The organism is Planctomycetia bacterium (assembly GCA_015075745.1).
Classification (GTDB): Bacteria; Planctomycetota; Phycisphaerae; order UBA1845; family UTPLA1; genus UTPLA1.
The window spans coordinates 1,038,084-1,153,426 of sequence record JABTTW010000001.1; the positions used below are offsets into that span (position 1 = coordinate 1,038,084).

At 61.0% G+C, this 115,343-nt stretch carries 83 protein-coding genes (1 of these 83 only partly in view); 41 read left to right on the plus strand and 42 right to left on the minus strand.

The annotated features are described in order from the left end of the window. From HS101_04165 to HS101_04175, 3 genes are all read left to right on the plus strand, one after another. On the plus strand, positions 1–78 hold the final stretch of the coding sequence (locus tag HS101_04165; GenBank protein MBE7505463.1) for a type II toxin-antitoxin system VapC family toxin. Its footprint begins 372 nt before the window's first position; only the last 78 of its 450 coding nucleotides appear in the window; the start codon falls outside the window, past its left edge; it ends in the stop codon at positions 76–78. 1 nt (position 79) lies between these two features. Next, positions 80–646: an HDIG domain-containing protein gene (locus HS101_04170; protein MBE7505464.1), complete on the plus strand. Its 567-nt coding sequence runs from the start codon at positions 80–82 to the stop codon at positions 644–646. A gap of 61 nt (positions 647–707) precedes the next feature. Next, positions 708–3,299: a M1 family metallopeptidase gene (locus HS101_04175; GenBank protein ID MBE7505465.1), complete on the plus strand. Its 2,592-nt coding sequence runs from the start codon at positions 708–710 to the stop codon at positions 3,297–3,299. Between the two features lie 20 nt (positions 3,300–3,319). On the opposite strand, the gene HS101_04180 is transcribed toward HS101_04175, so the two are convergent. The 9 genes from HS101_04180 to HS101_04220 form a co-directional block, all read right to left on the minus strand. After that, positions 3,320–3,922 (minus strand): biotin--[acetyl-CoA-carboxylase] ligase, encoded by a 603-nt coding sequence (locus HS101_04180; protein ID MBE7505466.1) that lies wholly within the window; start codon positions 3,920–3,922, stop codon positions 3,320–3,322. A gap of 32 nt (positions 3,923–3,954) precedes the next feature. Beyond that, entirely contained in the window at positions 3,955–4,863 is a 909-nt protein-coding gene (locus tag HS101_04185; protein MBE7505467.1) for a hydroxymethylglutaryl-CoA lyase, read from the minus strand. Beyond that, positions 4,860–5,387: a hypothetical protein gene (locus tag HS101_04190; protein MBE7505468.1), complete on the minus strand. Its 528-nt coding sequence runs from the start codon at positions 5,385–5,387 to the stop codon at positions 4,860–4,862. Before HS101_04190 ends, HS101_04185 begins: the two co-directional genes overlap by 4 nt. A 60-nt stretch (positions 5,388–5,447) precedes the next feature. After that, a complete protein-coding gene (locus HS101_04195; protein MBE7505469.1) occupies positions 5,448–6,941 on the minus strand; it encodes an acetyl-CoA carboxylase biotin carboxylase subunit in 1,494 nt (497 codons plus the stop codon). Beyond that, on the minus strand, positions 6,941–7,726 hold the full coding sequence (locus HS101_04200) for an enoyl-CoA hydratase/isomerase family protein (GenBank protein MBE7505470.1): 786 nt from the start codon (positions 7,724–7,726) through the stop codon (positions 6,941–6,943). The genes HS101_04195 and HS101_04200 overlap by 1 nt, the downstream gene beginning before the upstream one ends. A gap of 84 nt (positions 7,727–7,810) precedes the next feature. After that, positions 7,811–8,023, minus strand: coding sequence for a type II toxin-antitoxin system HicB family antitoxin (locus tag HS101_04205; protein ID MBE7505471.1), 213 nt, complete (start codon positions 8,021–8,023; stop codon positions 7,811–7,813). 3 nt (positions 8,024–8,026) lie between these two features. Next, the gene (locus HS101_04210; protein MBE7505472.1) at positions 8,027–8,227 is read right to left on the minus strand and encodes a type II toxin-antitoxin system HicA family toxin; all 201 of its coding nucleotides are present in this window, start codon (positions 8,225–8,227) and stop codon (positions 8,027–8,029) included. A gap of 38 nt (positions 8,228–8,265) precedes the next feature. Beyond that, positions 8,266–9,876: a methylcrotonoyl-CoA carboxylase gene (locus tag HS101_04215; protein ID MBE7505473.1), complete on the minus strand. Its 1,611-nt coding sequence runs from the start codon at positions 9,874–9,876 to the stop codon at positions 8,266–8,268. 130 nt (positions 9,877–10,006) lie between these two features. Next, complete coding sequence (locus HS101_04220; GenBank protein MBE7505474.1) at positions 10,007–10,564, minus strand: hypothetical protein; 558 nt, start codon at positions 10,562–10,564, stop codon at positions 10,007–10,009. Positions 10,565–10,766: 202 nt separating this feature from the next. On the opposite strand from HS101_04220, the gene HS101_04225 reads away from it, so the two are divergent. The 3 genes from HS101_04225 to HS101_04235 are packed head-to-tail and all read left to right on the plus strand — an operon-like array spanning position 10,767 to position 13,330. Next, a complete protein-coding gene (locus HS101_04225; protein ID MBE7505475.1) occupies positions 10,767–11,411 on the plus strand; it encodes a CDP-alcohol phosphatidyltransferase family protein in 645 nt (214 codons plus the stop codon). Between the two features lie 4 nt (positions 11,412–11,415). Continuing rightward, on the plus strand, positions 11,416–12,672 hold the full coding sequence (gene ribA, locus HS101_04230) for a GTP cyclohydrolase II (protein MBE7505476.1): 1,257 nt from the start codon (positions 11,416–11,418) through the stop codon (positions 12,670–12,672). Between the two features lie 4 nt (positions 12,673–12,676). Further along, positions 12,677–13,330 (plus strand): GNAT family N-acetyltransferase, encoded by a 654-nt coding sequence (locus HS101_04235; protein MBE7505477.1) that lies wholly within the window; start codon positions 12,677–12,679, stop codon positions 13,328–13,330. Here HS101_04235 and HS101_04240 read toward each other — a convergent pair. Beyond that, positions 13,327–16,008: a hypothetical protein gene (locus HS101_04240; GenBank protein ID MBE7505478.1), complete on the minus strand. Its 2,682-nt coding sequence runs from the start codon at positions 16,006–16,008 to the stop codon at positions 13,327–13,329. The genes HS101_04235 and HS101_04240 overlap by 4 nt on opposite strands. A 296-nt stretch (positions 16,009–16,304) precedes the next feature. Between HS101_04240 and HS101_04245 the strand changes: the two genes are divergently transcribed. Beyond that, a complete protein-coding gene (locus tag HS101_04245; protein MBE7505479.1) occupies positions 16,305–16,583 on the plus strand; it encodes a hypothetical protein in 279 nt (92 codons plus the stop codon). A gap of 480 nt (positions 16,584–17,063) precedes the next feature. Then, the gene (locus HS101_04250) at positions 17,064–17,846 is read left to right on the plus strand and encodes a sigma-70 family RNA polymerase sigma factor (GenBank protein ID MBE7505480.1); all 783 of its coding nucleotides are present in this window, start codon (positions 17,064–17,066) and stop codon (positions 17,844–17,846) included. A gap of 115 nt (positions 17,847–17,961) precedes the next feature. On the opposite strand, the gene HS101_04255 is transcribed toward HS101_04250, so the two are convergent. After that, positions 17,962–18,693, minus strand: a complete 732-nt coding sequence (locus HS101_04255; protein MBE7505481.1) for a methyltransferase domain-containing protein — start codon at positions 18,691–18,693, stop codon at positions 17,962–17,964. Between the two features lie 413 nt (positions 18,694–19,106). On the opposite strand from HS101_04255, the gene HS101_04260 reads away from it, so the two are divergent. After that, positions 19,107–19,514: a hypothetical protein gene (locus tag HS101_04260; GenBank protein ID MBE7505482.1), complete on the plus strand. Its 408-nt coding sequence runs from the start codon at positions 19,107–19,109 to the stop codon at positions 19,512–19,514. Between the two features lie 14 nt (positions 19,515–19,528). Here HS101_04260 and HS101_04265 read toward each other — a convergent pair whose 3' ends face one another. Then, positions 19,529–20,290: an MBL fold metallo-hydrolase gene (locus HS101_04265; protein ID MBE7505483.1), complete on the minus strand. Its 762-nt coding sequence runs from the start codon at positions 20,288–20,290 to the stop codon at positions 19,529–19,531. 244 nt (positions 20,291–20,534) lie between these two features. Between HS101_04265 and HS101_04270 the strand changes: the two genes are divergently transcribed. The 3 genes from HS101_04270 (at position 20,535) to HS101_04280 (ending at position 24,539) form a co-directional block, all read left to right on the plus strand. Continuing rightward, positions 20,535–22,322 carry a hypothetical protein gene (locus HS101_04270; protein ID MBE7505484.1) on the plus strand — a complete coding sequence of 596 codons (1,788 nt, stop codon included), beginning with the start codon at positions 20,535–20,537 and terminating at the stop codon, positions 22,320–22,322. Between the two features lie 81 nt (positions 22,323–22,403). After that, complete coding sequence (locus tag HS101_04275) at positions 22,404–23,876, plus strand: AMP-binding protein (protein ID MBE7505485.1); 1,473 nt, start codon at positions 22,404–22,406, stop codon at positions 23,874–23,876. Between the two features lie 312 nt (positions 23,877–24,188). After that, complete coding sequence (locus HS101_04280; protein MBE7505486.1) at positions 24,189–24,539, plus strand: PilZ domain-containing protein; 351 nt, start codon at positions 24,189–24,191, stop codon at positions 24,537–24,539. Positions 24,540–24,575: 36 nt separating this feature from the next. Here the strand turns inward: HS101_04280 and HS101_04285 are convergent, their stop codons facing one another. After that, the gene (locus tag HS101_04285; GenBank protein MBE7505487.1) at positions 24,576–25,910 is read right to left on the minus strand and encodes a matrixin family metalloprotease; all 1,335 of its coding nucleotides are present in this window, start codon (positions 25,908–25,910) and stop codon (positions 24,576–24,578) included. A gap of 578 nt (positions 25,911–26,488) precedes the next feature. Between HS101_04285 and HS101_04290 the strand changes: the two genes are divergently transcribed. Both HS101_04290 and HS101_04295 read left to right on the plus strand, forming a co-directional pair. Then, positions 26,489–28,936, plus strand: coding sequence for a hypothetical protein (locus tag HS101_04290; protein MBE7505488.1), 2,448 nt, complete (start codon positions 26,489–26,491; stop codon positions 28,934–28,936). Positions 28,937–29,092: 156 nt separating this feature from the next. Continuing rightward, positions 29,093–30,517, plus strand: coding sequence for an excinuclease ABC subunit UvrC (locus HS101_04295; GenBank protein MBE7505489.1), 1,425 nt, complete (start codon positions 29,093–29,095; stop codon positions 30,515–30,517). Between the two features lie 21 nt (positions 30,518–30,538). On the opposite strand, the gene surE is transcribed toward HS101_04295, so the two are convergent. Beyond that, positions 30,539–31,309 (minus strand): 5'/3'-nucleotidase SurE, encoded by a 771-nt coding sequence (gene surE / locus HS101_04300; GenBank protein ID MBE7505490.1) that lies wholly within the window; start codon positions 31,307–31,309, stop codon positions 30,539–30,541. Positions 31,310–31,411: 102 nt separating this feature from the next. Between surE and HS101_04305 the strand changes: the two genes are divergently transcribed. Both HS101_04305 and HS101_04310 read left to right on the plus strand, forming a co-directional pair. Then, positions 31,412–33,325 carry a tetratricopeptide repeat protein gene (locus HS101_04305; GenBank protein ID MBE7505491.1) on the plus strand — a complete coding sequence of 638 codons (1,914 nt, stop codon included), beginning with the start codon at positions 31,412–31,414 and terminating at the stop codon, positions 33,323–33,325. After that, positions 33,322–35,211, plus strand: coding sequence for a tetratricopeptide repeat protein (locus HS101_04310; protein MBE7505492.1), 1,890 nt, complete (start codon positions 33,322–33,324; stop codon positions 35,209–35,211). Before HS101_04305 ends, HS101_04310 begins: the two co-directional genes overlap by 4 nt. A gap of 12 nt (positions 35,212–35,223) precedes the next feature. Here HS101_04310 and HS101_04315 read toward each other — a convergent pair whose 3' ends face one another. Then, positions 35,224–36,000, minus strand: coding sequence for a DUF502 domain-containing protein (locus HS101_04315; GenBank protein ID MBE7505493.1), 777 nt, complete (start codon positions 35,998–36,000; stop codon positions 35,224–35,226). A 235-nt stretch (positions 36,001–36,235) separates the two neighbouring features. Here HS101_04315 and HS101_04320 point away from each other — a divergent pair, with 235 nt between their 5' ends. The 13 genes from HS101_04320 (at position 36,236) to HS101_04380 (ending at position 51,851) form a co-directional block, all read left to right on the plus strand. Beyond that, positions 36,236–38,077 carry a hypothetical protein gene (locus tag HS101_04320; GenBank protein ID MBE7505494.1) on the plus strand — a complete coding sequence of 614 codons (1,842 nt, stop codon included), beginning with the start codon at positions 36,236–36,238 and terminating at the stop codon, positions 38,075–38,077. A gap of 114 nt (positions 38,078–38,191) precedes the next feature. Further along, the gene (locus HS101_04325) at positions 38,192–39,226 is read left to right on the plus strand and encodes an extracellular solute-binding protein (protein ID MBE7505495.1); all 1,035 of its coding nucleotides are present in this window, start codon (positions 38,192–38,194) and stop codon (positions 39,224–39,226) included. Continuing rightward, positions 39,223–40,848: a hypothetical protein gene (locus tag HS101_04330; protein ID MBE7505496.1), complete on the plus strand. Its 1,626-nt coding sequence runs from the start codon at positions 39,223–39,225 to the stop codon at positions 40,846–40,848. Before HS101_04325 ends, HS101_04330 begins: the two co-directional genes overlap by 4 nt. Beyond that, positions 40,845–41,810, plus strand: coding sequence for a hypothetical protein (locus HS101_04335; GenBank protein MBE7505497.1), 966 nt, complete (start codon positions 40,845–40,847; stop codon positions 41,808–41,810). The genes HS101_04330 and HS101_04335 overlap by 4 nt, the downstream gene beginning before the upstream one ends. 58 nt (positions 41,811–41,868) lie before the next feature. Continuing rightward, positions 41,869–44,889, plus strand: coding sequence for a VWA domain-containing protein (locus tag HS101_04340; GenBank protein MBE7505498.1), 3,021 nt, complete (start codon positions 41,869–41,871; stop codon positions 44,887–44,889). A 36-nt stretch (positions 44,890–44,925) separates the two neighbouring features. Beyond that, entirely contained in the window at positions 44,926–45,945 is a 1,020-nt protein-coding gene (locus HS101_04345) for a MoxR family ATPase (GenBank protein MBE7505499.1), read from the plus strand. A gap of 832 nt (positions 45,946–46,777) precedes the next feature. Further along, complete coding sequence (locus tag HS101_04350) at positions 46,778–47,143, plus strand: hypothetical protein (protein MBE7505500.1); 366 nt, start codon at positions 46,778–46,780, stop codon at positions 47,141–47,143. Positions 47,144–47,309: 166 nt separating this feature from the next. Then, a complete protein-coding gene (locus HS101_04355; protein ID MBE7505501.1) occupies positions 47,310–48,329 on the plus strand; it encodes a WG repeat-containing protein in 1,020 nt (339 codons plus the stop codon). An 84-nt stretch (positions 48,330–48,413) separates the two neighbouring features. Then, entirely contained in the window at positions 48,414–48,566 is a 153-nt protein-coding gene (locus HS101_04360) for a lmo0937 family membrane protein (GenBank protein ID MBE7505502.1), read from the plus strand. A 50-nt stretch (positions 48,567–48,616) separates the two neighbouring features. Continuing rightward, complete coding sequence (locus HS101_04365; protein ID MBE7505503.1) at positions 48,617–48,889, plus strand: thrombospondin type 3 repeat-containing protein; 273 nt, start codon at positions 48,617–48,619, stop codon at positions 48,887–48,889. A 456-nt stretch (positions 48,890–49,345) separates the two neighbouring features. After that, the gene (locus HS101_04370) at positions 49,346–50,050 is read left to right on the plus strand and encodes a response regulator transcription factor (protein MBE7505504.1); all 705 of its coding nucleotides are present in this window, start codon (positions 49,346–49,348) and stop codon (positions 50,048–50,050) included. Positions 50,051–50,056: 6 nt separating this feature from the next. Next, complete coding sequence (locus HS101_04375) at positions 50,057–51,532, plus strand: HAMP domain-containing protein (GenBank protein MBE7505505.1); 1,476 nt, start codon at positions 50,057–50,059, stop codon at positions 51,530–51,532. 85 nt (positions 51,533–51,617) lie between these two features. Further along, positions 51,618–51,851 (plus strand): hypothetical protein, encoded by a 234-nt coding sequence (locus HS101_04380; GenBank protein MBE7505506.1) that lies wholly within the window; start codon positions 51,618–51,620, stop codon positions 51,849–51,851. 482 nt (positions 51,852–52,333) lie between these two features. Here the strand turns inward: HS101_04380 and HS101_04385 are convergent, their stop codons facing one another. From HS101_04385 to HS101_04395, 3 genes are read right to left on the minus strand one after another with little or no spacing between them, the layout of a single operon-like run. Continuing rightward, entirely contained in the window at positions 52,334–56,122 is a 3,789-nt protein-coding gene (locus HS101_04385; protein ID MBE7505507.1) for an efflux RND transporter permease subunit, read from the minus strand. A 15-nt stretch (positions 56,123–56,137) separates the two neighbouring features. Further along, complete coding sequence (locus HS101_04390; GenBank protein MBE7505508.1) at positions 56,138–58,897, minus strand: efflux RND transporter periplasmic adaptor subunit; 2,760 nt, start codon at positions 58,895–58,897, stop codon at positions 56,138–56,140. Positions 58,898–58,901: 4 nt separating this feature from the next. Next, the gene (locus tag HS101_04395; GenBank protein MBE7505509.1) at positions 58,902–60,386 is read right to left on the minus strand and encodes a TolC family protein; all 1,485 of its coding nucleotides are present in this window, start codon (positions 60,384–60,386) and stop codon (positions 58,902–58,904) included. Positions 60,387–60,873: 487 nt separating this feature from the next. Between HS101_04395 and HS101_04400 the strand changes: the two genes are divergently transcribed. Together HS101_04400 and HS101_04405 are read left to right on the plus strand one after the other, a co-directional pair. Beyond that, complete coding sequence (locus HS101_04400) at positions 60,874–61,506, plus strand: sigma-70 family RNA polymerase sigma factor (protein ID MBE7505510.1); 633 nt, start codon at positions 60,874–60,876, stop codon at positions 61,504–61,506. After that, complete coding sequence (locus HS101_04405; GenBank protein MBE7505511.1) at positions 61,503–62,369, plus strand: DUF3619 family protein; 867 nt, start codon at positions 61,503–61,505, stop codon at positions 62,367–62,369. Before HS101_04400 ends, HS101_04405 begins: the two co-directional genes overlap by 4 nt. Here HS101_04405 and HS101_04410 read toward each other — a convergent pair. Then, on the minus strand, positions 62,342–62,644 hold the full coding sequence (locus tag HS101_04410) for a hypothetical protein (GenBank protein MBE7505512.1): 303 nt from the start codon (positions 62,642–62,644) through the stop codon (positions 62,342–62,344). The genes HS101_04405 and HS101_04410 overlap by 28 nt on opposite strands. Positions 62,645–63,483: 839 nt before the next feature. On the opposite strand from HS101_04410, the gene HS101_04415 reads away from it, so the two are divergent. Then, the gene (locus tag HS101_04415; protein MBE7505513.1) at positions 63,484–67,947 is read left to right on the plus strand and encodes an HYR domain-containing protein; all 4,464 of its coding nucleotides are present in this window, start codon (positions 63,484–63,486) and stop codon (positions 67,945–67,947) included. Positions 67,948–68,851: 904 nt separating this feature from the next. Here HS101_04415 and HS101_04420 read toward each other — a convergent pair. From HS101_04420 to HS101_04470, 11 genes are all read right to left on the minus strand, one after another. Continuing rightward, positions 68,852–69,229 (minus strand): transposase, encoded by a 378-nt coding sequence (locus HS101_04420; protein ID MBE7505514.1) that lies wholly within the window; start codon positions 69,227–69,229, stop codon positions 68,852–68,854. A gap of 90 nt (positions 69,230–69,319) precedes the next feature. Then, positions 69,320–70,363, minus strand: a complete 1,044-nt coding sequence (moaA, locus tag HS101_04425) for a GTP 3',8-cyclase MoaA (protein MBE7505515.1) — start codon at positions 70,361–70,363, stop codon at positions 69,320–69,322. A 22-nt stretch (positions 70,364–70,385) separates the two neighbouring features. After that, entirely contained in the window at positions 70,386–71,336 is a 951-nt protein-coding gene (locus HS101_04430; protein MBE7505516.1) for a hypothetical protein, read from the minus strand. 2 nt (positions 71,337–71,338) lie between these two features. Continuing rightward, positions 71,339–72,106, minus strand: a complete 768-nt coding sequence (locus HS101_04435) for a molecular chaperone TorD family protein (protein ID MBE7505517.1) — start codon at positions 72,104–72,106, stop codon at positions 71,339–71,341. Then, positions 72,072–73,349 carry a nitrate oxidoreductase subunit beta gene (locus tag HS101_04440; protein ID MBE7505518.1) on the minus strand — a complete coding sequence of 426 codons (1,278 nt, stop codon included), beginning with the start codon at positions 73,347–73,349 and terminating at the stop codon, positions 72,072–72,074. The genes HS101_04435 and HS101_04440 overlap by 35 nt, the downstream gene beginning before the upstream one ends. A gap of 15 nt (positions 73,350–73,364) precedes the next feature. Further along, positions 73,365–73,682, minus strand: coding sequence for a hypothetical protein (locus HS101_04445; protein MBE7505519.1), 318 nt, complete (start codon positions 73,680–73,682; stop codon positions 73,365–73,367). A 36-nt stretch (positions 73,683–73,718) separates the two neighbouring features. Next, positions 73,719–77,228 carry a molybdopterin-dependent oxidoreductase gene (locus HS101_04450; protein MBE7505520.1) on the minus strand — a complete coding sequence of 1,170 codons (3,510 nt, stop codon included), beginning with the start codon at positions 77,226–77,228 and terminating at the stop codon, positions 73,719–73,721. A 45-nt stretch (positions 77,229–77,273) separates the two neighbouring features. After that, on the minus strand, positions 77,274–79,103 hold the full coding sequence (locus HS101_04455; protein ID MBE7505521.1) for a c-type cytochrome: 1,830 nt from the start codon (positions 79,101–79,103) through the stop codon (positions 77,274–77,276). An 86-nt stretch (positions 79,104–79,189) separates the two neighbouring features. After that, on the minus strand, positions 79,190–79,618 hold the full coding sequence (locus HS101_04460) for an Rrf2 family transcriptional regulator (GenBank protein ID MBE7505522.1): 429 nt from the start codon (positions 79,616–79,618) through the stop codon (positions 79,190–79,192). Between the two features lie 41 nt (positions 79,619–79,659). Further along, positions 79,660–80,466, minus strand: a complete 807-nt coding sequence (locus HS101_04465; GenBank protein ID MBE7505523.1) for a class I SAM-dependent methyltransferase — start codon at positions 80,464–80,466, stop codon at positions 79,660–79,662. After that, on the minus strand, positions 80,459–82,333 hold the full coding sequence (locus tag HS101_04470; protein ID MBE7505524.1) for a DUF1858 domain-containing protein: 1,875 nt from the start codon (positions 82,331–82,333) through the stop codon (positions 80,459–80,461). Before HS101_04470 ends, HS101_04465 begins: the two co-directional genes overlap by 8 nt. A gap of 326 nt (positions 82,334–82,659) precedes the next feature. Between HS101_04470 and HS101_04475 the strand changes: the two genes are divergently transcribed. Together HS101_04475 and HS101_04480 are read left to right on the plus strand one after the other, a co-directional pair. After that, a complete protein-coding gene (locus HS101_04475; GenBank protein ID MBE7505525.1) occupies positions 82,660–84,456 on the plus strand; it encodes a tetratricopeptide repeat protein in 1,797 nt (598 codons plus the stop codon). 237 nt (positions 84,457–84,693) lie between these two features. Beyond that, positions 84,694–86,547, plus strand: a complete 1,854-nt coding sequence (locus HS101_04480) for a hypothetical protein (protein MBE7505526.1) — start codon at positions 84,694–84,696, stop codon at positions 86,545–86,547. 211 nt (positions 86,548–86,758) lie between these two features. Here HS101_04480 and HS101_04485 read toward each other — a convergent pair whose 3' ends face one another. Genes HS101_04485 through HS101_04495 form a run of 3 tightly spaced genes read right to left on the minus strand, consistent with a single transcriptional unit; the run spans position 86,759 to position 91,122 of the window. Beyond that, positions 86,759–87,190: a hypothetical protein gene (locus HS101_04485; GenBank protein MBE7505527.1), complete on the minus strand. Its 432-nt coding sequence runs from the start codon at positions 87,188–87,190 to the stop codon at positions 86,759–86,761. Further along, on the minus strand, positions 87,187–88,776 hold the full coding sequence (locus HS101_04490; GenBank protein ID MBE7505528.1) for a hypothetical protein: 1,590 nt from the start codon (positions 88,774–88,776) through the stop codon (positions 87,187–87,189). Before HS101_04490 ends, HS101_04485 begins: the two co-directional genes overlap by 4 nt. Positions 88,777–88,803: 27 nt before the next feature. Continuing rightward, the gene (locus HS101_04495; protein ID MBE7505529.1) at positions 88,804–91,122 is read right to left on the minus strand and encodes a hypothetical protein; all 2,319 of its coding nucleotides are present in this window, start codon (positions 91,120–91,122) and stop codon (positions 88,804–88,806) included. A gap of 175 nt (positions 91,123–91,297) precedes the next feature. Here HS101_04495 and HS101_04500 point away from each other — a divergent pair, with 175 nt between their 5' ends. The 3 genes from HS101_04500 to HS101_04510 all read left to right on the plus strand — a co-directional run bounded on the left by HS101_04500 (position 91,298) and on the right by HS101_04510 (position 96,932). Next, positions 91,298–91,864, plus strand: coding sequence for a sigma-70 family RNA polymerase sigma factor (locus HS101_04500; protein MBE7505530.1), 567 nt, complete (start codon positions 91,298–91,300; stop codon positions 91,862–91,864). Between the two features lie 40 nt (positions 91,865–91,904). Beyond that, positions 91,905–94,595, plus strand: a complete 2,691-nt coding sequence (locus tag HS101_04505) for a serine/threonine protein kinase (protein MBE7505531.1) — start codon at positions 91,905–91,907, stop codon at positions 94,593–94,595. 351 nt (positions 94,596–94,946) lie between these two features. After that, positions 94,947–96,932, plus strand: a complete 1,986-nt coding sequence (locus HS101_04510) for a hypothetical protein (GenBank protein MBE7505532.1) — start codon at positions 94,947–94,949, stop codon at positions 96,930–96,932. 737 nt (positions 96,933–97,669) lie between these two features. Here the strand turns inward: HS101_04510 and HS101_04515 are convergent. The 3 genes from HS101_04515 to HS101_04525 all read right to left on the minus strand — a co-directional run bounded on the left by HS101_04515 (position 97,670) and on the right by HS101_04525 (position 101,967). Beyond that, the gene (locus HS101_04515; GenBank protein MBE7505533.1) at positions 97,670–100,216 is read right to left on the minus strand and encodes a hypothetical protein; all 2,547 of its coding nucleotides are present in this window, start codon (positions 100,214–100,216) and stop codon (positions 97,670–97,672) included. A gap of 110 nt (positions 100,217–100,326) precedes the next feature. Further along, the gene (locus HS101_04520; protein ID MBE7505534.1) at positions 100,327–101,097 is read right to left on the minus strand and encodes a hypothetical protein; all 771 of its coding nucleotides are present in this window, start codon (positions 101,095–101,097) and stop codon (positions 100,327–100,329) included. A gap of 144 nt (positions 101,098–101,241) precedes the next feature. After that, on the minus strand, positions 101,242–101,967 hold the full coding sequence (locus HS101_04525) for a hypothetical protein (GenBank protein MBE7505535.1): 726 nt from the start codon (positions 101,965–101,967) through the stop codon (positions 101,242–101,244). 377 nt (positions 101,968–102,344) lie between these two features. On the opposite strand from HS101_04525, the gene HS101_04530 reads away from it, so the two are divergent. Beyond that, entirely contained in the window at positions 102,345–103,577 is a 1,233-nt protein-coding gene (locus HS101_04530) for an IS110 family transposase (protein MBE7505536.1), read from the plus strand. Between the two features lie 399 nt (positions 103,578–103,976). On the opposite strand, the gene HS101_04535 is transcribed toward HS101_04530, so the two are convergent. The 4 genes from HS101_04535 to HS101_04550 form a co-directional block, all read right to left on the minus strand. Continuing rightward, positions 103,977–104,894, minus strand: a complete 918-nt coding sequence (locus tag HS101_04535) for a hypothetical protein (protein ID MBE7505537.1) — start codon at positions 104,892–104,894, stop codon at positions 103,977–103,979. 368 nt (positions 104,895–105,262) lie between these two features. Beyond that, positions 105,263–106,294 carry a transcriptional regulator gene (locus HS101_04540; protein ID MBE7505538.1) on the minus strand — a complete coding sequence of 344 codons (1,032 nt, stop codon included), beginning with the start codon at positions 106,292–106,294 and terminating at the stop codon, positions 105,263–105,265. Between the two features lie 353 nt (positions 106,295–106,647). Continuing rightward, positions 106,648–107,298, minus strand: a complete 651-nt coding sequence (locus HS101_04545; GenBank protein MBE7505539.1) for a hypothetical protein — start codon at positions 107,296–107,298, stop codon at positions 106,648–106,650. 14 nt (positions 107,299–107,312) lie between these two features. Further along, complete coding sequence (locus HS101_04550; protein MBE7505540.1) at positions 107,313–107,966, minus strand: prepilin-type N-terminal cleavage/methylation domain-containing protein; 654 nt, start codon at positions 107,964–107,966, stop codon at positions 107,313–107,315. A 275-nt stretch (positions 107,967–108,241) separates the two neighbouring features. Here HS101_04550 and HS101_04555 point away from each other — a divergent pair, with 275 nt between their 5' ends. From HS101_04555 to HS101_04565, 3 genes are all read left to right on the plus strand, one after another. Beyond that, on the plus strand, positions 108,242–109,270 hold the full coding sequence (locus tag HS101_04555; GenBank protein MBE7505541.1) for an SGNH/GDSL hydrolase family protein: 1,029 nt from the start codon (positions 108,242–108,244) through the stop codon (positions 109,268–109,270). Between the two features lie 117 nt (positions 109,271–109,387). Then, positions 109,388–111,439 (plus strand): glycosyltransferase family 39 protein, encoded by a 2,052-nt coding sequence (locus HS101_04560; protein ID MBE7505542.1) that lies wholly within the window; start codon positions 109,388–109,390, stop codon positions 111,437–111,439. A 149-nt stretch (positions 111,440–111,588) separates the two neighbouring features. Then, the gene (locus tag HS101_04565) at positions 111,589–112,962 is read left to right on the plus strand and encodes a hypothetical protein (protein ID MBE7505543.1); all 1,374 of its coding nucleotides are present in this window, start codon (positions 111,589–111,591) and stop codon (positions 112,960–112,962) included. 34 nt (positions 112,963–112,996) lie between these two features. Here HS101_04565 and metG read toward each other — a convergent pair whose 3' ends face one another. Together metG and HS101_04575 are read right to left on the minus strand one after the other, a co-directional pair. Next, positions 112,997–113,353, minus strand: a complete 357-nt coding sequence (gene metG, locus HS101_04570; protein MBE7505544.1) for a methionine--tRNA ligase subunit beta — start codon at positions 113,351–113,353, stop codon at positions 112,997–112,999. Positions 113,354–113,473: 120 nt separating this feature from the next. Further along, positions 113,474–115,270 (minus strand): hypothetical protein, encoded by a 1,797-nt coding sequence (locus tag HS101_04575; GenBank protein MBE7505545.1) that lies wholly within the window; start codon positions 115,268–115,270, stop codon positions 113,474–113,476. Positions 115,271–115,343 lie beyond the last annotated feature (73 nt).

A 115,343-nucleotide genomic window follows, 5' to 3' on the forward strand; every position in this document is an offset into this window, starting at 1 on the left:
CTTGATTTTCCACGCCTGCTGTCCAAAGTCGCGCCTGAGATTGAGGCAATCGGTTCGGGATTTAGCGATTGGAATTGAAATGACCCGCGACGAGGCGTGGAAGATTCTTTGCGAGCACGTGCAGTCGGATTCGCTGCGCAAGCATATGCTCGCGGTGGAGGCGGCGATGCGGCACTATGCCGGGCTGCTGGGGGGCGACGTCGAGCAATGGGGAATGGCCGGGCTGCTGCACGATTTTGACTACGAGAAATGGACCGAGGCGCCGGAGCACACGCGCGAGGGGGCGAAGATCCTTCGTGAGCGCGGCGTCGATGAGGAGATCGTCGGGGCGATGCTCTCGCACGCCGAGTGGAACCTGGACGAGTACCCACGGGATCGGCCGATTCGCAAGGCGCTCTTCGCGGTGGACGAGCTTTGCGGGTTCATCATGGCGGCGGCGCTGGTGAGGCCGACGCGGCTGGAGGGCATGGAGCCCGCAGGAATCAAGAAGAAGATGAAGACGCCTTCATTCGCTGCGGCGGTGAAGCGTGAGGACATCACATCGGGGGCGGAGAGCCTGGGCATTTCGCTGGAAGAGCACATCCACAACTGCATCGACGCGATGAAATCGGTGGCCGGACCGTTGGGCCTGACAACGGCGGGCTGATACACTATCGGCTGGTTTGAGCTATCCTGATTTTCAATCCAGGATTCCGGAGAAACTTTGCATGACGCGCATTGGTGTCTGTCGTTCGATCGTCGTTTTCGTTTTTTGTTTATCCGCCGGCGTTCATTCCTCCGTGGGCCAGGAGCGGAAGCTGCACTTCGCCGCCGATCGGCCGGTGGACATGAAGCACATTCGCCTCGACCTGCGGGTGAACCTGGAGAAAGAGCACGTGGACGCGCGGGCGACGCTGGACATGGCGGCGCTGCGCGATGTGTCACACATCAAGCTCGACGCGGTGGGCTTTGAGACGAAGGGCGTGACCGTTTCCATTGAAGGCGGACAGCCGCAGAAATGCGACTTTGACAATGATGGCCAGAAGATCACGCTGAATCTGCCGGAACCGCTGCCGCGCGGTCGCAGCGTGCAGGCGACGATCGACTACGCATTGCAAAGTCCCGAGTCGGGCCTGCACTTCTACGGCCCCACGGAGGGCGACCCCGACGCGCCGCGGATTGTCTGGTCGCAGGGCGAGAGCATCACCAATCGCTATTGGGTGCCCTGCTTCGATCATCCCAATGAGATGCAGACGACGGAGATCGTCGCCACGGTGGACGACCCGAACATTGCCATCAGCAACGGGAAGTTGCTTGAGGAAAAGAAGAACGCCGACGGCAGCAAGACATTCCACTGGTTGCAGGACAAGCCGCACGTTGTATACCTGATGACGCTGGTCGTGGGAGAGTTTTACAGCGAGACCGAGACGTGGCGCGGCAAGCCGGTCAGCTATCACGTGCGGCCGAAGTTCAAGGACAAGATCAAGAACTCCTTCGGTAATACGACGAAGATGCTCGACTTTTTCTCCGACAGGATCGGCGTCGAGTATCCGTGGGATAAGTATGCGCAGGTTTGCTGCTATAACTTCGGCGGCGGCATGGAGAACACCAGCGCGACGACGCTGATGGAGGGCACGCTGCATGACGATCGCGCGCACCTCGACGGAGACAGCGACGGACTTGTGGCGCACGAACTTGCGCATCAATGGTGGGGTGACCTGCTGACCTGCCGCGACTGGGCGCACATCTGGCTGAACGAGGGATTCGCCACCTACTTCGAAGCGCTTTGGGACGAGCACCACAACGGGCCGGATGAGTTCGCAATCAACATGCATCGCAAGGCGGGCGGGGCGATCGGCGGAGGCCGGGACAAGCCGATCGTCTGGCCGGGATACAAGGACCCGGACGAGCAATTCGACAGTCGCGCGTATCCCAAGGGTGCGTGGGTCGTGCACATGATTCGGCGGCGGCTGGGCGACGAGATGTTCTGGAAGGCGATCAACCTTTACACCACGCGCAACCGGCATCAAAACGTGGAGACGATCGATCTGCGCAGGGCGATTGAGGACGCGAGCGGTGAGTCGTTCGGACGATTCTTTTATGACTGGACGGAGCGGCCGGGGTGCCCGGATGTGAAGGTCAGTTACCGGTGGCAGGCGGAGGATGGGCTTGCGGCGATCACGATCGAGCAGCGGCAGAAGGACGAAGCGTTCATATTTCCGATGAAGCTGGAGTTTCGCTTCGCGGAGACGGATGAGCCGTATGTCTTCACGCAGGAGGTGACGGAGAAGCGGCAGCAATTCTATTTGCCGCTCAAGTATCGACCGACCCTGATGCGGGTGGACCCGGACATGGCTGTGCTGATGGAACTGACCGAGGAGAAGCCGCGGGACCTTTGGGTCGGTCAACTTTGTGACGATCCGAATCCTGTCCGGCGGATTCAGGCGGCGGAGCATTTTGGCAAGGGCGACCGGGAGCGGGACGTGCGGCTGCTGGCGACGCAGCTCTTGCAGGAGAAGTTCTGGGCGGTGCAGGAGGCGATTGCCCGGGCGCTGGGCAAGAGCGAGGACGACGAGGCCCGCGACGCGCTATTGGCCGGCTTGACGATCGAGCATCCGAAGGCGCGGCGCGCGGTGGTTGAGGCACTGGGTAATTTCCGCGATGAGACGAAGGTCGAGGCGGCGCTACTCAAGCTGGTGCAGGACGGCGATGCGAGTTATCGCGTGGAGGCGGCGGCCATCAGCTCGTGGGCGGATGTCTGCCAGGACGAGCCTTCGGAGATGCTGGAGACGCTGCTTACGCGGGAGTCGGATGGCGAAATCATCCGGAGTGCCGTTATCGAGGCACTGGGAAGGCACGGCGAGCCGGGGGTGATCGATCTGCTGACAGAATGGGCCGAGCCGGATAAGGACAATCGTTGCCGGGCCGCGGCGGTTCGTGCGATTGCCGAGGCGGCGACGCGGATTGGGGTCGATGAGGAGGCGCAGGAGTTTGCCGTGGAGACGATTCTGACGTGCCTGCATCGGGGATCGCGGCGGCTGCAAGTGTCGGCGCTGGAGGCGCTGGGGAGCATGGGCTCGGCGGCGAAGGCTGCGCTTCCGGAGCTGGACCGGTATGCGGAGATCGGCCAGCCGCGGGTGCGCACTCGGGCGGCGGAGATGGCGAAGAAGATTCGCGCCGGTGATTCGACGGGCAAGGGGACGGGTGAGCTGCGCGACGAGGTGGCGAAGCTGAAAAAGGAAAACCGGCGGCTCCTGGATCGTCTGGAAAAGATCGAGGCGAAGTTGGAAGGGCATCCGGAGCCGATGGGCACGCGGTAGCGAACGCGGCGACGGGCCCATTACACGCAAAGCGACTGCCAACGACGTTGGACGGTCTCGACGTTTCCACTGGTGACAAGGTGTTGCCACCGGCGGACAGCATCGACGATCCCGTTTGTTAATTCACTTAGATTCAATTCGCTGAAGACCGCGGCCGGCAGAAGCTGCTGAAGGCTGACCGGGGGCAGTGCGTCCGGCGGCAACGGGCGATCGGCATCGTGCGTGTTGATGCCGATGCCGGTGATGAGGGCGCGGACGCGGCCGGACTCCACCAGCGACTCAACGAGAATGCCGCCGAGCTTGCCGCCGCCTGCGATGAGGTCGTTGATGGGCTTGAGGCGGATTTCGAGGCCCGTGGCGGCGATCAGGATTTCGGCACAGGCGACGCCAGCGGCGAGGGTGTGGGTTGTGAGGTCTGGTGTCGCGGGGCCGACATCGAAGGAGACGATTGAGAAGTAAAGGCCGGCATCACGCGGGGACAGCCACGAGCGTCCCTTCGTCCCCCGCCCCACCGTCTGCTCGCGAGCGATGACGATGACGTTTTTAGTTAACGAGCCGTCCGCGATGAGGCGCTTTGCGGCGTCGTTGGTGGAGTCGACGGTTTCGAGGCGGATCAGGTGCACGATGGGGCTTGATTGTAATGCAAGTCGTGTGGCTATCGGCAGGCGGCTTTCATGCGCTGCCACTGCCGGCTGGGCAGCGTGCGGCCCCACTTGTCGGCGATGATGCTGGAAGCCTCGAATACCGTTTGCAGATTGACTCCGCACTGGATGCCCATTCGATCGAGCATGTAGACGAGATCTTCGGTGGCGAGGTTGCCGGATGCGCCGGGGGCGTAGGGGCAGCCGCCGAGGCCGCCGGCGGAACTGTCGAAGGTGGTGATGCCGAGCTGCAGGCCGGCGAGGACGTTGGCCAGCGCGGTACCATAGGTGTCGTGCAGGTGCAGGGCGAACTTGCCGGGCGGGATGGACTTTAGCAGGTGGCCCACTGTCTCGAAGACGTCGGTCGGCGCGGCGGCGCCGATGGTGTCGCTGACGGCGACCTCGTCGATGCCCATGTCGAGCAGTCGGGTCGTGACGTCGAGGACGCGATCCTTGCTGATATTCCCTTCGTAGGGGCAGACAAAGCTGGTGGAGACGTATCCGCGGACGGTGAGGCCGGCGGCGAGGGCGGACTTCACGACCGGGGCGAAGGTGGCGAGCGACTCGTCCACGGTCATGTTGATGTTTTTCTTCGTAAAGCTGTCGGAGGCGGCGGTGAAGACGGCGATGCGGCGGATGCCGGTCTCCAGGGCCCGATCGAGGCCTTTTTGATTGGGGACGAGTGCCGAGTAGGTGACACCCTCCGCGGGCGGCAGGCGACCGGCGACATCGACCGCGTCGGCCAGTTGCGGGATTGCCTTGGGGTGGACGAAGGACGTGGCTTCAATTGCCCGCAAGCCAGAACCGGCGAGGGCGGCGATGAAGGCCAGTTTCAAATCCGTGGGAATCTGCTCGGGCTCGTTTTGCAGTCCGTCGCGCGGGCCGACTTCGACGATCTTCACTTCCTTCGGTAGCGCGCTCAAGCGGCGGGCTCCTCGAAACGCACGAGCATCGCGCCCATATCCACGAGTTGGCCGGGCTTGCAGGCGACTTCCCGGACTCGGCCGGCCTGCGGGGCGGAGAGCGTCATCTCCATCTTCATCGACTCCATGACGATGAGCGGTTGTTGCGCCTCGAACGAATCACCGGGGGCGATGTTGATCTTCAGAATCGTTCCGGGCATCGGGGCTGCCAGTGTCGACTGCATGGCGGCGGCGGCGGGACCGGTGGATGTGCGGCGGGCGACGTGATCGATGAGTTCGAGACAGTAGGTGCGGCCGCCGAGCCAGACATCGATGCGCCCGGCATGGCGCAGCACGGCGAACGGGATGACGCGGCCGGCGATGCGAAGGAGGCCGGTGTCGTCGTGCCAGTCGATGAGCTCGGCATCAAGGGACTGGCCACCGACGGTGACGTGGTAGGCCGAGTCATGCTCTTCGTCGGCGCGTTCCAGGCGCACGGCGATGGGATCGGGCGACGCGGAAGTTTTGAGCAGAACTTCGCTCATGTCAGGCAGATTAGCATGGGGGATGAACCAGGTAAAACGGGAGGCGGGAATGGGTCGTGATTAGGGGCCACGCCAGCGGCCGGCCGATTCCCAGGGGCCGGGGGCGGCGATGGCTGCTCCGAGCGAAGCCTTTGCGGCAGCGCGGCCGAGGCGTGCGGCGACGGCGGCGGCGATCAGGGCCTCGGTCGGAGGGTTGCCCGGCGCGGCGGCGGCGATGGCGTGCTGCTCGAGGAAATGGGTGTGCAGATTGCCGGCGCGGAACTCGGGATGCGCGAGGACATCGCGCAGGAAGGCGACGTTGGTCGTCACGCCCATGATGACGTAGCGGTCCAGGGCGCGAATGGTCTTATCGATCGCCTCTTCGCGGGTGCGCGCCCAGCAGACGAGCTTGGCGAGCATGGGGTCGTAGTAGACGGAGACCTCGGACCCCTGGGCGACACCGGTGTCGATGCGGATGCCGGGGCCGCGCGGTTCGATGTAGCGTTCGAGGACGCCGATGGACGGGAGGAAACCGCGGGCAGCGTCTTCGGCGTAGATGCGGCACTCGATGGCGTGGCCTTCCTGTTTGAGATCGACCTGGGTGAAGGGGAGCTTTCCACCGAGGGCGACGGCGAGCTGGGCGCGGACGAGGTCGCGGTGGGTAACCATCTCGGTGACGGGGTGCTCGACCTGCAGGCGGGTGTTGACTTCGAGGAAGTAGAAGTTGCCGCTTTGGTCGAGGATGAACTCGACGGTGCCGGCGTTGCTGTAGCCGATGGCCTTGGCAGCGGCGACGGCGGCCTCGCCCATTTTGGCGCGGAGCTCCGGCGAGAGGGCCGGGGAGGGTGACTCTTCGATGATCTTCTGATGGCGGCGCTGGACGGAGCACTCGCGCTCGAAGAGGTGGACGGCGTTTCCGTGGGTGTCGCCGAAGATCTGAATCTCTACGTGGCGCGGGTTGGTGATGTACTTTTCGATGAAGACGCGGCTGTCGCCGAAGGCGGCGCCGGCCTCACGCTGGGCGGCTTCGATGGCGGCGGCGAGGTCGGACTCCTTTGGGACGACGCGCATGCCCTTGCCCCCCCCACCGGCGGCGGCCTTGATGAGGACGGGGTAGCCGATCTTCGCGGACTCCTTCTTGAGGGTGTCGATGCCGATGGCCGTGTCGCCGGACCAGCCGGGGACGACGGGCACGCCGGCCTTGGTGAAGGTGTCTTTGGCGATGATCTTGTCGCCCATGTCGCGGATGACGAATGGGGATGGACCGATGAAGGTGATGCCGGCGTCGTGGCACGCCTGGGCGAAGTCTTCATTTTCGGAGAGGAAGCCGTAGCCGGGGTGGATGGCGTCGACGCCGTGAAGCCTGGCGAGCTCGATGATCTTTTCGCCTCGCAGGTAAGTCTCGGCGGAAGTGTTGCCGGGAAGCGGATAGGCTTCGTCACAGGCGCGGACGTGCAGCGCGCGGCGGTCGGGGTCGGAATAGACGCCGACGGCGGTGATGCCCATCTCCTGGAGGGTGGCGGCGATGCGGCAGGCGATCTCGCCGCGATTGGCGATGAGGACTTTCTTGAACATTACTCGGTGATCCAGTTTGGTTTTCGCTTTTCGAGGAATGCTTTGAGGCCTTCCTGTCCCTCGGGGGAGACGCGCAGCTCGGAGATTTTTTTCGTGGTGATGTCTTCGACGCGGTCCCAGGGTACGCCGGCGACCGCGGAGAGGATGCGCTTGCAGTGGGTGAGGGCGCTTGGGCCATTGGCGGCGAGGGAGCCTGCCAGCTTGTCGATGCAGGCGTCCATCTCTTCGATGGATTCGCAGGCCTCGTTGACAAGGCCGATGCGGCGGGCCTCGGCGCCGCTGAAGACTTCGGCGGTCAGGGCGTAGCGGCGGGCCTCGCCTGGGCCGATCTTTTCCAGGACGAACGGCGAGATCACGGCGGGCAGGATACCGAGCTTGACCTCGCTGAGACAGAAGTTCGCCTTGGTCAGTGCTACGGCCATGTCACAGGCGGCGACGAGGCCGACGCCGCCGCCGTAGGTCGCGCCGTGGACGCGGGCGATGACGGGCTTGGGGCATTCGCGGATGGTGCGGAGCATCTTGGACAGGACGCGGGAATCGGCGATGTTTTCCTCGAGGGAGTAGCCGACCATGCGCTTCATCCAGTTGATGTCGGCCCCGGCGCAGAAGCTCTTGCCCTCGGCGGCGAGGACGATGACGCGAACGGCGGGGTCCGCGCCGAGGCGCGTGAAGGCGTCGGTGAGCTCGCGCATCATGTCGTCGTTGAAAGCGTTGTGGAGGTTGGGGCGGGCCAGGTAAACTTTGGTGATCGAGCCATCGCGTAAGGTTTTTAGATACTCTGGCATAATCCATGCTAAATGGTGAACGGAGACCGGGTTTAACTCGATTTCAATCTCCGAACTGAATTGTCAGTCGGAACGTAATTCGACTCACGCAGCGTGAACCACGCTAGCAATAGATCGGGCCGGCGGCACGGGCTCGCCCGATTCTCGAAGTAGCTCAATATGGCCGGTGATCGCCTCGCGGATCGCGTCCAGGGCCTGCCCCTGCGTGTCACCGCAAGACACGCATCCGGGAAGGTCCGGCACGTAGGCGCTGTAGCTTCCGTCGTCTGCTTTTTCAATGACCACGGTGTAGTCCACGGCTTAATTCTCCTGAATCAGACCCGCCTGTCGTAACACGGATCGGAGCGTTCCCGGCGGGATGTCTCGTCCGAGCTTTCCTCCACCTGGTATTGTAACAACGCCTTTTTTCGTGGGGTGACGAAAATGCAAGTGACTGCCCGTGGTGCGGACGTGCTGCCACCCATCCTTCTCGATCCGCTCCTTGAGCTCGCGGTACTTCAATTTACGGTTCTCCCGGATCGCAGAGTCCGCATTATCGACTACATCCTGAACACGCCGACTCGCCGCTTGGGGAATGGGGCGTTGAGCGAGGCGGCGATGGCGAGGGCCAGGACCGTTCGCGTGTCGGCGGGGTCGATGATGCCGTCGTCCCAGAGGCGGGCGGTGCTGTAATAGGCGCTGGACTCGTGGGCGTACTTTTCCAGGGTCGGGCGCTTGAATTCCTCTTCCTCGGCGGCGCTCAAGCCCGCCTTTTTCTCGCGGGCGAGCTGGTCCTTCTTCACCGTGAGCAGGACGCCGGCGGCCTGTTCGCCGCCCATGACGCTGATGCGGGCGTTGGGCCACATCCAGAGCATGCGCGGCTGATAGGCGCGGCCGCACATGCCGTAGTTCCCTGCGCCGTAGGAGCCGCCGATGATGACGGTGAACTTGGGGACGGCGGCGTTGGAGACGGCGGCGACCATTTTCGCGCCATCCTTGGCGATGCCGCCGGATTCGTAGGCCTTGCCGACCATGAAGCCGGTGATGTTTTGCAAAAAAACGAGCGGGATGCCGCGGACGCTGCACATCTCGATGAAGTGCGCCGCCTTTTGGGCGCTCTCGGAGAAGAGGACGCCGTTGTTGCCGACGATGCCGACGGGGTAGCCCCAGATGTGAGCGAAGCCGGTGACGACGGTCGGGCCGTAGAGCGCCTTGAATTCGTGGAAGCGGCTGCCGTCGACGATGCGGGCGATCACCTCGCGTACGTCGTAGGGCTTGCGGATGTCCTTGTTGATGACGCCGTAGATCTCGCTCGCGTCGTAGAGCGGGTCTTCGGTCGGGCGCATGGACAGTGGCGTCTTCGGCCGGGCGTTCAGATGTTCGACAATCTGCCGGGTGATCGCCAGCGCGTCTTCATCGTTCTGGGCGTAGTGATCGGTCACGCCGCTTTCGCGGCAATGGACGTCGGCGCCGCCGAGTTCTTCGGCGGTTACTTCCTCGCCGGTGGCGGCCTTCACCAAAGGCGGGCCGCCGAGAAAAATGGTGCCCTGATTGCGAACGATGACCGTTTCGTCGCTCATGGCGGGGACGTAGGCGCCGCCGGCGGTGCAGGAGCCGAGGACGACGGCGACCTGCGGGATGCCCAGCGCGCTCATGCGGGCCTGGTTGTAGAAGATGCGGCCGAAGTGGTCGCGGTCGGGAAACACTTCGGCCTGAAGCGGAAGAAACGCGCCGCCGGAATCGACGAGATAGACACACGGCAGGTGGTTCTCCTCGGCGATCTCCTGGGCGCGAAGATGCTTCTTGACGGTGATCGGGTAATAGGTGCCGCCCTTCACCGTGGCGTCGTTGGCAACGATGACGCAGGCGCGGCCCTGGATGCGGCCGATGCCGGTGACGACACCGGCGCAGGGCGCGTCGTTGTCGTACATGTCGCACGCGGCGAGGGCGCTGAATTCGAGAAAGGGGCTGTCGGGATCGACGAGCCGCTCGATGCGGTCGCGGACGAAGAGCTTGCCGCGGTCGGTGTGCCGTTTGACCGAGGCCTCCCCCCCGCCTTGCTGGACGACGGCGACGCGATCTTTAAGTTCCGCGACGAGGCCCTGCATGTGGGCCTTGTTCTCGGTGAAGACGGGATCGGCGGCGTTGAGCTTGGTTTGAATGACGTCCATTGTGCGAGTCCCAGAATCAGGTACCTGCACAATGTAACGGCGATGATGTGCTCTGGGTAGCGCCCGACCGGGCGTGCCGCCATTGTGGCGCGGGACAGTAGGGCAGCCTAAATCGTCAGGGGGCAAGGACTCAGTCGTGCATTGCCGCCAGGTTCTTTTCGGCGAGATTTTCGATCGCTTTTCCGACGATATCGCAAACCTTAGGAACGCCGGGCCCTTGATTGGCCGCGCCGAGACGCTTGACCGCATTCAGAATCTTCACGGCCTTACTCGTCTCGCCCGCACTCTTGAGATTCGCGGCGCGTCCGACGAGTTGATTCGCCAGGAAGCGCAGGTCGGTAAGTCGGCGAACCAGGACATCACGTTGTCTCTGCCAATCGTCGCCCCAGTGCGCGACCCACTGCTCCTCGCTCATATCGCAAACGCGAAGTCGCTTTTCGTGCCCAGGCGGTTCGGAGAGTTGAAGGATGACACGAAGGGCGGACTCCTCAGCGACGCCGAATACCTGCAGCGCCGCCGTCATGTCGGGCAGGACTTCGTCGAAACGTTGCTCGGCTTCCAACGATGGTGATGCAGCGCTACCCTGACAAGGTTTGCACTCGACGCCCTCTTGCGTCGTGCAGGCGCTGAGCGCAGATGCGAGCAGACCGCAGACGGCAATGTTGAGTCGATGCTTTGCTTTCGTCATCGCAATCCTCCTTCAATCATCAAGACCGCCTCATCTTGAACGCGGTCATCGGCCATGTTTCACTGTTACGCGGGAGTATCAGTATTCCTTTTGCTCCTGTGCAGCACCAGTAGAAAAGGGAGCGCTTTTTATAAGGTGCACGGGTCCCGGGATTGGACTAAGCGTGTCTTTTGGCTGGTTATTCCGGTATAGTGACCCGATCATGTCTTCAGCGGTGCGGTTGGGCTGGCCGAATCGGATATCTCTGGCGCGGGTTTTCTGCGTCGCGCCGTTTGTCATTGCCCTGATGAATCTGCACGAACCGGGGCGGGGCTGGCTGAGGTGGTCGGCCCTTGGGCTATTCGCATTGATGGCGATCAGCGACGGGCTGGACGGCTGGCTGGCGCGACGGCTGAACGATCGGACGCTATTGGGGGCCTTTCTCGATCCACTGGCGGACAAGCTGCTGGTGACGGCGGCGGTTGTGATTCTTGCGGTTCGCGGGATCGTCGATGACACCGACCCGGCGGGCCAACGGCGACTGTATCTGCCGGACTGGGCGGCGGTGGCGGCGATCGGCAAGGACCTGCTGGTCTGCATCGGCTTCGCCATTTTGCGCATGACCACGGGCAAGATTCACATCCAGCCCCGGTGGATCGGGAAGACGTGTACGACCGTGCAACTCCTGGTGGTAGTCAGTATGCTGTTATGGCCGGATTTGCCGGGCAGGCTGTCGCAGTTGCCGCAGTGGCTGTGGATCGCGGCTACAATTCTCGCAGTCGCGGCGGCGCTGGATTACGTTCGGCTGGGCAGTCGGATATTGGCGGCGACGACGATCGAGCCGGGGGCCCCCGGCGATGGAGAATGAACTCATGAGCGGTGCTGAGCGAGCGGCATTCTGCACGATTACCGAGGCATTGGAAGAACTGAAGGCGGGGCGCTTCATCATTCTCGTTGACGACGAGGATCGGGAGAACGAAGGCGATCTCGTCTGCGCGGCGGAGCTGGTCACGCCGGAGATGATCAACTTCATGATCCGTCAGGCGGCGGGCAAGCTGTGCCTGACGCTGACGGCGGAGGCCTGCGAGCGGCTGCACCTGTATCCTCAGACGAATGAAAACACCGCGTCGCACGGCACGGCGTTCACGATCTCGATCGATGCGGCGCCGGAGTTCGGCGTCACCAGTGGGGTCAGCGCCGCCGACCGGTGCACGACGATTCGCCGAAGCCTGTCGCCGGATGCGAAGGCGTCCGACTTTCGCCGGCCGGGGCACATCAGCCCGCTGAAAGCCAAGCAAGGCGGCGTCCTTGTGCGGGCGGGGCATACGGAGGCCAGTATTGATCTGGCGCAGCTCGCGGGTCTTACTCCGGCGGGCGTGATTATTGAGATCCTCAAAGAGAACGGCGAGATTGCCCGACTGGATGATTTGATTGAATTCGGCCGGCGACACGGGCTGAAGATTTGCACCATCGCTTCGCTGGTGGAGTATCGCCTGCAGCGCGAGCGATCGATCATTCGGATCGAGTCGATCCCGCTGGATAATGAGCACGGTCACTGGACGCTGCACGCGTTTGAGTCGGTACTCGATACCGAGCCGCATGTCGCCCTGTGCATGGGCGAGGCCATCGGGAAGATCGACTCGAACGGCGACATCGTCAATGTTGACCATCCGGTGCTGACGCGTGTTCACTCGCAGTGCCTGACCGGCGACGTTTTTCACTCGATGCGCTGCGACTGCGGAGACCAACTGGCCGAGGCGATGAAGGCCATCGCGGCGGCGGGCGAAGGCGTGGTCGTCTATCTGCGGCAGGAGGGCCGGGGCATCGGCCTGACCAACAAGCTGCACGCCTATAAGCTTCAGGATCAGGGGCTCGACACGGTCGAGGCCAATGAGAAACTGGGCTTCCCGGCGGACAAGCGCGACTACGGCCTCGGCGCTCAAATCCTTCGAGACCTCGGCATACGACAGCTTCGGGTGCTGACGAACAACCCCAAGAAGATCAACCGTCTGGAGATTTATGGGCTGGACGTTGTCGAGCAGCTTCCGCTCAAGATTGCCCCGAACGAGCACAATCAGCGGTATCTGAATACCAAGCGCACGAAGTTGGGGCACTTGCTGGATGAGTGAGCGAATGGAATGCCCTCACGACGATCGGGCTAATGTGGCCGTCCCGCCGCCTGTTGAGGCAAGCTGCGCTTCGGGCGCGTTCCTGTCTCAATTTACTTCGAGCTACGCAGGGACGGCGGCTTCCTGGGTTCGATCGGAATCCGAGCTTGCATGGCTGGCCCCGGGAACTTCCTGGCCTTTGACGGCGGACAAGGTGCTGGCCTGGGGCCAGGAGCGGCGCGAGCGATTTCTGCTGTGGAACGGGCGCGACGGATTTCCGATCGGTTACGCGGAACTGAATGAGATGCCCAAGACGCGGGATCAACTGTGGATCGGTCATTTCATGCTCGATCCCGCGCGGCGCGGCTGCGGCTGGGCTGTGCGGTTTGCCCAGGCGCTGATTGCACGGGCATTTGTTGAGCGGCAGGCGACGGACGTGCTGCTGGTTGTCGTTCCGGACAACGATCGGGCGATCCGCTGTTACCAGAGGGCCGGTATGATCGATCAGGGGCAGGAGCGCAAGCACTTCAAAGCAACCCGGCGCGACTTTCTGTTCAATCGCATGGCGATCAGCCGAGGCAGATTCAGGAAACTGGCAGGGCTCGGGCAACTTCCCGATATCCCCCTTCCGATTCGCGGACGGCCCGCTGCCGAGGTTTCTTCGCAGGCGGCGGTCTAATCAAATTTCAAGACTTGATTGCACTTCAGATCGCCGGAGATCGACTCGGTGCAGATGCGAATGGGGTGATTGCGGACCTTCGCGCCGTCATCGATTCGGAACTCTCGAAGGGTGGATTCGCCATCGCCCAGGCTGAGGATGACGCGCGTCTGGCGGCGATCTTCCTGATAGAGCAGACTCGACCGCAGATTGAGGGGATGACCGGATCGATTGGTGAGACGCTGGATGATGTGCAGGCTCCCTTCCTCGGCTCGGGCCAAGACGCTGACGTCGAGCCCCGGACAGACCACTTCAACGGGGGCGCGAAAAACGATGTCTCCGCCTTCTCGACTCAGGCGAGCGGCAAAGGTATGGGGGCCGATGGAGTGGTTGGAGGGCAACTGGATATAGAGATCGAACCTGGCTTCCTCGCCGGGCCCCACGTCGAGCGCGACGCTTTCCGGGGTCATTCTCCAGAAGGCCGGCGGATCGAACTTGAGGATGCCGGAGAGCCGGACGTCGTAATGGTTTTTGATTCGAAGCGTCGTTTTGTTCTTCTCAAGTTGAACACGGACGCTGGGTGGCTCAAGGGCGAAGGACGACATGGTGAGAACACGACCTGCCTCGGCGCCGGTCAGGAAGCTCGGCGTGACATCGAAACGGCAGGCACGGCCGGTCGAGCCTTGCTCGGGATTCAGCTCGTTGAGCCAGAGGTCGTAGTGTCTTGATTGCGGCACTGCGTCGGTCATGACGACGCCGGGCGCGCGGGACCGGCCGTCGGTCCAGGCCGCAAGGACGCCGTTTGTGGAATCGGAATCGCCAAAGTACCAGCCGGTAACACCATGATCCAGCCAGATCGGCGCGATGGGCCGGCGATCGCCGAGTATCCGGGCAATCGTGCTGAGGACGATAAACGATTCGTCCGGGACGACGCCTTCCGAGGATGATTGGCTAATCAACCACGGCTGCGGCATGAAGACCATTTCCGCTCCGGCGACACGGGCAAGGATGAGCCTTCGGGCGATCTGCGAGAGCCGGGCGATGCGATCGAATCTTACGGAATCAAGGTCGTCGAGCGTCACCCAAAGGGCAGGCTGGTCTTTACCTTGAGGCCGGGTCAACTGATCGACGAGTTGATCGGCGGTGAAGTGCGCCGGGACGTTGACGGAAAAGACGTCGGGCATGGTCGATGTACCGGACGCGTCGGACCAGGCGACGCCGGCATCCTGCGGGATGATGATTCGCGGGGATCCGACAAGGGGTTTTAGCTCGGCCTTAAGATGCGTCAGTGCTGCATTGAGCGTGTCGGCGCCGGCCAGCGGGTCGGGCGGGGTGCGGCCGATTTGCCAGGCGTTGACTTCCTCGCCATATCGCGCGAGCAAGAAGGACAGGTAGGGCCGCCACTGGTCCGGCGAAGCTGACAACACGTCGAAAACGGAATGTCCAGGATGGCCGAATTGTTCGAGGAGGCTCGGGGGGGGACGATCCAGCGTCCCGACGGTTTGAATGCCGGCGCGGCGGAGCGTTCGGACAAGTGCGTCGGCGGCTGGATCACCGGTGACGATATCTTCATCACGCATACCCTCGCGCCACAGCGGGATTCTCGCGGCCTGGACACCGAGGAGACGGGTCAGGCGGGCGCTGATCTTTCCGTGCGACGGCGCGGCGGGATCGGTGATCACGCCGAAGCCGGTGAGGGAATCTGACTTGTCAGTCGGCACATCGCCGAGGCGGACAAACTTCTGCAGCCGATCGAGCAGCGTTTTGCCGTCGGAGCGGACGTTGAGGCGCAGCGAGTAGAGACCGGGGGGAAGATCGTCGAAGCAGATCGTCTCTGGGCGAGCGCGCAGTTTGCCGATCTGCATTTTTCGCGAGCTGAGCATCCGGCCGTCGGCGTTCGTCAATTCGAGATCGGCCTGGAGACCGCGGCCGTCGAGATCGCTGACGCCGGCCAGGCACTCAACGGGGGTATCCGCCGGGAATACGTTGCCGACGGCCTTCATGGACAAGGTGGCCCGTGGGCGGCGGACGATTCGGATGTCGTCGAACCATGCCGTCGCGTGGATGTCCTGATAGTCGATGGGCCGGGGATGGTCGGGATCGGCGACCGGCGCGTCGGCCTGTTCCACATGAACGGAGAGGCCGATCCATCGGGCGAGTTCGAAGCCCGCGGGAATCTCGATCGTTACCTGAGTCCAGGGCTCGTCCTTGCCTGCGCCTTGCACGTCCGCCGAGCGGCGTTCGCTGTCGTTGATCTTGTTGAGGGCGTGATCGAGGAAATAGACCTTGATGAAAGCACGGGCGCGGCGGAGCTGTGAGGGCTTGATCCACCCGGTGATTTCATAGTCGCAATCTGGATGGATGCTGATGTCGCCTGCGAGGTAGTAGCAGGCGAGGCTTCCGCCGGTGAGCGGCAGCATGAAGGACGGCGGCGCGTCGTGGCCGACGTTCATGTCGAACTTTGGCTCGAGGAATCGCGGATAACGTATGGCGTTAAGCTGTCGCCATCCCGCGGGCATGGATTCGTAGTTGCCGATGGCGCGCTCGTCGAAGTCGAACTCCTTCGTGAGTCGGTCACGAATCTTCGACGAGACAAAGCTCTGCCCGGCTGAGTCGTCTCGCCGGGACGGGGCCGTGGCGGCGTCGGGTGCGGTCGGCCCGAGGAGAAGCAGGAATGCGGCTATGAGATACTTAATCAAGCCGGGTTGCCTCCGATGAAGTGCCAGTTGAAACGAACTGATCGCCCTGCTGTCCGGGCCCTATTTTCCACATTGGTTTTATCGTGACGATTCGGTGAGCGGTTAAGGTTCGCTGCGATCAAGCGAGTGCTGCCGCATGTCGGCAATTCCGATCGTGGAAAGGTGTCATTAGCGTCCGATATTGCACAGGTCGCGGGCATGTGGCAGGTTCCGTCATGCGTGACAATGCGCAGAGGCGATACCTACTCCGGAGGCGATTGGAAATGCTTCGCACATCGCATTCGTAAGGACGTCTTATGACCTGCCGAAACAGCCGGAAATTCAGCAATTTCAAAAGGGGGCTGCTCCTCACGTGTCTTCTCGTCTCGTCCATGGGGATGGACTGTCTCGACAGCGACATCGCCAAGCGATTCAGGGAGGTTGCCGGCCCGGGCATTACGGAGGGATTCTCCTCGGCGGTCACGGACCCGGATAACGCGGAAGCTGGTTTTCGAGATGTCGGCGCGGCGATCCTGGAGGGATTGGGAGGCGTTTTCAACCCACGGACTCCCTCTTCACAGGGCGATTCCCGCTGATTTCCGGCAATTTTTGCCGATTATCCCTCTTACGGCATCAGAATTGCACATCCGAAAAAGTCGGCGTCACGTCGCGCGAGCGCGGAGCATCCAATCAATGGACGGGAGAAGCGCGCCTGGATGGCTGTGAGCCGCCGCCGAGCATTGGCGTGGAATCGCATGTTCGGGGCTTAGTGTCTGCGCGATCGTTACTTAGATACAGTGCCGTTACAAAGGAACGCGAATTGCGACCGTTCATCATGGGTAGTGATCGTGCGGTTTATTCCACCCCGACGGTCGGATAAATCGCAGAATGCTGGAGAACTATTTGCGAGAATTTCGGTATACAAGGTTAGGCATCGCGTAGTTGTAAGTACGAGCTTTTGCCCCCCAGCGTGAACCCTGTAGATCGATTGGCGCCCATACCGCCAGAAAGAGGCCAGACGAGAAATGCTTCGTGTAACGACCAAATTGTCAGACCGCCGCTCCCTTCAGAAGTGGATGGCTCCACCGCCATACATCATGAACGCGGAGTTGAAGCGCCGCGGGACCGAGGAACGGCTCTTCGCGGAATGGCCCGGTCCGGCTGAAGGTTCCGGTCGCGTGACCTATCCGGAGGAGACGCTTCTTTTCAAGCAGCTCCACTATTGCGGTTACCGACTCAGCAAGATGTATCAATCCGCGCATCGCTCGCCGCGCAGCGTTTCCCCGCGCCTTTATGCGAAGTGGGTCGCGCGATATCACCAGATTCGCACCCGACTGACCGAGGGCAACCTCGGCTTGGTCTACGATCTCATCGGGCGAAGCCGATTCGAGATTCTCGATCGTGAGGAAATGGTGAGCGAAGGCATGATGGCGATGCTTCGGGCCGTGGACACATTTGATCCGTGGCGCGGCTTCCGCTTCAGCACTTATGCATGCAACGCCATCCTGCGGGCCTTTTCGCGTGCCGCACTTCAGGATTCCAAGCGCCGGTCAAAGATCGCCGGCCCGTGGGACCCGGAGTTCGAGGAGAGCGACTTTCCCAACAGCCGTCGCGAGGATCAGCGGGCCCTGCTGGCCGAGCGGCTGCAGCGCGTGTTCCGGCTGGACAATGCCGACCTGACCGATGTCGAGAAGACGGTCCTGGCCCGCCGGTTTCCGGTGGATTCGCGACGCCAGCGCCAGACTCTTGAAGAAATCGGCCGTCAGATGCGGGTCAGCAAGGAGCGCGTACGGCAGATTCAGCTTTCCGCGATCGGTAAACTTCGTCATGCACTATCCGAGGACGAAGTCCTTCGATAACACCGGTACAGATGTTCCTTTCTTCTTCTGAGACCCGCCGCGCCACGTGCCCGGCGGGTCTTTTTTTTTTGATGAATGCAGATGTCTCGCGGAAAGCGGCCAGGGGCAGCAGATTCTAGGGTCTGACTGCTTCGACGAGGTAATCCAACGCCGCACCGAGCGGGTAGCTCGTTCGCAGGGGCATCCTCGTGACTCGGCGAATCCAGCGGTTGTAGCGGCGCATCCACTCATTCGGAATGATCCAGCGATCGCAGACGCGATAAACCAGCGGCCAGACGAGGTTGCAGGAGTAGATCGCGCGGATCGGCATCTCGCATTCGGCGAATCGGCGGGAAAGATCGCCAATGGTCAGGCTGTTACCACAGGACCAGTTGGGTTGCGGTCGTGACTTGCGGCTCATGGCCTGGATGCGCGAATACGGCGAGTCGGCGTTTGAGGTGCTGAAGATCACACGTCCGCCGGGTCGCAGTACCCTGCGGAATTCACGCAGGGCTTGCAGCGGGTCGCGGAAAAGATAAAGCGTCTTGTGGCAAAGGACGGTGTCGACTGAGGCATCGCCCACTGGGAGACATTCGCCGCTGGCGACCACGGCGTTGTGACCCGCGGCGCGAGCGATACTGACCGAGCACGGCGACAAGTCCACGCCGATGGGATGCACGCCGCGCCTGGCCAATGCGGTCATGTACGATCCGCGGGCGCATCCCACGTCGAGGACGCGCTCTCCACTCCGCCAGGAAATCTCGTCCAGTAATGCCTGATCCAACTCTTCGTGGATGAAGGTGGGCAGCGACGGCGTCCGAAGCTCGCGCCACTCCCATCGGGCACGGTCGGCGATTCGTCGCATCATCGACGGGGGGCCGACACGGTCCCTTTTCGGTGCGGAGGGGCGATCGGGATGGGGGCGATTCAGCAGGAACATGGGGCCTCTGGGAAACGAGTTATCCTCAAGGATATCGGCGGGCCGTGTTTCGCGAATGCAACATGATGTTCGCGGACCACTCGACGATAAGCGCCTGATTTTGCACTGGTTGCGATTCCCGTGTGGCGACTGAGTGGCCCCATGGTCGGCGCGGCGGAATAAACGGACTTCCGGCAGCGGCACCCTCCTTTTTCGCTCCACCCCCACCCAAGCTGCTTGTCTCCACTGCACTTACGCCGGACCGGGGCCCAACTTCATCACACGCAGGCCCTCGGCGGCACATGGCGTGCATCTCTTCACGGGCATAGGGGAAAGCTACTTTCAACGTGGGGGGACCGGGCGTGCGGATTCACGCGCATCATTTTATTGCCGAAGGGCCTCGCGTTTTCTATGCGAGGTCGTGCTTCGGCATCCCGCTGGCGGCGGGGCGAGTCTGGCTGCCGCACCCATTCTGGTCAACGCATTTGCAGCCGCCGGGGGCGGGCTGCAGCGCGAGCATGAACACCGTCTCCACCGCGCGGGCCGTCGAGCCGTCGGCTTATGTCGAACTTCGGGCGCTGGAAGTGGCCAAGGGGGAAGTCGCGACGGAATCAAATGGCGCTGCGAAGACCGGCGGCGCGTCGTGGGTGAAGCGCTTCTGGCCGTTTCGCTGGCCGACGCAGGCGAGCAATCTCGGCCCGGTCCAGCCGGAGCGTATTCCCGGCAGCAGCCCGAGCGGTCCGGGGCAATATATTGATATTCTCATCTGAGGCTCGGCCGTTCATCAAACTTCCAGCATCGGCCCGGCCTCGTAGCGCGAGGCGACGTGGACGTTTAGCATCTTGCCGACTCTTTTCTGTGTCGCGTCCAGCGCGAGCTGCGGGCGGTTGTTCTGCTCGCTGAGGTGGGCGACGGCGACCCATTGCATCTTTCGCCCGATGCAGCCCGCCGCGAGTGTCGCCGCCTCGTCATTGGACAGGTGCCCGCGATCGCCGGAGATGCGCCGCTTGAGCTGCTCGGGGTACCAGCCGTTCATCAGCATGTCTGTGTCGTAGTTGCTCTCCAGATAGGCGGCGTCGGCCTGCTCCAGGGCTTCGGCGAGGCCGAGAAAGGGCGAACCGAGATCGGTGAGAATGCCGAGCTTACGTCCGTCGTGCTCGATCATGAAGCAGACCGTGTCGATGCCGTCGTGCGGCGTGGGGATGGTCTGCACCTTCACATCGCCGAATGTCAGACACTCGCCGGGCACAAACCGCCGCACGTCCTTGAGCATGCCGACCTTGGGCCGCACGGATCGGTACACCCGCTCAGTCATATAGATGGGGATACCGAACTTCCGCTGAAAGATGCCCGCGCCCCTGGTGTGGTCCCAATGGTCGTGCGAGATGATCAGGGCCTGCACGTCGCGGATGTTGCGATTGCGGGTCTTCATGCGCGTCTCGGCCTGTGCCCCGGAGATTCCGGCGTCGAAGAGCAGCCGCGCGCCGTCCGCCTCGACATAGATGCAATTGCCGTTAGACCCGGATTGTATGGAAAAGGTACGCATCGCTACCGCCAATATACCCGCAGGCCGGGCGGCAAGGAAAAGTTAAAAAAAGGCCCACTGAGGGCCACATGGCAGCCGCTGCGGCGGTGTGACGTGAATCACCGCGACGGAATCGCCGATGAGTAAATGGCTGAGTCGGAGTCCGGCGAGCGAGTACAATTCATACGCCAGATGCCCGACCACGGATGGAAGGCCTGGGCAGCCGATTTCACCGGCGAACGCGACCGGAAGGCAGGAGCAGCAGATGTTGAACGTTGTTCACGTGACGCACGAGGCGGTAGTCAAGATCGGAGGCATCGGGGCGGTCCTGGAAGGGCTGATTACCTGCCCGGCCTATGTCGATGCCGTTCACCGGACCCTGCTGTTGTGCCCGCTGTGGTCGACCGATGGCGATGTCGATTCGCGGCTGGGCCCGGAGGGCGAGGTGCAGTATTCGTCGATCGACGGTCGCACGTCGCATGCCCTGGCCGACGCATTCCGCGGCATCCAGCAGAAGTACCACGTGGAAATCGTCTATGGCCATCGCATGTTGCGCGACCCGATCACCGGGGCCATCGAGCGTCCCGAGATTGTTTTGATCGACGTCAGCCGCACGGCGCCCGAGCACGTCAACGCCCTGAAGTTCCAGTTCTTTGAGAGGTACGGGATGGACTCCACGCGCTTCGAGGGGAGCTGGGAGTACGAGCAATGGGTCCGTCTCGCCAAGCCGGGCCTCGCCGCCGTCCGGGCGATCTTCGGCTGTGGAGCGGGGCATCCCGACTGTGTGGTCATCGGCCACGAGTTCATGGGCCTGCCGACGGCGCTGGCCGCGAAGCTGCACCCGGAATGGAACATGCGCGGCGTTTATCATGCTCACGAAGTGCCGACGGCGCGAAAGATCGTCGAGGAACATCCCGGCCACGACATGATGTTCTACAACGTGCTGGACCATGGGGCGGCCGAAGGAAAGTATCTGCCGGATGTTTTTGGCGACTATTCCGGTTACTACCGACATGCCCTGGCGGAAAACAGCCGCCATCTCGACGTGACGCTGGCGGTGAGCGACCTTGTGGCGAGAGAGCTGCGCTTCCTGTCACCGGAAATGGCTCATTCGAACATCTGCGTCGCCTACAACGGAATTCCCGCCAATGAAAACGCGGCGACCGAGGCAGCGACGAGCAAGGCGCGGCTTCAGCAATATGCCGAGCATCTGCTGGGCGACCGGCCCGATTACATTTTCACGCACGTCACCCGCCTGACACCGAGCAAGGGCATGTGGCGCGATCTGTTGGTGATGAAGTACATCGAAGAGGCATTTCGCTCATCGGGCAAGACGGCGGTACTGTTCGTTCTGTCGACGGAACTGGGGGGACCGCGCCGGCGCGAAGACATCCTCCGCATGGAGCGGGAGTGGGACTGGCCGGTCGGACATCGCGAGGGTGCGCCGGACCTCTCACACGGAGAGGTCATTTACTTTGGGGGCGTGCAGGGGTTCAATGCCCGATCACGCAATTGCAAGGTCGTTTTCATCAATCAGTTCGGCTTTGAGCGAAGGCTTTGCGGCGATCGGATGCCCGCGGACATGCACTTTTCGGATATCCGCAAGGGCAGCGACGTCGAATTCGGCCAGTCGATCTACGAGCCGTTCGGCATCGCGCAACTTGAGGCGCTGTCGTTTGGTTCGATCTGCGTGATGAGTCGCGCTTGCGGCTGTGCCGGGTTCGTGGAGCGCATCGCCGGCCCCAACGGGACGCCGAACGTCATCGTCGCCGACTATTCAGGCTATCGCGCCGAGCCGGACACGATCGAGGCCTACCAGGCGATAACCGGCCACGATCGCGAGGTGTTTGAAGATGAAGTGGCGCGTCGCGCGGCAAAGGAAATTCTATCGCGGTTGCCGACCACCCGTGAAGAGAAGGCCGCATTCGTGCGACGAGGCTATGAACTGGCCGACCGCATGAGCTGGGATGCCGTTGCACGGGAGATGATTCTGCCGGCACTCCACAAGATCACCGCCGGGCCGTCGGTTCGCGTGGCTCAAGTGTCCTCGTAGCGATATCGGTTCCACTTTTGCCGATCGGCCTGCGCTATTAACATCCTCGCTGCGTCAGATGCGCATCTGGAGGCGGCAGGCATGATTGTCGAAACACTCTTGGCGGCGGCGGAGCGAGGGGGATCGCGTCCGGCGGTGGCCGATCCGCTGCTCTCGCTGGATTACGCCAATCTTGTGCGATTCGCCGACGTGATGCGCCGGCAGATTGAATCGCAGACCAAGAACCCGCACGTCGGAATTCTCATGCCGTCCTGCGCCGCGTTCGCCGGCACGTTTTACGGCGCGCTTTGGGCTGGCAAGACCGTCGTCCCGCTTAATTTCCTGCTCCAGCCTGCCGAGGTCGCCGCCGTCGTGCGCGATGCCGGGCTGGATACCATCTACACCGTCAAGTATTTCGCGGAATTGGCCGCCGCCCTGCCTGCCAAGGCGGTCTTCATGGAGGACCTGCCGGTCAAGCGGGAGATGATCATGGGGCGCATCCGGCGCACGCCTCCCCCGCCTCGTGTGAGCCCGGATGACACCGCCGTCCTGCTCTACACGAGCGGAACCAGCGGCGTGCCAAAGGGTGTCTGCCAGACCTATCGCAATCTGCGCAGCGACATTGATGGGGCCATTGAATTGGCCCAGCTCAAGACGGATCACCACTTTCTGGGCGTTCTGCCGCTGTTTCACAGTTTCGGCGTGACAGCGATGTTGATGGTTCCGGTGTCGCTCGGCTCGTCGGTCTATTATCTGCCGCGATTCAATCCGACGCAGGTCATCGACACCATCCGCCAACAGGAGGTCGGCGTCACCATGATGATCGCCAGCATGTACGCCGCCCTGCTGCGCACCAAGACCGGCGGGCCCGAGGACATGAAGACGCTTGAATATGCAGTCAGCGGCGGAGAAGGCTTGCCGGATGCCGTTCACGCCGCATTCAAGGATCGGTTCGGTGTCGACATCATTCAGGGTTACGGCATGACCGAGGCGTCTCCGGTGGTCAGCCTCAACGTGCCGTGGTCGAATCGCGTCGGCACGGTCGGCAGGGCTATTCCCGACGTCAAGGTGGCTGCATTCAGCGATGACGGGCAGGAGCTTCCCATCGGTGAGATCGGCGAGCTTCGGGTTTCCGGCCCGATCGTGATGAAGGGCTACTACAAAAAGGAAGACGACACCCGCGCGGCGATCACGCCGGACGGCTGGTATCTGACCGGGGACATGGGGAAGGTCGACGCCGATGGGTATATCTCCATCACCGGTCGAAAAAAGGAGATGATCATCGTCGGCGGTGAGAATGTGTATCCGCGGGAGATCGAGTCGGTCATCGAGCGGCACCCCGCCGTGGCCGAAGTCGCGGTGATTGGTCAGCACGATGCTTCGCGCGGCGAGGTGGTGGTGGCGTTCGTGACGCTCAAGGAGGGCCAGGCCGCGACCGAGCTGGAGCTTCGCGATTTCTGCCGCGACAAGGTCGCCGGCTACAAAGTGCCCCGGCGAGTCGTCATCGCACAGGACCTGCCGCGCGGACCCACGGGCAAGATTCTCAAGCGCAAGCTCGCGGACCTCCTCGGCTGATCGACGATTTACACTGCGCATGGGGAAAGCGGCAACGAACGGTTCATTTCGTGATGTCGAATTCGCGCCGGCGCGTAAGGTCTGATCTCACCGCGTGATAGGCCGTCCCGCTTCGTCACTCAGGCGAATTCTGCGTGGCGAAAAAACAACGTGATCGGACGAACGATCCCTCCCGCAAACGCGACAGTGAAACTCTTTAAGCAATTGGCCGATCAGCGATTAGACGAGGAATCACACGCCGTGAGACAAGACCCTGGCATCCCTGTTGCGAAAGATCGGTCGAGGGAAGCGTCCGGGGTGGAGCGAAGGCCTTTGAGCGAGCTTGAAACAGGCGCCATCAGCGAGGACGAGCGACGCCAACATCGCCGCATGAGCATCCGCCTGCCTGTGGAGCTGCAGGCGCCGCGCGAGTCGCGCCCGCATATCGTCAGGACGATCACCCAGAACGTCAGCACCGGCGGTCTGTACATTGAGTCGGACGCTGAGGACTTTGCGGCCGGCGAGGTGCTGGACGTGGCCCTGACGCTTCCGGCGGCCGAGGGCGTCTCGTCGTATCCCACCAGGGCCCGCACCCGAGCCCTGGTCCTGCGCGTCGATTCTCTCGATGACCGGTCGCGCTTCGGTATCGCGGCGCGATTCGTTGAGCGCCTCCGCATGGGCTGACTCACACGATCGCGGGGAGGGTGTTCCAACTAAACTCTAGTGATGGGCATCCGCATCGGTCGCGGGTGCGTGGGCGCACTTGCCGCACATGCTGATCGCAATATCACCGAGCGCCGGATCGATGCCAACCGCATCGGCCGGCATCCAGTCCTGCATCCGCCAGCGAGCGCTCGTTCCATTGGGATTCAACCCGACGTTGAGCGTTAACAGGTCAGTACCGCTTTGCCAGCCGATCGGAAAGACGGCCAACTCCAGCCGGCTGCGGCGGTAGGTCTCATCGATTTCGAGAATCTGCCGCGCCGTGGCGGCGGTGGACATCACGTCGAGCGATTCGCTCGTGTGCTCGAGGCCCAACAGGTGCCCCAGCTCATGGGCGGCGATGTTCGAAAGGGCCAGCGCGACCGCCTCGGCACTGGGCTGAAGCCCCTCAAAGAGCTGAAGGTCCTCGGCAAAGATGATCGCCTCCTGGGTGGTATACAGGTTGCCGGTGTCGACGCTGTCGGCGAGGCCGAGGTAGGCGGCGTTGTAGTTTCCGAAGTAGAGCTTCGAGTACGGGCCGGTCGGCCGCGCGTCGTATCGTCCGTCAAGGACGACGACGTTGAACGGGGCCAGGTCCCGCTTCAGCAGATCGACCACCATGTCGGTGATGTACGAGGTCTTTCCCGCGAATCGGCTGGAAATCGATTCCGCGCTGAACGGTCGCATGACCTCGATCGGCTCCAGCGCGATCTGCACCTGGTCACCACCTGCGAAATCCAGCCATACGATCTGCTGCGCCGGCGGCCGGACGGCTTGATCAGGCCTGCGGCTCACCTTGATCGTGTACTCGCCGCTGTCGTACTGGCCGGTTGACGATGCGAAGTGGCGAGCCGTGGAGACAGCGACGCCGACGAAGAGATTGTCGGTATCGCGTCGGACGACCTGCGCGATATAGGGGTCGTAATTGCCCGCGTAGAAGCTTCGGTCGTTGTTGGCGTCGATCAGATCTCCGAACTCATCAAACAATGCGGCGACAGTGTTGAGACCGTTCTTTCCGACCACGTCGATGATGATCTGGTCGCCCGCGACGGCCGGCCCCAGGGCGTAAAGGTCGATGTCACTTCGCCCGTCGATCGTCCCCATGATCTCGATCTGTCCGCTGATGGGCAGCGTCGCGGGCTGGGCGCTCTCGAAGTCGCTGTTGACGAATGACTCCTCGTACACGGGGCTCTGCACCGGCGGGAGCTCTCGCGAGTTGTCCCGGGGACGGCGAGCGCCATTGTCCACGTAGGTGAATGGCACCGTGTCACAACCAACCGCGAGGAAGGCGAGAACGAGGATGAAATGGTAGAGCGACGAGCGATCCGCTCGAGGGAGGCGGCGGGGGTGCATGGGGTAATCTCCACGTGCACTTCCAGCGGCCTGCCTCCCTAAGGGCTTGCCGTCACTGGGTTCATCGGCGCGATGGCCTTCAAGAATTTAGCATTCAGACGCAGAAATGACCGACTGTTTTGGGAACCACGCATGATGTCGCATGAGCGTGATTCTTCTCGGCGGGGGATGATTCTCGGTCCAACCTGCCCGCGTGTTTTCGGATGCCATCCCCGGCCGAAACCGAGCGGCGCTGGTGGTCCGAATTTGGCGTGTGCCATTTTCTTGACCGGTTATCTATGTTCCGCAATAATAAGGTGCTTCAATGTGCCGCTCAGGGTCAGCGCGAAGGGCCCGTAATCGGCGCGTCGGGACCGGTGGGGTCCCGTGAGTCCGCCTGCCAGAATGATTGTCAGCATGCCTTCCAGGGCGTCCATAGGAGACGCCGCCTAAGCCCAAGGCTCCGACGTTGGTCCGTGGAGAATCGCGGCAACGTGAAAGCACCGATCGATCCTGGCCCGAAGCCGCAGTTTGAGGGCGATCGATCCGAAGAAGAACCGCGGAGGTTTCTCATGACCGGTCATGTTCGATCCATACGAATGAGTCTCGTAATCGCGGCGATGGTGTTGTCCGCCTCGCTGATGTCGACGCCGGCCTGGGCATGGGACCTCACCGAAGACATGGTGGGGCAGGATGAAGCCGCCTGGACCGCCTGGGAAACGGCGGCCAAGGCCCTTGAGCGCGACGAGAAGGACGCCGCCGGGACCGCCTATGACTCGGTCCTTGCGTTAGACCTGTCCGACCTCCGGTTGGCGCTGATGGCCGATCGAACCGGTTCGCTGCGGCTCGAGCAATGGGCCGGCGAGTCGGACGTCCCCGCTTCGGTCAAGACCCTCGTCGAGAAGATCCAGAACGGTCGCAAGCAGAAGGGCCTCGCCGAGGACGGCTGGCACTTTGCGGCGATCGGCCGATTCAAGTATGCCGACGCGAACTTCAAGGCGCTTGTCGAGTCCAGCCCGGACCCCGTCGCGCTGCTAGAACTTTCCCGGCAGAATCCCAATCGCCAGTTGATCCTGATCAAGCTGATCAGCAATGCGGACGTCGGTCCGTCGGCCAAGCAGTTTCTCGAAGTGCTCAACCGCGGCGAAGAGCTGCTGCGAATGGACCCCAACGAGATCGCCGCGAACATTGAGAAACTCGGCGGCCCCCCGCGGATGAGCTACAACGCCACCAACCGCCTCAAGGCCTCTGGTGAATACGCCATCCCGCACCTGATTCAATTTCTTCAGAGCGGTAAAAAGCGTTCGCTGCATCCGGCCATCATTCAGGTCATTCCGCAGATCGGCCGCGCCGGGCTTAACCCACTTTGCATCGCCCTGTCGATGAAGGACAACGTCACCAAGAAGATTCTCATCGATTCACTGGCCCGCATCGGCTACAAGCAGGCACTGCCCTACCTGGCGAAAGTCGCCGAGGACTCCAACGCCTCCGGCGAGTGCCGCGCCGCCGCCCAGCAGGCCATGTCCACCCTCGGCGGTGCCGGGGCCAAGCGGGCAACGCTCTTCCGCGATCTGGCCGAGGGCTACTACGACAATCTCGAATCGCTGAAGGCGGATGCCCGGCGAGATACCGCGAATGTCTGGTATCTCCGCGACAACGAGCTTCGTTTGATTGTGGTGCCGACGGCCGTCTTCAACGACATCATGGCCATGCGATCGTGTGAAGAGGCGCTCGCGGCCGACGCCGACATGCCCGACGTCACGGCGCTGTGGATCGCCGCCAACATCCGCCGCGAGGCGAAGCTGGGCCTGGATGTCGAGAGCGATCAGCCCGATGCGCTGGCCGCGAAGGACTCCACGCGTCCGGAGGATTATCCGCGGTCGATCTACTTCGCCCGCGCGGCCGGCGCGAATTACAACCATATGGTTCTGGCCCGTGCCTTTAAGGACCGTGACCCCGGCGTCGCGCTGGGTGCGATCGCCGCGCTGTCCGACACGGCCGGTGCTTCCGACATGGTCGGGATGGAAGACCTGAAGCAGCCGCTTTCCGCAACGCTCGCCTTCCCCAATCGGCAGGTTCGCATCAAGGCCGCCCTGGCTTTAGGACGCGCCTTGCCCACGACGAGCTTTCCCGGCAGCGAAAACGTCATTCCCGTTCTGGCCGAGGCACTGGCCCAGTCAGGACGCCAGGCGGCGCTGATCGTCGATGCCGACTCCGAACAGGCGAACAAGCTGCAGGCCGTCCTCCGAGCCGCGGGTTTCGAGTGCGCGGTCGGAGAGAATCTCTACGCCGCCCGTGATACGGCTCGCAAGCAGGGCATTACTTCCTATGATCTGATCCTTCTGGCGACTGACATGCAGCGCCCCGATTTGCTGACCGCCGTCGGTGATCTGCGAAAAGATCTGCCGACCTCCGCGACGCCGATTCTCGTCGTGGTTAAGGAGGGCCAGCTCAATACCGCGAATAGCGCCAGCCGCACTGCTGCCGGCGTCGAGTTGCTGCCCGCCGAAATCACCGATCTGGGCGATCCCGCGGAGATCAGCAAGCAACTGATGAATCGCGTCGCTCGGGCGTCGCAGGCCTTGGGCATGACCGGGCTCAGCCGCGATCTGGCCATGAGCCTGGCACTGCGCAGCACCGAGGTGTTGCGAATGATCGGCGAGAGCAATCTCAAGGTCTTCGACTTCTCCCGCGCGACGCCGGCCCTGATCGGCGCTGTTGCCGGCAACTCGGAGGCCCTGCGGGTCGCCGCGGCCCATGCCCTGGCCATCGCCGCCAGCGCCGAAGCTCAGGAAGCCCTCGCGGCCGACGCCCTTAACGCGGATCGCGGACAGGCCGAGCGCATCGCCGTGTTCGGCTCTTTGGCCGAATCCGCCCGGCGAAACGGAAACCTGCTCGGTGCTTCGCGGACGGTCGATCGTCTGATCGAGTTCACCATGAAGGAGCCCGACCTGGTTCTGCGTGCGGCGGCCTCCAAGGCGCTGGGCGCACTGAATCTCGCCAGCAACAAGGCCAGCGAGATCATTCGGGCTCAGTACAACGGCTGATCCGGCGAATTCTCCACGCTACCGGTGGTGTTTTTCCATTTGCGATGAATGGGACCGAGCCGCAATCCGTGTCCATTCCAAGGGCTCGCGCATAGAATCATCTCGATGAGTTCGCAGCCTGAAGAACCGACGCGCCTCGACGGGATTCGTCAGAAAATATCCCACTTCCCGAAGACGCCCGGCGTCTATCTGATGAAGGACGCGAAGGGGCTGGTCCTCTACGTCGGCAAGGCCAAGGACCTCCGCTCGCGCGTCTCTTCGTACTTTCAGGACTCCGCCGATCTTCTCAACACACGCGGCCCCGACATTGCCCGGATGGTGGCGATGGTCGCCGACATCGACTTTCTCGAGTGCGAGACGGAAGTCGACGCCCTGCTCAGCGAGGCACGGCTCATCAAGGACATTCAGCCTCCGCACAACGTCCAGATGAAGGACGGCAAGACATTTCCTTATCTGGAAATCACGACTGGTGACGACTATCCCGGGGTGTTCGTCACGCGGACGCCGCGGCCCAAAGGAAGCAAGCTCTACGGCCCGTTCACGTCAGCCGGTGCGCTGCGCGATGCGATGAATGCTTTGCAGAAGGTCTTTAAGTTTCGCACCTGCGAGCTGGACATCCGCGAGGATGATAACCGCAAGCGGTTCTTCCGGCCGTGCCTGCTGTATTCGATCAACCAGTGCACCGCCCCCTGCGCCGACAAGATCAGCCGCGCGGACTACGCGAAGGACGTCGATCGGCTCAAGCGCTTCCTCGCGTCTAAGCGAAGCGTTCTCATTCGCGAGATGGAAAAGGAGATGAAGCAGGCATCGGAGGAGCAGGCATTCGAGGAGGCGGCCAGAATCCGTGATCGCATCAAGGCCATCAGCGGCCTGAAACTGTCCGGTGACCCCGATGCGGACATTCAGCCCGAGGCCTTTTACATCGACCCGCGCAAGGGGCTCGATCGACTCGCGAAGGTGCTCGATCTGGAACAGCCGCCCCGCGTCATCGAGGGCATCGACATCGCCAATCTTCAGGGGCAGGAATCGGTCGGGTCGCTCGTCTGCTTCATTGACGGAGTCCCGTTCAAGGCGGGCTATAAGCGCTTTCGCATTCAGACGGTCGAAGGTCAGGACGACTACGCCATGATCCGCGAGGTCGTGACGCGACGCTATCGTCATGCCGCTGAGGGTGAGGAGCTTTATCCCGATTTGATTCTCATCGACGGCGGGCTGGGCCAGTTGCATGCGGCGCTGGACGCGTGCGGCGAGATGTTCGTGAAGCCGCCGATGGTCATTTCGCTGGCCAAGCGCGAGGAGGAGATTTACACGCAGGCTCGCAAGGGGGCCATTCGACTGGCACGCAACGACGCGGGATTGCGCCTGTTGCAACAGGTCCGCGACGAGGCCCACCGATTCGCCCAGCACTACCATCACATCCTCCGCCGAAAGCGCCAGTTCGACGAAGACGTGAAAGCAGGACGCCGCCCGCCCGGCAAGGGAAAGAAGGCGAAACAGCCGGAAGTGCCGGTTGAGGAGGAAATACCTGACATCGTCGATCAATTCCCGCCGGATGAAGTCCAGCGTCATCCTGAAGAGTGACCGGCTTCGCCCGATGAAGCATCAATCAAACGATACCGAAGACCACGCCCTGCGGCTTGCCAACGCCATCGCATCCACCGCGGTGAGATTGAATCGAAGCGGCGTCACGCAGACGTATCCCTGCCTGACGACGTGCAGGTCCGTTTCTCCCCCGTCATCCAACTCGCCCCAATCTCCGCCCAGCCAATAGTACTCACGACCGTTTGGATCGGATCGCTTCTCCAGCCGATCGAGCGTCGGGAGCGTGCACTGCGCCGCAACGCGAACGCCTCGCGGGTGATCCGCCTTGAACTCGGGGATATTCACATTCCAGACCAGCCGACTCTCCAGTGAGTCGTTGAACAAATCCTCGATGATGCGACCGGTGATTCTCGCGGCACGCGGATAATCCATATCGCGATACAGCTCCAGCGAAACGGCGACCGCGGGACAACCCAGAATCGCCCCCTCGACCGCGGCCGCGACGGTGCCGGAGTAAAGGACGTGAACCCCGGTGTTCAGGCCCGAGTTGATGCCTGAGACGACCAGGTCGGGCTTTTCCGGCATCAGCGCTCCGATGGCCAGCTTCACGCAGTCGGCGGGCGTGCCTTCAACGCTGGTGCCCCGGAATCGATCATTTACGCTCACCGGCCGCCATAGCACGGGATTGCGGATGGTGATCGCGTGCGAGCCGCCGGATTGAACGTTGGCCGGGGCGACGACCGTCACGTCGTGGTTTCGCTGTAACTCGTCGTGCATGGCAATGATGCCCGGCGCGAAGATGCCGTCGTCATTGGTGAGGAGGATTCGCATGAGTCGAATTGTAGGGGGCTGCCGCGCGGCATACAATTGAGCCGGCCCGTAGTTTTACGGCGATCATGCGCCGTTTCCGGTTGCCTCGCGGATATTCCTTCAATGCCCGATATCAATACCCCAGTCGCCCGGCCCGTTGCATCGCCCAGCGCGGTTCGCGCAATTTGCGCGGCTTTGGCCACGGCGCTGGCCTGCGGCGTTGTCCTGCAGTCCGTCCTCGTTGCGGGCTTTTTGAGCATGGGCGACGGCGCCTATCTGAGGCAGGCGGATCGCATCCGAGCCCTGACCCCGACCGACATACGTGCCGCGTTTTCCACCTACAGCGCCCCTGCTGAGACCGGCGGATACTACCAGCCGCTGGCGCTGCTTTCCCTCGCCCTCGACGCGCGGCTCGCGCCGGATCCTTCGGCGGCGGCATTTCACTTTCACCTGACCAACCTCGCCCTGCACCTGGCGAATGTGCTGATCGTGTTTCATATTCTTCGTCGATTCGGCGCGAGCCTTTGGGTGTGCGCCCTTGGCGGCCTGCTCTTCGGCTTGCACCCCATCCAGCTTGCTTCTGTCGCCTGGGTGTCGCAGCGGGGCACGCTGCTCGGCGCGTTCTTCGCACTCCTGGCGATCAATTGTTACTCCAGGGTCGCCCTCCGCGGTCGGACGGCATGGGTCGTGCCTGCGACGCTTCTCTATGCACTGGCCGTCATGAGCAATCCGCTGCTCATCCCCCTGCCGGTCGTGTTTCTTCTCTTGGACCTTTGGCCCGGCAAGCGTTCGGGGTGGACGCCGATCGTGGAAAAAGCCCCGATGTTCGCCATCTTCGTTATCGCCGCCGCGATTCAGGCCATGGTCCATGCTCGAAGCCCCGGGCAGGTCACGGGAGAACTGGGCAGCTTTGAGGTGCTCGGCGGCAGCCTCGTCTCGTTCGTCGTTCGCATTTTTCAGCCGTCGGCGGTCTCGATTTTCTATCCGGCGGCGCGGAGTTCTCTTTCGTCCGCACACCTGGCGGCGATGGTCGGCGTGGCGGGCGCGATCGTCGTCATCGGCATCTGGTCGTTTCGGCGAAGCCGCCCTGTCTTCACCTGTCTGTGCGGAGCCGTCGTCCTGGTCTGCCCGGCCCTGCTGGACGCCGCCTATGCCAGTTCGCTGCTGGGCGACAAGTACCTTTACATGGTCCTGATCGTGCCGCTCATCGTCATCGCTTCGAGCTTTGACCTGATCGCGCGTCCGGCCCGTCGCCGGCTCTGCCTTTACGCCGCCGCCGCCGCGGTCGCCTTTTGCACCGCGCAGTCATACCTGAAATCATTTACCTGGCTCAGCAGCCGTGACGTCTATGAGGAGACGGTCAGACGATATCCCGCATGGCCCGACGGCTACACCGGGCTCGTCGAGGCGTGGCTTCAGGACGGCGAACTGGACTCGGCCCTGAAATGCGCCGAGCGCGCCGTGCGCATCGCCCCCGAGGATCCCGGCATTCAGTTCTATCTTGGAACGACGCTTCTTCTCCATAAGGATGGACGCAGTGCCGAGGCTGTCGCACCGCTGCGAAAAGCTCTCCGCTCGAACCCGAACTGGATCGCCTGCCTTCAAAACCTCGGCGTTGCACTCGTCAAGAGCGGCCACACTGAAAAGGCCGTCGCCTACCTGGAGCGAGCCCGAGACCTCGATCCCGATTCCGCCGCGATTCGCACCGGACTGGGCCATGCCTATCTGCGTCTTCAGCGGCCGTCCGCCGCGCGGGCCGAATTGCAGATCGCCTTGCGCCATCGAAACGACCCGATCATTCACCTCGGCCTGGCCATGGCGTGGGCCGAGAACGACGCCGACGATCAGGCCCGTCGTCATCTGGCCATCGCCCTGGCACGCGATCCGCATCTCGCGGAGCGGGCAGCGGCGTCACCGGCGCTGAGGCGACTCGGCGGCGAGCAGGAGTTGCTCGACGATCGTGACGTGCGGACGCCGACTCCCCCGCTGGATATTGAGTTGCCCGCTGCGCGTCGGGCGGGCGGGCCGACGGGATGAGGCCCGGTTCTGCGTCACAGGATTGCACGGCATCGCATTCCCAGGAAACGCCGAGTCGCGCCTGGACTCACGCCGCCGTTGTGGCGGCCATTGCGTTTGGCTGCTACGTCCCGTCGTTATCCAGCGAGTTTGTGCGGCTCGATGATTATCAGTATGTGATCGACAATCCACTCGTACGCACGCCAAGCTGGGAGGGAGTGCGGCGGTTCTTTGTTGAGGTGATGAATCCGTCGACGGTGGCAGGCTACTATCAGCCGCTCACCATGCTCTCGCTGTGCGGCGACGCCATGCTCTCCGGCGCGGATGCGGATCGAATTGAGCCGTTTATTTTCCACCTGACCAACGTCGCCCTGCACGCGGTGACGGCGGTGCTGGTGATGTTCCTGCTGCGATCGGTAACCGGCGATCTCAAGTTTTCCATGCTCGGGGCGCTGCTCTTCGCCGTTCACCCGATCCAGGTGGAGTCCGTCGCCTGGATCTCTCAGCGAAAGACCGTGCTGGCGACGCCCCTGGCGATCGGTTCTGTGATTGCGTACCTGCAATGGGGAAGAACAAGGAAGTTGGGTGCCCTCGCCGTTTCAATCGCCCTCTATGTCCTCGCCAATCTCGCAAAGCCGACCGTCGTCCTGCTTCCGCTGATCCTGCCGTTTCTGGATTACTGGCCGCTTCGTCGGCCGCTGGGGAAATGTCTGATCGAAAAGTGGCCGTTTCTCCTCGCGATGGCGCTGTTCACCTGGATCGCACTTGTCAGCCAGTCGCAGTCGGAAGCCAGCCTCAGGGTCGCAAACGTTTTCAGTGGACAGGTCATGGTCCAATGGATCGGCCTGCTTTGTTATGACGTCGTTCTTTATCTGGGCAATCTCGTTTGGCCGCTTTACCTCTCGCCGGTGCGTGCCCTGCCGGACGACTTGTCTCTCTCAAGTGCGCCTATCGCTGTCTCATGTCTGGTCGTGATCTGTCTGGTTGGGCTTTGGCTCTGGTCACGCCGGCGCGCGCCGCCTCTTTTTGTTGGGCTTGCGGCCTTCGCCATCCTACTTTCCCCTGCGATGGGACCGCTCCAATTCGCGGCATCGTGCGTGTCCGACAGGTTTCTCTATCTGCCGTCAATCTTCCTGCTGATGCCACTGGTGTCGGCCTGCGCGCAGGCCGCATCGCGTTACTCGATGCGAAAGAGCGTGATTCAGGTCATGTTCGGGCTTGGCATTGTTGTGATGGCGGCGCTTTGCCTCATCCAGCAATCGGTCTGGGCGGATTCGCGGAGCCTGTGGTCGCGCGTCGAAGAAATGTCGCCTGATGACCCGGTGGCACTGAGTAACCTGGCGATCTTCGATCTGGAGGAGGGCAAGCTCGACGATGCACTCCGTCGCGTCGAACGAGCCGTCAAGGCGGCGCCGAACGATGCCCGATCGCTGCACACCCTGGGCCGCGTTCAGTCGCGGCGCGGCCATGGCGCCAAGGCCGCTGCGCTGATCCGCAAGGCGCTCGAGATCGGCCTGGGACCCAGCCAGGGAATCGGTCATATTTCGCTCTCGCAAGCGCTGATGGTCACCGGGGACGACAACGGCTCGCGCGAGGCTTTCGACAGGGGAATAGAATTCGGCTGCACGCCCGCCATCGTGGCCACGGACATGGCCGATTTCGCCTTGAGCGTCGCACACCGCTTCAATCAGGCTGTCTATTACTACCGGCTCGCGCTGAAAGACGATCCTGAGAATGTCGCGACGCGCTGGAACCTCGGAACGGCCCTGGAGGCGACCGGGGATTCGAACGCGGCCCTTATCGAATATGAAGCGGTCAGGGCCATCTACAAAAAAAATGGCGAGCCCATGCCGGTGAGCCTTACCGATGCGCTTCGAAAATTGAGGCAGAAGCTGGGCCGACCGTGATGGAGCGCTTCTCTACTTTTTTGCCGGCTCCTGGGATTCCCGCGGCTTGCCCAGACTGCCGCGCTCCAGGAAATGAATACTGGGCGGCGCCGCCGCGCCGCCGGAGATGATCGTCGAAAGGCCCATCTGCACGCTCATGTCCGTCGGCGTCACCCGCTCGATGGGCACGAGTTCCATGTAGCCGCTCGTCGGATTCGGCGTCGTCGGGACGAAGACCGTCGCGTACTTCTGTCCGCTTGATGCGTCCTCGATGGTGTTGGTCATCAGTGCGAGTGCCTTCATATTGTCACTCGGGAAGTCGATCAGCACGACGCGCTGCCCCTGATCGCCGTCCTTGCCGCTGCCGGAGAGGGCCTGCACCATCCGTTTGACCGAGGGGTAAACCGTATCGACAAACGGCAGTCGCTCCACGATGTGCTCGACGAGGTCGATCATGCGCCGCCCCACGGCGTTGGTACCCAGCCATCCCAGCAGATAGAGCATGACAAGGGTCAGGACCACCGCGATGAGGCTCTCATACCACGTCACATCGGTGGGGTTGAAAGCCGGCGGCGGAAGGTCCAGCTTGAAGGCCCAGATCACGAATCGGGAAACGAGATTAACCAGATGCGTGCCAACCCAGAGGGCCGATCCATACAGAAGGCTGAGGAGCCACGCCGTGACGCCGAGTGGAATCACCAGCAAGACGCCGGCAACGATTCGGCCGCGGATGGTTTTCGGTGCGACGGATCGCCTGTTCTTGGCGATGTCCGCTTCGACCGTGGTCTCTGGAGTCTGCGGTGGGGTCATTTGCGGCGTCCTTGCGTGTCGAGAGTATATCCAGCCGATCCGAAAAGGGCGAAGAACCGTCCTCTCAGCCCCGCTTGGCAGGAAATCTCAAGGGTCCGATCCGACTTCTTACGTATCTACAAAGGAAAGGTGGCGAATTTCCCCGGCGTGATTGTCCGGCGATTTATAACGATATAATATCCTGACAGGTCTTGGGCGGCGGTTGCTCCGATCACCCCCGCGAAAAGGGTCAACCATGAGCACGATTGAGAAACAGGTCAGAAACGCCCGACACCGCCTGTGGATCAATCGCTGGCTGGGACAATTCGGATGGTCCCTCTTTTTTGGTGCCTGCCTTTGGGCGTTGACGGTTCTGGCCGATCGACTCTTTTCGCTGGGTCTGCCGCTTCGCTGGATCGCAATCACCGGGGGCGGACTCTGCCTCCTGGCATCGTTAATCTGGCTGTTCCGATCGCGAGAACAAAACCTCGCCGCCGCCGTCGCACTGGACGAGTCGGCCGGGCTCAAGGAGCGCGTCTCCACCGCCCTGGCCACGCAGTCCGGGGCTAACGATCCATTCTCTGTGGCCGTTGCCGCCGACGCAGAGCGAAGCGTCACGGGCCTGTCGGCGAAGAAGCTGATCCCGCTCCGCTGGTCCGGCTCTTTGTCCTATGGCTCGATGATGCTCCTCATCGGGTTGCTTCTGCTTCTCCTCCCCGAGTTTGACTTGCTGAAGAAGAAAGAGGCGCAGGCCGGTCTGGACTCCCAGGCTGCGGTCGCGGCCCGGCTTCGTGATGTCGTCGCTCAGCCTGTCTCCGCAATTTCTCAGCTTGCCGAAAAGCAGCAGGACGCCGAACTCGAAAAGCAGATCAAGGCGCTGGAAGAGTCGCTGCGGCCCGATCCGGCGAAGGACCCCGACGTGCTTCGCCGCGAGACGGTCAAGCAGCTCGACAAGCTGCAAGACACGATGAAAGACAAGGCCAACGAGGATCGCTTCAAGGCCCTCGACGAAACCAAGAAACGACTGAAGCAGGCCGCCGAGCAATCCGACCCCAAGGGAGAACTGGGAAAGTTGATCGACAGCCTTTCCGCGGGCGACTTCCAGCAGGCCCAGAAGGAGATCAAAGAGCTTCAGGAGAAATTGGCCAAGCGATCGCGCGACGGCAAGATCGAGCCGAAGCAGGCCGAGGCGCTTCGCAAGCAACTCAACGAAATGGCCAAAAAAATGCAGCAGGCCGCCCAGGATCAGCAGAGCGAACGTGAGATGCAGAACGCCGGCCTCTCCAAGCAGGACATGCAGCGCGTTCTCGACACCCTCGCCAAGAAAGACCCCAAGCAAATCGAAAAACTCGCCAAGGAAATGGCCGAGCGCATGAAGGATCAGGGTGTTACGCAGGAACAACTCAAGCAGATGATGGACAAGATCGCCCAGCGCCAACAGGCCTGCAAGGCGCTCAAGGAGATGGGCAAGAAGTTGGGCGACGCCTCCAAGAAGCTCGAGCAGGGTGACTGCGAGGCAGCCCAGAGCGAACTCGGCGAGGCCGGCGAACAACTCAGCGAGATGGAACAGTTGGAGCAGCAGCTCAACGAGCTTGAGGGCCAGCTTGCGCAGCTCGACGAGGCCCGAAACGGACTCAACGAAGGCGAGGGCAAAGGAGAAGGCGACGGCCAGTGCAAGAGCTGCGGCGGCAAGGGATTCCGCAAAGACGGCGCGCCGTGTCCTCATTGCAATGGAACGGGCGACGGAATGGGCGGCGCGGGTCGAGGATCGGGTAAGCGCGACCGCGCCGAAGGCATCGAGGTCGGCTTCAAGAACTCCAAGGCAAAGGTCAAGACGACCAAGGGCGGCAAGATCATTTCGCAGCAGTTCGTGAAGGGACAGCACCTCAAGGGCAAGAGCGAAGTCGAGTTTTACGACGCCGCGTCAGCCGCTGAGATTGACGCAACTGACGCCCTGAACCGCGATCGAATCCCCCGCGCTTATCGTAAGGGCGTTAAGAACTACTTCGATCGCCTCGGCGATGAATTCAACCCGTCCGAGCCGGCAAAGACCGAACCCCCCGAGCCGAAGAAGGATGAGGCCTCGGAGAAAAAATAATTCGTCACGCGGCCGGAGCCATGCCTCTCATCACTCTCAGCCGATTAGCATTACTTTGAAATCTATGGCGGCATCCATTGTTCCTTCCAAGAAACCGACATGAAAGAGCCCTGGATGAATAGACCGCTCACCATTGTTGCATTTGCGATTCTCGCCTCCGTCTCCGCGTGCAATGACGATGCGGCCTCGACGCGAACCGCCTCCGTCGTCATCTACTGCTCCGTCGATACCGCGATCGCCGAGCCGATTCTCGCCGCCTTTGAAAAGCGATCCGGCATCAAAGTGCACGCCATCTTCGACACCGAGGCGGGCAAGACCACCGGGCTCATCAATCGCCTCATGGCTGAGCGCGCTCGCCCGCGGGCCGATGTATGGTGGTCGAGTGAAGTGTTCGGAACCATCCAACTCGCCGAGCGCGGCGTACTGGCAAAATACACAAGCGCGCAGGCATCCGACATCCCGGCGGTCTTCCGCGATTCCGAGAATCGATGGATCGCCGTTGGGCTGCGCGGCCGCGTTATCGCCTTCGATCCGACGCGCATCAAAATAGAAGACCTGCCCCGAAGCTGGTCCGACCTCGCCGATCCGAAGTACCGCGGCCGATTCCAAATGGCCGATCCCCGATTCGGCACCACGCGCGGTCACATGGCCGTCCAGCTTTCCCTCTGGGGTCAGCCGGCTATGGAGAAGTTCTACCAAGCCCTGCGCGACAACGAGTGCAAGCTGGCCGACGGCAATGCCAAGGCCGTCCTCAACCTCACACGCGGCCTCGCCGATTTCGTCGCCACCGATACCGATGACGTATTGCTGGCACAGGCCCGCGGCGACGCCATCGAGATGATCTACCCCGATCTCGACGCGCCGGACGGCCGGTCAAGAAATTCCGGCACACTCTGGATTCCATGCTCCGTCGGCCTCGTGAAGGAATCGCCGCACCCCACCGAGGGAGGCCAGCTCGTCGATTATCTCATCTCCGCTGAAGTGGAAGAGCTGCTCTTCGCCAGTGAGTCTCGCAACGTGCCGGTTCGCCCGGAACTTCGCGAAAAACTGAAGACCGAAGCGTCCCACCAGGCGATAGTTGACTACGCCGCCACCGCAAAACTCCTCGACTTGTCAGACAAACTCGTCCGCGACATGCTGCTTCAGTGAATCGCATCATCGCCTTTCAATTTGCCCGGGTCGTCGGCTGGCTCGTCCTGGCCATGTCGGTCGGCATTGTGCTGGTCGCCACCGTGGTCGAAGCTGCGCCCGGTACGCTCGCCGATCAATCCGCGTGGCCGACTCCTCGACTCTGGGGATACTTCCGAACGACGATCGCCATGGCTTCGGTGGCGACCCTCATCGCATTTGCCATCGCTATTCCCTTCACCGCCGTCATGGCCGGCGTTCGACACGGTCGCCAGCGCCGCGTGCTGACTGCCCTCATCATCATGCCGCTGGTGACGATGCCCAGCATTCACGCCTATGCCTGGATGCTTCTCGCCACGCGCAAGGACGGGATCGCCGCCGCGATCTTAAGCGCCATCGGCTGGAACACGCCGGGGGCCCAGTGGGTGCAGGCGGCCGTCGTGCTGGCGAGCTGGCTATGGCCGATCCCCGCGCTCATCCTGTCCGCCGCATTTCGGCACATGGGGCGACAGGGTTATCAACTTGCCCGGCTCGATGCCGCCGGACTTTCCGCCTTCCTCCGCGGGGCCTTGCCGCTCATGCGGGCGCCGCTCATCGCCGCTGTTGCAGCGACGTTCATCCTCGCGGCAACCGACGCCACCATTCCTCCGCTCATGGGCGCCACCGAAGTGTGGTCCGTCGAGATGCTGGCCGTCGCCGCGACGGCGTCCAGCCATGCGCGCCCCATCGGCTACCTTTTCTGGCAGGCGTGGCCCATGCTGGCGCTGATCATCACCTTCGCATTGGCGGCGATGCCCGGTATTCGCAGGATCGCTGCGTGGGGAGACGAGCTTGAGGGGGCGGACACCGGCACATTAACCCGCGCGCCGGGCCGAACCTGGTTCTTCGCTTGCGTGCTCGCCGGCGCAATTGCGTTTTTTCCTTTGTGCGTCTTTTTGACCGAGTTCGGCTCAGCACGCGAAGGGACAGGCCGCGCGATCATGACGGCGCTAACGACCTATCGTACGCACGGACTTGCGACGCTCCTGGTCGCGGCGCTGACCGGCGCCATGGCGTTCGTCGCATCGCTTGGCGTCATTGCCGATCCGGACGATCACCCGTGGGCCAAAGCATTCGGGAGGCTCGCATTCACCGCCATCTTGATCATCGCCATCCTGCCGCCGGAGATCATCGGCACCGCCCTCGCCGCCACGTTGACACGAGTCTGCGACCCCCGCACATGGAACATCTACGACTACACGCCCTGGGCCTGGATGGCGGCGCTGTTGTCCCGCTTCGGCGTCATTTGTCTGGTCGTCGCCCGTTTGACCAATCGCCGGGTTCCGGCCTCGCTGCTGAGTCATGCCCAACTGGAAGGCGCGACAGGCCCGGCCCGAATCGCCCTCGTTCGGCTGCCGTTCATCTGGCGACCCATCGCGATGGCCGCGCTTCTCACCGCCTGCCTTGCCATGTCGGAAATCGGCGCCTCCGTCCTCACCCAGCCCGTTCGGTTCTTCGGCGGCAGCCTGGCCGTGCAGGTGGACATGCAGATGCACTACGGCCGGCAGAGCGAAACCACCGTCCTTGCCGCTATCATGTTCTCGCCCGCAGTCGCCGCGGCCCTCGTGGGGGCCGCCTGGCCGCGACCATGGACCCAAGCATGATGACTCGTTCAGCATTCAGGTTTGCGCTTCATCTCATCCGCCCCGCGATGATCGTCTCGCTGTCCTTCATGCTGACGCTGCTGCTAACCGTCGGTTGCGCTGATTCAGGTGCAGGCGGTGCGGGCGCGGTGGAAAAGGTCTTCGGAAAAACCGGCCTGTCTCCCGGTGAGTTCAGTTACCCGCGCGCCATCGCCGTCTCACCGGTCGATGGTTGCGTGTTCGTCGTGGACAAGACCGCCCGCATCCAGCGCTTCAGCTCCGACGGCGACTACGAGCATCAGTGGCGCATGCCCGAGTACATCAACGGCAAACCGACCGGCCTCTTCGTCGATTCACGGAATCGCCTCTGGGTCGCGGACACGCACTATTTTCGAGTCATGCTCTTCGACCGTGACGGCAAGGAGCTGCAAAGATTCGGCAGTCAGGGCGAAGGCCCCGGCCAGTTCATGTTCCCCTGCTCCGTCACCCTTTCCCGTGACGGCATCGTGTATGTCGGAGAATACGGCGGTAACGATCGCATCAGCCGCTTCACGCAGGACGGAAAATTCCTCGACTGCATCGCCGACAAGTCCACCGGCAACGGATGGGTGGAACGGCCCGCGGGTCTCGTATTCGACGAAAATGATCAACTTTGGGTGGCCGACGCCTGCCATCACCGTATTTGTGTGTATGGAAAGGACGGAAAGTTTCAGAGGGCCTTCGGCGCGGCAGGCGACGATCAGGGACAGTTCAACTACCCCTACGGTCTCGCATTGGAGTCCGGCGGAACTATCCTCGTCGCCGATCGCGGCAACAACCGGGTGTCCCGCTTCCAGCGCGATGGCAAGTGGCTGGCAAGCTGGGGCACACCGGGACGCGCCGAAGGTCAGATCGCCCAGCCCTGGGGTGTCGCCGTCTCGGCCTCCGGCGGCATCTACTGCCTCGACTCATGGAACAATCGGGTACAACTGATAGATTGGTGACGTTGCGGATAACGGCCGCGGCGAGACTCACTGTAACGGGTACGGGCCGGGGAACTGAATGAGCCGTCTCTTCTCACTCGAACGCTTCGATCGACCCGACTATCTCTGGTTGGGACTCATCTTCATCGCGCTGTGGTGGATGTCGCGCCGTTCCCTTTCCGGTCTCGGGCCCGTTCGCGGGAGGCTCGCGCTTGCCATGCGCACGATCGTGCTGCTCCTGCTTATCTTTGCCGCCGCCGGCGCCCATCGCATCCTTGAGACCAACGACCTCACCGTTCTGTTCCTCGTCGATCAGTCGCGATCCATCCCGACCGAGGTCCGGAAGCAGTCCGAGGATTTCATACAACGTATCGCCGCCGAGGCGCCGCCCGACGATCGCGTGGCCATTCTCACCTTCGACGGATCGGCGAACATTGAGCAGCTTCCCAGCCGGCCCGGCCCCGACGGCGCTGTCCACATTCCCATGCCACTGGCCGCGGGACAAAAACCCGATCGAACCAATATCGCCCAGGGTCTTCGCGTCGCCGCCGCCTGCGCCCAGAACGACACCAACAACCGCGTCATCCTTCTCTCCGACGGCATCCAGAACATCGGCGATGCCCTCGAAGAAGCCAAGACCGCCAAGGCCAACAATCTGCGGGTTGATGTTGTTCCGCTGACCTATGAATACGGCGCGGAGGTCGTCTTCGAGCAATTGCTCGCCCCGCCCTACTCGAATCTTCACGAACAGGTTCCCCTGCGACTCATCCTCAAGAGCGACCGGGCGACGTCCGGCAGCATCCTCATCTATCAGCGCGTCGGCCAAGAGGAACGGCTGCTGGACCTGAGCCCCAACGCACCGGGCAGCGGCCAGCACATTCAGCTTGCTCCGGGTCGCAATGCATTCAACGTGCGCGTCCCGATCAATGAGGCCCGGGCTCACGACTTTCGCGCCGAGTTCGTCCCCGATGACAAGACCGCCGACTTCCTCGGTCAGAACAACGTGGCCCGTGCGTTTACCAACGTCGAGGGGCCGCAGACCGTGCTGATGATTGGGACGGCCGTCGACGAGCCGGACAACGCGCTGCTCGCTGAGGCCCTGGAGCGCGAAGGCATCCGCGTGCAGTCTGAACTCGCGGAGTCCATCAACATCGACACGGCGACGCTTCAGGACTTTTCCGCTGTCATTCTTGCCAATGTGCCTGCGGAGATTTTTTCCGCTGAGCAGCAGAAGGCCCTTGCTGCGTATGTCCGCGACCTGGGAGGCGGACTGCTGATGCTCGGCGGTGATGAGAGTTTCGCCGCCGGCGGATGGCAGGGCTCGGTCGTCGAAGACATCATGCCGATCAAGTTCGACGTCGACTCGGTCAAGCAGATTCCCCGCGGGGCGCTGGCCATCGTGATGCATGCGTGCGAGATGCCGCAGGGCAATACGTGGGGCGTCGAGACCGCCGTTGCCGCGGTGAAGACCATCAGCAGCCTCGACTACTTCGGCCTCGTCGATTGGGGCATGGGCGGATACGTCTGGGAAGTTCCCATGCGCACCGCGAGCAACAAGGAGGCCATCATCTCGCAGCTTCGCAGGATGCAGAACTCCGACATGCCCGACTTCCACACGCCGATGCAGATGGCCTACAAAGGCTTGATGGAGTGCAAAGACGCCGCGCAGCGCCACATGATCGTCATCTCCGACGGCGACCCCGCCCCGCCGCAGACCGGCCTTTTGAATAAGATGGTCGGCAATAAGATCACCTGCTCCACAATCTCCATCTACCCTCACGGCGGCCAGGAGATCGCCACGCTTAAAAATATCTCCAATGTCACCGGCGGCCGGTACTATTCGCTGAGCAAACCCGGCGACGAGAAACGACTGCCGAAGATCTTCATCAAGGAGGCCCGCGTGGTTCGCCGGCCGCTTGTCCGCGACGAAATCTTCACGCCCAAGGTGAAGCCCAATCTCTCCGAGATCATGGTCGGCATCGACAGCATCCCGCAACTCAAGGGATATGTCGTGACCACGCCGCGCAAAGTCGCCGACGTTGAGATGCCGCTTGTTACCGAGCGCGGCGACCCGTTGCTCGCCCACTGGCTCTGCGGATTCGGCAGAACGCTGGCCTTCACCAGCGGGCGCTGGAAACACTGGGGCACGGACTGGGCCTCGTGGTCCGGATTCTCCAAGCTGTGGTCGCAGGCCGTTCGATGGTCGATGCAGCAGGGCGCGGCGGCGAACTTCGACGTCAACACCGTCGTCGAGGGGGACGAGGGACACATTGTCATTGAGAGTCTCGGCGAAGGTGAGACATTCGAGAATTTTCGGCAGTTCGTCGGACGCGCCATCGCGCCGGACGGCAGCGCGACGCCGGTCTCCATCATCCAGACCGGGCCCGGTCGATACGAGGGAAAATTCAAACTGGGCGAGCAGGGGACGTATCTGCTCAATGTCATCTCGCCGAGCTCCGGCGGGGACGACAAGCCCACGATGATTCGCACCGGCGTCACGGTGGCGTATTCGCCGGAGTTCCGCGATCTGGAGCCAAACGAAGCACTGCTGCGCGAGATCGCCGAAGTGGCGGACGGGCGGCTGCTGACCACCAAGGCCACGGCGGCCACGATCTTCGACAAGTCCATCCCCTCAACCATCACGCGCACGCCCATCTGGGAATTTCTGCTCAAGCTGGCGTTATTCATGTTTCTCCTCGATGTCGCCGTGCGCCGGATCGCCGTCGACCCGGTCAAGACGCTCGCGTATGCTCGTAACTACATCGCCGGTCTTGCCGGGCGATTCGGCGCGGGCCAGCGGGCGGCGCGTACCCTGACGGAATTGAAAGACGTCCGCCAAAAGGTTCGGGCGGAGCGTACGAAGGAGGGCGATGCCCGATCGGCGGCGCCTTCGGAATCGGCGAGCATCAAGTTTGAGGCCCAGGGCGATTTGAAGAAACCGGCGGCGGACCTGACGAAGGCACTGGGCGGCGCGGACGCGACGGCGGCGCCTCCCTCGGCGCGGAAGGCGGATAAGTCCGACAAGCCGGCGGAATCGACCACGGCTCGATTGCTCAAGGCCAAGAAGCGGGCCCGCGATCAACAGGACGATCAACCGTAGCCCGGCCCGATGCGGCCGGAGGTTTAGGAGTGTGAAATGGCGGCACAGGTGGACCCGGCGATTGCCAAGGCGACCGAGGAATTTCGGGCGAAGTTCAAGGCGGTCAAGGACGAGATCGGCAAGGCGATTGTCGGTCACAACGACATTGTCGAAGGCGTGCTGATCTGCCTCTTTACCGGCGGCCATGCGCTGCTGGAAGGCGTGCCGGGGCTGGGCAAGACTTACCTCATCCGCTCGATGGCTGAAGCGCTGAAGCTGGAGTTCTCGCGCGTTCAGTTCACGCCGGACCTGATGCCCGCCGACATCATCGGCACGAACATCATCGTCGAGGACCCGGAGTCGGGCCGGCGCAGGTTTGAGTTTCAAAAGGGCCCGCTCTTTGCCCAGATGGTTCTCGCTGACGAGATCAACCGCGCGACGCCGAAGACGCAGTCCGCGCTTTTGGAGGCGATGCAGGAGAAGACGGTCACCGTTTCCGGCAACAGATATCCGCTGTCGCCGCCGTTCTTTGTCATGGCGACTCAGAACCCGATCGAGCAGGAAGGCACCTACCCCCTGCCGGAGGCCCAGCTTGACCGCTTCTTCTTCAAGCTGATCGTTCACTACTCGACGCGGGATGAACTGGGCACCATTCTTCAACGCACCACCACGGGACATAAGCCGGACATCAAGCCGGTCATGAGCGGGGACCAGATCGTCGGCGCTCAGAAGCTCGTTCAGCGCGTCGTGATCGCCCCGCACGTTCAGGACTATGCCATTCGACTGACACTGGCCACGCATCCGCGGGGCGAATTCGCGACGGAGCTGACCAATCGGTACGTCCGCTGGGGATCGAGCCCGCGCGGGGCGCAGGCGGTGGTCCTCGCGGCGAAGGTTCGAGCGCTTCTGGAAGGCCGGTATAACGTCGGGTTTGAGGATATTCGGGGCGTGTTTTTGCCTGCCCTTCGCCATCGGGTTCTGCTGAATTTCGAGGCCCAGGCGGAGGGGCTGGAGCCTGATTCGGTTCTGAAGGACATCGTCGATAAGACGCCGACGGCGAGCGAGAAGGCGGCGTAGGATTGCGGCGAGCGGGGTGAGGGGCTGAGGGGCCAAGGGATCGAGGGGGCGAGGGTAAAGACAGGGGCATCGCTCGCGCGCAAGTCCTGCAATTGCGTAGGTGACAATAGGCGAAAAAAGTTTGAGCGGACGCTTGCAAGTGTTGTGGCGGTCGTGTGTTGGGGCGCTGCGCGAAAAGGGTGAAAAAGGGGCCGAGGGGGGGCAAGAGTAAATGCGAAGGCGGTGACACTGATTGCGTTGGCGCTGGGCGTTGATTGCGATTTGGTATTCGGCTTTTCTGGTACCGCTTGCTGACGCGCGCGGCTCGGATCGGGGGCTCGGCGAGCGACGAAATCGAAGGTGACATAAGGTGACACAGCGGATTTTTTTCGCTTGCAACTCTTGTGGCGGGCATGGGTTGGGGCGGGTCGCAATTCTGGTGGTTTTTTGAGAGAAGGGCCTCAAACTTGAGGCCTGGGGCGTGACGGGCGACGGGGACTTGGGGCCGATGGGTCGAGTGGTTTGGCCTTTGCGTCGGGCGGGCATTGAGAATTCCATCGCCGGGCGGGTTTGGTTCGATCTCCAATTATTAATACTTGCTCCGCGCCCGCGCCTGGATCGCAACTGGTAATTCAATCCAATTTGTAAATGAGGACTCGTCGAATGCGACGCCGACGAATCCCTGTCTGTACATTTCTCTCACTTTCCCCTGCCGGGGCAATGAAAAATGCGGTTTGGGCCGCTCCGATTACAGATTTTTCAGGTGGAATTTAGTGCCTATTCATCGGCGGGGGGAATAGTTCCAGTGACGGCCGTGAGGAGGCCGGACAGTGAACCACGCTGGAGAATAAAGATGAAACTGAAAAGAAAAATCGTGTTCCCGGTGTTCGTCACACTCCTGTATCCCGCGGCAATTGGCTGCGGTGTGCAGGGCAAATGGTCGCTTGCGGGCGTGGAGCCAACTGCGGCGACGAGAGATTTTCAATATCACAGTCTGACGCTGCAAAAGGACGGGACGTTTTATGCCGAGGCCGGCGTCGGACCGATCCACACGACGTCGGGGACCTACTCGTACAAGGAGGGAACCCTGGACCTCGTGGACCATAACGGGCTGCGGCATACGTATGACGCCAAGATTGAGGACGGCGGCAACAAGCTGAGCCTCGCACAGTTCTGGGAGGGCCAAAGACTCGTCGCGCTGATGGAGCGAAAGGAGTAGTGGCCGCACACCGAAGACCCGCCGCTTACGGGCGGAGCATTTGAAACCCCCTAGTGATTGGTAGTCATCCGGGTTGAGGCCCGGCTACAGACGCACCGGCGAGCGTTCGCCGGGCGTGCATGGAAGAGTTGCGTCGAAAATGGTTCGCAAGACTGGAGGTAGATTCATGTTTCTGAAATCGACAATCCAACGTGTGACCGCATCGGCGATCGTCGTGCTTTGCCTCACGCTGCCCGCCCGATCGGAGGCCCTGTTTCCCGTCGAGTGCGGCGAGGAGCACGGCTATATCAACGATGAAGGCAAGATCGTCATCCCCGGCCAATTTGAAGAGGCCCGGGGTTTCCACGAAGGGCTCGCGGCCGTTCGGCAGGACGATCTGTGGGGATTCGTGAACACGAAGGGCGAATTGGTCATCAAGCCGCAGTTCAAGGAAGTCGGAGACTTTGCTGACGGCCTGGCCCCGATCGCCCGGAAGAAGGGACTGCTGGGCAAGGCGTTCGGCTTTGTCGACACCAGCGGCCGCGTCGTTGTCGACTGCGAGTATGACGAAGTCGGCATGTTCTGCGACGGACTTGCCCGTGCGAAGAAGGACGGCAAATGGGGCTATATCGGCAAGGACGGTCAATGGAAGATCAAGCCGGAATTCGACGTGGCGGCGGATTTCTGCGACGGGCTGGCGCGCGTTCAATCGGGCGGAGCCTGGAGCGGCCGATTCGGCTACATCGACGCGAACAACCGGCTGAAGATCAACCCGAAGTTTGATGACTGCGGCGACTTCAATGAAGGTCTCGCTCCCGTCGAACAAGGCGGCAAGTGGGGCTTCATCAATAAGTCGGGTGAAGTCGTGATCGAACCGCAGTTTGACGGGGCGTGGATCTTCTCGAACGGCCGGGCCTGCGTGAAGGTCGGCGGCAAGATCGGCTACGTCGATAAGGCGGGCAGGGTCGTGGTCCACCCGGTCTATGAAGACGCGAAGGCGTTTAACGAAGGCCTTGCGCCGGTGAAGCGCGACGGGCGATGGGGCTACATCGCGACCGACGGTTCCACGGCGATTCCGATTCGTCACGATGAGGCCGATGACTTCCACGAGGGTCTCGCACGGGTGGTGACGAACGGTACGGAGAACTGGGTGAACAAGGACGGCCGGGTGATCTGGCCGACGTCACTCGTCGCAGGCAACAAGTAAGGCCCGGACTATCAAGCGCGGGAGGGTCGGTTTCGGCCGGCCCTCCCGATTTTGTGTGGCTGCAAGCAAGAGGAGAGAGTCATCATGCTCTGGACCATTGCAATCTTATTGATGCTGATGTGGCTGCTGGGGATGGTGACGACTTACACGATTCACGGCTTCATCCACCTGTTACTCGTCCTCGCGATTATCACGGTGCTGATTCGCATCATCCGAGGCGAACGGCCGATTGCGTGACCGGATCGACACCGGCGTGTGTCGGGCGGGCGCGAACTGGAGAAAACATCATGTTTGCAAAACTGCGAAGTGTCTTTTCACTGGCCCTGCTGGCGGTGCCGATCGCATTGTTCGGATGCGACACGGACATGGACGGGATTTTCGATCCCGCGGACAACTGCCCGATGGTGGCGAACTTCAACCAATTGGACTCGGACCTGGATGGTTTTGGTGATGCCTGTGACAACTGCCCCAACAATGCGAACGTCGATCAGGAGGACGTCGATCAGGACGGCGCGGGGGCGGCGTGCGACTCCAATGATCTCAACCCGTTCGTACAGTAGTCCTCCTCCCTTCGGAACGGCATGCTACCACGCAGGTACACGTCGTTCCGTCCTCGACGGCGGTCCATGCCACTTTGGACTTGCCCCCTTGCGCGCGGCTTTTTTTCGAGGGCCTCGCGGGAACGCATCCGATGGACACCGCGCCACTCTTCCGCCCATCGATGCGTTCGGCAAGGCCATAAGCATTTCTGATGACTCGCTCCACGCACGTGGCATGGACCGCCGGATTTTTTTTGGGGGGAGGAGAATCAGGCCGCACCCCTGGCACGTCTAATGGCCCATCGCGGTCGCAGCAACAAAAAATCGCTCACCTAACTTTCTGCGGCGACTGAAATTACGTATCTCGATCCGCATGTCGTACTTGGCTTCCGAATTGGGCCGGGAATAGAATTGGCATCATTCTCGATCCAACTGAACGAAGCAGAAACCGTCAAGCCTAAATGGGTGGAGGACGAGATGCGGATTTTGGTGATTGAGGACAACAAGAAGATCGCCCATCGACTATGCGTGAGGTTCAAAGAGGAGGGGTTTCAGGTTGATGTCGCCAATCGCGGGCAGGAAGGCGAGCAGCTCGCCGCCGAACAGGAATACGACGCCATCGTGCTGGACGTCCTGTTGCCGGATCATGACGGCGTTCAGATCTGCAAGAATCTCAGAAAGCGACACGTCGCCACGCCGATTCTGGTTTTGACCGCGCTGGGGACTACGGCCGACAAAGTCGCCGGGCTTGAGGCGGGGGCTGACGACTATCTGACCAAGCCGTTCGACTATGACGAGCTGATTGCGCGTATTCGGGCTTTAGCGCGACGCGGGACGGCGGGAGAGGCGGTCACGCTGACCTTCGGCGACATCGAACTGGACCTGGCGAAGCGAACGCTGACCCGGGCGGGCCGCGCGATCAGCGTGACGGCGAGGGAATTCTGCCTGATGGAGTATCTCCTTCGCCGGCCCGAGCGGGTGGCGACGAAGTCGGCGATCGGGGCGAACGTCTGGGACATGAACTTTGAAGATGAGAGCAACGTCATCGAGGTGTATGTATCCCGGATTCGCAAGAAACTGGAGCAGGACGGCGAGGCGCGCGTCATCCATACGGTGCCTGGCGCGGGGTACATCCTTTCGGAACGAGCGAGCGAGGAATCGAGTGCACTCGGCGTGGAGTGACGCGACATGGCGATTCGCTTTCACTCATTACGCGCCCGGCTCACGCTGCTTTACGCGCTGATCTTCGGATTGCTTCAATCGGGATTCTGGATCACGGTTGACGTTGTCCGGTCGCACTATCTCCACGAGCATTTTGACAAGGAGCTGCTGGGGCGCGCACGCAGCGTCGTCGGCGCGATCGAGTCCGCCTCGGAACGTACGCTTCCATTTATTCGCGAGCAGTTTCAGAAGGATGCGCTCGAGCGGTTTTCCGCTGAATCGCTTTTTGTTCAGGTCACGCTGGCGTCACAGGAAGTCATCGGACAGACACAAAACCTGACGGGAGCTCGACTGCCGCTTGACCCGGATGCACGGCGGACCGCGCTTCGGGGCATACCGGCTTATGAGACGATGGATGAGGCGACTTCGTCCGCGATCGCCGGGGCGGAATCATCGCTGCGATCTGTCGTGCTGAGTCACAAGATCGGAGACAGCCCACCGGTGCTTATTCAGGTCGCGTCAGATCTTCGACCGGTTACTGAGATCGTCAATCGCCTTCGCCGATTCGTGATTATCTACTTCATCGTAAGCATGGCGCTGTCTACGTTTACATCGTGGTATCTGGTCGGCCGCTCGCTGGCGCCGGTCGGGCGGATTGTGCGGCAGGCGAAGCGCATAACGGCCAGTCGCCTGCACGAACGGATACCCGTGCCGAAGGACGCGGATGAGATCGGCGAGATGGTCCGGGTGCTCAATGAGATGCTCGACCGTCTCCAGGCCCAGTTTCGCAACCAGCGTCAGTTCCTCTCCAATATCTCGCACGAATTGAAGACGCCGATCACGGTGCTGCTCGCGGAGGCCCGGTCGCGCGCGAACCTTAGCGATCCTGAAGTGGTGGAGGAGTTCAGAGGCACGGTTGTCAGTGAAGCGGAACGACTCCTGCGAATTGTTGACGCGTTCCTTTTGCTCACGCGGGTCGGCTCGGGAGGAACGCCGGCGGTTCTGGTGCGGACGCCTTTGGAAGATATCGTGCTCAATGCGATGAAGGCCTGCGAGGGCGAGGCCGCTGCAAAGGGCATTCGACTGATTCCGAAACTAAAGTACGACGACGTCACGCCGCACCCGGTGATCGCGGGCGACTCCGATCTTCTTTATTCAATGCTCGAAAACATCATCCGGAACGGAGTGCGACATACGCCGGAGGGAGGCACTTTGCAGATCGAGGCGGCGGCCAGGATTCGCGATGCCGCGATCTTCGTGCGCGACCAGGGACCGGGCGTGCCGCGCGAGCAGCTCAACCGAATTTTTGAGCCCTTCTATCAGGTGAAGGCGGAAGGCGACGGCAATCATTCGGGATTACTGGGAATCGGTCTGAGCATCTCGAAGGCCATCGCGGAACTGCATGGCGGCTCGATTTCCTGCAAGAATCTGAGTGAGGGAGGCTGCGAGTTCGCCGTGCACCTGCCGATTGAGTCTGATGGGCCAGTTCGGGCGTCACATTAAGAAAGATTCAGCAGGCATTCAGGATACGTTCATCGCCATGTGCGATATTTGGGGTCTCAAGTCTGCCTTGAGGTCGGAGGCGATCGTGCGACGTATTCAGAAGGCAACGGGGATGGTCATCATTTTGGGCGGGTGCCTGACGCTCGCCATCATCGGTACGATTCAAGTCATACACGGCGGCGGCGGCGAGCAGGACTACTCCCCTTCCACCTTCATCACTTCTCTCGAGGGCGGGTTCTGGTCGATTGTCGTGACGTGCACGCTGGCGATTGTCGGGGGGTTTGTGCTGACGATCTTCGCGGGTCGGAAGGAGTCGTAGAGCCCCTCTTTCGGCGAAGTCAACGGACGAAAGCGCAGTCGTTCGCCGTTGCTTTCCACGCGTTTCGACGACCCGCCCACGGCATGTGCTTCGCACGATCCTGGACCAGGTTCTGTCTGACGAATCCCGAGTCCTCAGATATCGCCGGACGAGGGCCGGTTTGAGCATGGCCAGGAAGTTCACCGCCAGTTTCTCGAACCGCTTGGCGATGGCGCGGCGCCCTTTCAGTCAGCCGGTGGAAACATATCCTCGATCAACGCCCATGCTTCGTCTGATAAATCGTGACTTCGCATCCAGGGCGAACTCTCGGGAGCCCTTGCGGTTACGAAGGGTGCTGCCAGGCGCTACTCAAAGAGTGTCCGAAGAATTCCAAAGATGAAATTCAGGAATTGCGCCCAGAAGATCGTAAACAAATCAAATGCCTGCATCGCCGGACTCCCTCATTTTCTTTTTGGTGCGTGGTGGCGGCGAAGGCTCGTGCCTCAGAGGCCGCCGATCTGGGAAGGCCATACAGCCGTGCCTTCCCTTCTCATTACGCTGAAACGTTTATATACAAAATAGATCGCCGGAAAGATGAGCAACTCACCGAAGAAACTCGTGGCCAGCCCGCCGATCATGGGCGCAGCGAGCCTGCGCATCGTATCTGCTCCGGTTCCCTCCGCCCACATGAGCGGCACGAGGCCCATGAAGGTGGTGGCCACGGTCATGGTCTTGGGGCGGATGCGCATGACCGCGCCTTCGTGGATGGCTTCCCAGAGGTCCTTGAGGTGTCGCATTCGTCCCTGCGATTTTGCGTGGTCATACACGTTATCGAGATAGAGGAGCATGACGAGATTCGTTTCCGCGTCGAGCCCGGCCAGGGCAATCAGCCCGACCACAACGGCGAGAGACATGTCGTAGTCGAGCACATAGAGAAACCAAAATGCGCCGGCCAGGGTGTAGACAAACGTGACGAGCGTCAGGACCGTCCGGAACCAGGATCGCGTGCCCACATAGAGCAGGAAGATGATGGCCATGATGGCGGCGGGTACGGCCACGGCCAAGCGTCGGTTGGCGGCCTGAATGTATTCGTATTGTCCCGACCACACGATGTTGTATCCCGCCGGCAGCGAGACCGAGTCGCGGATGAGGGTCTTGGCGCGATCGATCCAGCCGACAATATCCGTCGTGGTGAGATCGACATAGATCCATGCGGTCTTTCGCGCGTTCTCGCTCTTGATCATCGGCGGCCCAGGCACGATCTCAACGTCGGCGAGTTGGGCCATGGGGACCTGAGCGCCGGCAGGCGTCGAGACGAGGGCTCGCCTCAGCGCGGGCAGATTATCGCGAAGCTCCCGTTTGTAACGGAGATTGACCGGATAGCGCTCCAGTCCCTCGACGGTCCAGGTTACGTTGGTTCCGCCCATGGCGGAGAGGATGACGTCCTGGACATCACCGACGGTCAGGCCGTACCGGGCGACTTCATCCCGGTTGATGTTGAAGTCGACGTACAGCCCGCCGACCGTCTTCTCCGGGTATGCACTCAGCGTGTTCGGCAGGGTGCGAACCTCAGCGGAGATGCGCTCGGCGAGATCGGACAAGATGTCAAGATTGTCACCCATGATCTTGATGCCTACGGGTGTCTTGATGCCGGTCGACAGCATGTCGATGCGCGTCTTGATGGGCATGGTCCAGGCGTTGGTCAGGCCCGGAAATGCGACGGCCTCATTAAGGCCGGGAATGTGTTCGTCGCCATTTTCGTACCCATAGCACAACTCGTCGACGGTGATGGGGCGTTCCTCCGGCCAGAAGGTCGACAGCCCGGACAGGCGCTTGGTCCATGACGGGAGAAACGAGAACCAACGGTCGAAGCGGCGCTTTCGCCATTTGTCGCGGTTCTGCTCCAGCATGATGGTGGTTTCAATCATGCTCAGTGGCGCCGGGTCCGTCGCAGACTCGGCGCGGCCGATTTTGCCGAAGACGTGATGAACCTCGGGGAAGCTGGTGATGATGGCGTCCGTTTGTTGCAACAGCGCACGGGCGGTGGTCACACTGATGGCCGGGTCCGTCGTGGGCATATAGAGCAGGTCGCCCTCGTCCAACGGGGGCATGAACTCGCGGCCGAGGCCCGGGAAGGTCGCAGCCAGCGCGGGAAACCACCGTGCCAGTGATGCGCCGACGAGCGGAACGTTTTTCGTTCCGACGAGCGGAAACAGTCCGCTGAAGGCGAAGCAGACTGCCAGCAGAATCAGCTTTTTGCGATGGGTCATGGCGAGGGAAAAGAAAGGGTTGTAGATCCACTGCAAGACCCTGCTGATGGGGTTCACTCGCTCATGGAAAAGCTTCTGAGGGACGAGCAACATGCCGGCCAGGACGATCCAGGCGAGCATGATCCAATGCCGTTGCCGTTCGTAGGAGCCAAGCGGCATGGCCCATACGATGGCGGCGGGCAGGAACATCACGGCCAGCGTGATCGACAGATTCCTGCGCCATCCCCACTCCCTGGGGAGCACGCGAGACGTGATCAGCGAGAGCATCATCACCGGGATGATGGTGATGGCCAGCACGGAAGCCGCCCCCATTACAAACGTCTTCGTATAGGCGAGCGGCTTGAAGAGTCTCCCGCTTTGCTCGCCCAGGACGAAAATGGGGAGGAAGCTGACCGTGATGATGAGCAGGGAGAAGAAGAGCGTCGGGCCGACTTCCGTCGCCGCTTCGATGATCATTTCCGCGCGCGGGCGGTGTATCGGCGTGCGCCCGGCAGCGAGCTCCTCCTTGATACGATCCTCTTCTCGATCCAGGTGCTTGTGGGAGTTCTCCACCATGATGATGGAACTATCCACCATCACACCGATCGAAATGGCGATCCCGCCGAGGCTCATGATGTTCGCATTGATCCCCAGCCAGTGCATGATGACCAGTGCGCACAGCACGCCGGTTGGGAGCACGAAAATGGCCACGAGCTCACTGCGTGCATGCAGAAGAAAGAGAATGCACACGAAGGCGACGACAATCATTTCCTTGATGAGCGTATTGGTAAGGGTCTCGACGGCGCGTTCGATCAGGCCGGACCGGTCATACTCGGTGACGACGTCGACGCCCACCGGCAAACCCTGCTTCAGTTCATCGAGCTTGTGCTTCACATCGCGGATGACCTGAAGCGCATTTTCACCGAATCGCATCACGACGATGCCGCCGACAACCTCCCCTTTGCCTTCTGACTCGGCCAGACCGCGCCGCATCTCGGGCCCGAGCCGCACCTCGGCGATGTCCCGCAGGTAAACCGGGGTGCCGCCCTCCGTCGCGCGGATCACGACTTGTTCCAGGTCGCGAATGCCCTGCCTGGCCCGCACCCGATCGATGGGCACACCATCGTGGCGCGCCTTTTGCACCTGCTCCGGCGTCAGTGACGCGATGTAGCCCCTGCCGCGCACCATGTACTCGGTCTCGGACATCTCCAGCACACGACCGCCCACGTCGTTGTTGGATCGCTGAATCGCCGTTTTGATTTGATTGAGCGGGATGTTGTATGCCAGCAGGCGGTCGGGATCGACGACGACCTGATATTGCCGAACGAATCCGCCAACCGCGGCAACTTCGGAGATGCCCCCGAGCGCGGTCAACTCATACCGCAAATACCAGTCCTGAAGGCTTCGCAGTTCCGAGAGGTCATATTCCGCCAAGACGAGGTCAGTCTCACCGCCCCACGGGCATTTGCCGCCGTGATCGAAGATTCTGACCCGTTCCAATCGATCGCGTATTTCCTCGGGGGCCTCTCCGCGCGTCGCATACCATGGCCCCGGGTTGTCGGGGTCGTGATACATCCCGTTGGGGTGCTGCGGACAGTAGTAACCGTTGCGAACTGAATACTCATAGACCCAGCCGACGCCCGTGGCGTCGGGGCCCAATTGAGGCGTGACGCCCTTGGGGAGCCGGCTGGCGACGTAATTGAGGTATTCAAGGACGCGCGATCGGGCCCAGTAAATGTCCGTTCCGTCTTCAAAGATGATGTAGACGAATGAATACCCGAACATGGAGTATCCACGCACCACGTTTGCATAGGGGACGGCGAGCATGGCCGTCGTCAGCGGATAGGTGATCTGATCCTCGACCACTTGCGGCGTCTGGCCGGGATACTCGGTGAAAACGATGACCTGGACGTCAGACAAATCCGGAATGGCATCGAGCCGGATATTGAGGATCGTCCAGATGCCGGCGGCCACAACGAACGACGTGACGATGAGTGTCAGGAGCCGGTTGCGGCAGCAATACTCAATAATCCTGGCGATCATGGCGTCGAGCTTTCTCTACCTGGATTCGACGAAGTTGCCGCAGTCCAGCATTTTGAACCCGTAGAAGGGATTCGCTTTCTTTTCCACATTCTGAATCCAGTCCGCCTTGCTCATCGGACAGTGGTAGATGAACAGCTTGGGCCAGCGGGCCTTGTCGGGCCTCTGATGTTCGATGATGGTCCGCATGGCGGCGCCTATTTGGGCAAAGTGCAGCCGATCGGCGGACAGGTCCACGCCGCGAATCTTCAGGGCAGCCGCGTGCAATGCTGAAACGGCTGCGAGGAACTGAGGGGCCGCCTTCTCGCCGCGAAGTTGAAGGATGTCGCGCAGCTTTTCACTCGCATCGACCAGCCCGAGCGCATGTCGGGTGGCCTCCGCCATGCTGTCGCCGGCGAATCGCTCCTGAAGCGCGAGGTAATGCTCCGTCAGAAAGTTCACCTGGGCTGCAATGGAGACATTCCCCTCGTCGAGCCCGACGATGCTCTCCGGCGGCACAAGCTGCATCGCACAGATCGAGCAGACTCCCGGATGATCGCTTCTGGCAAGGCCGGGATGCATCGGACAGACAAAGCGGCTCTTCGTGGGCGTTGTGCGGGCGAGATTCCTGGCCCATTCGACGTCGTCAATCGGCTTGAGCTTCATTCCGCACGTCGGGCAACGCCCCTCAGTCGCGGAGAACTGTTCGCATTCCTGCATGGGGCAAACGAATCGGGCATCCGCGGGAACTTCTCGACCTGTCTCCGCGGCAATCGCAGAAGAGGTCTCATCCGTTGACGTCGCCTCGCCGGACGGATTCATCCGCGCCATCGCATCACTCAGCCAGGGGCCGCGAAAGACGGCCATCGGCTCGCCACACTTGGCGCACTCCGCCTCATGGGTGCTCGTCTGCTCTGAATGCTTCGGATTGCGACATGTGTACAGCGCAGTGAAGGGCTCCAGCTTGTTCCCGCACACGGGGCAATCGCCGGACGTATCCGAAAACACATGCGGGTGTTTCGGGCATGTATACGCTACGGTTCCGTCACCGGCCTTGAGCAGGGCCTGGGCCCACGGCAATTCCTCCATCGACTTGAGCTTCATCCCGCAGAGAGGGCACTCGCCCGGCCCACTGGAGAAGTACGGCCCTTGATGGATCGCATCCTTCTCGTCCGGATGTTTCTCCATTGGGCAGGCGTACTTCGCGTCGGCGGGAATGGCCGACGATCGAGAGCTGCCGGGCATGTCGGGTGCTTCATGCTGCACATGGGCCGGCATATACGCCGGCATGGAGGTCGGCGACGGTTCGGCGTGACCCGGATCTGACACTTCCCGCGCGGGCTGTTTTCTCGGTGTTGCCCTGCTTGGCTCCATCATCTTGGCGACGGCTTCCTTGAGCTTGCTTTCCGAATCCAGGAGAAACTGTCCCGAGGTGACGACGACATCACCCACCGTAAGCCCGGATAAGACTTCAACGAAGCCGCCTTCCCCTTCGACGCCCGTCCGAATGTCGCGCGGTTCAAACTTGCCGTTGCCGCGATCGACAAACGCGACCTTGCGCGTGCCGGAGTCGATGAATCCTTCTCGTGGAACCAGCACGGCATCGTCCTTGAGCATTCCCTCAAGCACCACGGTGGCATACATGTCTGGCTTGAGTTCCATTGTCGGATTGGCGAACTCCAAGCGGACCTTGACGCTGCGCGTCTGCTTCTGCAAGTAGGGGTAGATGTAGGTGACTTCGCCTCGGAACACCTTGCCCCGGATGTAAGGGAGCGTCATGGCCGCTGCCTGGCCGACGTGGACCCAGGGAAGTTGATATTCATAAATGTCGACGTACACCCAGATGCGCGAGAGGTCTGCGATGGTGAAGAGCCTCATGCCGGGCATGATGCGCATGCCTTCGAGCGCCGTCTTGTCGGCGACGATGCCGTCCGCCGGCGAACGAATGTGCACCGTCTTCTCCGGGGTCAGCGTTTCAGCCAGGCGGTTGATCTGGTCGGCCGGCACGTCGAAGTAATCGAGCTTAAGACGCGCCGCCTCGACCATCCGACCCGCGTCCTCGGCCGCATCCGCGAATGTGCTCCGTTCCAGTAAGGGGCGCTTACGAGCTGCCGAAACGTACTCAACCTGTGCCGAATAGAGGTCGGGGGAATACACTTCGAACAGAGGATCGCCGATTCTGACCCGTTGTCCGGTTTCGTTGACGTGCAGTTTTTCGATCCATCCCTCGAATTTGGTGTCTACGAAAACAAGCTTTTTTTCGTCGTAGTCGATGCGACCCACCGTGCGAATGGTCCTCACCAGCGGCCCCTGGTGAACGCGCGTCGTACGAATCCCCATGTTTTGAATCGTGACTGGATCAATGCGGATGCCCGGTCCCCCGACTGTTTCGCCCCGATCGGCATAGACCGGGACGAGGTCCATCCCCATCGGACTCTTTCCGGGCCGATCGGATACAAAGCTCGGATCCATCGGCGCTCGCCAATACAAGATCCTGCGTTCCTCCGGACCTGTAGCCGTCGCCTCGTCGCCGTCCGCGCCCGGTTTCATGGGCGTCAGCTTCATCTCGCAGATGGGGCAGTTTCCGGGTTCGCGCTGCAAGACCTGGGGGTGCATTCCGCAGGTGTACCATGTGTCGCCTTCGGCGGGCTTGGCGGCGTTGCCCTGGCTATCCTGCTCTCCACTACGAGAAGATCCGAAGAACCAAGACCCGCCGGCCACCCCGATGACAAGCACCACGAGCATCAGTCCAAGTTGACGCATCCATCCGCCGGAGCCGGTCACGGTGATTTTACTCAAGACTTCACCCTCCACTCCCGCTCGTGACGGCAGCGCTGCGATTCTGCGCCTCGAAAACACTGACGCCTACAGCCTGCTCCAGGTCGGCCACGCTGCGTTCCAGGTCTCCCAGCGTGCGGTAGTACTGCAAACGAAAGAACAACCATTTCTGCCAGTTGTCGATCACGAATTGAAAGTCAGATGTCCCGGTGATGTATCCTTCCCGTGATACTTGATAGGCTTGCTCGGCCTGCGGGATGATGGCGGTGGCATAGAGGTCGGCGATTTTCCGTTGCGAGTTGATGCGGGCCAACGCGTCTTCGACCTGATAGGTGATTTTGTTTTTTGCGGCCTGATGTTGTCTTCGGGACGCGGAGAGCCTCTCTCGAGCCTCGCGAATGCCTGCCTCGATGCGCTCGAACCAGACCGGTAGGTTAAGGCCGACCGTAACGGCCCAGCCGTCAGCCCCCTCTTCACTTAATTGGGAAACGCGCGGTCGCATGCCGGTCTGCGGATTGACCGGCGGCCGAAATGCGGCGCGGGGGTCCATCTGCATCCACTCGAAGCCGATGGTGAAGTCCGGCCAGTATTCGAGCCGGGCCAGACCCAGGCTATGTTCGTCGCGCTCAATCTGACGCTCGATCCGTTGAAGCTCCGGATTCCGCTGGTAGGCATGCGCTAACAACCATTCCAGACGCATGGCCACCCGTCGGATGTCGTATTCCGTCAGCGAAGGGATGTTGGTCAACGGCGGACGATCCAGGATGGAGTTAATCAGGGCAACGGTTGTCGCTCGGCGTTGGTCGAGTTCAACAAGTTGGCTCTCGAGGCTCGACAACTCAACCTGGGCCCGGAGCACGTCCTCCTGCTGGCGCTTTCCCGCCACCAGTTGTCCCCGCGCAACCTCGATCAAATCGCGCATGAGCGTCTGATTCTCACGGGTGATCGGCAGCGCCTGGTCAATTGCAAAGAGCTGGAAATAGGCTCGCTTCACGTCTCCGATCACGCGCAGCCGGGTTTGCTCCAGGGTCTCAATGGCCATGCGCGTTTCTGCCAGTGCCGCGCGCCCACGACGGTCGAGCTTCTCGGGCACGGGCAGCTTTTGCTGAACGCCCAGCACGAAGTAGTTATCGCCTTCGGCCGTCCGCGTCGGCTCGGGGAGGGTCTTGGTCGTCAACACGGGGTCCATCAGCGCCGTTGCCTGCGGAATCCGGCTGGCAACGCTGCGGGCCGTATCGATGGAGGCGAGGATCTCCGGGTTCCGCTCCAGCGCCGTGGCAATCAGGCCGGCGAGCGTTCCATCTTCGACGAGGGTGTTCGGTGGTTTAGTATCCGGGGCGGTCGTCGTCGAAGCGACCTTGGGAACGCTGGCATACTGTGATGCAGTGGACGACTGCTTCAGCTCATAGGTGGCCAACGCCTCGCCGACTTCGCGATCTCCCTGTCTGTTCAGCGCGCAGCCTGCCGGTGCGCCGGCAAGCAATGCCCCGGCCAGGAACCTGACCAACACCCGCCGGGAGCTCGACCCAGCGCGTGAGCGCTTCCGATCTTCCATCAGGTGCCGATTCCTCATCTCGATGCAGGCCCTGTCAACAAAACGTGGTTCCATGATTCGTCAGCAACTCTGATCTTCGACGACCATCCGAACGGCCGACAGTCTCGCGCGAAATCGATCGATGCACGGCCTGCCTAAGCCTAAGCGAGACTGCGCGGATGTTCGACCATCGACTCGCGGCCAATGCGCGGGGGCTCGGCGAGTCCCCATTGGCCGCCGGCCGTCGAAAGCGCGGACACGGATTGTTTCGACTCATTGATTAGATGCCGGAGGCCCCTGGTTTCTTCGCGATGGCCTTGCCGAGAAAATCTGCCCGATTCCCAGATGTCCCGAAAAGGGGGACACAGAGGCAAAGGAGCCGTATGATGTTTCACGGGAACGGGTTAGGACGGTGGTCTCCCATGATTTGTGAAACCGGGCCTTGCAAGGGTATCTGAACCCCGTGACAGAATCAGAACTGGTCAAACGCTGCCGCAATGGGGATCGCGATGCCCAGCATGAGTTCTACAGCCAGACTTCGGATCGCATTTACCGGCTGTGTTTGCGAATGACCCAAAGTCAGGATGTCGCGTTCGATCTCGCGCAAGAGGCCTACTTGAAGGCATTTAGCCGGATGAGCCAGTTCAACGGCGAATCGAGCCTCGCTTCCTGGCTGTATCGAATCGCGGTCAATGAAGCCCTTCAATTCCTTCGCCGAAAGGGGCCGGTGCGTCTGGGCGGCCATACTGATCTCGCTGCCGAGATGGAAAATGAATCCGAGCTTCACGGAACAGGCATGGCGCTGGATGTGGCCGAAGCCCTTGCGCGCCTCGATCCCCCCGATCGGGCCATGCTCCTGCTTCGTTATCAGGAGGGCCTGGACTATCGTGAGATTGCAGGCGTTATGGGCTGTCCCGCCGGGACTGTGGCCTCGCGCCTGCATCGGGCCCGTCAACGCGCCAGGGAATTCCTGGCCGGGGGTTACGATTTGACGGAAGAGAATCCGCCTGCCAGGCATCAAAGAGTAGGAGCCAATGTCGTTGATGCAACTGGCTCCGAAGCGGAACCGCTCCGCAAGGAGTCGGGATTGCCATGAACTGCGAAACAGCGAAACAGCAATTGGGCGCGTATCTCGATGACGAGCTGCCCATTGAAGCTTATCGTGAGACCGAGGCACATCTTTCGGAGTGTCCCGGCTGCTCCGCGGAGTTGGCGTCGATTCGTGAACTGGCAAATAAGCTCGTACCCACCGGGCACACTCGTGTCCCGGAAGGTCTTTGGAGCGCGATTGAAAAGCGGCTGGACAGCTCCGCGCAGAAACTCCCCAAAGGCGCAGGTCGCTCAGTTTGGTTTCGACGCTACGCGCTCGCTGCGAGTCTGCTGGTCTTGATAGGGCTTGGGTCCTGGGCCATTCTGTCCTTTGGGGATGGCGCGACGGTTGCAAAGGCATCTGCCGTAGACTTCAGCATGTTGCTTGACGCGCTTCCCAAAGACGCCTCCGCGGCGTTTGACAAGTTCCTTGCCCAATACGACGCGCGGCAATCGACTCCGGCACAGGCCAAGCGGGCGGCGCCCCGGTTAAACTTCGAGATACCCGATGCACTGCCGGGCGGATTCCGACTGGATAAGACCTACGTGCTTCGATTCGGCAAACAGCCCGGCGCCGCGGCGAAGTACACGAGAAACGATGAACTCCTGGTCACGATTTTTCATCAGCCCGTGCGACAGGAGGACTTCGGCACACACGCCGACTACCCATGCGTCATCGGCCAGCATCGAGGGCACGCCGTCTCCGTGGGCGATTGGAGGCTCGTCCATGTCACCGATTCGACGACCTGCCATTGCGTATTAAGCAAGTTGGGCGACGACACCGGTCTGCCCGAAGTTATCAGAGCTGTGGCGCCGAATTCGATTCCACAGTCAGGCTCGGATCACCACTCCCACACGCATGGTTCGTAGCCTGAGCCGGCCCAATCATGCTCTGAGCGCCCGATGTATTGCTTTATCATCCCTCCCTCGTGGACCACGCCATCGCGAACGCCGACGCGATGGCACTCGGCGCCCCGCCTCTTGCAGACGCACGGCCTGCGATTTCGCGTAAGCAACGGCGTGTCATCGTCCAGCGCGCCATCATCCCCGCCCATCGCCAGGTCGATCGCCAAACACTCCCGCGTGTACTCATCCCCCAGCGTCAGCATCCGAAACGGCCGGCCATCGTGTGTCCAAGACTGCACAAAGTCATACGCCCGGATGTGGTCATTATGGTCCGGGCGAAGCCGAATGCAGGAGCCGTTGCACTCCAATGTCACTACCAAACACGAAAACAATATGCGCACCTGTAGTACAAACGCATCGCGTGAACTGGTGGGGTAAACGGAACCGGCGCTTTACTTTTCGACCGCCCGGCGCTGCACTTTTCAACCGCTGTTTACACGGACTCCCAAGGACGACAAAAGTTTTAGAGAATTCGGGTTAATACCCAGTTGACATTTGGAAGTGAGAATGATAACGTGGATTTCAGTTCGTAATTGATTATAGGAGGCAATTCTGCCGGGGCGTAAATGGCCAATCTGTCTCGGCATATGAACGGTATACAAAGGACGCTTTTTTCATGTGACTCGGTGTCGGCGGTGTGCGCCACCGATCTTCGTTTTTCTAGTACTAGCGTCTGCGCACCTTCTGTACCAAATGCAACGCCTCCAGTGAGTTGAGCAGGGCTCGCCTTTCCGGACCCGATCGCAGGGTTGATCTGGAAGTACGGCGAGGCTTTCACGGTCCGGCGCGCGCTTCATTTGTTGGGGCACGCGATCGGCGTACAGGGACTTATTGGCAAATGGGAAATTTCAGAAGCGTGGTTTCAGAATACAAAGCGACAGTGGGCACTTGCGGGGAGCGCGGAAGAAAAGGAGACACGATCATGCGAGCAAAGGCAGCAGCAACGGCAGTGGTTGGCATTTTGGCCTTAGTTTTGAGCAGCGGCACAGCTTGGGGACGGCCTCCTGTCGTCGGTGCGTGGGGCAGCACCCAAGCCCTGTTCGACGATTCGCCAGGTGAAGGCGTGGCGCCTCGAGGTGTGGGTCCCGGGTTGCAGGCCGGCGCCGATCACATCATTGCCTTCCAGTGCTTGAACAACGGATGGGGCTGGCCGCACGGTGGCTGCCCGACGACGTTCAACAACATTACCGGGCCGATCGCCCTGGGGCTCCTCAACGCCTACAGCCATACCGGAGACCCGGCGCATCTGGCCTCGGCCGTCGCCGGCGGAGGTTACGACCTGACATTCCAGTATCCCAACTTAGAGTTCCGGTTTGGGGCGATGACATCCTACTTTCTTTGGCAACTGAGCCTCGCCTCGGGTGACGTGCAATACAGCACCCACGCCGCAACAAAGTTCTTTGACGAGCTGACGGCCGGCACGTATGGGCCTGGTGACCTGAACACTGCGAGTTGGATCGCGGCCGTCGAGGCTGGGCGAACCGGCACGTGGGTGAACTTGCGCCCGTGGGAATTTCACACCATCATCCCGACAGCCGCAGCCATCGGCAATCCCGGCCAGGCCGCCCTGTTTGAACTGGGCCTGTTGAACGGTCTGAACACGCTCGACAACACCGCTCCTGCCACAGTGTACAGCGATCTGATCGGCCTGTCGGGCGGAGTGCGGGGCTTGGCGCTCAACAGCACGACAGCATTCACCGCGATCAACAGCCCGCTCCACGGTGGGATCAACGGGATCAGCACGCTCCAGGCACTTGCAGATCAGTTGGCCAGCTACCAGAACGCCGATGGTTCGTGGAACTGGCACTCAGATCTCTCGAGCCTCGGCGGTGCAACTGAGACTGACAAAGACACACAGACCACCGCGTATGCCGTGCTAGCGCTCTTGGAGGCAGATCCGCTGGTCGTGTCAGACTACTCGACCAACATCGCCAAAGGCCGCGACTGGCTGCGATCCATGCAGTTGCCGACCGGTGGTTTCATGAGCTATCCGGGCGGCAGCGAGAACACCGAGGTCGAAGGCGAAGCGCTGAGCGCCTTGGTTCCCGATCCCTGCACCGACAATCGGCTGGAATTCCAGCTTGCCGCCGGTTCCGATTGCGTCAAGCCGGGTGAGACGATTCAGGTCGAGCTACACCAACTCAACCTGACCGGTCTCGTCGCCGGTTTCCAGGCATTCTCACAGTTCGACAGCTCGGCGATGACTTTCGTCGGCGGCACATACAACACGCCGTTGCCGTATGGCCAGCCGGTCATCACCCCGATCACGGCGGTCGGCGACGATATCGACATGGCCTCAGGCATCAACAACTTTGGCGGTCAGACGCCCACCATGGCCGATGCCTTGCTGGTGACGCTCTCATTCACGGCGGTGGCCGAAGGGCCGACGACAGTCAGCTTCCGTTCCCACAATCCGCCCAATCGCTTCACCGACCCGGTTGGCGCTGAGGTCGTGCCGTGCCTGGTGCAGTCGCCGACGATCATCATTGACGGCACGCCGCCTGTGATTACCTGTCCGGCGAATGTCACGATCGAATGCGACGAGGATGATCAGCCGTCGAACACGGGCAGTGCCACGGCGACGGACAACCTCGACCCCAATCCGGTGATCACGTTCAGTGACAGCGTGGCAGTCGGCGCTTGCCCGCAGGAGTCCGTCATCACGCGAACCTGGACGGCCACCGACTGCGCGGGCAACTCCATCACCTGTGATCAGACCATCACGGTGGAGGATACGACGGCGCCGGTGATTACCTGTCCGGCGGACGTGACGGTTGAGTGTGACGAGTCGACCGCTCCCGGCAATACCGGTGAGATCGTGATGATGCCGTTCGACGTGAATCCGACGCTCAGCGCGACCCAGGCGCCCGGAGTCTGGTACACGGACCGCTATGCGCCGGCAGGATTCGTGAGCGCATCCTTCGGCGGTGATAATCGGCTGAAGCACTCGATCAACGCGAGCGACTGCTCGCCTTGTCGCGGCGGGGGCTTCACCAGCGGCTTCTACGACACGCAGGGACGCAAGTACGACATATTGGGCACGACGAAGATGTCGATCGACCTCTACATTCCGTCCGCTTGGGGAACGACTGGGCGGCGCATGGCCGGCTTCTGGGGTACCGGGTTCAACTCGAGTGCAGCCTTAACACAGTCCTTCCCGATCATCGAGTTCACGAGCAGTCCCGACGGCAGCGGCGTGGCACGTTTCCGTGGCTGGGATAATGGATGGATCGATATGGGTCTGCCGACCGGCTTTGTCTATGACGCGTGGTACACGCTGACGATCGAGCTTGTTGGAACCAACTGGGTCTACACGGTCGGCGACTTGTCGCTGACTGTTACAGCTATTGACACTGGCGGTACGAGTGTGCAGATCGGCAACGTCATCCTGCAAGGTCATAACAACACGGCGGGCGTGACCTATGACATCTATTGGGATAATTTCGTCGCCACGGCGTTTCCGGTGGCGACTGACAACTGCGATCCGGCTCCGGTGATCACGTTCAGTGACAGCGTGGCAGCCGGCGCTTGCCCGCAGGCGTCCGTCATCACGCGAACCTGGACGGCCACTGACTGCGCGGGCAACTCCATCACCTGTGATCAGACCATCACGGTGGAGGATACGACGGCGCCGGTGATTACCTGTCCGGCGGACGTGACGGTTGAGTGTGACGAGTCGACCGCCCCATTGAACACCGGTTCGCCGGGACACTTCCAGGGCTTTGAAGATCCGGGCTTCGCGAGCAACACGAACCCGGACTGGAACAATTTCAACAGTTCGCTCTCGCGCGTGGCCTCGGGCACGGGCGGGATCACTTCGAAGTCGGGAGGATTTCACGCGGTCATCGACTCGACCTCGCTGCCTCCTAACCCAGACGACTTTACAGGTGCGTTCACCAGACTCGGCGGCTATCAATCGGCGTTCGGCGGCGGCTTCTGCGTGGAGCTCGACGTATATATGGATCTGTCCGACCCCGCGGTCGCCGCCAACACCTATGGATGGGATCTATCCGCGGCGGCGAACAACCAGTCGGGATCACACCTCCGTGATTTCATCTTCCACACCGCGTCGAACGCGTCCGGGAACATCCTGGTGGGCGGAAGCAACAACACCAACTTCACCCGCCGCAACGACCTTGGCAGCATCAACCACTACACCATCACGTCGACGGGCTGGTACCGGTTCCAGTGGGTATTCCGCGACGCGGGCGACGGTTCGTTGGCGGTTGACCTCAATCTTCTTGACGCAGGCGGCACGCTGCTGTTTACGGAGACGCGCAACAATTCGGGCGACTTGATTGCAACGCTTGTCGGCGGCCATCGCTACCTGTGGTTCACATTCCTTGAGGTCGACACGCTTGCGATCGACAACACCACGGTGTCGAACTCGGCGCAGGCGACTGACAACTGCGATCCGGCGCCGGTGATCACGTTCTCGGATGTCAGCACGCAGACGAGCAACGGAAGCTGCACCGACTCCAGTTACACGATCACGCGGACCTGGACGGCGACAGACGCCTGTGGCAATTTCAGTACCTGCGATCAGATCATCACGGTGGACGACACGACCGCGCCGGTGTTGAGCGCATGTCCAGCCGACATCACGAAGAATGCCGACGCGGGCGGATGCACTGCGGTGGTTACCTGGACCGATCCAACGGCGATGGACAATTGTGATCCGGCGCCGACCGTGGTCTGCGTGCCGCCGAGCGGCTCTATCTTCTCAGGAGGAACCACCACGGTGACCTGCACGGCGACCGATGCCTGCGGGAACTCCTCGCAGTGCTCGTTCGATGTGACGGTCAGCGGATCCAACGAGATGGTGGTCAGCATCGACCTGCAAGCCGCCGTGGCTGCTGGTCCATTCACGCGCTGCATCACCTTCGAGTTGTGGAATTGTCCTGACACGGCGCCGGTTGCGACCGTGGACGAGGTGATGACCTTCACCGGCGGTTCGGCGAGCGCAACGGTCCTGGTGCCGTGCGGCACGTACACCTGCGTGACGGCTCGCGACAAGTTGCACACGCTGCGGCGGACGCTCGACCCGTTGCCGACTGTTGGGACTCAATATGTCGCTGACTTCGCGGCTGCCGGCAAGGATTTGCTCGGCGGCAACCTGAACGACGATTTCTGGATCGACATACTCGACTTCGGCGTGTACTCGAGCCAGTTCGGTACGAGCCCGGGGGCCAGCACCACCTGCGCGACTGCTTCGCCGCACAGCGATATCAGCGGCGACGGTTTGGTCGGCACCGGCGACTTCACCTTCATCCAGATCAACTTCCTGCTCGGCCACGAGGCCAACTGCTGCGGGCAGCCCCTGTTCATGGCAGGTGAGGGCGGTAGCGGTCCCGTGACCGAGATCAAGGTGGCCGATTTGCGGGCCCAAGGTCTGGGTGACTTAGCGGCGGGTGATCTGAACCGTGACGGTGTACTGAATCAGTCGGATATCGTTGAATTCATCAACGGGGCCCGGCCAACGCCGAGACCCCAACGCCGACCGATTCAGGAAGAGAGCAGGAACATCCCGCTGGGCGACTAAGGATGCCCGGCGAGGATGAGGTTGGTTAATTTGGCCGAGAGGCGGTCAGCGCGTGGCATCAGTGATAGGGACACGCATTGATTGTTTCTCGATTCTGAGGGAGGTTTCAAAGGGCAGCTCGACCAGTCCTGAAGAATAGGAACGTCTCATCGTGAGCGCCTCGTCTTGAAGAGGACGCGGGGGTGGTTGGCTGTCAAGGGTGTTAGAGGTATTTTGAATCGCTCGTGTGTTGATGGAAGCGAGTAAGGGGAGAAGAGGAGAGGCTTTTGTTTGCTTTGAGATCGTTTTCAAAGCGTAGCTTGTTCGCATGCCTCCCAGTCTTGATCGCGTCGGCGTCGACAGCGCCGGCGAGCATCAACCTGGAGTGGCGGCCTGTTGGTCAAACCGTCCTGGTCGACGACGTTGTCCACTTAGGTCTCTACGCTGTTTCCGATTCCGGCAATAATCAACTTCTCTCGGCAATAGACCTGTTGTTCTCCTGGGATCCCAACAAACTGGAGTTGCAAGGCCTGGATCCGACGGGCGGAGCGGGGCTACTCTTTTCTGGTTTCCCCGTTAACGATGCGTTCAATCTGAATGAGGTTGTCCCGCCGCAGGATGGAGATGGCTACTACGTCGCCTTAGCCAACTTCGGCTCATCCGTAGCCGCGACGCCATCGGGGACATTACTGACTACTTTTTTATTCCGGGCCTTAGCCGAAACTCCCTCGACACAGGTCCTCATAGAGGAAACCGCTGGATCCCCGGAGGGTCGCACAGTCGTTTTTGATGGAACTATCCCTAATACCGATGTCACCGGCACATTGGGCAGCGCAACGGTCACGATTGTACTTTGTCTTTGCCCCGGCGACATGAACGGCGACGACGTCCTGAACGGGTCAGACATTCAGACTTTCATTGATTGTCAGCTTGGGCTCCTGCCGCCGCCGGCAGATTGCAACTGCGCCGATCTGAATGGGATCAACGGGCTGGACTTCGATGACATCTCATTGTTCGTGGAGGCGTTGATCACCAAAATGAGCTGCCCGTAAATGCGCGTTATCGCTTGAGCGGCGCGGCGGGCCAGTCGCTTGAGCCGGGCATTCTCCCGGTTCAACTCCTTAAGCCGCTTGGCCTGGTCGGTCTTCAAACCGCCGTGCTCCTTCCGCCGGCGATAGCAAGTCTGCTCCGTCACGCCGATCCACCTGCCGGCATGGGCCGACGTTCGCCTCTGGGCGATCAACACATCCGCCTCTCGAAGCCGGTTGACAATCTCCTCAGGATTGAACCGCCTCGCGCTCATCACCTTTTCTCCATAATGACTGGCTGCAGGAGACGAGCCGCAACGACTCTTGGTGTGACCGGCCGCGAGAATCATCGGCGACGGGGACTTCTACCCTCCCAGCTTGATCATGCCGGTCCGCTGCTCAAGGGATCCGGCGAGGCTCTTTTTGGCGATTGCCGCGTCGATCAGGCAGTCCGCCAGATGGGTGTCAAGACTCTGCCTCTCCCAACATTGTGAGAGACTGATATGTCGCGAATCGAGCAAACATGGGAAGAGCAGTCCGTCGGCGGTGACACGCATTCGCCGGCATTGTCCGCAAAACGGTTTCGAGAGCGGCGCGATGATGCCGATTACGCCGCGATGCCGGGCATTGGAGGCGACGAATCTTGTAGAGGTTTCGCCGCTCGCGCTTGGGAGCGGCCTGAGAAGGTATCGAGACTCGATCTGTCGGAGGATTCTCTGCTCCGGAACGAAATGCGAACGATTGAACTCGGCCGCCTGGCCGATCGGCATGGCTTCGAGGAAGCGAATCTCAAACCCACGATCGATCGCCCACTCTGCGAGATCGGCAAGGCTGTCGTCATTGTGACCGCGAAGGACGACGGTGTTGATCCTGGGCGGCGGGAAGCCTGCATCGAGCGCGGCGGAGAGTCCGCCGATCACGTGATCGACGCAGCCACCGGTGAGCGCTCGATACCGCGTCGGATCAATCGTATCCAACGACACGTTGAGGCGGTCGAGACCCGCGTTCCGGAGATCGCGGGCCATCTCGGCGAGGCGCAGGCCGTTGGTCGTCATGGCGAGCGACAGATCGGGCGCTGCATCACGTATGCGGGCTATGAGATCGACGATCGAACCGTGCAAGAGCGGCTCACCGCCGGTCAGACGCAATTGGCGAAGGCCTCGGTGTGCGTAAAGATGACTGACGAGGTCCAGTCGCTGGTCATCCGTCAGGCTTGCGCGGGACGACGGCGGGCAGGCTCCGGGGCGGCAATACAAACAGCGCAGGTTGCAAGCGGACGTGACCGAAAGCCGAAGATGATCAATGGTCCTGCCGTGGGTATCGGTGATCGGGTGCTTTTCGAGTACGGAAAGCGAAACGGCCGGGCCGATCGTCGCCTCGGGATGGTTTGAACAGGCATCGGCCTTCATCGTGTGCCACGCTTCTCCTTCCTCATGATTGAGATGGGGCTGGCGTCGCGGCCGCGGCGGCGCAGGCTTGATAGATTTCCGAGCATCGCGCGCAGATCGGCTCATCCGCCGTCCAACTGGAAAAATCCTCGTGAATGGCCACATGCAGCGGCTGGTCATCCTTGTGCCCGATCGCCCAATCGAATGTGGGAAATCCGCAGAGAGAACACGCGGATCCGGGCGTCGGGGCTGACTCATCACAAGATTCGGTCACGACATGGCGCAACTGCGGAAGCCCATTCTCGGCCCAGTCGAGCAGCGTGCGATGATTCGGCAAGTCCGTCTCCGATTGCCGCCAGAGTTCTTTGAACGCGAGATCGGTCGATTCGTCCGTGAGAATTCCGAAAGCACGCGCCAGTTCGGCCCGCCTCTTCGCCTCGACGCTCGCGGGCGCCTGGCCGCGGTGAGCAAGCCGCCCGTCGACGAAGAGGGCCCAGAGAACAGCGTACCGATCCTGGACAAGGTTTCTCGCGGCCGGGGTGGCGCCGGCCGGTTTTCGAGCCACGTCGTATCCGAAGTCGGGCGTGAGCATGTCGTCGATGTGCAGGAATTCGTGACGGGCCCAGTATTCGAAGGCGGAACCATCGAGCAGAGTCGACGGGGCAATCGAGATGATGACCGTGTATTTTTCCGGCGATCCGAATAGCTCCGCGGTCTGCGACTTGGGGCTCGACGCCTGGGTGACCATGACTCGACTCACGGCGCTGCGAATATGGGCGAATTCATCAACCACTCCGAGTATCAGCTTGCGAAGACCCATTTCGGCAAACCAGCGCTCGTGCAGATCGGCGAATGCCCGATCGCGCTCGGTTGGATCGCGCTGTTCGTAGCAATTGGAGAACTGTCGCTCGTAGAGGGAGCGGACGGTCTCGTCCTTGCGCGCCCATTCGAACACGGTCCGCTCGATGAGATTCGGTTGCACGGCCAGATACATGGTCAGTCCCTCTGATTCATGGCCGCGGCCAGGTGCGGACCGAGTTCCACGGTTCCGGGCGCGCCGCAGGTGATGGATGAGTCCTCGTCAGTGATCTCGCGAAGCTCCAGCCAGCCCGGGCCGATCTGAACATTGAGGCAGGCACACCATTCTTTTAACAATTCATGACTCAAGTCCGAAAGTTTCGCCAGTGCCGATTCGGGGCCCGCACGTTGGATTCGGCCGAAGAACGCGGGCATCCACGAGGCGGCGTGTTCGCGTAGGAATTCCCGTTGGGCGTCCACGCATCTGGTCGCCTCCTCGGGTTTGTCCGCGATGCACTCCATCATTGAGAGCACGGCGAGGAATTCCCACTGAGTCGCGACGTGGTCTCCTCTTTCCATCGTGGGTCCGGTCACGTCGAACCCGAATGCGCGATAGAAGCCCATCATGTCGGCGAGCGTCTGACTCTGTTGAAACACCTCGGAGCCGCGGTACTCGAGTTCATAGGGCGGGCAATCGGACCGGACGGTATGGCCCAGCAGCCTGCCGTAATCCTGTTCGAGGACGATTCCGTCCTTCATGCTCTCGAAGAACGCGCTGACTCCAGCCGTCGCCAGCCCCAGACTTCGCGCAGCCTCGCGAATCTCCTCCTGAACGGCCTGATGGCAAAACCGATCCGTGTTCTCGCGGCAAGGCTCTGCAAAACCCGCGGCGATCAATCTGGCCAGCTTCGCCCGCGCAAGCGCGATGACGCTAGATGGTGTTGGCGTGCATTTCCGATCGGACATGGATGGGCTCCTCCACCTGTGTACGGAAGATTTCGCGATCCTTCTTGTCGAAGGCAATGATCGTGTCGTTGAACATCTCGAATTTCTTGTCGGCTACGGTCGATTCCCAGACCTTGGGGCCTTCCTTGATTTCGTAGCGGTGAATAATCCGATTGGATCGCCGGAAGAGCTGCAGAACGGCAAGCAATTCCCGATCGGGCGCGCGGTATCGTTCGACGGCGTCCTGTACGCCGGGGCCGAACATCTGCTCCAGGTACTTGGTGGGCACCCAACGAGGTGGGATGTAGTAGCCGTTGGGCTCAGTTCCGAACTGGGCATAGAGCGGCAGCGCGACCTTGGCGACATGCACAAGGTAATAGAGCGGGTTGTAGCGATCTTCGATCCAGGTGTTGTCCTCGTTGACTTGAACGAGGCCCTGCATGCGCACCTGTCCGATGCAGGCCGACATGCACCGCGTTTCCATCGGGACGCCATCGGACTCGGGGTCGGTCCCTTCGACGCGAGGGTAGCAGGCGATGCACTTCTCGCTGGTCCGGGTTGTTCCGCGGTAGAGCGACTTCTTGTACGGGCAGGCCTCAACACACTTGCGATATCCGCGGCACTCTTTTTGGTCGATGAGGACGATACCGTCCTCGGGTCGCTTGTAGATCGAATTGCGAGGGCAGGCTGCGAGGCACGCCGGATAGCTGCAATGGTTGCACAGCCGAGCGAGATAGAAGAACCAGGCCTTGTGCTTGTTCTGTCCGGTTGCGTCCTCGCCCTTGCCGAAGTCCATGGGACGGGTCAGTCCGCCCGGCGGCGTGTCTTCGTGGATATTGGGTGACCGCCACTCGTCCTCCGTTGGCAGGTATCCGAGCACCTGATTAGGCTGGGCTCCACGGGCGACGACATCCGGACACTCGAAGATCGTCCGGCCTTTCAACTCACCGTACGGCTTGCGCGTGTCGCCGTTCGGACTTCCGATCCACTGAACGCTTTCCGGATTCGCCTGGGCGAGCAGGTCGAGAATCTTGACATCCCAATTCTGCGGGTAGCCGCCGTACGGCTTTGTTTCGACGTTGGTCCACCACATGTGCTCCTGGCCTTTGGAGAAGGTCCAGGTGCTTTTGCAGGCCATCGTGCATGTCTGACATCCGATGCAGCGATTGATGTTGATGACGAAGGCGAACTGCTGCTTCGGCGACGCCTGCGGATGGGGGTAGCTCATCGACCGGCCGAGTTGCCAATTGTATACGTTGCTCATGATGGACTCCTCGCCCTATAGAACCGGGAGGTTTACCGCTCCGCCCGGGTTACGATCCACTTGTAGTCTTGCTGCACGCGGTCCACGCAGCAGGAACTGTTGCTGAATCATCTCACGAATGACATTCATACCGAGTTGGGTGACGGCCAGCGCCGGGCCGGCGAATTGCCCGCTCTCGAACATCTCCCCAATGGACGCGGCGCTGTGGCCGAGGCGAACATATTCCTCGATGAAGCACTCGGCCATTTCGCGTACTGAACCGGGATCGTCCACAGCCAGCTCCACGCCGGTCAGCGTCATCGGATCGGTTGAGTCAGGGTCCTGGTATGGCATGATGAATTCTCGCGTGTTCCTACTTACTTCGACCTGTTAGAATCCCTCGAACTCGACTGCCGGCGCGGTGTCATCGCCACCCACAAATCCGCCGGCAAGGTATTTCTTCATCTTGTCGCTTTCCGCGCCCGGCGACATTCCGTTTGTGGCGGGCAGCCAGATGCCCTTGCCGCCGAGGCCGCCGTCCTCCGCCTTGGTGACGCGAACAAGCGTTTCCTTCGGAACGGTATTGATGGCGTGATTGTCGGCCTCGCCGCCGAAGATGAATCCCATGAAGACTTTGGCCTTGTGAAAGAGATTGTCGGTCTGGTGCATGGGCATGTGCCAGTTGCGGGTGAGACTCTGCTGAGAGCCGTAGCGGAGATTGGCCTGGTACCCATCATCCGACAGCGCCCGGCCATCGGGCCGCGTTTCGTGCGCCTTGACGCTCTTCTCGGTGGCGATGTAAGGCGAGTGCTTGATCATGATGCAGTTGTAGGGATAGGCCGGATTGAAGACGGCCCGAAGCATCAGCCGCGCGACCTTGTAGTATGGATCATTCGGCTTCGCGCCCATGTAAGGCCGGTCCGCCGGATTGGCATCAACGTAGACGTAATCGCCGTTGTTGATGCCGATATCCCTTGCCGCTTGTGGGTTGATGTGCATCTGATGATCGCCCACGTAGGGAGAGCGTTTATCCATCCGATGCGGATCGCCGAAACTGCTGTCGTAGATGTTGTGCCAATCGACGTTGCTCCACGATGAGTGGACGCGATGCCGAGTCTTGGGCGTCAGGGCGTAGAACTTGAAGCCCTTCTCCCAGAGGAAGTTCCGCGTGAGCTTGATCTGCTTCCAGGGCAGCTTGATGTTTCGCACCGTTCGTTCGTCCCAATGCTCGGCCTCGGGGCCGATGCCGTAGTCGTCCGGTCGAATGTATGGGTTGCTCGACATGATGACGTTCGGCAGATAGGGCGTCGCCTCGGTCCCCTCGCGGTGAACGATGAAGTTCTCGCCGTATTCGATCGCCTCCGGAATGTCCGCGTAGGCATGAAGTCGTCCGGTGTCGGTATGAAACGGCTCGTCGTTGTGCACCTGCTCCCAGAAGGGAATGCGCGGATACGTCCTAAAGAGCATCAGCGCAGCGCCCGGCGGGCCGTACTTTCCGGCCATGATGTCTTCGAGCTTGTACCCGACCGTCGTCGTGCTGCTGTCGAGCAGCCGCTGGAGATAAATGCTCCTCTTCCCCTCATGCTCGAACTTGAAATAGTCGTAGAACTTCTGCTTCCACTGGCCGCCAAGCTCTTCTCCGATCGCCCTGGAGATGTTGGCGAGTATCCAGAGGTCGTCCCGCGAGTCAAAGACCGGCTTGATGCCGCCCTTCCATATCTGAAGGAACGGGTTGGAGCAGGAGGCCGTCACCTCCAAGTCCTGGAACTCGACCCAACTATTGGCCGGAAGACCGAAGTCGGCGTACTGCACCGAAGCTGTCATCACGATGTCCTGCGAGATGATCATCTCGATGTTCGGGTTGACGTTCTTGAACATCTCGTAGGCATGCTTGGCGTTGTTGAACAAGTTCACGTTCGTGAACTGCAGCGCCTTGGTCGGCGTCGGCATGTGTGTCTTGCCGGTGAACACCTTGCGCCCGTCCTTCGGTGTATTCACGATGAGCGGCCGGTCGCCGTGATTCCAGTAGGCGGGCTCCTCGTCTTTCGCGTAGTTGTGAGCATGCACGGCCTTGCCGGGCGCCTTTTCATCGAGATTCACCTCGAACGGATCCTCAGCGACCCACCCCTTGAAGCCCGGGCCGGTGATGGCGCTGCCCTGGAAGAGGGCCGCCTTGTAATTACCGGCCCACCCGTGACAACCTGCGCCCGGCTTGCCGATGTTGCCGGTCAACAAAATCGGAAGAAGTGCCGCGCGATTGGCCTCGGTCGCATGGAACCAGTGATTGATGCCTTCGCCCTGATGAATCGCGACTGGCCCGCCGGATTTGGTGACGTCCCAGATATCGCGGGCAAGTCGTTCGATCAATTCCGCAGGTGAATGGGTGACATCGGCGACGCTTTCCAGGTCGTAATCCTTCAGGTGAATCTGGTACATGGACCAGAGCGTCATCACCTCGACTTCACTGCCGTCGGCCAGCTTGATCGTCCACGTGCCCTCAAGGGCCGGTTCGATCTTTCGGGATCGCATCCGTCCGCCGACGTCATCGCGCGTGAGCGCCACCGGCTTGTTCGTCTTTGTATCCCATATGACGCGGTCGCCGAGGGTCTGATGCTGTTCGGCAGTGAACCCCTGGACCTTCATGCTCGGTCCATCCGGGGCGAGGGTGCTCTTGTAGCCGGCGAAGACCTCTTCCGCTCGCAGCCGCTTCAGATTGTCGGTTCGGACCAGCAGCGGGAAGTCCGTGAATTCCTTGACGAATTTCTCGTCGTACCAGCCGCGGTCCATCATGAGCCGAGTCACACCGAGCCAGAGCGCCGCGTCGGTGGCCGGCCGGATCGGTATCCAATAATCGGCCTTGGTACTGGGGGCCCCGTATTCGGGGGCGATGACAACGATGCGGCCGCCGCGCTCCATGCACTCGATGAACCAGTGGGAGTCGGGAAGCTTGTTCTCCACCAGGTTCTTGCCGTCCATGATGATGAGCTTGCTGAAACGCAGGTCGTTGAAGTCGCAGTCCGAGTTTTGCAGCCCGTGGACCCAGGGTTGTCCGGGCGTCTGATCGCCGTGCCAGGTGTAGTTGCTCCAGTTTCGGCCGGCCTTGGCGGTCTCCGGCCCGACATTGCGAATCGCCGCGTCGAGCATCGCCATGCTGTTGTTCAGCCGGTACATCCCATACTTGCCGAGGACGCCGAGCAGGCCCATGCCGCCGCGCATCTTGAAGGTGCGCGTGCCTGCGCCCTCCATCGGCTCAAGCATCTCTTCGGGGTAGCCTTGCTCACGCAGAAGCTTCGCGCCTTCGTCGCCGCTGTAACGCTTACCGATGGTGATGTATCCCTTGGCGATGTATTTCAGCGCGCTGTCCCAGTCGATCTTGACGTGAACGTCGGTGCCGCGCGAGTCGAACTTGTATTTCGTCTTGTTCTCCGGCGTCAGCATCGGGAATCCGTCGTCGGCCCACTCTTTCCAGCCTTTTCGAATGATCGGGTGCTTGAGGCGATAGGGGCCGTAGACCAGCCGATGGAAGGTGTATCCCTTCGCGCATTGCCGCGGGTTCCAATTGGCGGTGGCTTTGTTGCCGTAGAGATCGGCGTACTTCTCGGAGTCGTATTGGGAGCCCATGCGCGTGATAACGCCATTCCGGGTATAGGCGAGGACGCGGCATGCGTGCGTATCGTTCGGCGAACAAACCCAACTGAAGGTGCCGTCGTAGGCGTACTGATCGCGATAGATTTTTTCCCAATCGCGCGCGGGATATCCGGCGAGCGGGTTTCCTACATCGGGTCGGGCCGCGAGTGCCTGAAGCGGCCAGCTCAGAACGCCGCTTGCTCCCGCGGCGAGAACGACAGAAGTTCCCAGGAACTCGCGTCGCGTGGTCTCAGGTGCCTGCCGTAAAGCCATGATCAATCTCTCCTACGCCTGAGGGCGCGTTGGTGTCGCTTTCAATTATTCAATGACCAGCTTCTGCCAGATGCTGATGCTCTTCTTTCCATCCCGGTCGCCGGCGCTGCCGTCCCAGATCGCAAAGGAGATCGGAAGATAGTCACCGGGGCGAAAGACGCGTTCTTCCATTCCGTCGTTTTCGTGCTGGCACGGGGGCTCCAGCGAGCGCTGCATTTGCACCGACCACACCCCGCGGTTGTAAACGGCGCTGCCTTGAACGAGTTGCGCGGACGACGGCTTTCCCGCAAGCGTCCCGGGCCCGCGCGCGACGAGGCATTCCACGGGGGTCTTGAGCTCGGGATCGGCGACCAGATTGCCCGCGCCCCAGGCCGTGATGAACAGCGGATTGTGTTGCGTGATTTCGCCGTGCGCCCAGTCCACATCCGACATGTCTTTCCCCCGGATGGGACATTCTTCGTACATGTCTACAACAAGATTGGGAAACGCGGCGTCCACGTCCTGATAGCCGCTGTCGATGTTCTTTTGCCGATCCGCCTTCCACATCCAGATATTCACGCCGCCGTGCTGCGAAGCATCTCCCATGTAGAACGGCGGGTCGCTGGAGAGGGAGAACTGGATGGCGATCGCGTCGCGAAACTCCCCAACACGCACGGCTTGATCGTCCTGAACTGCATCCAGCCAGGTGAGCCGAATGGCGAGCTCCTCGCCGTTGTGCATGGCCTGGGCGACGAGTCCCTCCACGCGCTCATCGCTCCACCACAGCGGCGTCAGACCGACATAGGCCGGTCGCGCCTGGTCCCATGTGGCGTCATCCGGGCCGGCGGGGAGAGATCCCATGATGCGGGGCGCGGTGATGGTGCTTTGTCGGAGCTGGGCTCGATCTTGCGAGCCGGATCGGGCGAGCGACTGCACAAAATGAATCAGATCCCAGGTATCGTCACTGGAATAGTTTCCCTCGTAGGCCGGCATCGGTGTGCCGCGCATGCCTTTCATGATGCGGCAGTAGAGAGCCGGTCCGTCCATGCCTCCCTTAAAGATGCCGTTCACGAATGACCGCGGCGGGTCGGGATAGCCTTCGTCGTCGAACTTGACGGCCTCGGGTAGTGGGTGGCCATCCGGTCCGTGACAGGAAGCGCAGGCCTCCAAATAAACCCGTCGACCGTTGAACCATCGCAGATCATCCACCCTGGGTTCCGGCGGCACCACGATGGATGCGCCGGGCGATATGCGATCGGCCAAGAGAGCATCTATCTCGGAAGGGTCGATTTGGCCGCTGTCCGCTTCAGTCTTTAATTGCGCCCGGACGGCGTCGGCGTGAATCTGCCGAACATGGGCCACGAGGGCTTGCAGGTCGGAAATCGGGAGATGGCCCCAGGGCGGCATCGCGGAGCCGGGCATTCCCCGCGAGATGGTTCGCATGAGGTCTTCGTCCGAGGGTATCTGGTTCTCAGTCGTGGCCAGCTTGAACTTTCCTGACTTCAGGTTTCGCGGCCGCGGGTTCATCAAATAAGCAAACTTGCCGGCGCCGTCGCCCGCCTCGCCATGGCAAATCGCGCACTGCGTGGCGAAGAGTTGTCGTCCTCGTTCGAGCAAAGTGGGTGGCTGTGACGCGTTCGCCGCAACTGAGTCGGGTTCCCCTTGGCCCGAGGCTGATTGGGGCGGCGTCGATGGCGGCTCATAAGACGCATGGTCTTTTACGACGAACGCCTGCGGGGCCCCGTTGGGCAGGGATTCGCCCTTGAAGGCCTTCCCAGATGAGTCATTGGGCAGTTCAGCGTTTCCCGCCTGAAGTGCACAACTGACGAGCGTGATAACGATGCCCAGCAGCCAGATGGTGGGAAGCCAGTACTTGTTTGACCTGGATGAAGCCATGATGCGAATCCTCCGCAAGTCTCTGAGGCAGATATTATCTATTTCTTGATCGTCATGTCAACAATGCAATCTGGAAAAAAGAGAGATTATTTTCTCCGATGCGGCCGTCCGCTCAGGCCCTCCTGGCCGATTTCGGCGAGGGTTGTTTCCTCGAGCATCTGGTGATAGGCCATTGAGATCGGCTTCCAGTATTCGTGAAAGCCGCAGGGGCGGTCGTCATTGCAACGAGGCTGGCCGAAGGGACAACGGGACCGGTCCAGCACGTCATCGTAGGGGGACAGAATGTCAAGGAGCTTGATCTTGTTGCGCGGCTTCGTCAGGCGAAAACCGCCGCCGACGCCGCGGGATGAATCGAGGAGGCCTGCCCGGACGGCGGTGTTCAGGATCCGCGACAAGTATTGGGAGGGCACTCCGGTATGCGCGGCGATTTCCTTCGCCAGCACCGGAGTTTTTCCGTCCTGCGCGGCGATATAGACGAAGGCGCGAAGCGCATATTGTGCGGTCGTGGATAACATGGGCGATATCTTTATCCGCTTATCATAAATTCGTCAACCGATCATTTCCCGGGCTCCCGATTTGCCGGCGTCGTGCTGGGGCGCGCGTTGTGCCATACGATGATGAGGTCACCGCTGGTGGCCGGGATGAAGTCATCCCTTGCGTAAGAACCGAAAACGCCCTCCACGACTCCATCGACGGATTGAAAGACACGTTCAAGGTCGCTTCTCTCAAGCCTGGACATCGTCCATCGGCGGCTGCGCCACGTGACCGGTTCGTGTTCCAGGTCGATTTCCAGCACATCCACCGCGGCTCGCTCGCCAAGCCTTTGCAACGCCTTGACGATCAACAGCTCGCGGCCTTCGAACCGGCACCGCTTCACATTCTGCCAAAGGATGGAGTTGTCTTCGATCGCGCTTTGGTTCAGGAGCGAAACGACGACGATGCCGCCGGGGCGACACAGGGAGATCATCGCCGACACGGCCGAAGCAGCATCCGCCACGCCGCCCGCAAGCGCCAGTGAATTCCCCAGGCAGATGACCGCATCAAATCGTTCGGGAGAAACTGTCAACTCGCTAAAGGCGCGTTGAGCCCAGCGAAGCCCTTCAGGTTCGCCATGCAGCCGGCGGCAATGCTCAATCATGGCGGGGCTGATGTCGGACCCCTCGACCGACAGCCCCCAGGAATGAAACATGGCCGCATGGTGGCCGGTGCCGCAGGCGACGTCAGCGACCGTTTGCACCTTATGCCGGGCGAATAATTCCTTGAAGAACGGCGCCTCGCGAGCCAGCCGCCTGGGCCAGTTCACCAGCAGGTCGTAGCGATCCGCCAAGTCGTCGAAGGACTGTTCTGTCATGGCGTCAGACATGGTTCAGTACCTTGAGTGAGACGTTCATCGGCTCGGGCTCGCGAGCCTCATCTTGCCGGCCAAACGCGGCGTCATTGAGTTCCGCGAGTAACTGCTCAAGGTTGAGCTGTTGATGAGCGGCGGCTGTTCGGACTGAGATCGCCCGGGCCATCGTCCGTCGCATGATCGGGTTGGCCAGGGGCGCGAAGCCCTTTGCGAGCAGTACAGGAAGCGTAGCCGGGAACCACTCGATGACGAGTCCGATCTTGTCATCCGCGGTAATCGCGGTCGGCCGCTCCACGGGTTCCGCGGCCGGATTCCATCCATTCATGATCCGCCAGAGCGAGACTCCCCAGACAGCGATGCCGGCTACCTCGAAGAGTCCGCTGACGCCGGCGATGGGATAGGCCCACTCGGCGAAGTCGGTGGCGATCTGGAAGGTCACGCGCATGGCACAGCCCGTATTGACCAGAATGAAGGGCAGCCATAGCGGCCGCAGTCGCCGGATGTCAACGCCATTGAGCGTGGGCACGACCTTCGCGGCCATGCCCATAATCATGAGACTGATGAATCCGACGGTGATGGCATGTCGCACGGCCCCGTAGTAGGCATGAGAGAAGCCGATCTGCAGAGACTCTTGTCCGCTCACGGAAAGCGCCCCGGCGGCAGGAAGGATGACTCGCAAATAGAGCGGCGCCAGCACCAGCATGATCATCGAAGTGTGCAGCCATGCGACGGCGCAGCGAACAAACTTCGTGCTGCGGTCCCGCTCCGTTGGACGCGCCAGGAGCCCCCAGCGCAGGGTGAGGACGATGCTGGTCCCCGCGAGGATTGTCATTGCGGCATAGAGCGGCACGGCCCAGCGGTAGTCGCCGGTGCGACGCATCACGATGAAGATCCCGGCCTCGGCGATGATCGCCGTCACGAGTAAAACGAGGGACCGGGTCACCAGCTTTCGACCGGGAGAAGCCATCCCAAACAGCGCGGGGAACATGCGAATCCCGACCCCGAGGATCATCAGCATGGCAAATCCGTGGATTTGCAGGTCTCGCAGCGGCGCCTGATACGTCGAAATGATGCGAAGCAGCTCGGTCCGGTCGATCGCGGATGTCGTGGCGTAAAGGAGGCCCAGATCATAGACGGCCTGGATGAAGAAAAAGCCAAGTGACGCGACCACGAAAGCATCGTGCCGCTCGTAGGGCTTGCCGCTGAGCCTGAATGTCTGGAGCAGCACCGTGACAAAGATGCCGATCGCGGCGATTTCGGCGAAGCTTGCCGCAACGGCCAACTCCCGAAACATCGGGCGGGCAAACAACGGTTCCCCGATCGCCCGGGCAAATACGCCGAACACCATCAGATAGAAACTCATGTTCGCAAGATCGGGCCTCCACAAGTTGGTATGCTTGATTCGCGGAAATGCCTGATAGGCGAACCCCATCACGAACAAGCCGACCCAGCCGAAGATCTGTGCATGACCGTGGGCGTTGATGTCGTGGATCGAAATGCTCGTGAATGCCTGGTTCCAGCCGATTCGCAGAAGAAGCACGGCGCCCCAAACGGCGCCCGCGGTCAGCACGACGACCATCCCCGCCTTGAAGAACCTGCGGTAGATGGTGTTGGCCAACTCGGCGAGCAGGTCGGGCGCCGGCGCTTGTGGAGCTGTCGATGGATGGGCCGCGGCGTCGTTTAACTCGTCGATGAGTTGTACTTCCGGGACGCCATGCGCCCTGGCGAAGTACGCGACTGACTCGGCCGGTCCATGCGGGCCGCCACATCCTCGCAATCCGTACTTGTCAAAAACGACTCTTACGCCCGGATGACGGCGCAGCACGTCCGGCAGCATCATGTCTGGAAGAATGAGTCCGGCGGACGCGGGCGGCCTGGTCATGGGTTACCTCGATCGCTGGCGGCCGGTCGCTCGATTTGATGGGGTCGAGCGACGGCACGATTTAGGCAATGCCGACTCCCAATCGGCTATTCTTGACTTCTGTATCAAGAATAGCTCTAAGATGCCGAATTGTCAAAGCCTCAATCGTGATGGGCCGGAGCGGGATCCTGTTGCTTTTTTTCCGAGGTAAGTGGTTGTTCCGGAAACTTTTACGATGCAAGAGCGGCACCTCCGGGGTACCTCGGGGGATTGACCCGCAACCCCATAAAATATAAGATGATAAAGACATCATCATTAAGAATTGCCGACAGCAACGGGCGGGGACCATGCGACCTCGAAATAAAAAAGCCGGTCAACATCGTCACCCGCGCGCCTCGTCGCAAGCACGGACGGCGCCGAAACGCGACTACAGCCGATGGCGGGCGCTGACCCTTGCATCTGTTTACGTACTGATGGTCATTCACGTCGTCCACTGGAAACTCGCCGGCCGGACGCTGGCTCCCCTCGAACTCAATGAAGTGATGTACACGCTGGAGCTCGGCATCGTCACTGCCGGCTTCGTCTTCATGGCGGTGGCGATGCTGGCGACCCTGATCTTCGGACGTTTCTTCTGTTCCTGGGGCTGCCACATCCTCGCGCTGGAAGATCTGGCCGGCTGGCTCCTGGGCAAGTTGCGCATCAGGCCCATGCCGATCCGCTCGCGCATGCTGCGCTGGGTTCCGCTCTCGGCGATGCTTTACATGTTCGTCTGGCCGCAGATCGCCAGGCTTCTCGCCGGTCAGCCCATGCCCATCATGCACGTCCGGAGCGACGCTCAGGGCTGGGCGTCCTTCGTGACCGACAACTTCTGGCGCAATCTCCCCGGTCCGGGTGTCGCCCTGCTGACATTTTTCGTTTGCGGCTTTGTCATGGTGTACATGCTCGGATCGCGCGGCTTCTGCACCTACGCCTGTCCATACGGCGCCCTGTTCGGAATCGCGGATCGACTGGCCCCGGGACGGATCGTGGCCCGGGGCGATTGCTCGCGGTGCGGAAAATGCACGGCCGCTTGCCAGTCCCATGTTCTGGTGCACAAGGAGCTGGTCGCCTATGGGCGAGTCATTGATCCTGCGTGTCTCAAGGACCTCGATTGCATCGCCGCCTGTCCGGAAGGCCGCGTCGGATACGGCATGGCGAAACCGTCGATCCTTTCACTCCCGGTAAAGGGGGCCGTGCCGCGCCTCGCGTACGATTTCTCATGGCCGGAGGAGATTCTGATCGCCCTCGTATTCCTGGCCTCGTTGCTCATCTTCCGCGGCCTCTATGGCATCGTGCCGTTCCTGTTGACCCTGGCGGTGGGCGGGATCCTCGCCTATTTCACGATTCTCGCATGCCGACTCACTTCGCGCCCGTTCGTTCGGCTCAATAACTTCCATCTGAAGCAGCGGGGCCGTCTCACGAAGTCGGGTTGGGCTTTCGCAACGTCTGCACTCGCCATGGCCGGCTTCACGGCCCACAGCGCCTTGATCCGATATCACGAGTTCCAGGCCGATCGGCTCTTCGCATCCGCTCAACATGATTTCGCACGGAGCGGTGCTTTCACAAACTCCGCCGAGGTTCAAGACGCGATTCAACACTTTGAATTTGCAAGATCATGGGGAATCCTCGATCGCCCGGAGCAGGCGACCAAGCTCGCCGATCTACATGCCGGGTTGGGCCGCAGCCTTGCCGATTCGCGAGAATTCGAGGACGCCCTGCGCCATCTGGAGGCGGCGTCGGCCCTTCGACCGGAAAACGCGCCGGATTCGTACAATCTCGCCGTTGTCCTCAGCGCCGCCGGCCTTTCCGACAGAGCCATTGCCGAGTACCGGCGAACGACGCGGCTTGCGCCGACGGACCCCGATGCGCAAAACAATCTTGGCCTGCTCCTCGCCTCGCATGGCGATTTTGCGGCGGCCGTCCATCATCTCGAACTGGCCATCCGGCTCAGGCCGGATTTTGCATTACCGCATTTCAATCTGGGTCGCATTCACCTGACCCGTGGCGACGAGCAGGCGGCGATCCGCCAATTTCAGGCCGCGGTCTCAATGGATCCGAATCTCGCGCCGGTCGTGAGCGAGCTCGTTCAGGCCGATCGCCATTAAAAGGTAAGCGCCGCGTCTTTCGTTCGCATGATCTCATTGCATGGGGGCGAGAATATCGAACGCCTGGGGATGCGACGTTCGCGGAAGAATGCCGGGTGCGGAGCAATTCCCCGACCGTTTCGCATCGGCCCAATTTATCCCCCCGAGCTGGTCTTGACTCTGGTCCTTCGGACGGCTTATATTGATGATCTGTCAATCAAGAAATAGCCTTTAGAAGATCGAACGCGGGGTGTTCCCATGATTGTGTACCGCTCCTCTTGGCTTACCGGAAGTGTCCTGGCCGTTATCCTCGCCGCGCCGATCGGAGCTTCGGCGGACCCTGTCACCGGTCTCGTTCGGCGAGCCGGCGATCTCGCGCCGGTGGCCGGAGCGAAGGTTACGCTCCAGGCCTCGCTCACGCACACCTTTACCGCGGGGGACGGTACGTTCGCCCTGGACGTGCCCGCCGGGCCCGGCCGTGTCATCGTCGGCGCAGCCAAGGGCTATTTCAATGCCGGTGTTACGGTGACGTCGCCCGCAGCGGGTGTCGTTATTACGTTGACAGCCGTCGCACAAGGTAACGACCCCGCGTACCAGTTCATGTCGCCGGAAACCTGCGGCACCTGCCATCCCAATCAGGTGAGCGAATGGACAAATTCTCCAATGGCCAATGCGGGCGTGAATACATGGGTGCATGACATTTACAACGGCATGGCGACCCCCGGCGGCATGGGCGGATTCGTTTACACGCGTGATTCCGTCTTTGCGCCGACGAATCCGAATTCCGAGTGCGCCGCCTGTCATCAGCCCGAATCCTGGATTCCCACGCCGTTTAGCCGCATGGAAGGCCCGCAGGATGCCGGCTATCCGTCGATCGCCGCCGCGCATGGCATATCGTGCGACGTGTGCCACAAGGTCGCCGACGTGGACGTGGCGAAAATAAACTTCCCGGGCATCTTCCCGGGCGCCGTGGTCTTCACACGGCCGCAGGGCGCCTCTCCCCATCAGGTGCAGTACGGTTTGCTCGGCGACACGACCATCAACATGCCCTTCATGATGCGAGCGTCATACCAGCCTCAGCTCATGGCCGAGGTCTGCGGCACCTGCCATCAGGATCGCAGCGATCCGGAGGAAAATCACTCCTACACCGGCCCGATCTCGGAACCGACCTACATTGAATGGGATGAGTCGCCCTATGCCGATCCGCAGTCCGCCTACTATGCGAATTGCGTAACCTGCCACATGCCGCCCTCCGGCGAGACGCAGTTCTGCGCCATTCAGAGTCCGCCGCTCGTTCGCGATACCAGCCTCATCCGCTCGCATGATATCCGCGGTACGACGCAGGACTTCCTTGAAAACGCAGTCACCATGTCGTTGGCGACGAGTGTCGCCGGTAATACGCTGCAAGTCGATGTGACGCTCGACAACAACCTCACCGGTCACCACGTCCCCACCGGCGTCACGACGCGCAACATGATTCTCCTGGTAGAAGCCTGGCCCGATGGACAGGACCCCATTGCCGATCTCCTTCCTTTCACCGGAGCCCAAACCGTTGACGCGCTCGGAGGCGTCGGCGACCCGGCGCTGGGCTACTACGGCGGCCGGCCAGGAAAGCTTTATGCCAAGGTCAACCACGACGCGCTGATGAACAGCCCGACCTTCTTCACCGATGCAACCGGAATCGTCATCGACAATCGGCTCGCGGCCCTCGAAGTGGACCCGACTTCCTACACCTTCACGCTGCCGCCCGGCACCGGCGACATCCGCGTTCGAGCCCGGCTGCTTTACCGCCGCGCCTGGCGCGCCCTCGTTGATGCCAAGGGCTGGACCGAGGACGGCCACGGCAATCCCCTCGGCGACGTTCAGCCGCCCCATTTCGGCTACCTCATGGAATTGACGGAGACCATGATTCCCAACTGTGAGATGGCCGGCACAGGCGACGTCAACAGCGACGGCAACGTCAACGGCCTGGACATCAGCGGATTCGTGAACGTCCTGCTCAATAGCCCGAATGGTCCCGCCACCTCGGCGTTTTGTGAGGCCGACATCCAAAAGGACGCGACGGTGGATTTCACGGACCTGGGGTTATTCGTCCAGAACCTGGTGAACTGAGTCGTATCTTGCCGGCCGGCGGAATGATCGCGCATAAAGGCGATCCTCGACGTGCGTGCCGAGCGTACGAGTCTCGAGATGGCAAACGTAACCGCGAAAGCAGCAGGTCCGGCTCCTCGATGAGATAGATGTCGGCGCGCCGATGGCTCCGCCGGCGGAGCCGATCAGCGCACCGGAGGTGGATCTGATCAGGCAAGAGTACGAAGCGAGATCATGGGCACGTCGCTCCGGTTAGCAGCATCTCGACGAATACGTCCACGTCGTCTAGATTGACGCCGCTCATCAAGTCCGTGTCGGCACAGGTGCAATTGCCGGGATTGATGATGCAACCAACGAATTGCTGAACGTCACGTCCGTCTTTCAGTCCGTCGCCGTTCATATCGCCGCGACAGGCGCACGCGATTGGAGCCGTCCAGAAGCCCCCGGCGAGCTCATAGGCACCGCCCCCCATAACCGGTCCGGCTTGTGCGTCGGGCTGGCCGATGGTCCCGCCGAGAGAGTAAGTGCCGCCGGTGCTAAACATCTGCCCGCCGCCGTCGATGGAGTTCCATGTCAGGTCATAGCCGCCTAATTGTGCTAGTACGGCCGTGCAAGTGGTCAACGTGAATACGCCGAGGGCAGCCATCAATGCGCTGCGGTTCATTTTCGTTCTCCAATGGGATCAAGTGTCATTGTCCGATGTCCGATGGTGACACTACCGCCACATGAGCTGATGCTCATCACTTTGTTGAATGTGCCCGTCCAGTTGGTGGAACCCTCTTTGATGTACAAGTTAGGAAACTCGCTCGCACCGGCCACCCAGTTATCGATGTTATTGATTCCTTCGGCAATCGTGTTGTAGGGAAGCGCAAAGGTGCCAACCTCGGCCCCGCCATGCGAGAAATCGACCCAGATATCCCAGCGTGTAACTTCGAATCCTTCACACATAGCCTTTCGATTCTCGATTGTCTCCGCATTGCGAGCAGCGTCGGAACCCGCCCCAGGAACTCCCGTCGCAGTCCCAAGGTAACTGACGGCTGGATTAGAAAAGTGTGGTATGCGGACGCCTGGCGAATATGCCATCACTGTACGGTATTGCAAAGTATCGGAGCCGTAGAATCTGTGGCCGTGTGAATAGTCGTACGCGGAGCATTCAGAACCTGAGTTATCATGGTCGTGATTGCAGCCCTGGTTATGTCCAATCTCATGAGGATGGGATAGATTGCCAGCAGCACACTCCCACGTCACTACTTGGTATCCACGTGCACTTGATGTAGCGATGCACCAGGCAAGACCGCAGTATTCCTCATCGTCGACCCAAAGGGTGCAAAAGTCCGCGTTAAATGTGTCGCGGTCACTACGAACAGTGGTCCAGGGAGTTGACCCACCCATGCTGTTGGTACCGCTTATCCTATCCAGGTGATCGTTGTAAGTTCCTTTTTCGTCGTAATTGATTTCGTAACGCCGCACCAAGCGAATGCGAGCATTAATTGCGCTGTTCTCGTACGACTCGTTTGTGCGATCTATGGCGAGCTGACACTCGGCCTGGATTGCGGATGTCCCGCCAGCAGCAGCGCGGGCCACATTCGTATACACAATCATGTTGTCGAAGACGATTCCGACATTTGCGCACGTACCGCGCGAAGCGAAGCCGGCGGTCCGAACGTCGATCCCCTCCCTTTCGCCAGCCTCGGGCACCCAATCCTCTTCATGCACCACGCCAGTAGCAGGAGTCCTCCCTCCTCCACACGGCCGATATTTGTCATCGTCCATCTTGCAAACGAAGTGGATGCCGTTAGATGCGTACTTGGTCTTGTAGTGCAGCATTGCCTGCGGAGCCGTGATCTCGCTGGCAACCGCATCGCCCTGCACGACAAGGATCACCGAGGAGCCCACAAAGCCTACTAGTTTCCCGAAAACGGAGACGCTCTCTTCACCATGCCTTTCGACTCTTGTTACCAACATTTTGACCGTCAGTTCAGGTGATACGTTGAGCAGGATCCGGTCGCCGGGTACCGAGACCTGGAGTACTCCAACGTCGGGTATTGCCGGGACGGCATTCATTGAGTGTCGGAGAGGAATTTCACCTCGCGGCGCCGCGACGGGGATGAACAGGCTCGGTGGCGCGCGACCCGCCTCCTTATCCCCCACCAAGACCGATCGAGCGTTCATATCGCCGTCTTTCGCAAGCGTTGCGCGCTCGGCGAGGGCTACGACTAGGATCGTAAGAACAACCATTGTGCTCTTCATTTGGAGGCTCCCTGAGAAAGCAATGACTCATTGAAGGTTAACAAAAACCAAAACCATTCCTTTCTCGCTTTTGGCGAGCTTGCTCATCGCCTTGCCAATGATCGCGCCCTGGGCCCGCGGGTAATCCAAGACCTTTCTGGCGTGGCCCGGCGTGTCGGAAGTGGTCAGTAGGTCACCCGGTTCGATCGCAGCCCCGGAGGCGTCGCAGTGGACCCACACACGGCCGGAGAGTGCGATCGGCGGTGCGTTCTCGCTTCCGGGAAGGTTGCCTAGGATGGCGCCTGCGGCTATGCCGCCGGCACCACTGACAATTCCTGCCACCCGGCGGTTGTAGGCACCGCGAGCCATGCGTAGATTGCCGGCGTTATCCGGATCGATTTCGACGACCATGCCGGGTTCGACCTCTTCGCTAACTGGAAATTTCTCCGCAACATCGGCGCCCGTGATCTCGATGACCTTTGTACGGACTAGACCTGTCTGGCCAAACATCTGAATAGTTGATGCACCGCCGGTACTGGACAAAATGAGGTAGCCACCCAATGTGGGCTCTCGACCCATCGTTGCAGCGAATGGGTCTGCTGGAGTGCCTACGGAAAGTGAGGTCGGGCTGCCGCTCGTCACGCGAACCGAGCCCATTCCCGAGGGATACATCACAATATTGGCGTCGGCAATGTGATTCCTGATCGTGAAATTGCCATCAGTGCTCGATCCGTAACCCATCCAGCCGCTTCGACCCGCCGCGAATCCTTGTGGATACCATTCAATGAAACAATGATTAGTGCCTTCAATCGCCATTGAATTGCCATTACCCGTGATGTGCAGCTTCCTTTGAGGGGCGGTCGTTCCGATGCCAACGTTGCCATTGCCGAGCAGCCGCATCAGGCTCACGTCGCCGGCGGCCTGGAAATCGATCCCGTTCGCGGCGCCCGGTCCCGCGCCGCCGAGTCGCAGTCGCGCTACGTTATTGAGAAAGCTAAGTTCGCATGCGGCAGATGTGTTCGCGCTATTGCGCGCAACAATACCAACGTCTGAAAAAATCGGACCCGCCGCGTCTACGCTTCCAGCCTGTGGATTGTTCTTTCCGATGCCAACGCCACCGGTCGCTCGAACCAGAAACTGATTGAGCCCGGTACTGATGAAATCCGCATCGGTTGAGTCTGCCCATATGAATGTTCCATCATCGTGGCCCATGAATTGGTTCTCGTCGCGGACTCGGGCACGGCGACCGGCCGCAAAGCTGTAGTCGCCGCCCGCGAAATTGCCGGCACCGCCGACCGTCGTGGAAAAGGCGCCCTTCGACGTGTTGTTGGCGCCGCCTCCCGCGAACGAGCGATCACCAATCGCGGTATTAAGTTGACCACCCGGCACGGCGCTATGTGCCCCGCTGGCAATGTTTGCCTCACCGCCGCTGACCGTCGCGAACGCATGGTCCGCGCTGGTGCCCGCGTTGTCGCCGGCCTGATTGTTTCCGCCGCCGCCGATCGCGCCATAGTCGTCGGTCACACGGTTGCGCGTGTTGTTGACGTTGCCGGTGTCGCTTGGGCCTCCGCCTGCGACTGTCGTATACGAGCCACTGGCCAGGTTGGACCGGCCGCCGCTGATGGAGGCATAAGTCCCTGTCGACTGATTGGAGAGACCACCGCCGACAAACGTCCGCTGGCCGGAGGCCGAGTTGGACTCGCCACCGCCGACGGTGGAGCGGTTCCCCGAGGCCGAGTTGTTTTGGCCGCCGCCGACCGTTGCATACGGACGATCAGTCGTCGGGCCCGAGTTGTTGCCTGCCTGATTCCGATCTCCGCCGCCGATCGTCCCGAAGTCGTCAGTGACGCGATTGTTGTCGACGCCGGCGGAACCGCCGCCGCCGATCGTCGCACCCGCGACGCCGGAAGTGACGGAGTTGTCCGCACGGCCGCCGATCAGATTCGGGCTGCTGGGAGTCTGCTGGGTGTATAGCCCGGGAAGAGACAGCGCGTAGGGCGCCGGGGTCAGCTCCTGCCGTGGGGAAAGCGTCGTCAGGATGCCGCCGGCCGGTCCGACGCGAATTTCCAACCAGCGCCCGTCTCCATTGAACGCCGCCGGGCCGAAGTCGAGGACGGCGGTAAACAGCCCCTCTGAGACGGCTTGGTCGAAGACGGCAACCGGCGGGGCGATTTGATTCGCCGGAAGGCTGCCTACGGGGTCATTCCAGAGCGTGAACTCCAGATCAACATCTGAATTGACCGGCGCACCCGCCTCGGAAAGCCGGCCCTGATAGGTAAACGCCGTACCCATCAGTACCTGTCCCTCGGCAACGTTGGAGACGGCAATAGCGGCGAAAACAACGGCTAGTCTGATGGGGTGCTTCATGGTCTAGCTCCTGCGATGCCTCAATGGCGTCCAGATTGATTCCTTTACTCTCCGGCCCTTGGTATAATTCATGGTCAGCGCCAGGGCTTGCTTCCGGGCCCCGACTCGTTCTTATCTACCTCTGGCCAATTTGAGATCAAAGTCCGCAGAAAAAATTCGTGAACGAGGATCGCCGATGAGCTGCGAACTCCCCGCGGATATCACACGCATACTGAACGACCTAGACAGCAAAGACCGCTGCGCCGTGGCGGATCTGCTCCCGGTCGTTTACGCGGACCTGCGCAGACTGGCCGACAGCTTTTTTCGCAAGGAGCGGCGGGACCACACTCTCCAGCCGACGGCCCTGGTGCATGAGGCCTACGTCCGGCTCATGAATGGCGATGGCCGCAATTATGAAAGCCGCGAGCACTTCTATCGCACGGCCGCGGTTGTGATGCGACATATCCTCATCCACCACGCGCGCGATCGCGCAGCTCAGAAGCGGGGTGGAGATTTCGAGCGTGTCCGGCTCGCCGATGACTTGGCCGCGGAAGTCCCTGAAGAGCTCGATCTCGTCGCGCTGGACGGGGCAATCACCAGGCTCGCCGGTCTGGATGCACGACAAGCCGAAATCGTCTGCCTACGATTCTTCGCCGGATTGACCGTCGAAGAAACGGCAGCAACACTCAAAGTCTCCAAGCGCACGGTCGAGCAGGACTGGACCATGGCCAAGGCCTGGCTATGGCGGGAGCTAAAGAACTGAAAAGGAGGGTCGCACTGTGGGGCCGGAAACATGGCGACGCGTGAAGGAAATTTTCAAGACCGCGCAGGATCAGCCTGATTCGCAGCGTGAGTCGTTCATCGCCCATTCGTGCGGCACGGACGAGACGCTCCTCGCCGAGGTGAATTCGCTCGTCAAGGCGAATGCGCAGGCCAAGTCTTTTCTCGAAGTGGCCATCGAGTCACCTGCCGAACGGTTACCACCAAACATAGAGCACGATAATTCGTGGATTGAAAAAACGATCGGGCCCTATCGGCTCAGGCGCGTACTGGGCTTCGGCGGCATGGGTACCGTGTATCACGCCGAACAGGAGAGCCCGCGACGACACGTCGCACTCAAACTCGTCCGGACGGGTGACCACGTCGATGAGCAAACGGTCCGACTCTTTCGCCGAGAGGTGCAGGCCCTCGCGATGCTCAACCATCCGAACATCGCAGCGCTTTACGAGTCCGGCTGCACGCCGGATGGTCAGCACTACTTCGCGATGGAACTTGTCTCCGGCGATTCCCTCACCGCCTATGTCAAGAAGCGACAACTGCCGCAGGCCGAGCGTCTTGCCATTTTCGGCCAACTCTGCGACGCGATCGCCTATGCACACCAGCGCGGCATCATCCATCGCGACTTGAAGCCCAGCAACGTCTTGATGCAGGAGAATCTCGCCCTCCTGCCGGCGGCGACAACAACTCGTTCCAACGAGGCCGAGGCGCCCAAAGCTATTCCCAAAGTCCTCGACTTTGGACTCGCGCGCATCACCGAATCGGACGTGTCGTTCAGTACGCTGACCACAGCCGTTGGGAAGATACAGGGCACATTGGCGTACATGAGCCCGGAACAGGCGAGAGGTCGAAGCGAGGAAATCGACCTTCGGAGCGACATCTACTCGCTAGGTATCATTTTGTATGAGCTGATCACCGATCAATTGCCGTACGACGTCCGCTCCATCCCGCTCCCTCACGCTGTCCATCGAATTTGCCAGGATGTTCCCCGGCGGCCGAGCACGATCAATCGCTCGCTGCGCGGCGACCTCGAGATCATCGTGCTCAAGGCCCTCGAAAAGGAGCCTGCTCGCCGATATCAGAGTGCCGGCGAATTAGCACAGGACATTCGTCATTTTCTGGCCGGAGAGCCAATCGAGGCGAAGCGAGACAGTACGTGGTATGTGCTCGCCAAACAGGTGCGCCGACACCGACTCGGATTCACCGTGGCCGCGGCGTTTCTGATTCTGCTGGTCGCATCCACGGTCGTCGCGTGGACTCTTTACGCCAGGGCCGATCAATCGGCGGTGCTTGCCCGCCAGGAGCAGAGTCGCGCGGAAGCCGTCACGCAGTTTATGACAAATGCATTAATCGCACCTGACCCGTCGGTAGACCTTGGACGTGACCTGAGCGTACGCCAGCTACTGGATCTCGCCGCCGCGAAGGTGGACCAATCCTTCGAAAACCAGCCCGCCGCCGCGGCCGATGTGCACCTGCTGATCGGGCGCACCTACAACCAGGTTGGTGCGATGGAGCAGGCGTGGACGCACGTCAACAAGGCGCTCTCCATCCTTCGCTCCGTTCATGGAGATCGTCATCCCGCAGTTGCATCAGCGTTATACGAATTGGGCATGCTTGGCATCAATCGGGCCAGGGTAGGGACGACGCCGTTTGAAGAGGCGCTGAGCATCCAAAGACCCCTCTTGGGTGATGACCATCTGGATGTTGCTCGAACGCTTTATGGATATGGGATTGCACTCCGTTTTGCAGATCCCGACCGCTCCATGCAATCGGTCGAAGAGGCGCTCACGATTCGACGCCGGCATCTGGGAGAGCAGCACGTCGACGTTGCGGAATCCCTCGAGTTCCTTTCGATTCTCCATTTGGACAAGGCCGATCTTGACAAGGCACTGAGCCTACAGGGGGATGCGATACGGATTCGCGCCTCATTACTCGGGAATGAATCCCCCGCGGTCGCGGCCGGTCTCACAAATCGTGCGGGAATCCTGCGCCGACTAGGCCGAGTAGATGAGGCAGATGCAGACTTTCGGAAAGCGCTGGCCATCTCGCGGAAGGTATATCCTGAAGCACATCCAAACTTGTGTTCAGTTGTCAACAATCTGGCCGGCTTGTGTTCCTCCATGAATAATCATGACGAAGCGATTTCGTTATACCAGGAGGCCCTGGCGATTCAGCGGACGGTTTACGGTGAAGATCACCGTGCGACGGCCAATACGAAGAACAACTTGGCTGCCGCGCTTTTCGCTCGGGGTGAATTCTTAGCTGCCGAGTCGCTGTACCGCGATGTGTCCAGGGTCTTCCGCAGAGAGTACGGTGACAGGCCGGTGACAGGTGTACCGCTACTGGGCTTGGGCAAATGCCTTCGACGACTCGGCAAGATCGATGAGGCGGAACTGCTGTTGAGAAACGCGATGGCAATTCTCGAGAGGGACACGCAGCGCGCGGATATATGGCGACTCTCTGAAGCGCATGTGGAGCTCGGCCTCTGCCTGATTGCGAACGAGCAATACGAAAAAGCCGAACCGCTGCTGGTCAGGGGCTGGGAGCTTTCACAGCGAATTGAGCGCGCAGACAAGAAGTCGGATGCCCCCCTGCTCGCCCTTGTCGAGCTTTACAAGGCTTGGGGCAAGCCGGCATCCGCCGCCGAGTGGCAGGAAAAACTCCGCGCAAGTGAAATTGGGACTTCGTCAGTCAAGCCGTCTCGCTCGCAGCTTTAGGCATTTGTCCCGCTCGGGGCCGTCATCGATCGAACCAGCTCCTTTCCGGCCGTCAGTTTGAGCAAACATCCCAATCATGAGCCGCATGCACCTTCCCGTTCGGGTAGGCCCAGCCAAAGGCCGGCCGACCATTTGAGATTATTCGCTGCGGACACCCGATTCAAACCGGCCATATTCCCATAGTGAAGGCGCGACCTGCACTGCTAAAGGCGGGAGTCACTCGAGTGCATGTCTTGATTCTGCTCGCCGGACTCATCAAAGCAAATCCCGCTCGCCAAAAAGAGACGGCCATGAAACTTGGGTAAATCACAATTGGTCACCGACCAAATCTAAGGAATTGGAGGAACGGCAATGAAGAGTTCTTACGCGTTCTTGAAGGTTCGACACCCCATCCTTGTCGTTCTTCTTTGGCAATCCATGGCCGCCGTGGTGCACTCCCAGGTTATCGACTTTGAATTCTTGCCCGGCGGTGCGCCCACAACGGATAACCAAGTTATCTCGAATGAATACGAGGCCGACTTCGGCGTAACATTTACGCTACTCGATCGGACGACTGGACTGCCAAACGGTTCGCCAAGAATCGCGAAGGTCGGAGCGCCGCGAACCGCATTCTATGGCTGCGGGGATGGCAGCGACAATCCTGCCCCCGGGCAAGATGTGGGTTCCTCATTCCTAACGGACGACGGGGAAATCATCGGAGCGGACTCCGACTTGTTGATTTCCTACACGAGCCCTGTTGAAGCGGCTTCAGGCGTCCTTCTTGATCTAGACTGTACCACGCAGCCGAACCAATGCGAGCAATGGACCATCACTGCTCGTGATGCAATGGGCATGACACTGGATACACTCGTGATCTCTGCCTTGCTTGGGGCCAACCCGGGCGACTGCACATCGGGAAGCCCGGTCGGCCCCGGAAATGGAAAGACGGTTTCATGGCTCTTCAATCTGCCCGGCCAGCAGATTTCGTCCATTCTCATCAAGTATACTGGATCGTCGCCAAACGTCGGCGTCGCATTTGACAATCTCTCGCCCTTCATGTTGCCGGGCCCTCCGATGGCAGTGATCTCATCGAACTATCCCGCGATTTGCGAGGGCGAGTCCGCCATGCTCACGGCACAGCCGATGGGTGGCCTGCCCCCTTTCACTTACCAATGGCAGCAGGAAGCGACACCCGGAAATTGGACAAACCTCGGGACGGCGTTAACGCAGCCGGTCTCCCCGACTGAAACAACGCACTATCGCGTCATAGTAAGCGATGTTCGAGCGCTCTCGGAAATGAGTGCTCCGTTTGAGCTGGTCGTGTCGACTGAGGATGTTTGCAGCGCCCGGCTTCTGATCACAAGCAATGCAAATAACCGTGTGCTTCGGTATCGTGAGCTGACCGGTGCATTTGTTGATACATTTGTCCCTTCGGGAAGCGGCTCACTTGCCTCTCCTGGAGATTTGGCATTCGGTCCCGACGGCGCCCTCTACGTAGGTAGCCAGGCCAACAACAGCATCAAACGCTATGACAGCACCACGGGCGCCTTCTTAAGCACCTTTGTGGCTACCGGCGCCGGCGGACTAAACAATCCCGGCGGCATCATCTTTGGCGGGGATTGCCGACTCTACGTTTCAAGCACGTCAACAAACAAGGTGTTGAGGTACGACGCACACACAGGTGAATATCAGGGCGAGTTTGTAACGGCAGGTCTTGGAGGACTCAGCAGCCCCAGGGGTATCGCATTCGGACCGGATGGCCACATGTATGTCGCCAGCCTCACCAACGACAGAGTCTTAAAGTACCACGGATTGACCGGAGCCTATCTTGGAGACTTTGTGACGACTGGAAGCGGTGGAATAAATAACCCTAAAGGATTGGTCTTTGGGCCGGACGGCAACCTCTATGTGGCCGGCGAAGTCTCCGACAATGTCGTCCGATACGACGGAATCACCGGCGCCCCGATCGATACCTTCGTTCCCGCCGGTAGCGGAGGACTCAATCAAGCCAATGACCTTGCCTTCGGTCCGGATGGCAACCTTTACGTCGTAAGCTCGCTGACCCATCAGATCCTTCGATACAACGGGACCACCGGCGCATTCATGAATGTGTTTGCCTCGGGTAACGGCCTGAGCACACCTGCCTGGCTGGTTTTCCAGCCCAATGTACCTTGTGCGTTCGCCGCAGAAGACACCAACTGTGACGCAGCCGTCGATACGTCAGACATTCCCTCATTTGTCGGCGCCTTGCTGGGAGTTTCATCCCGATGCTCAATCTGCTGGGCAGATGCCAACGGCGATGGTTGCATCAACGGACTTGACATCAATGATTTTGTCGATTCGGTTCTCGGAATATAGGGCGCTATTTGCCGGCGGAGCGCGGCGAAAAAAGGGTGGAGCAATTCACGTTTCTATGTAACCATAGCCGCTGGTGAACCCGGCTGATGGAAAGCTGGTTTTCTAAAGTCCGTGATTTCTCATGTCCCACGGCTCGTCCAGTTGAGTCGACGTTGCGACCGGCCACGTTCCAACAGTGTTTGAATCGAGTGAACCATTGCCATCTTGAGCTGATTGGCCATGCATATCCTCCGACGGCAGAACCCCTGCCGACGGGGATGTAGGTCGAATCTTCACACTCTCAAAATGGCCGGTTTTGGGGGCGCCTCCGAGTGGCTGGTTTTGGGCGCCTCATGACACTTGGGAGTTGCGCGAGTTAGGACGATCCGTCCTGGCGACGTGCGCGGCGCGAGCCGTTAACAAAATCACCGCCGCTTTCTGCCTTGGAGGGAATACCTCCCCCGTCCGACCTACGGAAGTCGTCAACTGGGAGTTGGGCATGCTCGCTGAAAGCTCGCGAGTCGTCAAACGGTCAAAGTCTCGTCCAAACGCCATTCTACGGAGGCCAAGCAATGGCAATTGGCGGCCAACCGGGGGTGGAAATTGAGGCCCTTCCGATTACGCGAACAAGGGAAAGGTGATGGGTCGCACCACGCGACAAACTGTCTGGGAACTGGCGATTGGTTGCCTAAGAATGGTGGCCGGTGCGGGTCGAGTTAACCCGCACCGACCAGTTTAATTCAGCGTCATCGTTAAGATCACTGGGGCGCCATCGCGGGCAATCCAAACTCACGCATCTTGTCGACCATGCGTTGAAACTGAACCTCACCGCTGTCCGGGCAATCCGGGCCCCAGCATTGCTGAATGGCCCAATCGTAGAACGCCTCCCAGGCGGCCTCTTCAGACCACTCGGATTCACCGCTCTCGCTGGAAGCCGCCATCGACTCGCCGCTGCCGCCGCCCATCAGGCTCTCGCCCTCGCATTCATCGGGGATGCCGTTGTTATTGGCGTCGTCGCCGATCTGCGCCGCGATGTCGCAACCGTCTGGGATGCCATTGCTATTACAGTCATCACATGCCGGATCGTTTTCGCAGGCCGCGATGTCACACTCATCCGGAACCCCGTTGGTGTTGCAGTCGCTGCTGCCAAACGGCGGCGGCAATGACATATCACACTCGTCGGGGTAGCCGTTCGTATTGCAATCCGGGCTGACCCATTCGTCGCCGTCCGGGTCTGTCGGGTCCATGTCGCAGTCGTCCGGCACACCATTAGTATTGCAGTCCGGCTCGCACTCGTCGGGGTAGCCGTTCGTATTGCAATCCGGGCTGACCAACGAGTTTCCATCCGGGTCTGCCGGGTCCAGGTCACACACGTCGGCAATGCCGTTCTCGTTGCAGTCCTCGCCACACTCGTCGGGGATGCCGTCGGTGTCGCAGTCGTAGCTCGTCGCCTGGACGATGTCCCAGTCGTCGGGCACGTCGTTTTCGTTGCAATCCGGCTCGCACTCGTCGGGCACGCCATTGGTATTCACGTCGCTGCTGGTCTGCGCGGCGATGTCCTCATCGTCGGGGATGCCGTTGGTATTGCAGTCTGGGCTTTGCAGCGTGTAGCTTGTGCAGGGCAGGTCCACGAGCGAGTTGACGAAGCACTGGATATCCAGCCCGTTGAACGCCCCGTCGTTGTTTGCATCGTACCGGCACTGTTCGAGGATGTCCGAGCAGGTGAAGTCGCCGAACAGCAGGGCGTCGACGAACGGGGCGATATCGTAAAGGTTGACCAGGCAGTCATCGTTGACATCGCCCTTAAGGCATGGGTCGCAGAGTTCCGGGTCCGTCACGCAGACGCCGCAGGCGGGGACTGACGTGAGCGCATAGTTCGCGGGAAGGAGGGTGTAGTTGACGGTATCAGTGCTTGAAGCGTTTACTTGCGACCATGTAGCAACGAGTTGATCTTCGCTTCCGTAAGCGATTGTGTGCCGATGGCTCAACTGTAGAAACCTTCCATTTCCACTTGTTCCCTGATTGACGCGCAGTTCTCTCCCGCGCGGCGAACCTTGGTTGTCGAAATATTGGGCGTGAATTTCTGATCGTGACTCGACGGTGTTCTCGGTATTCCAAACAACAACGAATCGCCCTCCATTCGTGTCGGTCGCGAGCGTGAGAGCCACGGCCGGACTCGCGCTGATAGGATTGTTGATTTGGGCATCACTGTCTGCATCCACCACGAACATGCCGGGCCGACCTTCGCCCATTGCAGGAATCGGGTCGCGGAGACGTTCGCCGGGATTGGCATTCGTGTCGAACTTGAAGCGCCGGACGTAAATGTGGAAGTTGGGATCGCTGGTGCAGGCGACGAGTCGGGGACCAGCCCATGCCACCACGATGTCATCGCCGACGAAAGAAACGGCGGGAGAGACTTGAGAACTGTCAAATTCTGGATTGGAGTCTTCCAGCGATGGATTGTTGACCCATTGATCGGGGTCATTGATGTCAGGACCTGCCAATTCCTCGAGGAGAATTCCGGTTTGATTGTATATTTGGATGGCGATATTCAGTTCTGAGTCTTCAACTGTAGGAAATTCATCATATGCGAATGCGATTGCAAATAATCCGTCCTCCGATCGCGTCGATACGCAGGGCCGCCACTGGTTGACCCTCGCCCCGCAGGTCGTCGCGTCGCAGTTTCTGAGTGTGGCAGTCTGAGCGCCGTCGATGCCGAAATGAAGCCCGGGATTCTCATCGTTATTCGCCCATGCCGCGGTGGCCTGGTCGATCAAAGCATCCGACGCCCCTGCCGAGGGAAATTTATCCCCGCCTCCACTGGCTGACGACGGCGGGCTCTCCACAGGTATGATCGATTCGAAATCGTCAAAATCAAACTGGTTCTCGGTCAGAAACAGCTTTACCTCGCCGAAAATCGCCCCGTCAACACCGATCCATGCGACGGAATAATGCCCGGTTCGACTGGACGCGATGGACGGCCATTCATGGTGTCCGGGTTCGCTGAGTACCCCGAGCGAGCCAAGTATCTCCCCGGACTTGCAGAACCGCTGAACGCGGATTTCGCGGTATTGCGGTCGCGCGCGAGCGTACGCAACCACGAATTCTCCGCTCTCGCGCATGGCCACGCATACGCCGTCGGACAGAATATCAACCTGGGCTTCGATCGGTGTCGCAGGGACAGGGTCGGGGCACTGAGCATTGGTGTTTGAGGTCACGGGAATGATGAGCGTGATCAGGAGAACGGAAGGGAACAACGACCCTGGAATTCTGGAGCGCGCGGAATCTGCGCAAAGAGTTGACATGGTTTTCCTCCCTTGCAAAAGTCGAACGTTTTGACTTGGCGCCTACGCCACGTTATGTCGCTTGCGCAGGCCACATATGTGATGCGAAAAGTATCAGCAGGCTGGAATGTCTATCGTGGAGGTACCCTCCTCCCCCCATGCCCCAACAAACGGACCGCAATCGGAACACATATCAAAAGAAGACCCGCTGTTCCGGGTTCCGGAATCGCAGACAGTTCAAAGGCCATACTGCCAGAAATGGTTTGCCAATTCGGAGTAATGGGATTACTAGAGGCTCGACCGATTAGTGTTCCTAATCCACGTTGCCAGCGAAAGTGGCTATCGAGGTCCCCGACTTGCGAGATTTCCAGCCAGTAAAGCACACTTGAATCCAGGCTGAGCGGAAAACTGAGATCGACTTCAAACCGATACTCAGCTGGAATACCGGGAAGAAGAAGGGTGCGCCCCGTGGCCGTCCGCGAGGGATTCAGAAACGACTCCTCAAATAGGATGTCGGAACTGTCCGGCAGTCCATCGCCCGGCCGAGCGGAGTAGAGCCGGATACGCATCGCCTCGTCACCGGCAGGCGGATCGTGGGCGTCGGGAGCTTCGTCGAAGTCGCCGCCGTAGAAACCCCACCAAGTGACATGTCTGATTGTTGCGAATTGACTGAGTTGGATATTGTCTGCAAGAAATTGCCAGAAGGGATCACCTACGCCGTTAATGAACGACGAGTCGGACGCCTGCCCTCCGCCCAAGTCTGGCGGCTGACTCACGACAATCCCCTCGCGCGGGAGGCCCATCAGGTCCGGGTCGATGTCCAGCACTGGTCCAGCGAGTGCCATTTGACCGGCTAGGACAGCCGCGGCCACAAACGATACAACACAAGCTCGATTCAACATGCGTATATCCTCCCCGGTTCGCTTGCCGCCCGTTGGCAAGACTTCCCCAACAGGATTATACCGCTTGCAACTTGCATACCTTGCGTCCGATAGGCTCGATTTCTCATGGCGGATGTAAACCCCACGCCACATGGTCTGAATTGCCTAGGGGCAGCTCGCCGATTGAATCATCGCCTTGAAGTACGCGTCCACGTCCGCGACGGTCACCTGATTGTCGCCCGAAAAATCGCCGCAGTAGGCTTGCAGAACATTATCCGTGTCGCCGTACAAGGCGCTCGAAAAGCCACCGCTGTCCGCACCGGTCACGCGGCCATCCCCGGTGAAATCGCCTTTCAGCCGAACCTCAATCACAGCGTCCGGCAGCGAGGAAAAGGTCCCCACGTCGTCCCCGTCGACGCGCGGCGTCTCCGGCAGCCCCGAGGCGTCATAACCGAAGGCGATGTGCTCGATGGTCGCGGCAAGCCCCTGATCCATCCGGCCGACGAACAAGTTATTCGGCGTGAGGTACACGTTGAAAGTGGAATGGGCTACGTGCTGAAGATCCGTTGTGCAGTTTCGCGTGCCCGCCGTGACTCTCAATCGGCCGAGCCGGTAAGGCGGATTCGTCGCCGGATCGCGCGGGACAATACCCTCAACGCCAAAGGGAATCCGGATGGCCTTGATCTTCGCCCACGATGGCGGGTCGCCGGGGACCAGTACACCAGAAGAGTACGCATGCCATGGATATTGTTCCGGCGGCTCTTGAGAGTTAATGACGCTCCCATCATTGATGAGTTCGAACGAGATATCCCCGATGCGACTCCGCGCAAAGGTGCTCGCCGCCTGAATCGATAAATCGAGGCCGACGGCCGCGACGACTTCATCCGTCATGCCGGGATCGTCCTCCACATCCATATACACCCAGATATCACCCGTGCTGCGATCACGATCCCCGTCGAGGTCGGGGAATCCCAGGCTTTGCTCCCACTGATCGGCGTGTTTAGGCTCAAGGACTCCATGATCGCATTGATGACCATCTTGGATGAAAATATGGCGGTGGGCTGAGTTTCGGCGGTGAAGGTCGGTTTCCGCTTGGCGTCGCGAACCCGAGCACCAGGATGACCTGAACGTCCGGAGGCGCCGTATTTTGTTGCCGGATCGACTGCATCGTGCGTAATGGTTGAAGCAGTCATCGAGCACGTTGAGCAGACTCTTTGTTGAACGGACGTTCCCGCCGCGACTCGCCGCACAAGAAGGGAGTCCGGAGTATGCAAAGAGTGTTTCGAGTGTGTGCTGGGATCGACGTTCACAAGAAGATGCTGGCGATCTGCTTGTTGAAAGCCGGCTCGGCGGGAACTGTGTCGAAGGAGATTCGAACGGTCGGGACGACGACACGGGAGTTGCTGTCGCTGCTGGATTGGCTGGTGACCGAGCATTGCGAGAGCGTGGCGATGGAAAGCACCGGCGTCTATTGGAAGCCGGTGTTCAACCTGCTGGAGTCGTCGATCCCGGTCGTGCTGGTCAACCCCCAGCACATCAAAGCGCTCCCCGGCCGCAAGACGGACATCAAGGACTGCGAATGGATCGCCGAGTTGCACCTTCACGGGTTGGTCCGCGCCAGCTTCATTCCGCCGCGCGAGATTCGCGAGCTGCGCGACTTGGTTCGCACCCGCACCAAGCTGATCGGCGAGCGTTCGCAACATATCAATCGAATCCAGAAGGTGCTGGAGGATGCAAACATCAAGCTGAGCAGCGTGGCCACGGACGTGGCGGGCGTGTCGGGCCGGCTGATGCTCAAGGCCATCATCGCGGGAGAATGCAATCCGAACGTGCTGGCCGAGATGGCGCGCGGACGGATGCGATCGAAGCGGCCGGAACTTCGTGAAGCGTTGACCGGCCACGTACGGCCGCATCATCGGCTGCTCCTGCAGACACATCTCAATCTGATTGACAGTCTGAATGCCGCGATGGATGCACTGACACTACAGATTGAGGAGCGCATGCGCCCTTTTGCCAAGATTCGTGACCGACTCGACGCGGTGAGCGGAATCGGTCCGGATGTGGCCACCGTCTACATCAGCGAAATGGGTGTGGACCCTTTGCCCTGGCCAACCTACGGGCACGCGGCGTCCTGGACCGGCTTGTGTCCGGGTCATCATGAAAGCGCCGGGAAACACAAAAGCGGCCGAACCCGCAAGGGCAATCGCTGGCTCAAACAGGCATTCGTTCAAGCCGCCTGGTGCGCCCAACGAGCCAACGGAACTTACATGCAGGCTCACTATCGTCGCATTCGCTCGCGCCGAGGGCCGAAGAAGGCGGCGGTCGCAGTGGCCCACAGCCTGTTCGTCCGATGCTTCATGCTGGTCGCGACAGGGGCTGAATACCACGAACTGGGACCAACTTACTTCGACGAACGGCGCAAAGAGACACTTACGCGTCGGCTCGTTGGAAAGCTCAAGGACTTGGGATACGACGTTTCCTTGACGACAAACGCGGCATGAACGGGATTTTCTGAGCAGGCTGGAAAAGAACATCGGTTTGCTGTTACAGTCTGTCACGAAAAAGCCTCCCTGCCTATGGACCGGAATGTTCTTAAGAAACCCCAGTCTACAAGGCTTCGAGGCTTTTTCTATTCCTATTCAACGCCGACCTGATGAAATATTCGGGCTAGGCGGACTCGCCATGCTCCCGCACAGTCCATGCGGATCCTCCGGAGATGATCGATCAAAGGAATCCAAGCATGCCCTGCCGGGGCGTGACGCGACCCCGAAGAGTCACGCCTCCGCCCCTGCGGCCCCAGAGCCGGTGCCCCGACAGGGTCCTTGGGTCCCCGAGCCTCCTCTTTTCATCCGGACGATTTGAAAATGTCTGATTCGGTGGTTGTGAATGACGTCCCTTCATCAGGGAAAGAAACTTGGCTGGGCGGAGAAGGGCGCGTTGCTGAAGCCAGAACCGTTGATCGTCCCTACCCACGATTGATCCGGCTGAATCGTGGCGCTCACCGTCGCCGCCGAGAATCCAGGAGTCGTCGTGGTAAAGGCAATCTGATTGCCCGTCACCGTACCGTCGACATCCGCTCCGAAGCTTCCGAACATCCGCCATGTGCCGCGCAACGAGGTTCCCAGCACGCTGACCGTCAGCACGCCATTGGTGCCATCCACGACCGTCGTTCGCTGGCCGGCCGCATCGTGATTGAATCCGGTAAGCGCGACCGGATCCCCAGAGAGCGGTGTGTTTGCATAGCCCGAGCCATTGATCGTGCCGATGAGTGAGCCGTCTTCACCGACCGTCGCGGTGAGCACGGCATTTCCGAAGCCTGGCGCGCTGGAGGTGAGCGAAAGCTGGTTGCCGATCAAGGTACCCTCGAGATCGGCACCAAAGTCCCCGCCCCGCCGGTTGCCGCGTACCTGATCGCCCCGAATCGCGAGTGTCATTCTTCCGGCCGCGCCCTCGATCGATACCGTGCGAAGTCCGGCGACCGCAACGAATACGGCGCTTACCGAATGGTCGGCATCCAGAGTGAGCGCAAGCTGGGGATTACTCCCGGTGACTGAGCCTTCCCAACGCACAAAGATCCAGCCATCCGCCGGCGTCGCGACGAGGGTCACCATCGTCCCAGCCGCAATCACGTCACTGACAAAGGGCATACTGCCTGTTTCGGTGATGATCTCCACCGTTCCCTCACCCTGCATCGCGGCGCTCAGCGTCCAGGTTGGCAGGATGCCCGGCGCACCATTGCCCTGACAGTCCATTCCGGCGCACAGCGCCAGCATTGCCAACCCCATCCCGATGAAACCCAATCGTGTCCGTTTGGTCATTTCAGCGCTCCGAATTTGCGAGCAGATTCGACGACTTGGCCTGTACCCGGCCGTGCTCGCGAATCACCGGGTCCATGCATCAGGACTGAGGGGAAGACCGCTTGATCGGTGAGAAGGTGTGGCGGTGTACTGACCGCGAAGGGGGCCGCCTTCCCGGAGTGACCAGGGTCTTGGGCATCGCGAGTCCGCGACACCAGATAGGAATCTACATTTACCCGGTGACAGAGCGCGTCAGACCTAACATGCGGAGGGGTGACAGGACGTGTCGCACGTCCGAAAGTGGCGGCCGTAGGGTGATCGCTCGCAGTGACAGCCCAGCGGCAGGCCGGTGAAATTTTTTTCGAGTTAGGTGCTTGACGATGGGCTAACTACGACTTGCCGCGGTATTGTTCCGCCGCCGCGTTCAGCTCATGGTGAATTTCTGCCCGCAGCCAGTCCGGCCGGAGCACCTCGGCCTGTGGGCCGAAGCCGAGAATCCACCTCTTAAACTCCACGACGTCCCCCAGCTGAAAGGTTGCCACGAGATTGTCGGGCTCTTCATCCGCATGCTCGAAGAGCGTGCCAGCCTCTTCCAGCCAGTTGAGACGCTGGCTCTGATGCCAGAGGCGCTCCTCGACGAGTGCTGCCCCTGTGCCGGTAAACCGAACCGCAATCTCAATGGGCCGGCCCGTCGCATGGATGATGCCGAAGCTGCTGCGGAAGTGATCCTCCAGCCGAAAACCCTCCGGCCGCTCGAATTGAACTGTCGTCTTGCTCGCAGCCAGGATGCGCGCCGCCTTGAAGACACGCAGCGCGCCGGCCCGGTGCGAATGCGCGACCAGGTAAAGGTCGCCGTCGTATAAGACCAGGCCCAGTGGATCACATCGGGTGGTGTATTGCTGGCCACGCCAAAGTGCCCGGTAGGTGATCTCGACGCAAAGGCTCTCGCGCGCCGCCTCCTCCAGGGTCCGGATGATCTCTGCTTTGGCCGCGTAGTCGGTCTGGCCGGTCAGACGGACGTGAAGGATCTCATCCAGCTTGGCAAAGTGGGCCAATGCGGCCGGGGGCAAAGCCTGATGGACCTTTTCGATAAGACCGGCGACGCCATCCGCCAGATGGGTTCCGGTCAGAGGGGCAAGCGACTCTTCGGCGAGGTGCAGGGCCACTGCCTCGGTGAGACTGATGACCAGCGGCCCGCTCCTGAAGAAATCGTGCGGCATGCGCCAGAAGCGCTTGCCACATTCGTCTTGGTCATGCTCGATGGGGAAACCCAGCTCCTGAAGCATCTCAAAATCGCGCTGGATGGTGCGCTCACTGACTCCGAACCGCTCGGACAGCTCGCGCAGGGGGATACCCGTACCGCGTGTTTGCAGGGTGCGAAGCAGTTCCCATTGCCGCGTCAGTTGATCGCCGCGTGACATACAGATGGCCCTCTTGGACCCTCCCATGATATCACAATTGCGGGCCGGGAAGTGGAGGAAAGTACGACTGCGCTTGTACCCAAAGTTGATCCAATCCCAGGGTGAGCAATCGGCCTTCAGCCGGACAAGCCAACCCGGCTCTTCGATGCAGCTAATTGCCTCGGTGGGAACTACCCCAGGTCTTCAATATCCATGGACTTGATCAAACCAACGAGCGCGGTTCTGGCAGACTCAGGCAGCGACTGCCAGATCCTGTTCATGTTCGTCGAGATGGCATTTTTTGATTAAGACAATACTGCTGAGAATCATTCACGCCGGCAATCCCGGAGGCGTGATCCGCCGCGCGCCGATTGTCAGCCGCGACCGCCTCGGCCCCCGCCGCCGGGCCCGCGTCCGCCGGGGCCCATCGGCGGCTGGATTCCTCGCTTCTCCATCTGCTTGCGTATCGCGGAGAAGTAGGCCATGCGCTGGGCCATTTCGTTAGGGTCGCGCGTCTCGGAGTCCTTCTTGCGCTCCTCGCGGCTGCGCGACTTCATCCGATCGCGCCACTTCTCCCGCTCCTTCTCGCGCTCCTTCTCAATCTCTTCTTCGGTCTTACCCTCGTCCTTGGCCTCCTGCTCCTCCTTGTCGCGGCGCTCGTCCATCATCTTGCGCCACTGCTCCATCTCATCGATGTGCTTGTCGAGAATCGCGTCGCGCTCGGCCGGGTCGGCATTGAAGTACTCGTTGACCCGCTTTTGCATCTCGCCTTCCCAGGTCGCCCGCATCGACTCGCCCAGCTTGCGGCGCTGCTCGTCGGTCAGCTTCTCGTCGCGCATCTGGTCGCGGAGCTTGTCCATTGCCGCGACGCGTTCCTCCATCGTCGCATCCTTCGGGATGGTGATGGCCAACTGATCCTGCGGCTCGGCCTTGAACAGTCCAGCCAGGGCAAAGCCCCCGCCGGCCAAGACGATCAATGAAATGCCGCCGATGATCAACGGCTTCTTATTCTTCTGCGTGTCCATGAACTGTCGCTCCCTTAATTCTCGAAATCAGTGACCCGTCCGTCGCTGTAAACATATCGCCGGGCGCCTTCGGTACCGCCCTCGGCGTGGAAATTATCGTAATCGCGAAAAATCCAGATCGAGCTCTCCTGCCGATTCTCGCCGATGAAGTCTCGAATCCGCTCCAATGCCGTCTTCATGGTCTGCCCGCCGAGCAGATGGCTCCGATACTCGTAGCTGCTCTTTTCGGTTGCGAAATAGGACTTGCCCGTACTCGGGGCCGGGCGCTCTATCTGTCCCTGATCCATGGGGCAATGAAAGGCCGCCGCATCGCCGGAGAGATGTGGCGCCAAGACATCCGCGATGAAGATCGTTTCACCGGATGACACTGGGAATGCGTCCACCGATGGCATGAATGACCCAAACGGATAGATATCGTTATTCGAGTCCAGATACGAACGCATCGCAAACCCGACCTGGCGAATATTGCTCGTGCAGGCCGTCCGCTCACCCCGAGCGCGCGCAGCGCTGAGCACCGGAAGCAGAATGCCGATGAGCAGGGCGATGATGGCGATGACGACGAGCAGCTCGATGAGCGTAAACGCGCAGGGTCGATGCGCCGCGTGACGCGCGGAACCATGCTGATGACGGCGAGGGCCGACTGTGGAAACGACCTGATGATTGACCATAGATAGAGATGTATCCTAGCTTCGAAGCCTCATCCACCCAAACAATTAACGGACCCGCCTATTCCGTCTTTCGCTGCGCCACGCCCGATAAACTGTTTCTTCACACCCCGGAGGCCACTGATCGCGCGCTCTTACCGGGCCTGACCTTGATTCATACCTCCTTTGCCTTCCAGAGGATGCAAGAAACGACATTGTATCCTATGCTTGCGGCCGTCGGCCCCCGGGACTCAGGGCGGGCCACTTAACCAGGGCGTCAAAGGCGAGGTGGAAAGAAGATGCGGCGAATCCTGATCGCCACTGTGCTGCTCCCCCTCATCGCCTCGTGCGGATTTTCTCCCCTGCAAATCCCCAATGGCCCATTCTCCCGGCTGATCGTCTTTGGCGACAGCTTTTCCGACACGGGCAACGTCTTCGCCATCACCCAGCAACTCGTGCCCTTCGCCCCCTATCACGGAGGCCGATTCTGCGACGGGGAAGTCTGGATTGACATGCTGGCCCGCCGATTCGGCCTGAGCGCCACAGCCAGTATGGTCGGCGGGACCAACTTCGCCTGCGGCGCATCGGGTAGCGAATCCGGCCTCGCCCAATGGGATGCCTTTGCCGTGGGACCCAACCTGCATGAACAGATCAACCTCTTCCGGGGGCAGCCGACAGACACCGATCTCGTCGTGGTCTGGACCGGCTCCATTGATGTGCTGTTCCACGTTCGCGGTGGCTGCACGACATCCGCTCAGCAGATCGCGCAGAACATCGCCGGTGCCGTGCGACGGCTTCACGAACGCGGAGCCCGGCACTTCCTCGTTCCGAATCTCCCGGATCTCGGTTCCATGCCGGAGTATCGCGACATACCCGAAGGCTCGACCGCAACCACGCTTTGCAGCGACGTCAACGCGGCCCTGATGATTCAACTCGATGAACTCATGCAGCTTCCCGGCATCAGCCTCTACCGACTCGACGCCGCGGCCCTGCTCGCCGAGGCCATCGCCAACCCCCCGACTGGTATCACCAATGTCAACAAACCCGCATGGACCGGCGGATTTCTCGGCACCCAGCAAGCCGGAGAACTAAGCCCCGATCATGCGCAGTATCTCTTCTTTGACGAAGTTCACCCGGCGCACGTCTGGCATCGCATGGTCGCCAATGCAGCCATCGCACTACTCGAAAGCCGGACCGCCGATCTTCCATTAATCACCACGCCTCCGCTTTCCACCGGGGCCTCGCTGTCACCGGCCCTGGACTACTGGACGACCTATCTAAGCACCGTCCTGCAGGGCTCCCCATCCGACACTGCCTGCAGGTACTAAACCCCCCGCCGGCCATACCGCGGCAACGTCCGAGTATCCGCCCGGTCAAACCTAATTCCTCACCCGCCACGGACCGAAAAAACCTGCGAGGTCTCGCCGACCCTCGTGGGGCACTGCATGCGCGTTACTCGTACAACTTCCGATCCGTCGATCCCCACACCGAGGGAGTTTGCAGAGTGGTTCCATGCGCCGCCGCTGATTGTCGAGTCGCCTGAGCCGCAGACCTGGACGCGGCATCGATTGATTCGGCTCGACGCCCTGCTCGCCATCGCGATCTTCCTCGGCGCCATCGCCGCGCGCCTGCCGCTCATCCAGCGCGGTGAGACGCTCCTCCACTCCGACGAGGCCATTGTCGGACTCATGGCGCAGGACATCGCCGAGGGCCGATCGCTGCCCATCTTTTTCTACGGCCAGCGCTATATGGGTGCGCTCGAGGCCTACGTCATCGCCGCGATCTCCTACGTCGTCACTGACCCCATCACCGCGCTGCGACTGGGGCCCGCGCTCTTCTTCGCCGCGCTCGTGGTCGTGCAGTACCTCATGCTGAGTCGATGGTTCGGCCGGACCGGGGGCATCGTCGGGGCGGCGGCCCTGCTCGCAAGCAGCCCCATGTTTGCCCAATGGTCCATCTCCGCCCGAGGGGGATACATTGAAATCCTCCTCTGGGGCTCGGCGCTACTATGGGCCTACTGCGAGTGGTTTTTGCCAGGTGCGCCTCGACCGAACCGGGCATCACTTCGACGCATTGTCTTCGGCGTGCTCATCGGCTCGGGCCTATGGATCAACCCGTCAATCGTGCTCTTCGTCGTGCCTATCGCGCTGCACTACTTATTGAACCACCCGCTCAACGCCGCACTCACCGCCGCACTCACCGCGGTGAATCAATCACCGATGTCCGCCCCACGACGATGGATCGCCCGCGCGCTCAATCGTCCATTCTCGCTGCCTCTTTCTGCAATCGCCGCAGTCGTGACGCTCAACTGCGTGTGGTACGTCTATGTGGACGGCTCCCGTGTTCGATCGGAGATTCTGCTCGGGCTCCTGCCGCGCGGCCTGGCGATCGGCGCGATCCTGCTCGTCGGCGCGGCGATCTTCGGATGCGCCCACCGGCGATTTAATCTTATCCACCGCGCACGACAACTGGCCCAGCCCGCCGCGCCACTGATGCTCGGAATGCTGATCGGCGCGGCCCCCGCCTTGCTATACGTCATGGAGGCGGCACTCGGAATGCGCGAAATGGACCCGTCGCTGCCGCTTGGCATCCGGCCGATCTGGAAACTCCAATCGACGCTCGACTACTTTCTACACGGTGTGCCGCTGCTCTTCGGCGCCGACGCAAGACCCTTTCTCGATCTCGTCACTATCGGTCGGATGGGCGTGTTTAGGCCGCTCGACATCATGACGGCAGGCGTGCTCGCCGCCGCCAATTGGCTGGTACTCGGCGCCGCCATCACCGGCGTCATGATTCTCTGGCTCTCGCACCGTCAGGAATTCAGCCGATTCATCCGACTACGGGCGGGGCTCTACTCACCGACGATCCTGCTGGTGATCGGGGCAGCCGTCACGATAGTGCTGTACCTGCTGTCCGGCGCGGCCCACGATTTTAACACCATCCGCTACCTCATCCCGCTATGGGCGTTTGTTCCGGGCTTGCTGGCGGCGATTGCTGTTAACAAACAATTCAGACTCGGTGCCATCGCGGCCTGCACCTCCCTCATCGCAGGCTGGGGCTTCGGTCAATTCGCCATGTACCAGCAACTCGGCAATCCGCATCCGCTTCGAGTGGTCGCCGACGAATTAGTCGCTCGCAAAGTCGATCCCGCCGTCGCGGAGATCTTCGACGCGCACCTGCTCTCCTACATGACCGGACAAAGGTGTCGACTCGCGGAGTTTGATCCGTTCTGGTCGCGGCTCTCGCATTACCAAGACGCCATCGCACCGGACGAGCCCATCGCCTATGTCGTACCCACCGCCGCCGCGACACTCGGTCGCAACACATGGAATCTCCCGGGCCCGCCACCGCCCGAGCTGTCCCACCCACTGCCGCAGCGCATCGACCGCACAGTTGCGACTGATCCCGATTTGATCGTCGGAAGAGACCCGCTTCCCGGCGGTTACGAGCTTGTCTTCCTGACTCGGCCGCTGCCCAAGTCCGCCCCACGCCCTTAGAAACACGCTGGGCTCCTGGGCCTGTGTGCTTTTCTCGATGCATCGCGATTGCTACAATAGGCCTTGCAACCGGTATCTATCCCGGTCGTCGGGCCGACCGACGGGCCCCCTTTTTTGAATTTGCTCGCAACGGTGAAAGGGAATCTCTGATGAACTTCGCAAAGCGCCTCTCCGGCGTCGCTCGACTTGCAGGTCTCGTGGTCGCCATCGCGATCGTGGCGCCTGTCACGCCGTCAACGTCGACCGTGGCCGCCCGCGATACCGAGTGCTGCCGCTTCCCGGATAAGGAAACCAAAAAGCCGACCGGCAAGAAGTCAAAGAAAAAGTCGAGCAAGACGGCGACGAAAAAGTCGTCCAAGAAGCAGATCGTCCGATGGGGCAAGCGCGCCAATGAGACCGACGCAAAGTACGACAAGCGATACAAGCGCGTGCTTAAGAAGATCAAGTTCGACAAGGATGGCAACATCGAAGGCGGGCCGGAGCGACTGTGGACCTACATGGGCCACCCCTTCATCGTCCGTACCGACATCGGCCCCGAGTTCACCGCCGACTCCGTCATGTATATGGAGATGCTGCACCGCGAGTACGGCGCGGCATATAAGAAACTGCTCGGCAACGAGCCTGCGCAAGTCAAAGAGGCCATCGAGGTCATCATCTTCCAGAGCCGCAAAAAATACACCGAGAACGGCGGCGGGGCCGGCAGCGGCGGACAGTTCATGACCCACTTCTCCTTTCCGGATCGCGGCCCCTTCTGGCCGGCACTGCACTATCGCCTGATGCAGTTCACCGACGGCATCGACGACTTCGCCAAGTGGCCCAAGGGAGTTCTGAAGCATGAGGCCGCCCACATGGAGATGCGCCTACGTTTGGGTATGTCGTTTATCCCCCAGCTTCAACTGGCCGTGCCGGTCGATTGCCCGCGTTGGTTCGACGAGGGCCAGGCGTCGGTTTTCGAATACTGGGACTTCGACAAGACCGCTGACGAAAATCTCACCCTCATTCCCGACCGCGGTCGTTATGCCCCGGTCATTCGTCGCATCCACAAGACCGATCGCTGGAAGGACTTCCAATATGTCTGGAAGATCGAGCCTTCCACCTGGCACGCCGACATGACCAGCGACCAGGGCTTCTTAAATTATGCGCAGGCCTGGTCACTGGCGGCTTACATGATGCACGGCGGAGTGAAAGGGCGAAAAGACTTCCGGGCAATCTACCTCCTTTCGAAGCGCGTCGGCGCGGACCGCCAGACAACCTACAAGGGTGACGGGCTGCGTGCATGGGAAGACCAGTTCCCGCTGGACGCGCGCAACAAAATGGAGACGAGCTGGAACTCCTGGGTGGGCGACAACGTCCCTCGAAACAAGAAAGTAGCCGACGAGGACTACATGCTCCTTCGAATGGGCTACAACCCCAAGATTACTGACAAACTCGAGGGCTACTCAGAAGAAGAGCTTGCGGACATCCTCAAAGAAGTAAAGAAAGAGCGGGAGCGCCGCAAGAAGAAACAGACCGTTGAGAAGTAGTCACGCTTGAGAATTGCTCTGGGCCGGCAGGCCCCTATGACACCTTGGCCCCCGGCGGGACGTCGCTCATCGGCGTCACCAGGATCACCTGTGATCGATCCTCGGTCGAAGCCGCCAGCAGCATGCCGTTTGACGTCTCTCCGCGCATCGTTCGCGGGGCAAGATTCTTCACGACGATGATCGACTTGCCCAGCAGGTCTTCGGGCTGATAGTGCCCGCGAATGCCCGCGACGATCTGACGCTGCTCGCTCCCCAGATCGACTTGAAGCACCAGCAGCTTGTCGGCATTGGGGTGCGGCTTGGCCTCCAGCACCCGGGCAACGCGAAGGTCGATCTTCGCGAAGTCGTCAAATGTGATCGTGTCGGATTGAATCGGTGCGGCGTCAGTCATGGCGACCTCTCTCGTTGGGACTGCGTGATAGCGTGCACCAGTATCGCACCGGCCTCACGGTTCTTCAATGCGCAAGTCAATCACCCTTGCGCTCCAATCATCGATTGTGAGAGGAAATCGTCAGTTCGCCGCCGCAGTCGGCCCGCGGTCGAGCACCTGCACGGTCGCCGTCCCGCGGTATTCCATGTTGTCGGCGGTCACGACCAGAACGGAGATGCGGTGCAGGCCGGGCGACTCGAGGATCTTCACGCCGCGTGCCTCGTCGCCGATCCAGACTCCGTTATCCATCCACAGGAAATCGGCGCCGGCCGTCTGCTCGCGCGGCAGGTCGATGCTGTACGAGAGATAATGCGGACTGGTTCCGATCGCAGGACCGGCCAGCTTGACATTGACGCGCCGCACGCGATCGGCGGGCCGAGTCTGCTCGCGCTTGGGCTCAGTCGGCTTCGATCGAAGCGCCGGCGGCGGGCCCGTCGTCTTGTACACAGGCCTTGCGGCCGCGAACGCGGCGCTCGGAGGAGTGCCGCCGGTATGGCTCGGCTCATATTTCTTGGGGCCGGCATTGGAAGGCGAATACGTCCTGCTCTTCGGCGGCGGAATGCTCGCCGTCGGTCTGCTCCGCTCGGTCGGTGCGCGACCTGCAGGCTCCGATCCTCGACGTCTGGACGACTCGGCATTTCTGGGCGACGGGCTTGACTGATTACCCGACGTGGATGCCGACTTCGGCTGCTCGACGGATCGCCGGGGCTCGCTCGCCTGCGATGGCGGCGGAACCTTGGGGCCTTCCAGCCAGTTGCCGCGCTTGGGATCGGCCGCGGAGGCGAGCCGCGTATCGACAGGCTTCTCCTCGCGCTTCGGCGAAGGGTCGTACGAGGGCGAGGTGCCGTAGGGATATTGCCGCCCCGCGGTCTTGTTGTTGTAGCTGACGGCACTGGTCACGGCCGGAGCGGTCGGGAGCGGCGTCGGAGGCGTCGTCGCCATTGTCGGTCGCCGCGACGACGAATCCACCGGATTACCCGACCGGGCAAACGTCATCCCCAATGGCGGGGACATCCGCGCGATCATCTCTTGCGGCGGAAAGTATTCGGTCATCTGAACCTGAGCCACGGTGGCCGCTGCCTGTTTCGGATGAAGCGCTTCGATGCCGATGTGCTCGGCGAAGAAGGCCGCCGCCGTCTGCGGAATACGACTGTGCCCCATGTTGTCAATCATCTTTCCGCGCACAATGCGGAATCCGCGCGCCGTGTACCATGCCACAGCCTCCTCCGACTCGCTCTTGCAGGCCGGGAAGTCGCCGTCGCCGATGAATATGGCCACCGGGGTACGGTCTCGATAACGCGGAACCGTCTCCTCGATCAGCAGCTTTGACGAAAAGTTCGACAGACGAGTTGCGATGCAGGAGAAACGCTCGGGGAATCGATTCGGAAAATAGTGCGCCAGATATCCGCCGCAGGACCAGCTTGTCGAGAGCACCTTCTTGGGATCCGCGCGCGTCGTGGCAAAGATGTGATCCATGATCGCCAGGACGTCTTTCTTATCTTCCAGCACGTAGTCGTGCTCTCTTGTCAGCGGATACTCCATGAACGAATCGCTCGTGTGCAGCTCCGGCGCACAGATGATGTATCCATAGATGTCCGCTTCCCTCTCCCACTCCCGCTCCTGTGGAAGGGCATTGTCGTAAGGCTTCATGCCGTGGAAGGTCATCACCAGCGGCCAGCCCTTCATCTTGGGGTTCGGATGACGACCGCTGTTCTTGACATAGTCGGCCGGCAGGTAAAGGTGGTAGCCCGCCCCGGTGGTCGGCTCTTTGACGTACTGATAGAGACCCTCGCCGCGAGGCTGAGGCACGGCGCAGCCCGCGCAGAGGCTCAGCCCCATTGCTACGAGCATTCCGCAGAACGCATGCTTCTTCGACATTAATCTCACTGGTTGCCTTCCGGGGAGTGCGAGGTCCGAGTTTCTCCCCCGGGCTCTATCGGCTTGGCCCCGT

What these genes read in the sequence shown, in the direction of transcription:
- HS101_04550 (MBE7505540.1), bottom strand. Translation starts at nt 107,966, where the DNA reads ATGGTCAATCATCAGGTCGTTTCCACAGTCGGCCCTCGCCGTCATCAG.
- HS101_04455 (MBE7505521.1), bottom strand. Translation starts at nt 79,103, where the DNA reads ATGGCTTCATCCAGGTCAAACAAGTACTGGCTTCCCACCATCTGGCTG.
- HS101_04275 (MBE7505485.1), top strand. Translation starts at nt 22,404, where the DNA reads ATGATTGTCGAAACACTCTTGGCGGCGGCGGAGCGAGGGGGATCGCGT.
- HS101_04485 (MBE7505527.1), bottom strand. Translation starts at nt 87,190, where the DNA reads ATGAACCGCAGCGCATTGATGGCTGCCCTCGGCGTATTCACGTTGACC.
- HS101_04305 (MBE7505491.1), top strand. Translation starts at nt 31,412, where the DNA reads ATGCCCGATATCAATACCCCAGTCGCCCGGCCCGTTGCATCGCCCAGC.
- HS101_04475 (MBE7505525.1), top strand. Translation starts at nt 82,660, where the DNA reads ATGCGACCTCGAAATAAAAAAGCCGGTCAACATCGTCACCCGCGCGCC.
- HS101_04385 (MBE7505507.1), bottom strand. Translation starts at nt 56,122, where the DNA reads ATGATCGCCAGGATTATTGAGTATTGCTGCCGCAACCGGCTCCTGACA.
- HS101_04480 (MBE7505526.1), top strand. Translation starts at nt 84,694, where the DNA reads ATGATTGTGTACCGCTCCTCTTGGCTTACCGGAAGTGTCCTGGCCGTT.
- HS101_04525 (MBE7505535.1), bottom strand. Translation starts at nt 101,967, where the DNA reads ATGACGGATGAAGTCGTCGCGGCCGTCGGCCTCGATTTATCGATTCAG.
- HS101_04515 (MBE7505533.1), bottom strand. Translation starts at nt 100,216, where the DNA reads ATGTCAACTCTTTGCGCAGATTCCGCGCGCTCCAGAATTCCAGGGTCG.
- HS101_04235 (MBE7505477.1), top strand. Translation starts at nt 12,677, where the DNA reads ATGGAATGCCCTCACGACGATCGGGCTAATGTGGCCGTCCCGCCGCCT.
- HS101_04175 (MBE7505465.1), top strand. Translation starts at nt 708, where the DNA reads ATGACGCGCATTGGTGTCTGTCGTTCGATCGTCGTTTTCGTTTTTTGT.
- HS101_04420 (MBE7505514.1), bottom strand. Translation starts at nt 69,229, where the DNA reads ATGAGCGCGAGGCGGTTCAATCCTGAGGAGATTGTCAACCGGCTTCGA.
- HS101_04520 (MBE7505534.1), bottom strand. Translation starts at nt 101,097, where the DNA reads ATGTTGAATCGAGCTTGTGTTGTATCGTTTGTGGCCGCGGCTGTCCTA.
- HS101_04540 (MBE7505538.1), bottom strand. Translation starts at nt 106,294, where the DNA reads ATGTCACGCGGCGATCAACTGACGCGGCAATGGGAACTGCTTCGCACC.
- metG (MBE7505544.1), bottom strand. Translation starts at nt 113,353, where the DNA reads ATGACTGACGCCGCACCGATTCAATCCGACACGATCACATTTGACGAC.
- HS101_04430 (MBE7505516.1), bottom strand. Translation starts at nt 71,336, where the DNA reads ATGTATCTGGCCGTGCAACCGAATCTCATCGAGCGGACCGTGTTCGAA.
- HS101_04465 (MBE7505523.1), bottom strand. Translation starts at nt 80,466, where the DNA reads ATGTCTGACGCCATGACAGAACAGTCCTTCGACGACTTGGCGGATCGC.
- HS101_04530 (MBE7505536.1), top strand. Translation starts at nt 102,345, where the DNA reads ATGCAAAGAGTGTTTCGAGTGTGTGCTGGGATCGACGTTCACAAGAAG.
- HS101_04440 (MBE7505518.1), bottom strand. Translation starts at nt 73,349, where the DNA reads ATGAGCAACGTATACAATTGGCAACTCGGCCGGTCGATGAGCTACCCC.
- HS101_04315 (MBE7505493.1), bottom strand. Translation starts at nt 36,000, where the DNA reads ATGACCCCACCGCAGACTCCAGAGACCACGGTCGAAGCGGACATCGCC.
- HS101_04510 (MBE7505532.1), top strand. Translation starts at nt 94,947, where the DNA reads ATGAAGAGTTCTTACGCGTTCTTGAAGGTTCGACACCCCATCCTTGTC.
- HS101_04310 (MBE7505492.1), top strand. Translation starts at nt 33,322, where the DNA reads ATGAGGCCCGGTTCTGCGTCACAGGATTGCACGGCATCGCATTCCCAG.
- HS101_04575 (MBE7505545.1), bottom strand. Translation starts at nt 115,270, where the DNA reads ATGTCGAAGAAGCATGCGTTCTGCGGAATGCTCGTAGCAATGGGGCTG.
- HS101_04500 (MBE7505530.1), top strand. Translation starts at nt 91,298, where the DNA reads ATGAGCTGCGAACTCCCCGCGGATATCACACGCATACTGAACGACCTA.
- HS101_04215 (MBE7505473.1), bottom strand. Translation starts at nt 9,876, where the DNA reads ATGGACGTCATTCAAACCAAGCTCAACGCCGCCGATCCCGTCTTCACC.
- HS101_04345 (MBE7505499.1), top strand. Translation starts at nt 44,926, where the DNA reads ATGGCGGCACAGGTGGACCCGGCGATTGCCAAGGCGACCGAGGAATTT.
- HS101_04370 (MBE7505504.1), top strand. Translation starts at nt 49,346, where the DNA reads ATGCGGATTTTGGTGATTGAGGACAACAAGAAGATCGCCCATCGACTA.
- HS101_04320 (MBE7505494.1), top strand. Translation starts at nt 36,236, where the DNA reads ATGAGCACGATTGAGAAACAGGTCAGAAACGCCCGACACCGCCTGTGG.
- HS101_04445 (MBE7505519.1), bottom strand. Translation starts at nt 73,682, where the DNA reads ATGCCATACCAGGACCCTGACTCAACCGATCCGATGACGCTGACCGGC.
- HS101_04435 (MBE7505517.1), bottom strand. Translation starts at nt 72,106, where the DNA reads ATGTCCGATCGGAAATGCACGCCAACACCATCTAGCGTCATCGCGCTT.
- HS101_04375 (MBE7505505.1), top strand. Translation starts at nt 50,057, where the DNA reads ATGGCGATTCGCTTTCACTCATTACGCGCCCGGCTCACGCTGCTTTAC.
- HS101_04245 (MBE7505479.1), top strand. Translation starts at nt 16,305, where the DNA reads ATGACCTGCCGAAACAGCCGGAAATTCAGCAATTTCAAAAGGGGGCTG.
- HS101_04220 (MBE7505474.1), bottom strand. Translation starts at nt 10,564, where the DNA reads ATGACGAAAGCAAAGCATCGACTCAACATTGCCGTCTGCGGTCTGCTC.
- HS101_04325 (MBE7505495.1), top strand. Translation starts at nt 38,192, where the DNA reads ATGAATAGACCGCTCACCATTGTTGCATTTGCGATTCTCGCCTCCGTC.
- HS101_04545 (MBE7505539.1), bottom strand. Translation starts at nt 107,298, where the DNA reads ATGGACACGCAGAAGAATAAGAAGCCGTTGATCATCGGCGGCATTTCA.
- HS101_04365 (MBE7505503.1), top strand. Translation starts at nt 48,617, where the DNA reads ATGTTTGCAAAACTGCGAAGTGTCTTTTCACTGGCCCTGCTGGCGGTG.
- HS101_04495 (MBE7505529.1), bottom strand. Translation starts at nt 91,122, where the DNA reads ATGAAGCACCCCATCAGACTAGCCGTTGTTTTCGCCGCTATTGCCGTC.
- HS101_04170 (MBE7505464.1), top strand. Translation starts at nt 80, where the DNA reads ATGACCCGCGACGAGGCGTGGAAGATTCTTTGCGAGCACGTGCAGTCG.
- HS101_04490 (MBE7505528.1), bottom strand. Translation starts at nt 88,776, where the DNA reads ATGAAGAGCACAATGGTTGTTCTTACGATCCTAGTCGTAGCCCTCGCC.
- HS101_04450 (MBE7505520.1), bottom strand. Translation starts at nt 77,228, where the DNA reads ATGGCTTTACGGCAGGCACCTGAGACCACGCGACGCGAGTTCCTGGGA.
- HS101_04360 (MBE7505502.1), top strand. Translation starts at nt 48,414, where the DNA reads ATGCTCTGGACCATTGCAATCTTATTGATGCTGATGTGGCTGCTGGGG.
- HS101_04555 (MBE7505541.1), top strand. Translation starts at nt 108,242, where the DNA reads ATGCGGCGAATCCTGATCGCCACTGTGCTGCTCCCCCTCATCGCCTCG.
- HS101_04255 (MBE7505481.1), bottom strand. Translation starts at nt 18,693, where the DNA reads ATGATGCGACGAATCGCCGACCGTGCCCGATGGGAGTGGCGCGAGCTT.
- HS101_04565 (MBE7505543.1), top strand. Translation starts at nt 111,589, where the DNA reads ATGAACTTCGCAAAGCGCCTCTCCGGCGTCGCTCGACTTGCAGGTCTC.
- HS101_04200 (MBE7505470.1), bottom strand. Translation starts at nt 7,726, where the DNA reads ATGCCAGAGTATCTAAAAACCTTACGCGATGGCTCGATCACCAAAGTT.
- HS101_04290 (MBE7505488.1), top strand. Translation starts at nt 26,489, where the DNA reads ATGAGTCTCGTAATCGCGGCGATGGTGTTGTCCGCCTCGCTGATGTCG.
- HS101_04350 (MBE7505500.1), top strand. Translation starts at nt 46,778, where the DNA reads ATGAAACTGAAAAGAAAAATCGTGTTCCCGGTGTTCGTCACACTCCTG.
- HS101_04190 (MBE7505468.1), bottom strand. Translation starts at nt 5,387, where the DNA reads ATGAGCGAAGTTCTGCTCAAAACTTCCGCGTCGCCCGATCCCATCGCC.
- HS101_04265 (MBE7505483.1), bottom strand. Translation starts at nt 20,290, where the DNA reads ATGCGTACCTTTTCCATACAATCCGGGTCTAACGGCAATTGCATCTAT.
- HS101_04460 (MBE7505522.1), bottom strand. Translation starts at nt 79,618, where the DNA reads ATGTTATCCACGACCGCACAATATGCGCTTCGCGCCTTCGTCTATATC.
- ribA (MBE7505476.1), top strand. Translation starts at nt 11,416, where the DNA reads ATGAGCGGTGCTGAGCGAGCGGCATTCTGCACGATTACCGAGGCATTG.
- HS101_04355 (MBE7505501.1), top strand. Translation starts at nt 47,310, where the DNA reads ATGTTTCTGAAATCGACAATCCAACGTGTGACCGCATCGGCGATCGTC.
- HS101_04340 (MBE7505498.1), top strand. Translation starts at nt 41,869, where the DNA reads ATGAGCCGTCTCTTCTCACTCGAACGCTTCGATCGACCCGACTATCTC.
- HS101_04285 (MBE7505487.1), bottom strand. Translation starts at nt 25,910, where the DNA reads ATGCACCCCCGCCGCCTCCCTCGAGCGGATCGCTCGTCGCTCTACCAT.
- HS101_04195 (MBE7505469.1), bottom strand. Translation starts at nt 6,941, where the DNA reads ATGTTCAAGAAAGTCCTCATCGCCAATCGCGGCGAGATCGCCTGCCGC.
- HS101_04225 (MBE7505475.1), top strand. Translation starts at nt 10,767, where the DNA reads ATGTCTTCAGCGGTGCGGTTGGGCTGGCCGAATCGGATATCTCTGGCG.
- HS101_04405 (MBE7505511.1), top strand. Translation starts at nt 61,503, where the DNA reads ATGAACTGCGAAACAGCGAAACAGCAATTGGGCGCGTATCTCGATGAC.
- HS101_04470 (MBE7505524.1), bottom strand. Translation starts at nt 82,333, where the DNA reads ATGACCAGGCCGCCCGCGTCCGCCGGACTCATTCTTCCAGACATGATG.
- HS101_04560 (MBE7505542.1), top strand. Translation starts at nt 109,388, where the DNA reads ATGCGCGTTACTCGTACAACTTCCGATCCGTCGATCCCCACACCGAGG.
- HS101_04250 (MBE7505480.1), top strand. Translation starts at nt 17,064, where the DNA reads ATGGCTCCACCGCCATACATCATGAACGCGGAGTTGAAGCGCCGCGGG.
- surE (MBE7505490.1), bottom strand. Translation starts at nt 31,309, where the DNA reads ATGCGAATCCTCCTCACCAATGACGACGGCATCTTCGCGCCGGGCATC.
- HS101_04270 (MBE7505484.1), top strand. Translation starts at nt 20,535, where the DNA reads ATGTTGAACGTTGTTCACGTGACGCACGAGGCGGTAGTCAAGATCGGA.
- HS101_04535 (MBE7505537.1), bottom strand. Translation starts at nt 104,894, where the DNA reads ATGACCAAACGGACACGATTGGGTTTCATCGGGATGGGGTTGGCAATG.
- HS101_04335 (MBE7505497.1), top strand. Translation starts at nt 40,845, where the DNA reads ATGATGACTCGTTCAGCATTCAGGTTTGCGCTTCATCTCATCCGCCCC.
- moaA (MBE7505515.1), bottom strand. Translation starts at nt 70,363, where the DNA reads ATGAAGGCCGATGCCTGTTCAAACCATCCCGAGGCGACGATCGGCCCG.